We start from the raw sequence: 109,650 nt of genomic DNA, 5'->3' as shown, positions 1-109,650 counted from the left end.
GCCGATGGTGCCGCCGAGGTTGCGTGACATGTTGTAGAGCCCGGCCGCGTCCCCGGCGTCCTTGGTCTCGACCGAACGCATGGACAATTGGCTGAGGGGCATCATCACCAGGATCTGCCCGAAGCCGCGCAGCAACTGCGACCAGATGAAGTCATGCCCGACGCTGTCGGCGGTCAACTGGGTGTCGACAAAACAACTGGCCCAATACAGCAACAGGCCGGCGCCGACCATCCAACGCAAGTCATAGCGGCCGAGCATCCTCGGCAGGATCGGCATCAGTAGGAATGCAGGAATGCCCGACAGCAACATGATCGAGCCGGACTGTTGCGCGTTGTAACCGGACAGAATGCCGAGGAACTGCGGCACCAGGTACGCCGTGCCATAAAGCCCCGCGCCCACGGCCGTACCAATCAGCAGCACACTGCCAAAGCTTTTGTTGAGCACCAGTGGCAGGCGCAGGATCGGCGTACTCGACCGGAATTGCCCCACGGCGATCAGGAAAAATCCGGTCACCGTGGCGATGCTCAGCCACACAATCAGCAGCGAATCGAACCAATGCTCACGCTGACCTTCTTCAAGCACCACGGTGAGCGAACTCAAGCCCATCGCCAGGCCGAGAATACCCAGCCAGTCCGCGCTGATAAAACGTTGCAGGTTCATGCGCTCACTGGGCAATCCGGTGATCAGCAGGGTGATCAGGGCGATGCTGATGGGCAGGTTGAGAAAGAAGCACCAGCGCCAATTGATGTTTTCCGTCAACCAGCCGCCGATCACAGGGCCGAGCAAGGGACCGAGGATCACCGTCATGCCGAACATCGTGGTACCGATGGCCAGTTGGTGGGGCGGCAGGCGGGTGCGCACGATGGTCTGCGCGGTGGGGATCATCGCGCCACCGGCAAAACCCTGGCCGATGCGCCCGGCGATCATCGCGCCAAGGCTGGTGGACAGGCCGCAGAACATCGAAAACAGGGTGAACATCAGCGCCGTGCCGATCAGGAACCGGCGCAGGCCGAACACCCGTGTCAGCCAGGCGGCGAGGGGGATCATGACGATTTCCGACATCAGGTAGCCGGTGGCGATCCAGGTGCCTTCGGTGCCAGTGGCGCCGATCTGACCCTGGATCTGCGGCAAGGCGGAGTTGGTGATCGACACGTCGAGAGTGGCGAGCAAGGCGCCCAATGCCCCGGCGGCGACGGCGATCCAGTCGGTCAGCGAGGCGTTGCGCGGTTTCTCGGCAGCCACCGCGGGCATGATCGCCTCAGCCATGGTTGGCGTCCGCGCCGTGGGTGCGCGTGTCGACGTCCACCGTGGCCGACAAGCCGGGCATCAGCGCGGCGCGCAGGTCGTCCGGCACGTCCAGGGCAATGCGCACCGGCACGCGCTGTACGATCTTGGTGAAGTTACCGGTGGCGTTCGACGGTGGCAGTAAGGCGAACTGCGCGCCCGTGCCGGGGGCCAGGCTGTCGATGTGGCCTTGCAGGTCGCGGCCGGGCAGGGCGTCCACGTGCACGGTAACCGTCTGGCCGGGGCGCATGGCGCCTATCTGGGTTTCCTTGTAGTTGGCGGTCAGGTAGATCGCGCTGATCGGCACCACGGTCAGCAGGCGCGTACCGGGCTGTACGTACTGGCCCACACGCACGCCACGGTCGGCCACGCGACCGTCAAGCGGGCTGCGGATCACGGCGTCGTCCACGTCCAGCTGGCTTTGCGCTTCGCTGGCCTTGGCTACGCCCAGTTGCGCCTGGGCTTGCTTGAGCTGGGCTTGCAGCGTGCCGTAGCGAGTCTGGCTGGAGCGCAGTGCCGCCTGTTTGGCCGCCACGGTGCTGCGGGCTTGGGCCAGTTGGTTGTTCAATTGGGCCAGGCGCTCTTCCGGCTCGGCACCGGAGCGGGCCAGCGGTGCGTAACGGGCCACTTCGGTCTGCGCGTGTCGCGCATCGGCTTCGGCGCCCTGCAATTGAGCGCGGGCTTCGGCGATGGTCGAGTCCTGTTGCACCAGATCGGCCTGGGCTTTGGCGAAGTCGGCATTGCGTGCGGCGATAGTGGCGGACGCTTCGTCACTCACCGCCTGGTATTTGCGCGCATCCAGGCGTACCAGCACATCGCCGCGCTTGACGTTCTGGTTGTCGCTCACCAGCACCTCGGCCACGTAGCCGTTGATCTTGGGCGCCACGCTGATACTGTCGGCTTGCAAGTAGGCGTCGTCAGTGGTCTCGATAAAACGCCCGGTGATCCACCACCAAGCGGCCCACGAAACCCCCACCAGCACGGCGATGCCGGCCAGTGAAAGCAGGATGCGACGGGCCTTGCCGCGTTGACCGTTGACGGTTTCTTCAGGCGTGACCTGAGAGGAGGAAGGTGCAGCCGACATCGAGGTCACTCCAGATTTATAACAGATGGAATAAATTCCTTTTTTCGCGAATTTTTGTCAACTGGTATATTTTGGTCCGGTATTCGAGTGGAGTTGCACATGGCACGACATAAACCTGCTGCCGAGGGTGGCTACCAGCGCGGCGAAGAAACCCGGGCACGCATCATTGAGGGGGCGGTCGGGGTGTTTGGCGAGCGTGGCTACGATGGCGCGTCGACCCGCGATATCGCCACGGCTGCCGGCGTCAACGCCCCTGCGATCCAGTACTACTTCGATGGCAAGGAAGGCGTGTACCTGGCGTGTGTCGAACACTTGATCACGCTGTTGTGGGGCAAGATGTCGCCGTCCGTGGAGGCTGCAGAAAGCGCGCTGGCGGACGCCGATTCAGGTGACGACGCGCTGATCGATGCCTCTTTGGGCATTTTGGGTACGGTGGTTTCGACCATCCAGGACAGCCCGCAAACCACGGTCTGGCGTGCATTTATGGATCGCCACCAGGCCGGGTTGTGCCCGCCCAGCGCGACACGGGCGTTCGATGAGCATTTCAAGGCGCGCATCGGCCGAGTGATCCGATTGCTGATCGCACGCCTGTCCGGTTTTGCGGTGGAGGATGAACGCACCGTGATCCATTCCATGGCGCTGTTCACTCAAGGGCTCGCATTTCGCGTGCAAAAGCCCAAGTTGCTGGCGGCGTTGAACTGGACCGAGGTGAATCAGAAAGAAATGGAGCTGGTGCGCCAGGTGGTGCTGACCCAGGCGCGGTTTACGCTGGAGGGGCTGGCACGGCAGCGGGATCAGGCCACGAAGTAGCGCTGGTTCACGGCGATTCGTTCAGCGTCTCGCGAATAAAATCAGCAATCTTTGGGTTGGACAACCGCGCAATCAGGACCCCTTGGCTGACAACGCCCAGTTGCACAAAACCTCGCTTGGGGTGCTTTACGAAGACGGGGCTGCCCGAGTCGCCGCTGTCCGGTATCAAACCGTCAGCCCCGATACAAAAGGTGTTCTGCAGGTTCACGGTCGGCGCGAGTGACGAGCATTGGGTGTCCGGCATTCTGGGCAATCGTGCGCGTTGCAGGTGGTCCGGGCGTACATCTGGTGCCGGGCTGCGTGCCGTGTTGCCCCAGCCGAGGACTGTTGGACGCTTGATGCGCTCCTCTAGCGTTTCCTCGCGCATCACGATAGCGATGGGCTGAATGCCGGTGATGGCGCGGTCAAGTTTGAGGAGTGCGACATCGAGGGTCAACGAGCGGAGGAATTCAGGATGGAGGGCAATGCGTTTTACACCCACTGTCTGCCCTTGCAAGGTATTGCTCAGTTGGGTGCGACCCAGGGTCACTTCTACCTCTGACGGCTGGGTGTTTACCAGGCAGTGGGCAGCGGTCAGCACCCAGTCAGGCGCGACCAGCGCAGCGCCGCAACCATGGCGCTCAAGCGGCGTCGCGCCGGACGCCTTGAATTGCAGCGTCGCCATAAACGGGTAGCGGCCATCCGTCGCATCGGCGCCGCCTACAACTGCCGCTGCGAACATGGGGAACATCAGAATGGCGACGGCCCAAATGCCGCGCAGGAAACGGTCCATCAGTTTTAACGCAAGGCAACGGCTATGGTTGAACATGGCGACTTCCACGGGTGGTTGTGAAGTGCCAAGTAGCTCATGGGCGCAGGGGAGTGCGAAATGAGAAGAGGACGAGAAAGTTGAGTGATCTTTCGCAATGCGCTTGGAGTGATGTCGCGGCGCCTTGTGAATTGTTGTGAAGCACGGATTACTGGCCCATTGCCCATGCTAACGTCCGCTTCGGGCTGTCGTCAGCACGACGATTGCATTCGTTCCACCAGGGGAGCAGCGCCGATGTCTACTACCGTAACGCCCGCCGGCAGCGGGGCAAATACGCCTAAAGCATCACCTTCGGTGTTCGACGACAAGTTGAACATCGCCAAGTCCAGCAAGGTCATTGCCGACTACATGCGCCAGACCGGCAAGTCGGCCATCACCAAGCAGGAACTGACCCAACTGGCCAACAATGCCTCAGGCAAAGTGCCGGCCGAAGTTTCTGATGCGGCCAAGTACATGGAGCGTCACCCCGATGTATTCACCGCTATCGAAACCCACGACGTCCCTGGCGCCGATAACCTCTCGGGTGTGTGGAACTTCGACTGGGCGGCCAACGGCGGGCTGAAAGGCACCGCCACCGATGCCATTGCCAAGATGCAGGATACCTTCGATTTTGCGATCGCCAAGTCGGCGCAAATCACTGAAATCAGCACCGGTAAAAAAGCCGAACTGGACTCCACCAAGCAACGTCCGCAGAACTGACGGCACCTTGTACCACCTGGCTTACAAACCCTACCATCAGGTTACACGATAGCCGTGACGCACTTGAGTTGGCGCTGTCTTACCCTGCGAGAAGTCAATCTCGTCAAGTAAGAGAGTGTGGTCATGAAGTTGAGTTATCTAACCAAGGCAGCGGTGGTAATCGCGCTGTTGTCGACCCTGTCGGGCTGCTGGATGTTCATGCCACCGGGAGGTGGTGGAGGCGGTGGTCACGGTGGCGGGCATGGTCAGGGCGGTGGTCCAGGCGGCGGCCCGCGCTAACGGGCAGATGTGAGAGGCAAGCCATGCGCAATGGCTTGCCTCTTTTTTTGCCCGTCACAAATGCCAGGCAAAGAAAAGCCCGCGTGGGGAGCGCGGGCTAAAAAGGATGTTCATTAGGAGCTGGAGTCACCCTAGGCGCCCGCCTGTGAAAGCTTTGTGAAAATCATGGCAAAAAAGTGTATGCCTCAATCGCACCTTGGCTGTACGGGGCGGGTCGGCGCATTACCCTCTACTGTCGCTGGCATACCTCTTCGTTTGGATGCCGCATCATGTTCATGTCCACCAGCCTGTTATCAGCCTTTGTGCTGTTCGCCTTCGTGTCCTCGATCACGCCCGGGCCCAATAACACCATGTTGCTCGCTTCGGGCGTGAACTTCGGGTTCCGCCGGTCGATGCCCCACGCGCTGGGGATCAGCATCGGCTTCATGCTGCTGGTGATTGCGGTCGGCCTGGGGCTGGGCGAGGTGTTCAAGATATTTCCGTGGGCGTACACAGTGCTGCGTTACGTGGGCGCGGCCTACCTGTTGTACCTGGCGTGGAAGATTGCGACGGCGGGCGGCATGTCCGACAACCCTGATGAGCAGGGCAAGCCCATGACCTTCCTCGGCGCGGCGGCGTTCCAGTGGGTGAACCCCAAGGCCTGGATCATGGCGCTGGGGGCGATCACTACCTATACGCCGGCCGAAGGTTACGTCACCAATGTGCTGGTGATTGCGCTGGTGTTTGCCGTGGTCAACCTGCCCAGCGTCTGTGTGTGGGTCGGATGCGGCAGCGGCTTGCGCAATGTGCTGCGTGAGCCGCGCTGGTTGCGACTGTTCAACGGGTCGATGGCGGCGTTGCTGGTGTTGTCGTTGTACCCGATGCTGTTCGCCGGCTGACTGTCAGACCGGCGAGATGGTCGCCAGCAGGCCGATGCCAATGGTCAACACCAAAAAGCCGAACAGGAAAAGTGCCATCTTGGTCATAAGGCCTCCAGAGGGAAGGGAGTAGGGATGGCGCTATTGTCCGCCCAGGCGGCGTTTCGATACAGACGCAGATAGCAAAGAAAAAACCGTATCAGATGCGACTGGCCCTGTTTAGCCGGGGGCTTTGGTCGCTTGTGGTTTTTTCAAGATCAGGGCCTGAGACAGCCGACGCATTTGCCCCTAAGATGACGCCCATTGCATCAACAATAAGAGTGGGCCAACCCTCGATGGAAAGACGTCAATTCAGCGGCGGCATGAAAGGCAAGAACCTGCGCTACCTCAACGAAACCTCGCAGCCGGCGGCGGTCACCCGCGTCGGCTTCCTGTTGCTCGAACACTTCTCACTGCCGGCTTTCACCCAGACCCTCGACACGTTCGTTACCGCCAATCTGCTGCGTCCCGATCTGTTCGCCGCGCGTACGTTCGGCTGTGACGATGGCGAAGTCATCAGCGACCTTGGCCTGGTGATTCGCCCGGATGCACGGATCGACGTGGCGGCGCTGCAAGACCTGGAACTGCTGGTGATCTGCGGCGGTTTTCGCACGGAACTCAAGGCCAGCGAAGACTTCATCCACCTGCTGCGCACCGCCGCTGAACAGGGCATCAACCTCGCGGGGCTGTGGAATGGCGCCTGGTTCCTTGGCCGTGCTGGACTGTTGCAAGGCTATCGTTGTGCCATCCACCCGGAACATCGGCCGGCACTGGCAGAAGTGTCCAAGGCCACCCACGTCACCAGCGAACCCTACGTCATCGACCGCGACCGCCTGACTGCCTCAAGCCCGTCCGGTGCCTTCCACATGGCGCTGGACTGGATCAAGGGCTTGCATGACAAGGCACTGGTCGAAGGGGTCGAAGACATCCTGGCCTTTGAAGAATCCCGCTATCGGCGCATCAAACCCACCGAAAACGTCAGCGTCAGCGCGCCCCTGCGTGAAGTGGTGAAGCTGATGGACGCCAACCTGGAAGAGCCCCTGGAGCTGGACCAGCTTGCCGTCTACGCTGGCCGGTCCCGGCGCCAGTTGGAGCGCTTGTTCAAGGAACAACTGGGCACCACGCCGCAGCGCTACTACATGGAACTGCGCGTGACCGAAGCGCGGCGGCTGTTGCAGCACACCGAGCTTTCACAGGTGGAGGTGCTGGTGGCGTGTGGGTTTGTGTCGCCAAGTCATTTCAGCAAGTGCTACAGCTCGTATTTTGGCTATCGCCCCTCGAAGGAAAAGCGCTTGGTCAAGTAAATCCCGCCGCTCGTTGTAGTGAGCAGGCTTGCCCTGCGCTGGGCCGCGAAGCGGCCCCACTCCAGGCGCCGCAGTGCTTCAGTCGGAAATCGGCCGTTTGGGTTTAGGGCCGCTTCGCAGCCCAGCGCAGGGCAAGCCTGCTCACTACAGAGCGCTCAGAATCGGTCCAGGCGATAGGGTGCCACTGATGGCGCTTGCCCCCCACGTGCTAACTCCCCAACCCACTCCGCCGTCACCGCCGCCTGTGTCAGCCCTAAATGCTGATGCCCAAACGCAAGCAGCACCTTCCCATCACACACCCGGTCAATCACGGGCAGTGAGTCCGGCAACGACGGCCGGAACCCCATCCACGGCGTTGCACCTTCTGCACTCAAGTCCTCGCGAAACAACCCGTTGCTCAACCGATGCAACTGCCAGGCACGCTGCATATTCGCAGGGCGATCAAGGCCGGCGAATTCCACCGTGCCGGCCAGGCGCAGGCCGTCGGTCATGGGGGTCATGATGAATTTGCGTTCCAGGGACGTGACGGCAAACGGCAGACGATGGTGTTCATGGGGCAGCATCAGGTGGTAGCCGCGCTCGGTGTCCAGCGGGACTTTTTTGCCGGTCAGGGCCGCGGTCAGTTTGGCCGAATGGGCGCCGCAGGCAATCAGCACCTGGCGCGCGGACAGCGGTCCCTGGTCAGTGGTGAGTGAAACGCCTTGTGCGTCGACGCGGCCATCCAGCACGTGGCGTTTAAGAAACTGCACGCCGCTTGCCTTGGCCGCACGTACCAGTTCGCAGACCACGTGGTAGGGGTCCAGGAAGTGCCCGGTGCCGGGGAAAAACAGCCCGCCCTGAATGTTGTCGCTCAACTGCGGTGCAGCCTGGCGTATGGCATCGCCGGACCAGAACGTGACCGGCACTTGCTGCTGTTGCATGCGCTGCTGCAAGGCATTGAGGGCTTCCCGTGATTCCGCCCGCTCAAACACCAGCAGCGAGCCGTCCTCACGCAACAAGTCCGGCTGCCCGATGCTGTGCAGCAGGCGCTGCCACGCACCCAGGCTACCTTCATTGAGCGTACGGATACCCGCGACCGTGCGCTGATAACTCGCCGGACGCAGGTTCAGCAGCAAGCGCGCGAACCAGGGCAGGGCGCGCGGCAGGTATTTCCAATCCAGGCGCAGCGGGCCCATGGGGTCCAGCAGCATACCGGGCAAGCGCTTGAGGATCGACAGGTCGGCAATGGGGAACACCTGTTCGGTCGCCAGGTGCCCGGCGTTGCCATAGGACGCGCCCATGCCGGGTTCCTGCGGGTCGACTACCCGCACTTGCTGGCCCTGACGCGCCAGTTGCAGCGCGCAGGCGACGCCGATAATGCCGGCGCCGACCACGACGATATCCGCATCGGACATGGCCTACGCCTCCCTCTGGCCATCGAGCAGGCGCCGCAGCAGCAACGGATTGCCGTGCCGGAGTGCAGCAGGCAACAGCGCATCGGGGAAGTCCTGATAACACACCGGTCGCAAAAACCGTTGGATCGCCGCCGTGCCCACCGAGGTGCTACGCGAGTCTGACGTGGCGGGGAAGGGGCCGCCATGCACCATGGCATCACAGACCTCGACACCTGTCGGCCAACCGTTGACCAGCAGGCGACCGGCCTTGCGTTCTAGCACCGGCAGCAGGGCCTTGGCGCTTGGCAGATCGTCGTCATCCATCTGCAGGGTAGCGGTCAGTTGGCCTTCCAAGTGTTCGGAAACCTGATGCATCTCTTCGTTATTGGCGCATACGACGATCAATGAGGCTGCGCCGAAAACTTCGGCTTGCAGGTGTTCATTGGCTAAAAAATCCTTGGCCTGAGTCACGAACAGGTGGGCTTGGCCTCTGTTGGGGCCTTCTGCTGGCAACCCTTTTGCCGCCACCTTGGCGTGTTCTGTCAGTGCGGCCACGCCTGCATCGAAGGCACTGAAAATGCCGGGGGTCAGCATGGTCTGCGCTGCACAGTTGGGCAACCTTTCACTGGCCGTGCCGATAAAACGATCCAGCGCGGGCCCTTGTACGGCGATCACCAAACCTGGGTTGGTGCAAAACTGCCCGGCACCCTGAGTCAGCGACGCCACAAAGCCTTTCGCCAACGCTTCACCGCGTGTGGTGAGTGCGGCTGGGAACAGATACACCGGATTGATCGAACTCATTTCCGCATACACCGGAATCGGCTCGGGCCGGGCCTGCGCCGCTTGGGTCAACGCCACGCCACCGCAGCGCGAGCCGGTAAAACCAACCGCCTTGATGCGCGGATCGGTGACCAACGCAATCCCCACCTCGCGTCCCGAACCGTACAACAACGAAAACACGCCTTCGGGCAATCCACACGCCTTGACCGCCTGCGCCACCGCCCGGCCCACCAGTTCACTGGTGCCCGGATGCGCGCCGTGGGCCTTCACCACCACCGGGCAACCGGCGGCCAGCGCGGAGGCGGTATCGCCACCGGCTACGGAAAACGCCAGGGGAAAGTTGCTCGCACCAAACACGGCCACCGGGCCCAGCGCGATATGGCGCTGGCGCAGGTCTGGACGAGGCAGTGGCTGGCGCTGCGGCTGTGCAGGGTCCACCCGCATATCCAGCCACTCCCCGGCGCGTACGGTGCGAGCGAAGGTGCGCAGTTGGCCGCAGGTGCGCCCGCGTTCACCCTGGATGCGTGCGTGGGGCAGGCCGGTTTCGGCAACGGCGCGTTCGATCAGCTCATCACCCAGGGCTTCGATCTGCGTGGCGATGGCTTCAAGAAAGCTGGCACGCGCCTCCAGCGAGGTTTCGCGGTACCCATCAAACGCCGCCCACGCCGAGGCACACGCCTGGGCCACCTGTTCGCCGTCGCCGCCTGGATAGGCCGGTTCCATGGGGGTATCGGTGGCGGGATTGATCGCCCGGATCGCCTCTCGGTTTCCGGAAATGAGTTGCTGACCGATCAGCATTTTGCCCGTCAGAGTCATGGGATTGTCCTGGTAGAAAAGGGGGTTGGCCGCTGCGAGAACCGCAGCGGCGCGCGAGGGCGTCAGGCGACGTTCTGTTCCGCCGACCAGTTGGCGTACCACTGACGGAACAGCGCGTACTGGTTCTCGGCATAACGGCGCTGGGCGTCGCTGAGCACATCCGTTTCATTGAAGTGCAGGGCGTAGCCTGTATCACCGTTGAGCACCATCAAGTGCTTGTAATACAGCACCAGGTCGCAGCCTTCATCGAAGGACGACAGTACTGCCAGCGCGGCCTCCAGCTCACGGGCCTGGCGACGGGCCTTGGCATCGCCCTTGGCGGCTTTTTTGCTCAAGGCCACCAGTTGCAGCACTTCGCGAGGCAGGGCGTTGCCGATACCGGTGATGGCGCCGGTGGCGTTGCAGTTGACGAAGCCGTGCACCACCTGGGTGTCCACGCCGACCATCAAGGTCACGTTATCGTCCTGGGAGGTGATGTGTTCGGCGGCATAGCGCAGGTCGGCGCCGCCGCCGAACTCCTTGAAGCCGATCAGGTTCGGGTGTTCGCGGCGCAGTTCGAAGAACAGGTCGGCGCGGGTGGCGAAGCCGTAGTAGGGGCTGTTGTAGATCACCGCCGGCAGATTTGGCGCAGCCTTGAGGATGGCCGAGAAGTGCGCCTTCTGTGCGGTGGCGGAGGCACCACGGGACAGCACGCGCGGAATCACCATCAGGCCATGGGCGCCGACCTTGGCAGCGTGGGCGGCATGGGCCACGGCTTCACGGCTGTTGACCGCACCGGTGCCGACGATGGTCGGTACACCGGCGGCCACCAGACGCGCCACGCCTTCCTGGCGTTCGGCCTCGGTGAGCAACGGCCAGTCGCCCATGGAGCCGCAGTACACCACGGCGCTCATGCCGATATCGATCAATTCCCGGCCCTTGGCGACCAGGGCGTCGAAGTCTGGTTTGCGCTCGGCGGTGCACGGGGTCATCAGGGCGGGGATGCAGCCGGTGAAGATGTTGTCGCTCATTGTTCTAACTCCTTGGAACGTTCAGTACAAACAGGGAAGGGCTCAGATGCCCCAGGCAAACGGGTCGCGCTCGTCGATCAGCAAGGTGCTGTCGGCGGTCATGTAGGCGCTGCCGGTGATGAAGGGCCGCACGCGCTCGCCGTCCCATTCATAGCGGCCTTCGAATTGGCTGCCGGTGATGCTGGCTTGGGTCCAAGTTTCACCGGGCTTGAGTTTTTCATCCGCGGCCAGGCAGGCCAGCTTGGCGCTGGTGCCGGTGCCGCAGGGTGAACGGTCGTAGGCCTTGCCGGGGCACATCACGAAGTTGCGGCTGTCGGCAAGGTCGTCATCGGCGAACAGTTCGATGTGGTCGATCAGCGCGCCATCCGCACCGTGAATGCCTTGATCTTCCAAAGCCTTGAGCATCGCCCAGGTGTAATCGGTGAGTGCATCCACGTTGTCCATCTGCAAGCGTTGGCCATGGTCCGACACCAGGAAAAACCAGTTGCCACCCCAGGCGATATCGCCGTAGACCACGCCATGCCCTGGCACCTCCACTGGCACCTGTTTGCGCAGGCGGTAGGCGGGCACATTGCACAGCGTCACGCTGCCGTCTGTGTGCAGCGTGGCCTCCACTGGACCGACAGGCGTGTCGATGGCGTGCACGCCGGGCTGGATACGGCCCAAGTGGTGCAGCGACGCGACCAGGCCGATGGTGCCGTGGCCGCACATGCCGAGGTAACCGGCGTTGTTGAAGAAGATCACGCCGCAGATCGCGCCTGGCGTGACGGGCTCGCAATACAGTGCGCCGACCAGTACGTCATTGCCGCGTGGCTCCAGCAGGCAGGCACGGCGCCAGTGATCATGCTCGGTGCGCAGGTTGTGCAATTGATCGGCAATCGTGGCGCCGCTCAGCGCCGGGAAACCGCTCATGACCAGGCGCGTCGGTTCGCCGCCGGTGTGGGAGTCGATCACATGCAGTCGCTTCATAAAAGGCTCCTGAATCAGTAGGTCGCGGGTGTCAGCGGCGGGTGAGGTTCGTCGACCGCTTCGCTTTCATCGGCTTCATGTTCCAGCCGTACCAGATGAGCCGGCACGCCAGTGGCGGCGCCCCAGTAGTAAATGCCGAGTGCGCAAGCGGCGACGACAATGGTGTCGAGCGGGTGGCTGATCACGCCGATGCCACCAAAACTGCCGAGCTTGGACAGCAGGATGGTCACCGCGTAAAAGCCAATCAGCCAGGCAGACGAGCGCACTTGTTGTTTGATATTGAGGTGCGCAGTCGGCACCCAGCGTGCGCACAGCAGGTACACCACAAACATCAGGATCTGCAGGCCGAGCAGCCAGGACACCGTGCCCCAGCCAGACCAATACACGATCAGCGCGGCGATGATGAACGACAACGGACCCAGCACCGCCATGCCCTTGACCCGGAACGGCCGCGCCATCTGCGGGGCATTGCGACGTAGCGCGGCGACGGTGACCGGGGCCACGGCGTAGCTGAGGATCAGCGCCGCAGACACCACATTGATCAGTGCTTCCCAGGACGGAAACGGTAGGGTCCAGAACACCGACAAACCAAAGGTCAGCCACAGCGCCGGACGTGGAATGCCGGACTTCTCATCGATACGCGTAAAAATCTTGAAGAACGTGCCGGTCTGTGCCCAGCCGTACACCACGCGAGGGGTGGCGTTCATGTAGATGTTGCCGCAGCCACTGGGTGAGATCACCGCGTCGGCCACCACCAGGTAGGCCAACCAACCCACGCCCAGTGCCAGGGCGATATCCCGATAAGGCAGCGCCAGCTCCTTGCTGATCCCGGCCCAGCCATTGGCGAGCATTTCCGTGGGCACGCCACCGAGGAAGGCGGTTTGCAGCAGCACGTAGATGGCGGTCGACAACAACACCGAAAGGATCAAGGCAATCGGAATCGTGCGCTGCGGGTTCTTCACTTCACTGGCCACCGAGATGATAGGCGTCAGGCCCAGGTAGGCAAAAATCACCCCACCGGCCGACACCGCCATCTCGATGCCCGACAGCCCGAACGGCGCAAAACCCTGCACCTCAAAGTTCGCCGGTTTGAAGAAGGTGAACAGCACACCAATCACCAGCAACGGCACGATGAACTTGAATACGCTGACCAGGTTATTGGCGATGGCGAAGGTTTTCACGCTGCGGTAATTGAGCACGAAGAACAGGCACAGCAGGGCGAATTGCACCAGCCAGCCGAGGGTGGTCGGGTCGCTGGAACCGGCCTTGGTCAGTTCCGGAAACCACGCCGCTGCGTACTGCCGCGAGGCGACCACTTCGATGGCCACCAGGCTGGAAAACGCGATCAGCGTGATGAAGCCCATCAGGTAGCCCAACAGCGGGCCGTGGGAATAAACCGGGTAGCGCACCACGCCGCCGGCGCGGGGCAATGCCGCGCCTAGCTCGCAGTACACAATGCCCAGCAGCAGCACCGCGAAACCGCCGATGATCCAGGAAATAATGCCCGCTGGGCCTGCGATTGCAGATACGTGACTGGCTGCGAACAACCAGCCCGAACCAAAGATGGCGCCCAACCCGATAAAGGTCAGGTCCATCAGGGAAAGCTGTTTCTTGAACTTGCCTTGAGCTGACATAGCGTCGCCTTCTTGTGAGTTATTGGATAGGCATGCAGTGGCCATACAGTGAACTCATGAAGGGCGGCGCGATTGATGTTTTTTGCCGGCATCGATGACGAAATCAGCACAGTTTTGCTTGCTCGACAGGGCTCCGGGCATCGGGCAATCTGCTATCCGTCAGGCCACCAGCGGGGATCGACCGTCATGATGCAGAGCGCTTTTGCGACCCTTTGCCAAGGGAGCAACCCCCAAGACCTCGAGCAGTTAGTGGGCAGTGTCGCGCAGCTATTGCCGATGCTGGACGTGATCCCCAATGCCGCGATTTTCATCAAGGACACCCAGGCCCGCTATGTGCTCGCCAACCGCACCCTGGTGCAGCGCTGCGGCCTCAAGCAACTGCAACCGCTGCTGGGCAAGACCAGTGCCGAAGTCTTCCCCGCGCAGTTGGGGCCTGGCTACACCGAACAGGACCGGCGCGTGCTGGAGCAGGGTTTTGTGCTGGAAGATCAGCTGGAACTGCACTTGTACGGCACCCGCGAGCCCGGCTGGTGCCTGACCCACAAGTGGCCGCTGTACAGCCACACAGGGGCGATCATCGGCCTGGCGGGTATCTCTGTCGACCTGCAAACCGCCAGCGAAAGCCACCCGGCGTACCAACGCCTGGCCGCCGTGGACGCCCATATCCGCGCACACTTCAACCGCCGCGTGACCCTGGGTGAACTGACACGGATCGCCGGGATTTCAGTGGCGCAGTTGGAGCGCTACTGCAAGCGCGTGTTCCTCCTCACGCCACGGCAGATGATCCAGAAAGTGCGGCTGGAGCAGGCGCACCGGTTGCTGCACACCGACCTGCCGATCACCGAAGTGGCGTTGCAGTGCGGGTACACCGACCACAGTGCGTTTACCCGCCAGTTCAAGGCGTCGACCGGGTTTACGCCGCGGCAGTATCGGCAGGCGACGGGGGGCGCAGGCGAGTAATCGATCCAACGGGTTGTGCTGTTTGGGATAGGTGCCTTGCGTTCAAGGAACAGGGCAGGACTGCGAGGTGGCTATCGGCTATCATGGCGCGCATTCGCACCGCACCGTTGATTGCAAAACAGGATGACTCAGTGACTCAAGGATTAGTGTGCAGGCTTAAACGCAGTTTCAACGCCTTTCTTAAAACGTGGAACGCCGATAAGGCCATTCCTAAAAGTGACGGGGCTTTTGAACCTCTGACGCCTGTATTGCTTGGGGGCAGTCAAGCGGATCGCTATGCGAGTGTGTTTCTGCACGCGCTACGCAATGAGCAAGTTCGTAATATTGCGCTCACGGGCGGGTATGGTGCAGGCAAGAGCAGCGTTATCAGAACCTTTTTTGATCGTTACCCAGAGTTCAAGCATGTTCTGATTTCACTGGCGACCTTCACGCAGGAAAGTCCAGCAGGGCGCGATGCAGAAGCAGATCTGATGTCGCGCATTGAAGAAACAATCGTTCAACAACTGCTATATGCCGTCCCTGCGAAAAAACTGCCGAAAACGCGTTTGAAGCGCATCGTACAAGCCTCCAATACCAGTATTGCGCTGCACACGGTGTTCTTTGCATTGCTGATTGTCAGCGTTCTGCGCATGTATCTGCCTTCCGTCAACATGCTCCCGAAAATCGACCCCGCTTGGCTTGTTCCAGCACTCATGCGCATACCCGATTGGATCGCGCTGATTTTTGCAGGTGCGTCGGGTCTGTACATTCTTCATTCTGTGTTGAAGTACCTTTCCCTCTTCAGCATTGATGGGTTGACGCTGAAAGGCGGGAAGCTGGAAGCGACTCATCATGGGTCCGTACTGCACAAGAACGTCGACGAAATTATCTACTGTTTTGAACGCAGCGATATCGATGTGGTGGTGATTGAGGATCTTGACCGGTTTGGCATCCAAGATGTGTTCTTTAGGTTGCGTGAAATCAACTTCACGATCAGGCAGTCCCCGCAAATCAAGCGTCCCGTGCATTTCATCTATGCCATCCGCGATGAGTTGTTCTCAGTGGGTGAAAAGACCAAATTTTTCGACCTGGTCATTCCCGTTATTCCCGTCGTCAGCTCGGAAAACTCTGGGGAAAAGATGTTGGACTTGTTGCGGGCAGAGCGCTTTAAATCTGTGTTCGGGAGTCTTGATCGCGGGTTGATTGAGACGGTGTGCGATTACATTGATGAGATGAGGCTGATCAAGAATATCGTCAATGAGTTTGATATTTTCTCCAGCCTGCTCGGCGATCGTGGCGTGGTTCTTGATGCGAACAAGCTGTTTGCAATGGTGGTCGTGCGCAACTTGTACCCGGAGGCTTTTGCCGATCTGATCAAACGGCGTGGGGCAATCTATTCGGTGATCACTGGTTTCAGTGGGTGGCGGGATGAAAAGGCACGGATCGCCAGGGCCGCAATCTTGCATTTGCAGGATCGCGAGACGGAGATGGAACCTGACCTTTTTGAGCAAAGGATCGAATCGTTAAGAACTGAGAGTGTGCATGTCCTGCGAATGGCCTTCAGGGATGCCGTAAATTCGGGGTACGAGGACGTTTTGGCCCGGGACCTTAAGGGGCTCGAAGGCGTCATTGAGCTGATGCGTGCGGGCTTTTTCGATATTGACTACAACGATTACCTGAGCTTTTTCTATGAAGGAGCACTGACGCAGGATGACAAGAACCTGATACTGGCCTTACGCCGAGGTGAATCTCCGAAGGTAATGACCTTCGTCAACGACCCTGCGAGGGTGCTTGGCAAACTTGAACATGATTCCCTGGCAGAAGGACGCGGCTTGATCTCCGGATTGGTTGAGTACCTATGCAGCCAAAGCAGCGTTTCGGATGAAGCACTTCATGCTGGAAAACTGGCTACGATCCTCAACGCGGCGCCTCAATACATGGACCGCTTTGCCGAGATGGCCGATTCACTTTTGCTGAGCGCGCATGTACCCGCCTTAATTCAGGCTATCTACGAGACAACTCCCATGCTGTTGGAGCAGCTGGTGATATCTATGCCGAGCGGGCCCAGGCAGGCTTTGCTTTGCACCATTTTCAGCAGCTTGAGCCCCGATCAGATCGCCGCATTGGATGAGGGCGGCATGGGCATACTGCACAGCGTTGAAGAACTGCCGGACGTTACCGATTTAGTCCCGCTGCTCGCACAGGGCGAAGGTGCCTGGAAGTGGTTGCATGAACAACCTGTGCAGTTTCATAACCTCAGCGACACAACCCGCGCAGATGACCTCAAGCAGTTAGTGAGTCTGGGGTTTATCGAGCCTCGACTGGATATGCTTCGCTTGATTTGTTCGACGTTTGAAACAGCGTCAGGCAATGACGAGCGGATCACCTACCGCCGGCTATTGGCCCTGGAACTGGACGGTATGGAAAAGCTGTTGGATCACGCCCCGCATACGCTCATCAAGGAATTGCTCAGCCAAAGCGATGTGTTGGATGAGTCCGTTGAGTCGCTGACAAAATTGCTTGCCGCAGGGGCGGACAAGCTTGATCAGGTTGCTTCATTGCTTGAACACACGAAATCTCAATTGATAGCACTAGAAAGCACGCCCGAAGCTGTCTGGTCGCTTTTATTAAATGCTGAAAGGATTAGTGACAAATCGCAGGCAGTCTGGACGTATTTTCGAGCTGTCCCTCTATTCAGTCCTCGCCAGAGTATTTTCGCACCGCCAAAGGGTGGGTACAGCAAGAAGCCCGAAAGGGCGGTTTTGGGCACGTTCATTGAGCGTAACGCAGAGGCCTTGGCCGACACGCTCTGGACTCTTCATCCCGAGCGCCATCACGAACTACAACGATACTTGCTTCAGGACACGGTACTAAGCAATGACACGCTCAAGCTGTTGTTGTCTAGAACCACCCTGAAGTCGATTGGTATTTTGAGCAACGTCCCGGAGGCGCGCTGGGGGATGCTCGTTGCTTCCACCTTCCTACCCTACACAGAGGAAGTCAGTAGCATTGTCCAAAAGAACGCCAGCCAGCCTGAAGCTGAGCGTTTTGAGCAACGTAAGCTTGAATTCGATGCAACGAATCGCGCTCCTACGCCTCATATGACTACGACCGGTGTTACCGATACCTGATACCTCCGCGTCGGACTCATTCACGACAACAGGGATCAGGCATATGACGGCGGCTGAAAACAACCATGTGAGCTGGCTGGTGGAACAATCGATGCTGCACGCGGCACGCCAGCGCGCCAAGCTCTATTCGGGCCAGGGCCGGTTGTGGCAGCAGCCGTACGCGCAGACGCGGCCCCGCGATGCTTCGGCCCTGTCGTCCGTGTGGTTTACCGCGTACCCGGCCTCGATTGTGACCCGCGAAGGCGGCACGGTGCTGGAGGCGCTGGGGGATGAGGCGCTGTGGCAGGCGTTGTCGAAGATCGGCATCCAGGGCATCCACAATGGCCCATTGAAGAAGTCCGGCGGCCTGAAGGGCACGCAGCACACACCGACCATCGACGGCAATTTCGACCGCATCAGCTTCGAGATCGACCCGGAGTTGGGCACCGAGGCGCAGTTACAGGCGTTGACGCGCATGGCGGCGGCGCACAATGCGGTGATCATCGACGATGTGATCCCGTCCCACACCGGCAAGGGCGCGGATTTCCGCCTGGCGGAGATGGCCTACGAGGACTATCCCGGCCTGTACCACATGGTCGAAATCCGCGAGGAGGACTGGCCGCTGCTGCCCGACGTCGCTGAGGGCCGTGACGCGCAAAACCTCAGCCCCGTCCAGGTCGATGCGTTGCGTGACAAACACTACATCGTCGGCCAGTTGCAGCGGGTGATCTTCTTCGAGCCCGGCGTCAAGGAAACCGACTGGAGCGCGACAGACGTGGTGCTCGGTGTGGATGGCAAGCCGCGTCGCTGGGTGTACCTGCATTACTTCAAGGAAGGCCAGCCATCGCTGAATTGGCTGGACCCGACCTTCGCCGCACAGCAAATGATCATCGGTGACGCACTGCACGCCATCGACGTGATGGGCGCGAAGATCCTGCGCCTGGACGCCAACGGCTTTCTCGGTGTGGAGCGCAAACTGGACGGCACGGCCTGGTCCGAGAGCCATCCACTGTCGATCACCGGCAACCAGTTGCTCGGCGGCGCGATTCGCAAGGCCGGCGGTTTCAGCTTCCAGGAGTTGAACCTCACCGTGGATGACATCGCTTCCATGTCCCATGGTGGCGCCGACCTGTCCTATGACTTCATCACGCGCCCGGCGTACCAGCATGCACTGCTGATGGGCGATGCCGAGTTCCTGCGCCTGATGTTGCGTGAGATGCACCGCCAGGGTATTGATCCGGGTTCGCTGATCCATGCGTTGCAGAACCACGATGAGCTGACCCTGGAACTGGTGCACTTCTGGACCTTGCACGCCCATGACATCTTCCTGTACCAGGGCCAGACCTTTCCCGGCAATATCCTGCGCGAGCACATTCGCGAGCAGATGTACGAGCGCCTGGCCGGTGAGCATGCGCCGTATAACCTCAAGTTTGTGACCAATGGCGTGTCGTGCACCACGGCCAGCATCATCACGGCGGCGCTGGGCATTCGTGATCTGGAGGCGATCACCGAAGCTGACATCCGGCAGATCCGCCAGATCCATTTGCTGCTGGTGATGTACAACGCCATGCAGCCTGGGGTGTTTGCCCTGTCGGGCTGGGACTTGGTGGGCGCGCTGCCGCTGGCGGCCGAAGAGGTCGAGCACTTGATGCAGGATGGCGACACCCGTTGGATTCATCGCGGCGCGTATGACCTGGTGGATTTGAACCCGGACGCAGAGCTTTCGGCCGGCCATATGCCGCGCTCGCAGAGCCTGTATGGCAGCTTGAACAGCCAGTTGCAGGACCCTGAGTCCTTCGCCTCCCAACTACAGAAGATTCTCGCGGTGCGCCGCGCCTATGACATCGCCGCCAGCCGCCAGATTCTGGTGCCGGAGGTTGAAAACTCGGCGCTGCTGGTAATGGTGCATGAATTGCCAGCCGGCAAAGGCACGCAAATCACTGCACTGAATTTTGGTGCCACGCCGATCACTGAAACCCTGCATTTATCCGATATTGCTGCCGGGATGGTGGTGGACATCATCAATGAGCGTGTGGAGGGCGACCTGACGGCGGAGGGGGCATTCACCATTACCCTGGATGCGTATGAGGGGTTGGCGTTGCGGGTGGTGAGTAGTTCACCACAGTAACTTTACCCACCATAAAGATCGCAACTTGTTTCGGAGTTTCCTTACGTTGCCTGCATAAAGTCGCATGTTAGTGTCCTGCTCACTACTTGCCTCTTACACGTATGGCGACTCAAAGGAACAGGAATGCGATCTCCATCGGTATCCAGTGAAGAACATTCAGCTGCACAACTTCCGCGTGCAGGGCTAGTGGTCAGTCTCGCCACTCGGCAAGAAGAAATACGTGAGGTGCAACGCCTGCGTTATCGTGTCTTTACCGAAACTTTTAAGTTGTCTGAACTTGCAAACCCTGAGGCGTTGAATACTGACGAGTTTGACGACTACTGCGACCACTTACTGGTCCGCGACGCCAAGACTTCAGCCGTGGTGGGCACCTACCGCCTGATGGGCCCGGCCGCTGCACAGCGCATGGGGCACTACTACTCGGAGAGGGAGTTCGACCTCAGTGGACTGGCGTCATTGCGCGCCAGGACCGTTGAAGCCGGGCATGCCTGTGTCCACCCCGAATACCGCAGCGGCAGTGTGATCATGCTGTTGTGGTCAGGCCTTGCGAGGTACATGGAGAGCCAGGGCTGCGACCATTTGATGGGCTGCGCGAGCGTGAGCCTGTCCGATGGTGGTCATGATGCGGCAGCGCTGTATCGCGGTTTTACCGCAGATAATCGGGCGCCTGCCGACTATCGCGTAACGCCCCATATCCCTTTTCCCTTGGAAGCGTTCGAGCCCGGACATGTGCCGCGCGTACCGCCGTTGCTCAAAGGTTATTTGCGCAGTGGTGGCTGGGTCTGTGGTGCACCGGCGTGGGATAAGGAATTTAATGTCGCGGACTTCTTTATGTTATTGCCACTGTCGAAGTTGGACAGCCGTTATGCGCGACATTACTTAAAGCCTAAACAATAACAAGGGTTCGTTTACTATGTTTCTGAGTGAAGAAAGAAATACCGTTTTAGCCTGTATTCCTGAACTGGTGCCTGTTCTTGAAGCGGCCTCACTGATTGAACTTGAACGCGGCGAGTCCAAACAACTGGCCACGTTGTTTAAAACAGTCGGCGCGCCAGGGCTTTCCATCTCCAAAGCACTTGGCGGTGGAGGGATCAGCGCAGTCAACCTGGCCCAGGTACACACCTGGGTTGGCGCCCATTGCCCTTCATTGGCCGTGATGATGACCATGCACCATCACACGGTAGCCGGCATGATGGCGGCGAGTCGCTTCTTTCCCGATATCCAGGGAATGCTCGGCGTGGTCGCTCGCGACAACCTGTTGGTCGCCTCGGGTTTTGCCGAGGGGCGGGCGCACGCCAATATCCTGGAGTCCACGCTGTCCGTAGAAAAAACAGCCGATGGTTATCGAGTGAGCGGCAGCAAAAAGCCCTGCACGATGACCCATCACTTTGACGCGATCACCTTTGGCGTCAACTACGTCGACCCGCAAGGCCAGACCCATATCGGCATCGGCCTGGGGTTGGCGGGTGACCCGAATATCCAGCGGAAAAAGTTCTGGTCGGTGCCGCATTTGCAAGCAGCCGACAGCCATGAAGTGATCTTCAACCAGCTGTTGGTGCCAGAGGCGATGATGTATTTCAGCAAGGCCGTGGATAACCAGCTGGACGATGTGCAGCAGGGCACGGGTGAGCACTTGTTTGCGATCTGGTTCCAGTTGCTTGCGTCGGCGTCCTACCTGGGCATGGCGTCTGCGTTGGCGTCGAGGGCATTGGCGTGCAACAAAGGCTCGCAGGATGATCGCGCAATGCTGCTGATTGATCTGCAGGGCGCCACGATGGCGATACGCGGCCTGGCGGTTGCAATCGACCAGAACCGGTTCCTGCGCGCAGACCTGGCACGCGCGCAAGCCACGCGCTTTGCCGTGCAAGAGGCGATCAACCGCATCAGTACCCGCGCCTTCGAAATCCTCGGTGGCATGGCGTTCATGTCCTCCGAGGAAGTCGCTTACCTGTTGGTGGCAACGCGGGTACTGGCGTTTCACCCCACTTCACGGCTCGCCAGTGTGCCGTTCCTGTGTGAGCAGCTCAGTTAATAGAGCTGCGGCACGATGAGTTCCGGTGGCGTCGGGCTACGGGAGTAGTCCTCCTGCCGCACGCGCTGCGGCAGTTCGATCACCGGCAGCTCGACTTCTTCATACGGCATCTGCCCGAGCAAGTGGTGGATGCAGTTGAGCCGGGCTTTTTTCTTGTCATCCGCCTGCACCACCCACCACGGCGCTTCGGCGATGTGGGTGCGCTCGAGCATGATTTCCTTGGCCTTGGTATAGGCCTCCCAGCGCCGACGCGACTCCAGGTCCATGGGGCTGAGCTTCCATTGCTTGAGCGGGTCGTGAATACGGCTAAGAAAGCGCAGGTGCTGTTCCTGGTCGGAAATGGAAAACCAATACTTGATCAACTGAATGCCGGAACGGGCGAGCATGCGCTCGAACTCCGGCACGGTGCGGAAGAACTCTTCGTACTGGTCCGCGTTGCAGAACCCCATAACCTGCTCGACGCCAGCGCGGTTGTACCAGCTGCGGTCGAACAGCACGATTTCGCCAGCGGCCGGCAAGTGCGAGACGTAGCGCTGGAAATACCATTGAGTTTGTTCACGGTCATTCGGCGCGGGCAGGGCGGCTACTCGGCAGACCCTGGGGTTCAGGCGTTGGGTGATGCGTTTGATCACACCGCCTTTGCCGGCGGCATCGCGCCCTTCGAACAGGATCACCACTTTGTGACCGGTCTTGACCACCCAGCTCTGCAATTTCACCAGCTCGCCCTGCAGGCGGAACAGTTCGCTGAAATAGATCCTGCGCGCGGCTTTTTCGGCGCTTTCACCGACGTGCTCGTCAAACAGCGCGTTGAGGTCGTGCCCATCTTCGGATAATTCCAGTTCCAGCTCTTCGTCACTGTGATCCAGCAATTCACGATGGATGCGCTGCATCAAGGCATCTTCTATTGAGGACATGGGCGGAACTCGCGTGGTGGGGATGGCAAAGTCTTAGTCGCATTTTGTTACTAACAAATGACATCAAATGCCGTGATTGCGGTGGGAGAGGGGGACAACCAGGCGTTTTGCCACTCCACGTTCATAAAACCGTAACAAGAATGTTGCAGAGTTCCCGAGCCCGTAATTCACAAGGATTTTCCTGAATGAAACGTCTGATGAAGTCTGCTGCACTCGCCGTTGCGGTTTCTCTCAGTGCCACCTCGGTGTTTGCTGCCGAGAGCATCCGCCTCACCGGTTCCGGTGCGAGTTTCCCAGCCCCGATCTACCTCACCTGGTTCAAGGATTTCAGCAAGAAAACCGAGGGTGTCACCGTTGATTACCAATCCAAAGGTAGCGGTGCGGGTGTACAGGACTTCCTGAACAAAACCGTCGACTTCGCCGCCAGCGACTCGGCCATGAAAGACGAAGACATCGCCAAGGTGGCCGAAGGCGCGCAACTGCTGCCGATGACCGCGGGTGAAATCGTGTTGGCGTTCAACCTGCCGGGCAATCCTAAAGAACTTAAATTGCCACGCGATGTGTACTCCAACATCTTCCTGGGCAAGATCACCAAGTGGAACGATCCCAAGATCGCCGCCGCCAACCCAGGCCTGAAACTGCCTGACATGCCGATCACTGTTGTCGTGCGTGCAGACTCCAGCGGCACCACCGCGGTGTTCACCAAGCACTTGGCCGCGATCAACCCTGAGTTCCAGAAAGACCTGGGCGAAGGCAACACCGTCAACTGGCCAGCCAGCGACAAGTTCATCAAGTCGCCGAAAAACGACGGTGTAACCGCCACTGTGCGTCAGACCCCAGGCGCGATTGGCTACATCGAATACGGCTTCGCCAAACTGGCCAAGGTTGACTTTGCCCAGCTGCAGAACAAGGCCGGCAAATACGTTGTACCTAACGCCGAAAGCGGCGCCGAAGCCCTGGCTGCGGTGAAAATGCCGGAAAGCCTGGTGGCCTGGCTGCCAGATCCGGATGGTGCCAAGTCCTACCCGATCACTTCCTACACCTGGATGATCTTCCGCAAGGACAACGGCAACCCAGCCAAAGCCAAGGCCATGCGTGAAATGGTCGAGTACAGCCTGACCGAAGGTCAGAAAATCGCCGACTCGATGGGCTACATCCCACTGCCTCCATCGGTTGTCGATCAAGTTCGCAAAGCTTCCGCCAACATCCAGTAAGGCCGCCAGGCCGCTCTCGGTATGGGTTGTCAGCCATGCCGGGAGCGTTTCCCCCTTGTTCCGGAAATAGCCAATGAACACACCTTTTGTCGTACCGGTTAACCCGGATTCTGCGTGCCAGCCACCTTCTACGAAGGATTTCCTGGTTGACCGCACCTTCCGTGCACTTGCACGCATAGGCGTAGTGCTGGTGCTGGCGCTGGTTTTCGCGCTGGTCTTCGAAGTAGGGCGCAAGGCACTTCCCGGCATGGAAAAGCACGGTTTTGACGTGCTGTTCGGCAGTGTCTGGGACGTTAACCAAGGCAAGTACGGCATTCTGCCAGCTATTTGGGGCACGCTTTACAGCGCCCTTATCGCGTTGCTGATCGCAGGCTTTTTCGGCGTGAGCATGGCGATTTTTCTCACCCAGGATTTCCTTCCGGCAAAACTCGCGGCGGTGTTTCGTACCATCGTTGAGTTGCTCGCCGCCATCCCCAGCGTGGTCTACGGCCTCTGGGGCATTTATGTAGTGATCCCGGCCATCCGCCCGCTGACTGCGTGGCTGAACACTGAACTGGGCTGGATCCCGTTTTTCGGCACGTCCCTCAGCGGACCGGGCCTGCTGCCGGCGGCGCTGGTGCTGGCCATCATGATTTTGCCAACCATTGCCGCCGTGTCTCAGGACGCCCTCACCGGTGTGCCGATGAAAACCAAGCAAGCCGCCTACGGCATGGGCACCACCCATTGGGAAGCGATTCTCAAGGTGATGGTGCCATCCGCCGCGACCGGCATCTTCGGTTCACTGGTACTCGGCCTGGGTCGCGCCTTGGGTGAAACCATGGCCCTGGCCATGTTGGTGGGTAACGCGAACAACATCTCGCTTTCGTTGTTTGCACCGGCCAACACCCTGGCCGCCTTGTTGGCGCTGAACTTCCCCGAAGCCGGCCCGAACGAGATCGAAGTGTTGATGTACGCCGCACTGGTCCTGATGTTTATCACGCTGCTGGTGAACATCATCGGTTCGATGATCATGGTCTACGCCCAGCGGGGTACCAAGTAATGACTGATCTCTCTACGCCCATCACCGCCATGCCGAGCCTGCAACGCCGGTTCGAAGGCCGTGCCTTGCGCAGCCTGGTGCTGACCACCCTGGTGTGGTTCGGCGCGTTGTTGGCCAGCGTGCCGCTGATTTCCGTGCTCTACATGCTGATCACCCGCGGTGGCGCACGCCTGAGCCTGGAAGTGTTCACTGAACTGCCCCCCACCGGTTTCGAGACCGGCGGTGGCTTCGGTAACGCCATGGCCGGTACGTTCGTGATGGTCGGTATCGCGGCCGCCATCGCCGTACCAGTCGGCATCCTGGCTGCGGTTTTCCTCGCTGAACTGGGTCCGGACAGCAAATTGGCCAACGCTTCGCGCTTTGCCGCCAAGATGCTCACCGGTTTGCCATCGATTCTGGCGGGTGTGTTTGCCTACGCCCTGGTGGTGATGACGACCGGGACTTACTCGGCTCCAGCAGGTGGCGTGGCATTGGCGGTACTGATGCTGCCGATCGTGGTGCTGACGGCTGAAGAGTCGATGAAGATGGTGCCCAAGATCATGAAGGACGCGGCCTACGGCATGGGCTGCACCCGTTCGCAGGTGATCTGGAAAATCGTCTTGCCCACCGGCATGCCCGCGATCCTGACCGGCGTGATGCTCGCAGTAGCACGTGCTGCCGGCGAAACCGCGCCGCTGTTGTTCACCGCGCTGTTCAGTAACTACTGGATCTACCACGACGGCAGCCTGGCGGTCATGAATCCGACGGCGTCCCTGGCCGTGTTGATTTACAACTTCTCCGGCATGCCTTTCGACAACCAGCTTGAGCTCGCCTGGGCGGCCTCGTTGGTGCTGGTAATGATCGTGCTGGTCGTGAATATCGTGAGCCGTATTTTCGGCAAGCCCAAGTACTAAGAACGGGAGCACCTGAATTTTGAACGTCTCAACTGCGCAAAAAGCCGCTCCGTTTGTCACCCAGGCGCCTGTGGTCATGGACTGCAAGCTGGACAAGATTTTCTACGGCAACTTCATGGCGGTGCGTGATAGCCATGTGCCAATCGAGAAAAACAAGATCACCGGCTTCATCGGCCCGTCCGGCTGCGGCAAATCGACTGTGCTGCGTAGCCTCAACCGCATGAACGACCTGGTGAAAGGCTTCCGTTTCGAAGGCCACGTGCATTTCCTCGGCCAGGACGTGTACGGCAAGGGCGTTGATCCCGTCGTCGTACGCCGTTACATCGGCATGGTGTTCCAGCAGCCGAACCCGTTTTCGATGAGCATCTTTGACAACGTGGCCTTTGGCCTGCGCCTGAACCGCTACAAAGGCGACTTGGGTGATCGCGTCAAGCACGCGCTGCAAGGCGCCGCGTTGTGGGATGAAGTCAAGGACAAGCTCAAGGTCAGCGGCCTGTCGCTGTCCGGTGGCCAGCAGCAACGTCTGTGTATTGCCCGCGCTATCGCCACCGAGCCGGAAGTGCTGCTGTTGGACGAACCTTGCTCGGCGCTCGACCCCATCGCCACCCGTCGTGTCGAAGAGCTGATGGTCGAGTTGAAAAAGGATTACACCATCGCGCTGGTCACCCACAACATGCAGCAGGCGATCCGTGTGGCGGATACCACCGCGTTTTTCTCGGTAGACATCTCCCAGGGCACCCGCACCGGTTATCTGGTGGAAATGGGCGCCACCGCGCAGATCTTCGAAAACCCGCGTGAGCAAATGACCGGGGACTACATCAGCGGCAAATTCAGCTGACCCATGCATCGTTTTTCAGGATTGCCAATGACTGCAACACGTCGTCTTGATCTGGTCGCGATTGAACGCGCCCTGCGCAAGGTACAGGGCCGGTTTGCCCAGCTTAGCCAGGACTTTACCGAGCCACGCGACCCGCTGACAGACGAAGTGCTGCAGAATGTGCTTGAAGGTTATGCCCTGATTGACGACTATGTTGCGCGCGGTGTCGACCTGTTTGACCTCCAGCAACTGAACCTGATGCTGGAGATCAATGCCACGGTGCTCTGTGGCAAAGACCCGGTGCGCCGCCAGGAATACGCGCAGCACCTGGCGGCGACCGAAGTGCACTTTTTCAACAATGTCGAAGGTGGCATCAAGGATTTGTATAACTGGTATTGCAAGCACCATAACGAATCCGTATGGAAGCGAGCAGCCGGTGTCTACGTGCGAGTCCTGAGCAAGCCGCAGTTGTTCATTGAAGGCAATCACCGCAGTGGGTCGCTGATCGTCAGCTACCTGCTGATGCGCGAGGGGTTGCCACCGTTTGTGCTGACGCTGGACAACGCCGAGGGCTATTTCAACCCGTCCTCGGTGATACGCAACTCCGCCAAACATGGCGTAATGGCGTTATACGAATTGCCCAAGATCAAGAAAAAATACGCAGCGTTCCTGGAAGATAACGCTCCAGATCCAACCGAGTTTTTCCTGAGCGACACACCAGCGCCCGCCCACCAGGGGGGCCAATGATGGGAAGGTACCCAGTGCTCGACACGATCAAGCGTGTGTTCATCAAGCGTCAGCGAATCCGTATTTCGTTCGACATCGACGACACACTGGCCTGTCAGCTGCACCACAGTGCAACCGAGCACAGCCGCTTGCCGGCGTGTGTGCACCGTTGGTTGGGTGAACCGCTGCGTAGCGGCACCCGCTCCCTGACCCGTGAACTGCGTCGCCAGGGTTGCAGCGTTTGGGTCTACACCTCCTCAGGCCGCACGCCATCCTACATCCGCCGTTGGTTGTTGCTGTATGGCATCCATGTCGACGGCGTGGTCAACAGTGTGCGACATAGCCAGGCCCTGACCGAACGTGGGCTGACGAGCACTCCGTCAAAATTCCCACCGGCTTTCGATATCGACTTGCATGTCGATGATTCCGAAGGCGTGCAGCTTGAAGGCTTCGACCACGGGTTTCGCGTGGTGGTGGTTGACCCGGAAGACGAGCAATGGGCACAACGTGTGCTGGAGGCTGTGGCACAGGTTCAGGTGCAACTGGCGCGGCAACAACCGCAGCGGCACAAGCTGCCCGTTCGGACTTATCCAGGGTTGACGTTGAACGGATGAAACAAAAGGGGCGACTGATTGATCAGTCGCCCCTTTTGTTTATTGGGTGGTCAACGCCCCAAGAAACTCGGTATGCCGCAACACCTTCGAAAACATCGACAGCGTGAAGTTTTCAGCCGCTTTTTGCTGTTCGTCGGTGAACGTCGCCGTGCAGTCGGCCAGCGTCACCACGTTATAACCCTTCTCGTAACCTGATCGAACGGTGCCTTCGACGCAGCAGTTGGTCAGAAATCCCGCCACTACCAGGTTCTGAATGCCGTTGTTGCGCAGTACCAGGTCCAGGCCGGTGGTGGCAAAGCCATCCAGCCCGCGCTTGCCTTCCACGAGGATATCGCCGGTTTCACGGCTGATTGCCTCGGTAATCTCGGCGCCCCAGCTGCCGGAAAGAAAAGCAGCGCCATCGGCAACGCCCTTCAAGATTCCATAATCACGCGTCGTCAGTTCCGGGTAACCCTCAGTGAACTGGATCGGCAGGTGAATGATCTTCACGCCCAGCGCGCGTGCCTGTTGCACGGTCGTTGCGGTATTGGCCAGCATGTCGGATTGGTGCATGACGTCTTTGACGGCGTCATGAAACACGCCACCGGCGGTGGTGAAATCGTTCTGGAACTCGATCAGGACAAGAGCGGTGGCGTTTGGATTCATGATGAGGCTCCGAGAGGTGTCACTGGATTGATCCTTCAGAGTATATTCACTGAATTAACCCCCACAAGGACAGTGCAATGACCCGCTATTTCAAACATCCAGAGAGTGACCAGGTCGAAGAAGTCGATGCGTTCCAGGTGTTGGCTGTATTGTTTCTCGGCCCGCTCTACCTGCTCTTCGCAGGCCTTTGGCGTCATTTGCTGATCTGGGCTGCGGCATTAGGGCTGGGTTTTCTTGCAGGCCCGCCCTGGGCGGCGATTCCCATTGCCGGGCTGCCCATCATCTACTGCTTCCTGATCCGTAAAATCGTCGCCGCTGAGTATGTGAAGAAGGGCTGGGTTGAAGTGCCCGACCCGGCGCAGGCGCTCAAGAAACCAGCGCCAGCGGCAGAAACTGTCGCCGAGTAGTTACCGGGAGAGAGGTCTCATCGGCCGACATCGCCTAAATCGCTATTCAAAGTGGCAATGGCCTGGGCCAATTGCATGTCAGACATCAGCGGCGCGCTATACGTTGAGCGGTAGAAGCGTGAAGCCTCCTCAAACTGCGCGCCACGGATCTCACCCTCTGAGCCGATAAACACAAGTGCATCACTTTTGGATGACTTGAACAGGTCGGGAATGGCAGAGGTCAAGGCCGTGGCGCCGGAGACAAGTATAAAGGGCGCAACCGAAGTGATCATGAGCGCGGCTTGAAAGGGGTTGTTGTTTTCAGCCGCCGCGACTGGATTGCCGAGCAATGCCAAGTTGGCGATTATCACTCTCTTCCATGAGTCCATTCTGCGGTGCATCCATTGCGTTGGGAGGGCGCCACGATAACAGAGTAGGGGGCTCATCGCGTTGGAGGAGTTTGCCGGCTTTCCTCCAGATGCTTGCCTAGCTCACTGATCTAGCAAGCTTTTTTGCCGGCTTCCTGAGGTAAGAAAGCCGCCCTTCGACCTTGCATCAAAGCGACTGGATCTATATATTCCCAACCCTGCAACACGCGCTGCCGCCCGAATGGCGAAACTGGTAGACGCATGGGACTTAAAATCCCCCGCTCGTAAGGGCGTCCCGGTTCGATTCCGGGTTCGGGCACCATCATTTGGTTTCACGACATCCCAGGAGGTCGCTGAAGACCGCAAAGAACCTGCCTTGTGCAGGTTTTTTTGTGGCCGGCTTTTTTACCCGGAATTACGTCTGCCCCCTCGGAGACCAAGCCGATACGGCGACAATGTCTTTTTGAACAAGTGCTTAGCGATGACTTCAAGAAGTGGCCGAGGCTTGTACGAAAAAGCACTCAAGAAATCAGGACGCTTCAGACGCTGACTTTGCTTCCAAATGACCTCTGCCGAGTTGTTAAATCTTGGGCTCCAGATAGGTAAATGAGGGTGCTGCTCATGAGTGAAGATCTGCTCAAATCATTCTCTAAAGAGGTCATGCAAAACGGGCCGGAGTCGACTCTGCCTTGTAACTTGAGCGACCAGTGGCTGGAGGTGTTATCCGCGCAGATGGAGGATTTTTTCGAAAATGATTCAGATGAGTGCCTGTCACTCCCCTTGATGGCCGTACTTCACATCCTGTTCGCGAAAAATGAAGGGGCGGCGATTTCGGAAACTCACGACAGGCTTTTTGATCATCTTTGCAACTATCGGATAGAGCTGGGGTTGGAAGAGATCAGGCGCAAAACCCATGTGAGTGTAGAGCCCGCCAATTTGGAAAGCATATTAACCAATCGCAGCGTGGCCTTTAAGCAATCGGCAAACTGATTACACTGAAGTACAAATGAAGTGCGTGCCCCTGTATTTATTCATCCGGTACAACCTCCTAGAGTTCTTCCCATTCGCCGCTCTGTCATCCCGGCAGGGCGCGAATTGGAGAATTACTGATGCCCTTGTTCAATACCATCGAATGGCGCAATAACCTGTTGGAGTCCCTATCGTGACTCGCACCGTGAGCATCGAGTTCGTGTCGGATGTGATGTGCCCTTGGTGTGCACTCGGCGCTGTAGCGCTGCAACAGGCCATCGCGAACCTGGCGGGCGAAGTTACGGTGGAGCTGACGTTTAAACCCTTCGAGCTGAACCCGGACATGCCGCCTGAGGGCGAAAACGCTGTCGAACACATGATGCGCAAATATGGCCGCACCTTGGGCGAAGTCGCCGCGCGTAATGTCATGGTGATCGACCGCGGCAACGCCTTGGGCTTCAAGTTCGACTTGGCGAAGCGTACGCACTTCTACAACTCCTTTGACGCCCACCGTCTGTTGTATTGGTCGGTGGCGCAGGGTCGCCAAGTTGCACTGAAGCACATTCTGTTCAAGGCGCATTTCAGTGATGGGCAGAATATCAGCAGCCACGACACCTTAGTGCGTCTTGCCGGTGAAGCGGGGCTCTCCACGGCACGCGCTCAAGGGGTGCTGGACAGTGGGGAGTTCGCCGTTGAAGTCCGTGAGCTTGAAGATTTTTACGGCAGGCGCGGGATCAACGCTGTCCCGGCCATGGTACTCAATGGGCGTCACCTGGTGGCTGGCTCACAGTCCGTCGAGGAATACGAACAAGCCATCAGGCAAATAGCGGTTGCGCCGTGATTACACGTACGGCTGCCCGCTGAACCCGCGTGGCAAACGCTGCAAACCAGGCAAGTCGGTAAGACGCTGCGTCCACGCGCTGCGCCAGTCAACGTGGGTCTGAGTCTTGGCTTTTCGATTGGCGCGGCGGGCGGCGTTGCGCTGGGTGCGGCGCGCTTCTTTATAGGCATCGGTATTGCGACAGGTACGGCATTTGACCCGGTTCAGCTCGGTGCTGGAGGGGAGGTTGGTGCCGTGGTGGCCACAGGCCAAGTGACCTGCAACCTTGAAGTGAATGACCATGTCAGCGTCTCCTTCTTGGGGGTACGCACATCGGTAGACTCACAATGCGCGCGGGGAGGGCGGGGCTGTAAAACCTCGACACCTAGGGTTACGACCCCAACGCTGAGACAGCGTTCGGTTTTCGCCCAGGGCCTGTTCAAGCCTGGCACCTGAAGCTAACCTGCCAGGCCACCCATCAAGAATAAGGAAGCAATGATGAGCGTCGAGACCCTTCCATATGAGGGCAGTTGCCGTTGTGAGCGCGTGCGCTTCAGCGTGAGTGCCGCTGCGGTGATCACCATGGCCTGCCATTGCACCGGCTGCCAGAAGATGTCTTCCAGCGCGTTCTCCCTGAGCGCATTGATTCCCGCCAGCGGTTTCACGGTCACCCAGGGCTGCCCGGTGATCGGCGGTATGCAGGGCGTGGATCGCCACTATTTCTGCCCCCATTGCATGAGCTGGTTGTTCACCCGGCCCCACGGCATCGATGAGTTCGTCAACGTGCGCGCCGCCTTGCTGGATAACGCCAGCGGTTACGTGCCTTTCATGGAGACCTGGACTCGTGAGAAGCTGCCTTGGGCCTCCACTCCGGCGGTGGAAAGCTTTGCGCAGCTGCCCGAGCCTCAGGAATTTCCGCGCTTGATGCAGGCCTACGCCGAGTTCAGTCGATCAGCGCCAGCAAGTCCGTAGTGCCCACATCCAGCCCCGCCTGGGTCAGCAACGTCGTGGCCTGGCCCCGGTGGTGGGTTTGGTGATTGAAAAAGTGTACGAGCAGGCTGAAGAAGTCCTTATCGGCCGTGACCCCGCGCATGTTGCTGTAATGCAGGCGAAGGTCCAGGTCGGTCTCCTGCACAGTGTGGCTCCAGTCAACGATCAACTGATCCAGCCAGGTGCGATAGGTTGCCAGCTCGCGTATATCCGCGAAGGCCAGATGCTTGAGATCAGCAGGCGTAGCAACAGCCTGCATCGGAGCCAGTGCTGAAAAGCCCGCTGGATGCTGCGCAAAACGCTTGAGCCAGACGGTATCGCCCAGCACCAGGTGGTTCAGGGTGCCGAGGATCGAGCCGAAAAACGCCTGTCGGTCCATCGCCAACTCCGCGTCCGTCAATGTCAGGGCCGCGTCATAGAGCTTGCGGTTCATCCACTGGTTGTAATTCGCCATCAGTGCGATGTGCTCAGTCCGGTTCACTTGGGTTTTCTCTCGAAGTCGCGATAGCGTCATGATAGGCCGGGACCGCCCGGCGGTCATGGTGTTCCGGCAAGGCCGGGCTATGGTTGATAGACGCCAACACTGCGCCCTCGGAGGGTGACACCATGAACACCAGCGATTTACTCGAACAACTCCTGCGCGCCGGGCAAGGCGGCAGTGCGTCATCCGGCGGACTGGGTGGGCTGCTTGGAGGGTTACTGAAAGGTACCAGCACAGGCAATGCATCAGCCGGTGGCGGTTTGGGTGGTTTATTGGGAGGGCTGGGTGGCATGTTGGGTGGCGCCACGGGCACTCGTCCCGCTCAAGGGCGTTCCGGCGGGATGAACTACGCTGCATTGGCCTCCCTCGGTATGGCGGCATTTCAGGCCTACCAAGCCTGGCAACGCCAGCAGGCCACTGCGCCGCAGCAAGCCTTCCAGACAGTAGACCAGCTCGACGGCACCGCAGCCGAAGCCCACAGCCACGCGGTACTGCGTGCCTTGATTGCCGCCGCGAAAGCCGATGGGCGCATTGATGAGCAAGAACAGGCGTTGATTTCCAGTGAGCTGGGCCGCCATACCGACGACCCGCAACTGCAACAGTGGCTCGACGCCGAAGTCGCCAAGCCCCTGGATGCCGCGGATTTCGCCGAGTTCGCCAGCGACCCGGCCGTGGCGGCCGAGGTGTACCTGGCCAGTGTGATGTTGGTGGACGACCAGCAGGATGCTGAACGTAATTACCTGGATGACCTAGCGGGGCAGTTGCACATTGACCCGCAATTGCAACTGCACCTGGAACAACAAGCCAAGGCCTAGAATCGCAGCGTGGCACCGGTGGTGAGCCATTGCGCGCGCTCACCGATCAGGCTGCGCCCGACCACCAGGTCCACGTCGACAAACTCGCCGAAATGAAGCCTCGGCCCGGCCTGCCATGCCTGATCGCCGCCATCCTGGCCGTAACGCTCGGCGACCAGCGTCAGTGAGTGTGCCACTTGGTACTCAAGGCCGGTGCCCCAGGTCAGGCGGTGTTTTTGGTCGCCGTCGTTGTAGATGTGGGACCAACCGGCATTCACGCTCATGCGCAGTGGCTCCAGTGGCTGCCATGTCAACGGGATATTGAAGTCGGTGCCATCAAAGCCGTGCCGACGACCGTGTGCAAAGTGCGCACCGGCTGACACGGCCATTTCCAGCCCCAGGTCTTCCCGAGACAGCACTTGCGCCTTGACCTGTGGGTTCACCTGGGTTTCGCCCTTGTCTGCGCTGGTAGCGCGGGACAGGGCTGCGCCCCATTGCACCGAAGGCAGCGCGGCGAAGGTGCAGGCAGGCGACAGCGTTTCAGTGTGAGTGCTGCCATCGTGGCGGTTGGCGGTGTGCCACGCGTCCACATTGCATTCGCCCGGCGCATTGACCGCGCCGTCATCGACCACGTACGAACCACCGGCCGCATTGGCCTTGGACAGCAAGGCAATCGCCAACAGGATGCCCAGGGTCAGCCCGATAAAGATCAGGTTACGTTGCAACGCGCGACGCTTGGCCGGTGGCAGCAACAACAGAGTATGACGCGCACCTCGGTAGTGACGCGCACGGTACTTGGCGAACCCGTCCTGGCGTGGTGGGGTGTGTTTTTTGTGCATGATGCACCTCGCATGAATTCAGCTTTCTACGGTCAGCACCGAAATGCCGCTGGCTTTGGCCTGGCAGACCAGCTCAGAGGTGTCGTCCCCGCCGGGCAGGGCGATGACTACATCTGGTCGGCTGTCGGTCAGCATGAAATGGTTGCGCTGGCGTTCCGCCTGCTTGCCGTGGCGTTGCCAGTTGGGCGGGTAGCGCACCACGTCGATGCCCAGTTCCCGTGCCCACTCCTCGACGTCGCTGCCGAGGAATTGGTTGCCGCCGTGGATCAATACCTGCACCGGGCGCAGGCGGTGGTAAGCGTCCAGCACTTGGCGGGACATTTTGGTGTCGGCGTAATGACGACCTGCACAGATCAAGACGCGCATAAGGTGATTCCTTGTGTTGCACGGTGGCGGCCGGGCGACCGCCACCGTTTAAACGGCGGGGGAGATCAGTACCACTGCTTGAAGCGGCGGATGTAGATCGTCTTCATCAGTTGGGCCACGCAGCAGTAGCTGAGCAGGGTGCCCACCAGCCATGGGAAGTACGCCAGCGGCAGTGGTTGCAGGCCGACCAGGGTGCCCAGTGGCGAGAACGGCACGTAGATCCCCAGCACGATCACCACACAGGTCATCATCAACACCGGCCACGCGGCAGTGCTCTGGAAGAACGGGATCTTACGGGTCCGCAGCATGTGCACGACCAGGGTTTGCGAGAGCAGCCCCTCGATGAACCAGCCGGACTGGAACAGGGTCTGCACTTCCACACTGTTGGCCGCGAACACGTACCACATCAGCGCAAAGGTGGTGATGTCGAAGATCGACGAGGTCGGCCCGATCCAGATCATGAACCGGCCGATGTTCTTCGCATCCCACTTACGCGGCTTGGCCAGGTACTCCTTGTCCATCTTGTCCCACGGCAAAGCCAGCTGGGAGATGTCGTACATCAGGTTCTGCAGCAACAGGTGAATCGACAGCATCGGCAGGAACGGAATGAACGCACTGGCCACCAGCACCGAGAACACGTTGCCGAAGTTGGAGCTGGCGGTCATGTTCAGGTACTTCATGATATTGCCGAAGGTTTCGCGGCCCTTGAGCACGCCTTCTTCCAGCACCATCAGGCTCTTTTCCAGCAGGATGATGTCGGCCGATTCCTTGGCGATATCGGTGGCCGTGTCGACCGAGATACCCACGTCCGCGTCGCGCAGTGCCGGTGCATCGTTGATCCCATCACCGAGGAAACCCACGGTGTGGCCGTTGGCTTGCAGCGCCTTGAGCACGCGTGACTTCTGCAGCGGTGTCAGCTTGGCGAACACGGTGCGTTCTTCCACACGGCGCAGCAGCGTGGCGTCGTCCATGGCTTCAATTTCAGTCCCCAGCAGCGGCTGGCCTGGATCGAGACCGACCTGGCGGCAGATCTTGCTGGTGACCACGGCGTTGTCGCCGGTCAACACCTTGATCGCCACGCCGATCTGTTGCAGTGCCGCAATCGCAGGGCCGGCAGTTTCCTTCGGTGGATCAAGGAAGGTCAGGAAGCCCTGAATCACCAGGTTGCGCTCATCGGCAGTGGTGTACTGCTGACGTGCCATGGACTTAGGAATGTGGCGGGTGGCGACCACCAGCACACGGAACCCGTCTTCGTTGTAGTCGTTGGCAATCGCCAGCAGTTCTTCACGGCGACGATCATCCAGCGGCACGGCGGCGCCGGCTTCCATGACGTGAGTGGAAATGCTCAGCATCTCTTCCACAGCGCCTTTGCACACTAGCAGTTGGTCGTCGGCGGCATCCTTGACCACGATCGACAGGCGACGGCGCACGAAGTCGAACGGCAACTCATCGACCTTGCTGTAGGCGAACGGTTTCTTGAACTTCGGGTTCTGCTCCGAGAACTCCACCACCGCCTGGTCCATCAGGTTCTTCATGCCGCTCTGGTGATGGCTGTTGAGCCAGGCCAGGGACAGCACCGCATCATCACGCTGGCCAAAGGCGTTGACGTGATGTTCGAGGATGATCTTGTCCTGGGTCAGGGTGCCGGTCTTGTCGGTGCACAGCACGTCCATCGAACCGAAGTTCTGGATCGCGTTGAGGCGCTTGACCACCACTTTGCGCTTGGCCATGGCGGTGGCGCCCTTGGCCAGGTTGGCGCTGACGATCATCGGCAGCATTTCCGGGGTGAGGCCGACGGCCACCGCCAGGGCAAACAGGAAGGCATCGCCCCAGTCGCCCTTGGAGAAGCCGTTGAGCAGGAACACAATCGGCACCATCACCAGCATGAAACGGATCAGCAACCAGCTGACGCTGTTTACCCCACGGTCGAACGCGGTTTGCACCCGCGAACCGACAATTGCCTTGGCCAGGGAGCCAAAGTAGGTGCGCGGCCCGGTGGCGACTACCACCGCTTTGGCGCGACCACTGACCACGTTGGTGCCCATGAAGCAGATGTTTGGCAGGTCCAGCAGGTTGCCCTGGTCGGCCACCACCGGTCCGGCGGATTTCTGCGTGACATTACCCAGGGTGTCGTACTTTTCCACCGGCAAGGCTTCGCCGGTGAGCACCGCCTGGCTGATGAACAGGTCGCGGGATTCGATCAGGCGGATGTCCGCCGGGATCATGTCGCCGGCCGACAGCTGCACGATATCGCCGGCCACCAGTTCGCGCATCGGCACTTCGCGCAGGGTCGGTTGCGAACCTACCTGCTCACGGCGCAACACGGTGGCCGTGGTGCGAACCATGGCTTTCAGGGCTTCGGCAGATTTAGCCGAACGGTGTTCCTGCCAGAAGCGCAACAGGCTGCTGAGCATCACCATGGTCATGATGATGATGACTTTGGTCGGGTCGGCGTCTTCGCCTTCCTGCATCGGCAGCCAGCAGTCGGTGAAGAAGCTGATGCCGCCCAGGGTCAACAACACATAAATGAACGGGTTGTTCAGTGCGTGCAGGAACTGGACGATGGCGTGAGGCGGCTTGTCGTGGGCGACTTCGTTGTAGCCTTCGCGTTGCAGGCGAGCGGAGGCGTCCAGTTCGGTTAGGCCGTCCTGGGTGGCACGTACGTTCGCCAGGGTGGCCGACAGGCCGTTGTGGGCTTCGCGGGCGGCACGCATCGACAGTTTGGTGTCGGCGTCGGTGCCATTCTTTTTGTGCAGAGGCGGGTTTTTTACGGCGCTCATTGTCTGTACTCCTGTCGCCAATTTTCGACAAAACATACCCGGTACTTACCTGAAGACAGGCGAGCGAAAGCATGCCGAGTCGCTAACTTCGCGATCGGTTTAAATAAGGTGTTCACATAACTTCTACAGTGCCCGCCAATAGCGCGTTAGTTAACTAGCGCGCAGCGGGCTACTACTGGACGTGTTCATAAAGAACTCCAGAACATGGATCAGGAAGTTGCTGTTTCCAGCCGGGTCAGGCGGCGCGAGCGCTCACATAAAGACCGAGCATCAAGCTGGCCTGTGCCAGGCTGGAAACCTTGGGTCTCTGCGGGTCTTGAGGGTCGGCGTGATCCCAGTGCTGCACCAGTTGGCCGCTTTCCGGGCAGATACGCCAATGCGCCAGCGGGTAGGCTGGGCGCACTTGAGGGGAGGGTGCAGCAAACGCTGAGCGGGTAGGGGAAAAACCTACGGGCTCACGGCACAGCTTGGCGCGCAGGGCGGCCGCTAGTGTGCGTACATCAGGCAAAACAAGGGCTTGGAAGGTCATAACACACCTCGGGACCGGACAGGCGACCGGCGAGGCAGTTACGGTGGAGCATCGAGCTCTAGCGCAGCTTACCGGACCGGGGAGGCGAGTCCTGTCATATTCTGGGTTTGGCGCCCGATGCCCGCGTAAGCGGTGCTCGGACAGCGACTAGATACTGTGTCCATTGGCTTCTTTTGTGAGGTTTAAAAAAGGCCCCAGTTGCAGGCACGGGCAATCTACTCACGACGCCGCAGGATGTCAACGCTTAATGTATTAATTCATTACAAGTTCAGAGTTTGTTCAGACAGAAGGCCTGTTTCAGTTCTTTCGGTACTTACACTTACTCAGAGTTTCGAGTGTGCGGGTATCTATTCTCCGCGAAGGAGATGAGCGGGCTTGCCTGTATCCTCCCTGGGGGGATACGATCGATGCACCGTCGAAGGAGCCTTTCAATGAGCGAGCATGTCCACCAAACCCACGAAGCCATCGTCAAACGCCTCAAGCGTGCCGAAGGTCATTTGCGCAGCATCACCAGCATGATTGAGACCCAACGCCCCTGTGTGGATATCGCCCAACAATTGCACGCGGTGGAGAAAGCCATCTGCCAGGCCAAGCGCACGCTGATCCAGGATCACATCGATCATTGCCTGGAAGGCAGCGTGACCCTGGATGGCCAGGCCTCGTTGGCTGAACTCAAGCAACTGACCAAATACCTGTAGGCCGCGAGGGGAGATTCCCATGTTCGATGTGCTCAGCAACAAGACGTACCGGCGCCTGTTCTTCGCCCAGATTATTGCGTTGATTGGCACCGGCTTGACGACAGTGGCCCTCGGGCTGTTGGCGTTCGACCTGGCAGGTGACCAGGCCGGCACCGTGCTGGGCACGGCGCTGGCGATCAAGATGGCGGCCTATATCGGCGTGGCGCCGGTCGCGGCGGCTTTTGCCGAGCGGCTACCGCGTCGGGCGATGCTGGTGAGCCTGGACCTGATCCGCGCGCTGGTCGCCCTGGCGTTGCCGTTTGTCACGGAGGTCTGGCAGATCTATCTGCTGATTTTTGTCCTGCAGTCAGCCTCGGCGGCCTTTACGCCGACTTTTCAAGCGACCATTCCCGAGATCCTCCCCGACGAGGCGCAGTACACCAAGGCGCTGTCCCTCGCGCGCCTGGCGTACGACATGGAAAGCGTGATCAGCCCGATACTCGCGGCGATGTTACTGAGCATCATCAGTTTCCACAGCTTGTTTGCCGGGACGTCAGTGGGCTTTTTGATCTCGGCGCTGCTGGTGTCTTCGGTGCTTTTGCCGCAGGCCAGGGCGGCGGTGCGGCGGGGCATTTATGATCGCACCACCCGTGGCTTGCGGATTTTCCTGGCGACTCCGCGGCTGCGCGGTTTGCTCGCGCTCAACCTGGCGGTGGCGGCCGCGAGTGCGATGGTCATCGTCAACAGTGTGGTGCTGGTGCAATCGGGGTTTGGCTTGCCGCAACGCTTTACGGCGTTTGCACTGGCCGCGTTTGGGGCGGGTTCGATGATGGCGGCGCTGGTGTTGCCGAGGGTGCTGGCGCGGCTCAGTGATCGCACCGCGATGATTTCAGGCGGCGGCGTGCTGATCATGGGGCTCAGCGTGGGTGTCTACTTGTCGGATTACCGGCAAATGCTGTTGCTCTGGTGGGTACTGGGCCTGGGTTATTCCCTGGTGCAGACCCCGGGCGGACGCCTGTTGCGTCGCTCCGCCCATGCCGAAGACCGGCCGGCGTTGTTTGCCGCGCAATTTGCGTTGTCGCATATCTGCTGGCTGCTGACTTACCCGTTGGCCGGTTGGCTCAGTGCCAACTTCGGCATGTCGCAGACATTTGCCAGCCTGGCGTTTGTGGCGACCTTGGCACTGATCGCCTGCGCCAGCCTCTGGCGGCCAGACCATGAGCAACCCGCCGTGGTCCATGAACACCCTGAGCTGCCCGCCGGCCATCCGCATTTGGTGCACCCTAAGGCGGGAATGCACGGGCATGCCTATGTCATCGATGACCTGCACCGTCGCTGGCCGGCTTGATCAAATGCCTTGCGCGGCCAATATCGCCAGATAGATCAGCACCAGCCCACAGGCGGCATAACTGATGCGCTGCCAGGTGGGCGAGGCGTTCTGGCGCAACAGGTTGACCAGCCCCGCGAGCAGAAAGCACGACAACACCGACGCGAGCATGAACCCGGCAAAGAACATCAGCGTCTGCCCGTGGCTGGGCGTGGTGCCGACGATGCCCGACAACGCGCTGCCCAGCGCGCCCCAGTAGACAATGTTCTTCGGGTTGGCCAGGGAGATCGCTGCTCCGGTGGCCAGGGCATTTTGCCGAGTGCTGGCGGGGGCGTCGTCTGACTCAGGTAGCTTCCAGGCATCGATCAGGCTGCGAATGCCGAGCCAGGCCAGGTACACCGCGCAGACCACCGTCAGCGGCACGCGCACGGCATCATGTTGGATCAGCAAAGCGATGCCGGTCAGACCGATCACCGCCCAAACTGCATCGCCCACCAGTGAGCCGAACTGCACCAGCAGAGCCGGTGTGAAGCCATGCAGCAAGCCACGGCGCAGGGTTTCCGCCAGCACCGCGCCGGGCGAGAGGCAGAACACAAAGCCGAATACCAGTGCATAAAAGAAGATGGTCAGCATGCCCGCGTCCTTTCAGGAAAGTGCGTGAGCATACGCTGGCAGACGGGCTCAAATCGACCGTTGATTGACACGCCGCGAGAGTTCGTCGGCGCTTTCCTTGCGCTCCGAATAGCGGTCCACCAGGTCCGGGCGTTCGCGTAGTAGCAAGGTGAACTTCACCAGTTCCTCCATTACATCGACCACACGGTCGTACAGGGCAGAAGGCTTCATGCGGTCCTGATCGTCGAACTCCATGAAGGCCTTGGGCACCGAGGATTGATTGGGGATGGTGAACATGCGCATCCAGCGCCCCAGCACGCGCAACTGGTTAACCGTATTGAAGGACTGGGAGCCGCCGGATACCTGCATCACCGCCAGGGTTTTACCTTGGGTCGGGCGCACCGCGCCAAGGGCCAGCGGCACCCAGTCGAGCTGTGCCTTGAACACCGCTGACATTGAACCGTGGCGCTCAGGCGAGCACCACACCTGGCCTTCGGACCACTGCATCAGTTCCAGCAGCTCTTGTACCTTGGGGTGATCGCTGGGGGCGTCATCCGGCAGTGGTAAACCGCTGGGGTTGAAGATGCGCGTTTGCGCGCCGAAGTGCTGCAACAGGCGTGCAGCTTCTTCCACCAGCAGGCGGCTGAACGAGCGCTCCCGGGTCGATCCGTAGAGCAGCAGGATACGCGGTGGTTGGGCCGCGCCGTGCGCCTTTGATGGGAACAGCGACAGGTCCAGGTTGGGCAGGGTGGTCATGGAGCCTCCGATTACAGCTCGGCAATTCGAGCGAGTTCTGCCTTGAGTTCAGTTGGGCTGAGTTCGGCAAACGGCAGGATAAAAAACGCCCGGCAGCGAGTGGCAATGGTCTTCAGCGTGGCGTCGAATGCCGCCTGCACACTCGCGTCGTCACCCTGCACATCCGAAGGGTCTTCCAGCCCCCAGTGCGCCTTCACCGCCGGCCCGAAATACACCGGGCACGCTTCGCCGGCCGCCTTGTCGCACACGGTAATCACCACGTCCGGCGGGCTGCCTTCGAACGCGTCGTTGCCCTTGCTGTACAAGCCGTCGGTGCTGATGCCGGCGGCTTGCAAGGTGCTCAGGCTGCGCGGCAGCACCTGGCCCTTGGGAAAGCTGCCGGAGCTGATCGCCTCGAAACCTTGCGGCGCCAGGTGATTGAACATCGCTTCGGACAAGATGCTGCGGCAGCTGTTGGCGGTACACATGAACAGGACTTTCATCGTCAGATACTCAGTCGCAAGGCAAGGGCGGCGAGGGTGATCAACAGCACCGGCAAGGTCAGCACAATGCCGACCTTGAAGTAGTAGCCCCAGGTGATGGTGATGCCTTTGCGCGCCAGGATGTGCAGCCACAGCAAGGTAGCGAGGCTGCCGATAGGGGTGATTTTCGGGCCCAGGTCGCTGCCGATCACGTTGGCGTAGATCATCGCGTCCTTGACCACGCCCACGGCATGGCTGGACTCGATGGACAGCGCCCCGATCAACACCGTCGGCAGGTTGTTCATCGCCGATGACAGCAGTGCCGTCAGCACGCCGGTGCCCATGGCCGCGCCCCACACGCCGTAAGTGGCGAAGGTGTCGAGCCAGGTGGCCAGGTAGGTGGTGAGGCCGGCGTTACGCAAACCGTAGACCACCAGGTACATGCCGAGGGAAAAGATCACGATCTGCCACGGTGCTTCTTTGAGCACTTTACGCGTGGAGATATTGTGGCCCTTGGCGGCGATCACCAGCAGGAGCACGGCACACACGGCGGAAATCGCGCTGATCGGAATGCCCAGCGGCTCCAGGGCAAAGCAGCCTACCAGCAGGATGCCGAGCACCCACCAACCGGCGCGGAAAGTCGCGCGGTCGTGGATGGCACTGGCAGGGTCTGCGAGGTCGGCGGGATCGTAGGTCTGCGGGATATCACGGCGGAAGAACCACAGCAGCACCGCCAGCGTAGCCGCAACGCTGACGAAGTTCACTGGCACCATCACGGCGGCATATTCGTTGAAGCCGATCTTGAAGTAATCCGCCGAGACTATATTCACCAGGTTCGACACCACCAGCGGCAGGCTCGCCGTGTCGGCGATAAAGCCCGCGCCCATGACGAACGCCAGGGTCGCCGCCGGGGAAAAGCGCAGCGCCAGCAGCATCGACATTACGATGGGCGTGAGGATCAGTGCCGCGCCGTCGTTGGCGAACAGCGCCGAGACCAAGGCGCCGAGCAGCACCATATAGGCAAACAAGCGTCGGCCACGTCCACGTCCCCAGCGTGCGACGTGGAGTGCGGTCCAGGCGAAGAAGCCGGCTTCGTCAAGCAACAGGCTGATGATGATCAGCGCGACAAAAGTCCCCGTGGCATTCCAGATGATGTGCCACACCACCGGAATGTCAGCCAGGCTGATCACGCCGCAGGCCAGGGCCAGGATCGCGCCCATCGTGGCGCTCCAGCCAACGCCCAGACCCTTGGGTTGCCAGATGACCAGGACGATGGTGAAGATAAAAATGGTAATTGCGACAAGCATGAATAAAGGCTCCGATGGCTCAGCAGCAGGTGCTGGCCCGTTGTGGTCTGTCGCCCATTGCATCCAGACGCTGTGCGTCGCTGTGCAACCATGGCTGGTTGGCTTGCAAGGTGGTGTGCAGCACCTGCGTTACCCACTCGGGCAGCGCGGGGTTGATGCGGTAGTAGATCCACTGACCCTGACGACGGTCCTGCAGCAACCCGCAACTGCGCAGTTGCGCCAGGTGCCGGGAGATTTTCGGCTGGCTGTCGTCCAAGGCATGGATCAGTTCGCACACGCAAAGTTCGCCTTCACGCAGGATCAGTAACGTCAGGCGGGCACGGGTGGCATCGGCCAGGCATTTGAAGAGGGTGGGCGGGGAGAGGGAGTCCGACATGGCCAAGGCCTTTGTATATATGGTTATTCGAATATACGTATTTCCATATGTATCAGTCAAACCCTGTTTCAATTGATATGGATCAAATGCCTTGAGATCCGCCACAAGTGTTTGAAATTAAAATGAAACACGAATGTCCTAAAGTGCCTGCCCATTGCTGATGAAGGAAGACCCCGCGTGACCCGTGCCACTCGCAACCTGCGCAAGACCCTCGATTCCGTCGCGGAAAACAACGAAACCGCTGCGTTCGACCTGATGCGCGCCGTCGAAAAACTCGGCGATGAAGTGCTGCGCCAGCGTCTGCTCAATACCATTCACAGGCTCAACCAGGATGCCTATGAGTTGCGCGAAGCGCGTGATTCGGTGGAGCAGGTGTCGGTCAGGCTCGCCTGAGCAAGATCGTTCAAGACAAGCCCGTTGTTGCGCTGGCATGCTTGTCGACTGTCTGTCGATGAGCCGTTTCCATGCCTACTGCCTTACCTCATTACGCCTTCGCTCGCGGCGCCATTGCCGTTATTCCCTTGTCCCTGGCCTGCGCGCCTTGGGGCCTGCTGGCCGGTTCCATGGCCATCGATGCGCAATTCAGCCCGTTGGAAGCCCAGGGCTTATCCGCCATCGTGTTTGCTGGTGCGGCGCAACTGGTTGCCATTGGGATGGTCAAGAGTGGCGCCAGCCTGATTTCCATCGTACTGACCACCTTGCTGCTGACCTCCCAGCATCTGCTGTATGGCATGCACCTGCGGCCAATCCTTTCGCCCCTCAAGACCCGCTGGCGTATCAGCCTGGGCTTTCTGTTGACCGACGAATTCTTCGCACTGGTCAGCCACTATGACCGCGAGACCTTTAACCGTTGGTATGCGCTGGGCGTCGGGCTGACGTTCTACATCGCCTGGAACCTGTTCACCCTGGCGGGCATTGTGCTCGGCAAAAGCATTCCCGGCCTTGATCAACTGGGGCTGGAGTTTTCCATTGCCGCCACGTTTATCGCGTTGATTACGCCCGTGGTACGGGATATTCCCACGGTGGTCTGTGTGGCCGTGTCACTGCTGTTTTCGGTGTGGTTGAGCTTCCTGCACTGGGAATCGGCGGTGGTGGTGTCCGGCCTGTTGGGCATGAGCGCGGGTTACGCCTGCAAGCGATTGGGAGTAGGGCAGCCATGATCTTCCTGATGATTGTGATAATGGGCCTGGCGGTCTTTCTCAACCGTTACCTGTTTATCGAGCCGCGCCTGCCGGTGCGCCTCAACCGGGGCGCACGGGAGTTTCTCGGGTTTGCCGTGCCCGGCATGCTCACGGCGATTTGCGGGCCGATCATTTTCCTGGCGGACCATCACCTGAACCTCAGTCCGGCCAACCCCTATCTTCTGGCGGGTATCAGCGCAGTGGGGCTGATGTTCTGGACGCGCAATGTGCTGGTCACCGTGTTGCTGAGCATGGCGGTGTTCTATCTGTTTCGCTGGTTGCTCTGAGCCCAGGCGAAAAAAAGCCCGCGGGAGAGCGGGCCGAAGGGAGACTTCTAAAAATGAGCGTAGCCACTATAGGCGGCGCCTGCTCTCTTTACAGTGAAACAAAGTTCATCCAGCCGTCAGTAGTGCCTGTGGCGATGGTACAGTCGCGTTTTTTTCCAACGGAGCAATGGCATGCACAAGGTGGTAATTGGCGCACTGGTATTGGCGGCCCTGGCCGGTTGCGCGGGTTCGAAGATGAAAGAAGCGCGCGCAGGCACGCCCTACAAGACCCTGGCTTCGGACAAGGCCACCCTGGTTGTTGCCGAATGCGTGCAGTTCGGCTGGCAGGACGAAAGCGTGTTCGGCGTTGATGCCGGTGGCTTCAAGGAGCCGATCGCGGCGGGCGGCTACACCGTCTACACCACCGCTGGCGATTACTTCGTCGACGTGCAAAGCGCGGGTGCCGGCTCCTCCATCAAGTACTACGCCGCAGAAGACAATATGCCCGCCAAGCGTCGTTTGGCTGCACTCGCGACCTGCCTGTAATCCATTGCCTTAGTCGATTTAGGAAATGCCTGGCACGACAGCCGCGAAGCATTAGCTTATTATTCACCCGCTCGCCCGACATGATGGCTCTTTACCAGTACACGGACGTCGAGGCCTAAACGTCGGGCGAGCATCCCTCCTTTTCTTCAACGCGGCATGTAACCCAGGTGCCAGCGACGGGGAATCTTCAGTGACAGCAACCCCAACAACCCCGCCAGTACGCCGCTGACCATCAGCGCCTTCAAGCCCATCTGCTGCTCCAGCAGCGCGCCAATCACCGCGCCCACGAACATGCCGGTCCATGGGATCAACTGCACGCGCCAGCCCGTGCGCCGTTCTCCGAGCATCCAGCGCCCCAGCCCACGGCCAAAGCGTGACAGTGCGCCAGTGACGTAAGTCAGCCCTACGGGGAGTCCGTTGACCTCTTCCACAGCCGCATTGAGCATGCCCATCGCAATGATTGCCGCCAGCAGCGCGGGCAGCGTGTCAGCGAAAGGCAGCCATGCCGCGACGCACAACAAGGCCGCAATACACAGCAGCAACGGCAAGGCGTGGCGGCGGCTCAATCGGCTGACCACCACGCCCAAGGTATTGCCAACCACAAATGTCGCGACCAGCAACAACAGCCGCCCGGTCAGTCCAAGATCACCTGCGCTGATCGCCACCGCCAGGCGCGTGGTGTTGCCGCTCATGAATGAAACGAAGTCGCCGCTCGCCATGAAGCCGATGGCATCGGTCATCCCCGCCAGTACTGAAAGGCTGGCCACCAGCATCAGCCCGACCCGGCCACGCCAGCGCTGTCGGTGGGCGAGTGCAGCATTGGCGTAAGGCTTGCGAGGCGATGGCAGCATAGGGTCGGGTTCCTCGGTGAGATTATCCGGCCACTACCGTATGACGCTTTATGCACACGTGCAATGACCTCAGACAGGCTCCAGCGACCAACCTGTGTCGTGCCAATCCAGGAAATGGGTGGGCTTGATCGATTGGAGGAACGCTGCATCATGGGACACCACCAGCATCGCCCCGTTGAAACCTTGCAGCGCTTGCTCGAAAGCCATCACCGACTCCAGGTCCAGATGGTTGGTCGGTTCGTCCAGTAACAGCAGTTGCGCCGGCACTTCGCGCCACAATGCAATCGCCATCGCGGCTTTCAAGCGTTCGCCGCCGCTGAGTTGCCCGGTGGGTTGGGTCACACGCAAGGCATCCAGTTGCAGCAACGCCAGGCGCGTGCGCAGTTGGGCTTCGGCCAGGGATGTATCGAGCAGGTTGAGCTGTTCAACGATGGAGCGTTGATCGTCCAGCAGCGCAAGGTGTTGATCGATGTAGGCGCAGGGCAGAGGCAGGTTGCATTCACCCGCGACGACCTGCCATTGACCGGCCAGTACCTTCAGCAACGTGGACTTGCCGCAGCCGTTGGGCCCACGCACGGCGACGCGCACCGGACCTGCAAGATGCACATTCAGACAGGTCGACGGCAGCCACGGTAACTGTGCGTTCACCAACGACAGAACCTGTCGCCCGTTGGGCACCGCTGAGGCGGGCAATGCCAACAAGGTCGGCGTTTCATCTTCGACCCGTTCATAAGCCTGGCGCACCTGGGCATCCAGTTCGTGTTTATGTTGCCAATGCGCGCTACGCACGGTGCTGACGATCTCGGTGGCGGCACCTTTCCAGCGCGCCTTGGTGAAGCGGTCGACGTTGGCGGTTTCTGCATGCTTGCGTGAGCGCGCGGCGTTACGTTGCAGGCTGTCGTGGTCTTTTTGCAGGCGCCGCCGTTCGCGACTGCGCTCCAGGCGTGCATGGTCGAGCGCGGCGCTGGCGGCCTGTTGTTCGGCATCACGCTGCAGCCGATAGGCATCGTAGTTGCCGCCGTAGACGTTGACGCCGAGGGGCGACAATTCAATGATGCGCGCCATGGCGTTGAGCAATTGCCGATCATGGCTGACCACCACCAGGCCACCCCGCCAAGCGTCGAGCACACGCAGCAGCCAGGCGCGACCATCGCTGTCGAGGTGGTTGGTGGGCTCATCGAGCACCAGCAACGGCGGCGCGGCCAGCAGCGCACCGATGATCGCGACTCTGGCCAACTGGCCGCCGCTGAGTTGGTCGGCAGGGGTATCAAAGGACAGCTGCGCCAGCCCCGCGCCATCCAGGGCGCTGCGCAAACGCTCGGCCAGGTCCCAACGGTCGTCGATTAATTCCAGGTCTTCGACCTGGGCGGCGCCGCGGTTCATGCGTTCAAGGGCGGCCAATATCACTGCGGTGCCGGTGAGATCGGCGACCGTCTCCCCTGGCGCAACCGTGATGCTCTGCGCCACGTAGATCACACGGCCAGGGCCATTCAGCGATCCGGAGGAGGGTGGCAGCAGCCCCGCGATCAACCGGGCGAGAATGCTTTTGCCGCGACCATTGCGCCCCACAATGCCGGTGGGTGTGTGATCGATGGACAGGGTCAGGTCATCCAGCAAGGTCTCGCCATTGGCGAACTGGAAACTCAAGTGTTGCAGGGAAACAAGGACGGGCAGCCGGTTGACGTCAGTCATCAGCACCTCCAAAAAAATGTCGGACAGGCCAACAAGCGCGCCAGGCGGCTCGTTGCAGATACATTTTGGAAGGCTTAGTGGTTCACGTCGGCGGTCGTCCTGCGGATCAGAAGGGAGGCAAAGCCTAACCCGTCTTGGCTTTTTTCGGCAAGTGCGCCGCCAGTTGCTCAAGAAACATCGCTAAGGCCACTTCTTCAGCCTTGAGCCCTTTGCGGATGCGCGGCTTGGGCAGCTTGGAGAGTTCGCCGAGGCTGAAATGCTCCAGCACGGCAGGGTGGATGTAGCACTTGCGGCACACCGCTGGGGTGTTGCCAAGCTGTTTGGCGACATCCTTGACCATCGACACAACATGCCTTTTGGCATCGGACTCAGGCTGCCACTCCAGTTCCCGCAACACGGCCAACGCCATGGCGGTGCCGGCCCAGGTGCGGTAGTCCTTGGCGGTGAAATCGGCGCCGGTGAGGCTGTGCAGGTAGTCATTCACGTCGTGGGAGCTGACGGTGTGCCGCTCGCCGTCTTCATCGAGGTACTGGAACAGGTTCTGGCCCGGCAATTCCAGGCAGCGTTTGACCACGGTTGCCAGTCGCCGGTCTTTAACGCTGATTTGGTGCTCGACGCCGCTCTTGCCGCGGAACTGAAACTTGATTTCGCTGCCTTTGACATCCACATGGCGGGTGCGCAGGGTGGTCAATCCATAGGACTTGTTGTCGCGGGCGTACTGGGTATTACCGACGCGGATCAGCGTAGCGTCGAGCAGCGTCACCACGGTGGCCAGCACCTTTTCGCGGGTAAATCCGGGTTCGGCGATTTGCGCTTCCAGCTGCTTGCGCAGCTTGGGCAGAGCATTGCCGAATTCTTGCAGCCGCGAGTACTTGTCGGTGTCCCGCACTTCGCGCCAGCGCGGGTGATAACGGTATTGCTTGCGTCCACGGGCGTCGCGGCCGGTGGCCTGCAGGTGGCCGCGCGGGTCGGCGCAGATCCACACGTCAGTGTAAGCCGGCGGGACGGCGAGGGCGTTCAGGCGCTTGATCTCGTCGGCGTCGTGGATGCGCTCACCCTTGGGGTCGAAATACTGGAACTTGCCCCGCAGCGTCTTGCGGCGGATGCCGGGTTGGGTGTCGTCAACGTAATGCAGGTCGCGGGGTAGCGCAGAGTCGGACATGAGGCGGGTTCCTTGGCAACAAATCAGGCCGGTATGTCTGATGGACCGCAGCGGTGTGCGGTCGTGCCAAAAGGTTGCTTACGCCAACACCGCAACGGCCTTGATCTGCGCCCAGATACTCTGGCCGGGGTGCAGTTGCAGTTGGTCGCGGGAGAACCGCGTGATGCGCGCCAGCAACGGCGTCCCACCCGCGTCCAGTCGCACCAGCACGTGGGCGTTATTGTCCGCCGAAATCTCCTGGGTAACCGTCACCGGCAAGCGGTTGAGGATGCTGCTGTGCTCCTCCGTTTGCAGGCTGAGGCTCACATCCCGCGCCTGCACCTTGATACGCAACGCTTTGCCCACGGCCAGCGGTGCATGAGCCACACGCATGTGCAAGGCGCTGGCGGGCAGTTGCAGGGTGAGCAACTGATAGTGATCGTCGTAGGCGCTGACCGTGCCGTTGATCACCACCCCTGCATCGTCACCCAGCGCCAGGGGCAGGTCGAGCCGCGCCAGGGTTTCGCCGATGGGGCCGCTGGCCAGGGCCTTGCCGTCGCTGAGCAAGACGATGTGATCGGCCAGGCGCGCTACTTCATCCTGGGCATGGCTGACGTACAGCACCGGGATATCCAGTTCATCGTGCAGGCGTTCGAGGTACGGCAGGATCTCGCTTTTGCGCTGGCTGTCGAGGGCGGCCAGGGGTTCGTCCATCAACAATAGACTGGGGCTGGTGAGCAAGGCGCGGGCGATGCCGATGCGCTGGCGCTCACCGCCGGAAAGGTGCTGGGGATGGCGATCGAGCAGGTGGCCGATGCCCAGCAACTCGGTGGCATGGGCCATATCCACACGGCGCTGCTGACGGGGAATACGCTTGAGGCCAAACTCCAGGTTGGCCCGCACCGACAGATGAGGGAACAGGCTGGCCTCCTGAAACACGTAGCCCAGCGCGCGTTTATGCGGCGGTACGAACAACCTGTTGCGACTGTCTTGCCAGACTTCATCATTGATCTGGATAAAACCGTCTTCGGCGCGCTCCAGCCCGGCGATGCAACGCAGGCACGTGGTCTTGCCGGAACCGGAATGCCCATACAGCGCCGTCACACCGCGACCGGGCAAGTGCAAGTCCACATCCAGGGCAAAGCCCGAGTACTCAAGTTTCAGGCGTACATCAATCATCGACATCAACTCCAGCCCATCTTGGTTTTACGGCTGGAATACAGCGCCAGCAACACCAGGAACGCGAACACCACCATCGAGCCGGCCAGCCAGTGGGCCTGAGCATATTCCATGGCTTCCACATGGTCGTAGATCTGCACGGACACCACGCGGGTCTTGTCCGGGATGTTGCCGCCGATCATCAGCACCACGCCGAATTCTCCGACGGTGTGCGCAAAGCCCAGGATGGAGGCGGTGATAAACCCTGGTCGTGCCAGGGGCAAAATAACGGTGAAGAATGTGTCCCAAGGATTGGCCCGCAAGGTCGCGGCCACTTCCAGCGGGCGTGTGCCGATGGCGGAGAAGGCGTTTTGCAACGGCTGCACCACAAACGGCATGGAATAGATCACCGAGCCAATGACCAGCCCGGCGAAGCTGAAGGTGAGGGTGCCCAGGCCCAGCCATTGGGTGAACTGGCCGAAGTAGCCATTGGGGCCCATGGTCAACAGCAGGTAGAAACCGATCACCGTCGGTGGCAACACCAACGGCAGAGCGACGATGGCGCCAATGGGGCCGCGCCACCAGGAGCGGGTGCGCGACAACCACAGGGCAATCGGAGTGCCGATGACCAGCAGGATCACGGTAGTCAGTGACGCCAGTTTGATGGTCAACCAGATAGCGGAAAAATCGGCACTCGATAACGGCATTTACTTGGCCAGCTCGTAACCATAGGACTTGATAACGGCAGCAGCTTTAGGCCCCTTGAGGTAGTCGACCAATGCCTTGGCAGCAGCACTGTCCTTGCCTTTGTTGAGGATCACTGCGTCTTGTTTGATCGGGTCGTGCATGGCCGCGGGAACGATCCACGCTGAACCGCTGGTGACTTTGCCGTCTTTGTAGATCTGCGACAAGGCCACAAAGCCCAGCTCGGCGTTGCCGGTGGACACGAACTGGTAGGCCTGGGTGATGTTCTGGCCTTCGACGATCTTGTCTTTGACCTTCTCGGTCAGCCCTTCCTTGGCCAGTACTTGGGTAGCGGCGAGGCCGTATGGCGCGGCTTTCGGGTTGGCGATCGACAGGTGCTTGAACTCGTTTTTCTTCAGCACGTCGCCTTTGGCGTCGACGTAACCTTCTTTGGCCGACCATAGCGCCAGGGTGCCGACGGCGTAGGTGAAGCGCGAGCCTTTGACGGTGTCGCCTTCGGTTTCGAGCTTTTGCGGGGTGGTGTCGTCAGCGCTCAGGAACACTTCGAACGGCGCGCCATTCTTGATCTGGGTGTAGAACTGGCCGGTGGCACCGTAGGCTGCGACCAGTTTGTGGCCGGTGTCTTTTTCGAAGTCGGCGGCAATCGCCTGGATCGGTGCGGTGAAGTTGGCGGCGACGGCCACCTGGACTTCATCGGCATGGGCCGAACCGAAGGCGAGGGCAGCGACCAGGATGGCCAGGCGTGAGGCGTGAATCGTCATGAAGCAGCTCCTTTGAGGGTGTACGGCTTGTTATAGGTAGAAGGCTTAACCGCTATGTATGGGAATATATAGCGGTTGGCCATTGCCGGTACAGTGCAAAGTTGCCACAGGTTCTACGGGTTGAGTTTGGCCAGCGCCTGCTGCGCCAGTTCACGCGTCAACTCATAGGTGGTGGTGTCTTTGCCCAGGCGCAGTGCCTGGCCAGACCACAGGTTACTGAAACCTGCTTCATCCTTGGCCTTGAGCGGTATCAACGCGCCGCCGGAGGTGGGGAAGGCCGGCGCTGCTGGGTTGATTGCGCCCAACTCACGCATCACACGGTTGACGATGCCCCGTGCCGGGCGACCGGTGAACAGGTTGGTCAGCGCGGTTTCGCTGGCCTGGGCATGGCGCAGTGCGTGGTGGTGCGAAGGGGTGACATTGGCTTCAGGCGTAAACAGGTAAGCCGTGCCGATCTGTACCGCCGAGGCGCCCAGGGCAAAGGCCGCGACAATCCCGCGTGCATCGCCGATCCCTCCGGCGGCAATCACCGGCACGCTGACGGCGTCGACCACTTGCGGCAGCAGGGCGAACAGGCCGATCTGGGTATTGAGGTCATCGCTGAGAAACAAGCCGCGATGGCCGCCCGCTTCACTGCCCATGGCGATAATTGCGTCGCAGCCGTGCTGCTCCAGCCAGATCGCTTCCTCCACGGTGGTGGCCGAGGACAACACTTTCGCACCCGTGGCTTTTACCCGATCCAGCAGGGCTTTTTCCGGCAGGCCGAAGTGAAAACTGACGACTTCGGGACAGAATTCCTCGATGACTTGGCAAGCCGCTTCGTTAAACGGTTCGCGGTTGGACACAGGCGTCGGCGCCTCAAAATTGGCACCCAATTCGCGGTAGTAGGGTTCCAGCAAGTCCTTCCAGCGCCGATCACGCGCAGCGTCGGGGGCTGGCGGTTGGTGGCAGAAGAAGTTGACGTTGATCGGGCGTGGGCTGGCCTCACGGATGGCGGCCAGGGCTTCGCGCAATTGCGCGAGGCTCAGTGCAGCCGCCGGTAATGAGCCCAGCGCCCCGGCTTTACTGGCCTCGATGACCATGGCCGTGGTCGTACCCACGGCCATGGGCGCCTGGATGATGGGCAGTTCGATCCCCAGCAGGTCGATGATGCGGGTGTCTGGCCAGGTGCTCATGGGATATCTCTCCAGCGTCAGTGAGGCTTTACGCTGTTTTAACAGGGCCCATGTGCCCCGGCCACTCTGTTTTATTCACTGGACGAACGGCACGTTTCGTGGTGTGCCATCAGTTGATGGCGTCGCCCAGTACCGCGTGTATCCGTTCGGCGATGTGGGCTGCGTGGGTTTCCAGGGCGAAGTGCCCGGTGTCGAGCAGTTCCACCACCGCGTTCGGGTTGTCGGTCTGGTAGGCGTGAGCCCCTGGCGGGATGAAGAACGGATCGTTCTGGCCCCAGATCACCAGCGTCGGCACCTGTTTGGCCCTGAAGAAGGCCTGGAACGCCGGGTACAGCGTCAGGTTGTTGCGGTAGTCGAGGAACAGGTCCAACTGGATCTCGTCATTGCCGGGGCGCTGCATGAGCAGTACGTCGAGCATGTAGGACTCCGGCGCAACCCGTTCAGGCTGATGGACACCGTGCAGGTATTGGTAGCGCGTGCCTTCCAGGCTGATCACCGCGTTGCGGATCACCTCGCGGTTGGCCTGGCTCGGTTCGGCCCAATAGGTACGAATCGGTGCCCAGGCGTCCCCCAGGCCTTCGAGGTAGGCGTTACCGTTTTGCGAGACCAGCGCGCTGACCCGTTCAGGGTGCGCCACTGCCAGGCGCAGACCTACGGGTGCGCCGTAGTCGAAGACGTACAACGCGTAACGCGTCAATTCCAGCGCGTCGACAAAATGCCCGACGGTGATCGCCAAGTTATCGAAGCTGTAGTGGTAGTCGCGTTCGGCCGGTACTTCGGTGAAGCCAAAACCTGGCAAGTCCGGCGCGATCACTCGAAAGCGCGTGGCGAGCAACGGGATCAGGTCACGGTACATATGCGACGAACTGGGGAAGCCATGCAGCAGCAACATGACCGGCGCCGAGGGGTCGCCGGCTTCGCGGTAGAACATGCTTACGCCGTCGGCATCGACATGGCGGTAGTGAACGACGGAGGTTGGAGTGGTCATGATGAAGGCGCCTTTGTAACTTGATTGGGTTGATATACGGGTTACCGTTTTCAAAATCTGCGCTCAAACAAGTAACCTGTCAAACTATTTATAGAGGTTTCAATTTTGTCGTGTGTAACTATCCATGCGCTCAGATAGCGGTTACTATGTCGACGCCCTGAAGAGGAATGACCATGACTATCCCAGCACCCCTTGAGCCTTATGTCCTCGCCGATGACCCGGTGCTGGACATGCTCAACACGCGCGCCAATGTGGACGCGCAACCCCACGATTTCTGGCAGTCTGATGCCGATGTCGAGCGTTGGCTGGTGCGCCTGGAGTGGGTGAAGGAAGGACAGGTGCCTGCGTTTGAACCGGGCGCATTGCTCCGGGTGGGCCGGGAACTGCGCGAGGTAATCCGTGTATTGCTGGAGTCGCGCAAGGAGGGAACGCGGGGCGATCCCGCTGCGCTGAATGGCTTTTTGCGCAAGGCCGTCAGCCATCCGCAGTTGGCTTGGCCGGCATCGGGTGAGTTACGCGTTGAGCGTCAGCGCAAGCTGCAAACCCCGGAGCAATTTCTCTCGATGATTGCTGAAGCCGCAGCGGGTTTGCTGGTGGACGGGGATTTCAACCTGATCCGCACCTGCGAACATCCCGAATGCGTGCTGTGGTTCTACGACCGCACCAAGGCGCATAAGCGCCGTTGGTGCAGCATGGCGCTGTGTGGCAACCGGCACAAAGTCGCTGAGTTTCGCAAGCGCAAGCTGGGTTAAGCCTTGCTCTCACGCTCCAGCAACTGCTGCTTACGTTCTACACCCCAGCGGTAGCCCGACAGGTCGCCATTGCTGCGCACCACCCGGTGGCAGGGGATCGCCACCGCGAGGCTGTTCGCGCCACAGGCTTGAGCCACCGCGCGGAACGACTTCGGAGCACCGATTCGCGCGGCTATTTGCGCGTAGCTGGCCGTGCTTCCCGCTGGAATATCGCGCAAGGCTTGCCACACCCGCTCCTGAAATGCGGTGCCGCGCAAGTCCAGCGGCAGGTCCAGGCCGAGCGCAGGCGCTTCGATAAAGCCCACGACCTGCGCGATCAACTGCTCGAAGCGCTGGTCGGCGCCTACCAGTTCCGCCTTGGGAAATTGATCCTGAAGATCGCGTACCAGCTTGTCAGGGTCGTCCCCTAGCAGAATCGCGCACACGCCACGCGCACTTTGTGCCACCAGAATCGCCCCCAGCGAGCACTGCCCGACGGCGAACATGATCGCTGTATTTGTCCCTCCGGCTTTGTAGTCGCTGGGTTTCATGCCGAGAAGCTGGTCAGCCGACTCATAAAAGCGGCTGTTGGAGTTGAAGCCTGCGTCATACAAGGCATCGGTCACCGAGTGCGAGCCTTTGAGTCCATCGCGTACCTTGCGCGAACGGTGCGCAGTGGCGTAGCCCTTGGGGGTCAGGCCAGTGACAGCTTTGAACACGCGGTGGAAATGAAACGGGCTCAGGTTGGCTTGCATAGCCAGTGCGTGCAGGCCGGGGGCAGTGTCCGCCTGTTCGATATGCCGGCACGCGTCCGCCACCAGTTGCGCATGGTGCGCAACCAACTGGGTCTGGTCTGCGCTTGCGCGTTTGCTGGCGCGATACCCGGCGGCCTCGGCCTGCGCGGGGGTGTCGAAGAACTCGATGTTTTCCGGGCGTGGCAAGCGTGAGGCGCTACTGGCGCGGCAGTACACACCGGTGGTTTTTACGCCGTAGACGAACAACGTATCGGCCTTGGGGTCTCTGGCGAGGATGGCCGCCCAGCGCGGATCTTGTTCGGTAGTCATGCTCGGCACTCTTGACGGATTCCGTTCAGATTAATCGCGCCGCGCACATCTGGCACTCTGAAGCTTGCGGTCAAATCAGCCGGCGGTGCGAAACGTGAGGTTGATGCGTTGCGGCCCCATGACCGGATGTACGCCTTCCTTGATCGGCATCACCCCGTGGAAGCGCAAGCGGTCCACGCCGCCCCACACCACCACGTCGCCGTGGAACAGCGAGACTTTGCGGGTTTTGTCACTGCGCTCATGTCCGCCAAACAGGAAAATCGCCGGCAAGCCGAGTGACACGGATACAACCGGTTCGCTATAGCGACGTTCGTTTTTGTCCTGGTGCAGGGACATTTTGGCGGCGGGTACATATCGGTTGATCAGGCAGGCGTCGGGGGCAAAGTCGGGAAAGCCGGCCTCTGCCGCCGCCTGCACCGCCAATTGACGCAAAACGTCTGGCATCTGCGGCCATGGCTGTTGGCTGCGCGGGTCGAGCGGCGAGTAGCGGTAGCCGGAGGTGTCGGTGGTCCAGCCCAGGTCGCCGCAACTGCTCAATGCCGCCGACATGGTAAAGCCGCCGGGTGTGACCATTTGCCGGAACGGTGATTGAGCCAGTACCCGTCGCAGTTCTGGCAGAACGAGCTCAATCCAAGGTAGGGCATAGCCCCGTAATACGTAGGACTGCTCGCCAATTTGCTCACGCCCTGCGGGTTGCTGCAGGGCGTCGTCGGCAAACAGGTCAGCGGTGGGGCCGGGCATCGGCTTACAGCGCCTTGCTCACATTGATGTCGGTGATCTCATCACTGGCATCGTGAATTTTCGCCAGGGCTTGTTTGGCTTCTTCCACGCTGTTGGTCTGCAGTTGGGCGAACTCAAAACGGCGTTCGCCGTTGAGCTTGTACTTGATCACGTATTTTGTAGTGGTGTTCACGGCTATTTCCTGTGAAGTGTGCGGATCAGCTCAGCTCAGCTTGGAGCTGGTGCGACGCACGATGCGGATCTTGTGGGACAACGCGGGTTTGCGGGTCACGCTGATGGCGCGGCGCGTGACGACGTCCAGGGTAATGTTCCAGAACCCGGTGCTCGGTGCGGTGATTTTAGCGGGGAACTTATCGAAGGCACCGCCGTGATAGGTATGACGGCCGCCATTCTTGAAACTACGAAAATTCGCGTCGCTCATCAGACGAATATTACAAGTCTGCGAGCATTCGATGACGACAATGTCGCCCTCGTTGAGGTGCTCACGCTGGTGGATGAATTTCATGGGTGGGGACTCCAGAAGGGCTTTTTCTGAAAAATCAGAACGATACGTAGGTTAAGATGGAGTTTATCAGCCCCAGCGCGTTTATTATCGGCCCGTCTTTAACGGCATCGACAATTTAAAACAGTTATTTACCGAGTTATCAGGGATAAATCCTACGTGGGCGGGAGAAAATTACCATCCCCGCTGTCGTAGGGTCTTTATCGGAGGTTTTTGTATGAAGTGGAGTGTGTTGGTTCTGGCCCTGGCGATTGGTGGGTGTGCTTCGGTTGCAGATATCAAGCAGACCCCTCCGACCTTGGCCGTCATTTCCGGGAAGAAACCCCAGGAATACGCCGCGTGTGTGGTGAAAAAACTCTCGGCGACCCGTCGGCCGTCGCAGATCGAACCGCATAAGGATGGCGGTATGCAGGTGATTGTGCCGCAGAAGTTTTCCGCCGACCCTTCAGCGATCTTCGAGATCGATGAGCGCTCCAGCGGTAGCAGCATCAAGCTCTACGAGAGCATGTCCAATGTGCCGATTCGTCCGGGTGATGTGAAGAAGGCGGGCGAGGACTGCATTTCCGGCTGATCTGGCCTGTTCAACCCAGCGACTTCCAATCCGATAAAAAAGCCTGGCCGCGTAAGCGAAAAGCCGGGCTTTTTTTACGCTGTGTTTTTGGAGTTGTCGCGACGGGGTCATTCCCCTACCATTTGTAGGCTTATGCCGTGAGCGTCTAAGCATATAACTATAAAATGGAGTCGTGATGATGTCTCTGGAACGAGTACTGATGGGCAGCGCGCTGATGTTGCTATTGGGCAATGTCCACGCGCTAGAGGGGAGGAAAATTTTTGCCGAGGGCGGTTCGCAGCCGGGTGCCATACCCTGTGTAGCCTGCCATGGTGCCGATGGCGCGGGGATGGCCGCAGCTGGCTTTCCCCGATTAGCGGGATTGCCCGCGACGTATGTGCGCAAACAGCTGGAAGACTTTAAAAATGGCAGCCGTACGAATCCAGTGATGCAACCGTTAGCGAACGCGCTCACGGACGCCGAAATCGAAGCGGTCAGCCAGGCGCTGGCGGCAATGCCGGGGCCTGTTCCCAAGGCGGTCTATCGCAGCGAAATGCCGCTCAACGCCGCCCAAAAGCTCGCACAACAGGGCGCCTGGGAGCGGCAGATTCCGGCGTGCGCCAGTTGTCATGGCCCAGCAGGGACAGGCGTCGGCGACGCGTTCCCACCCCTGGCCGGTCAACCCGCCGCCTACCTGGCCGCGCAGTTGACGGCTTGGCAAAACGGCACCCGTCACAATGATCCGAATGACTTGATGGGGCACATCGCCAAGTCACTCACGGCAGAAGAAGTGCAGGGCGTGTCCCAGTATTTCGCCTCGCTGAAACTGGAGGCCAAGCCATGAACCCGTTGATATTGGCCTTGGGCCTGTTAGGTCCAACCTCGGTCCACGCCGCCACGATCGCCATGGAAGACCAGTCGCAGTTGCAACCTGCCAGCCACGCTGCTGCCAGCCAATTCCAGCCTCCTCAAGAAAGCGAACTGCCTGACAATGCCTACGGCAAGCTGGTCAAGGAGGGTTATGCGCTGTTCGTGGATACCAGACGTCTGGCGCCGAACTATGTCGGTAACGGACTCAACTGCAGCAACTGCCACCTGGACCAGGGCCGCCTCGCCAACTCGGCGCCCTTGTGGGCTGCCTACCCGATGTACCCGGCCTACCGGAAGAAAAACGACAAGGTCAACACCTTTGCCGAGCGATTGCAGGGCTGCTTCCAGTTCAGCATGAATGGCGGCACGCCTCCGGCCGCAGATAGCCCCGAGATCACCGCGCTCTCGGTTTACGCTTACTGGTTGGCGAGCAAGGCGCCACTGGGTGTTGAATTGCCGGGGCGCGGCTATCCGGACGTTGCGCAACCGGCCAAGGGTTATGACTTGAGGCAGGGCGCCCAGGTTTATGAAGGGCAATGCGCTGTCTGCCATGGCGCCGAAGGGCAGGGCCAGAAGGTCGGTGACCACTATGTGATGCCGCCGTTGTGGGGTAAAGACTCCTATAATTGGGGCGCGGGCATGCACCGCATCAATACGGCCGCGTCCTTCATCAAACACAACATGCCGTTGGGCAAGGGCGGTAGCTTGAGTGACCAGCAAGCCTGGGACGTGGCCGCCTATGTCAACAGTCATGAACGGCCGCAGGATCCGCGCCTGGTTGACGGTTCCGTGGAGAAAACCCGGCTCAAGTTCCACGCCAATGACGGCGTCAATCTCTACGGCCAAACCGTAGAAGGCGTGCTGATCGGGCAGGGCATCCGTTAAACTGTTACCCGATCAATGCAAAAATGCCGCGCAAACCCTCGGTTTGTGCGGCATTTGTCTTTTTTTGGGAAGTTTTTCATGAAGCGTGAACACGTCAGGGCTCGCCAGGCCGAAGGCCAGATATCGGCGACGCACATCATCCAGAATCCGGCCGACTTGGGCGAGTGGATCGTATTTTTCAAGAAAAGCGGCGGCCGCAGTTTTTTCCTGGTGGACGATCAGGACGAAGTCGAGTCGTTCCCGCGCCTGGATGACCTGGTGGAGACCATCCGGGACCTGGGTATCAAGTTTGCCGATATTCAGCTGTAAGCCTGAGGCTCACTTGCACACGACGACCACACTGCGACTTTTGAAGTTGCCCACGTCCTTGCCCAGGGTCTTGTCACTTTCCTGGAGCGAGGGTGTGCCTTCGGTGCCGACGATGCGGTAGCCGGTGCCGGCACATGAGGCGTCGGCCTTTTCATAGCAACTGGCCCAGGAATTGGCCTCGCCGGAGCAGTCGATGGTCAGGCCTTGCTCGCCATTTTTCAGATAGACGTCAGACGTGGTGGTGCACCCGGCGAGCGCCAGGACTGCAGTCAGTGCCAGAAACTTGTTCATAGGGGTTCATCGTCGAGGGTGTGGGAGGGCACGCTGACACGGTCGTGGGGCGTTGACGCAGGATTATAGCGAACTGCCACCTGGTGCGCAGTCACAGAAATACACTTTGCAACTGCGCACTCTTGCCTTTAGCGGTTTTTCGGTGTCACGGAACTCCCATCACGAGTACGCCACTCCCGGTCACCGGCCCTGCGGCAGGCAGCGAGCCCGGTCGCTGAACCAGCGAGAACGTCACATCATCCCCTCCGACACTGTTGGTGATTTGGGTCACGAATCTACCGTTAACTGCCACCGCAGATCCTGCCCGGACCATCGCTGTGCCAACGTCCGGGTTGGTCATCATCAGCAGGCGGTTGTCGAACGACGTCGCGTTGCCTTTATAGGTGATGGTGATCGGTGTGGTGATCCCCGCATTCGGGCAGGAGTAGGTGAGCCTGCGATTGCTCTGGATAGGTGTTGTCAGCGGATCCGTACCGATTTGTCGTTGGTGGACGTTGCCAAAGTTGACCTCGATGGGGTTGTTATTGTTGATCGTGCAGGTTGATGGAGAAATTGTGAAGTTGTTGGCCGCGGTGTATGTGACGGTGAGGTTCGCCATTTGTGAGTCATAGTTGTTTGTAGCGGTGAGGCGCAGGAGGCCGAGAGTATCCCCAAGTCGAATATCTATCGGATTCGATGGATCGTTACGCAACAGGATAAAAGGCGTGATATTGATCGGGTAAATCACCTGGTTGTTGGGCAAGGTGGCTGCGCGTACGCCGATTGGGACTGGAGTGTTGTGGAAGGCCCCGTTGATGCGTAAACCGGACATATTGCCACTAAACTTGGGGCCAGGCGTCCAAGGGCTGCCCGCTGTACTTCCCGTTGACCAGAAATCTTGCCCCCAGGCGGGCCCCTGTCCGGGGCTATATCGACATTCAAGCCTTGCGCCTTCCAGAAAAATTCGAGTGTTGTCTGCGTTCGGAGTGACCATAACGGGAACATGCAGATTGGGATTGCCCGTCTCCAAAGGGCCGCCATTCACCCGGCAATCTACAGCCTGCGCACTCGCAGTCATACCTGTCAGGACGCAAAAAACGATGTTGCCATATAACCGTTTCATTTCGGTCTCTCGTTGCTCATCTACCCCAACGCAGCCTGCCGAACTTTTGGCACGGACCTCAGGGGCGTCAAGGAGAAGGTTGAGGTTTATCTATACCTGTTATGGATAGCCCAAGGTAAACGTCGAGGTCACCGTGTACCGGCCGTGCCCGATGGTCTGATCCCTGATCGCATCCGGCTCGCCCTGCACATAGGCTTTGAGCTCGATGACGTTGCTGCCAGTGCTCAACACCTGTTTGTCGCTGACGGTATTCACGGGGAAAGGCTTGTTGTCCGGTGTCTCTATGCCAAGGCCGATTCCCGTCGCGCCGCTGCCACCGTCCAGCGCGAACAACCCCGGCAGCTTCACGTTTTCCGTGCCACCGAGCAGAATGGTGACTGTGTCGCCAATCGTGGTGTCGCAGTTCTCCAGATGCACCTTGAAAGCCTTCGCTCGAGTGCGGGTATTGATGTAGAGGTGCTTGCTGGTGACGTCCCAGAGTTCCAGGGTGATTGCGTCGTCGCCTGGGCGGATTGTGCAGGCCTCTTCCACCAGGTTGCCCTTGAAGCGAAGGTTGTCCGCAGCATCCGCGTTGGGCGTCAGTCCGAAGCTCAGCAGTAACGCCAGCCAGGCGCATGCCCATCTTTTATGATCCATTTCATGTCGCATCGACGCGGCTCCTACTCGTATTCAGCCAACAGCGTGGCCACTGCTGAAAACGGTGCGGGGGGCAGGGTTGCGCCCGGTTGTTTGATGGGCACCACTTCCAATCTCGGCGGAGACGAGAGGACGATGTCCATTGGCGTATTGAGTGGAAACGGCACGTTGTTCTGGAAGAGCCGAATCCCCAGCGCCGACACGTTGGTTTGCACCGCCGCGCCATCAAATGCCGTCGGTGTGCCGTTGACACTCAACTTCAGCGCCCAGGGCAGGGTGGCTGCGCCACAGTTGATGGTGTAAGGCACTGCTTTACGGTACTTCACGCCGTCTACGCGCTTTACGCCCACATCACCAAAGTCGACTTCAATCGTGTTGCCTGCATCAATGGTGCAAGGCGGTGGTTCATTCAGCGTTCCGCTGAACGTCAGGTTCGCCATCGCGCCACCGCAAAGGCCCAGGGAGTACAAGGCGAGCAACGCTCGCTGCTGCCAACCAGTCATTGATTATTCCTCTTCATTGATAATCGACCACCAGGGTGGCGGCCGCATCAAAGGCCCCTCCGGTCAAGGTGCTGCCCGCGCGTTTGACCGGCACCGCCTGCACCACCGGAAAGTTCGGGTGGGTAAAGTTCACGGGGGTATTGAGTGGCCAGTCAGCGCCATTCACGAACAGCTTCACCCCCAGGTCCGGTTTGCGGGTGACCAGCACACGATTGTCAAACGCAGCGGCCGTGCCCTTGAGTTCCAGCTTCATCGCGTTGCTGACGGGTGAATTGCAGGTGACGGTGTAAGGCACCCCCCGACGATAGTTGACACCGTCAACCCGTGAGGTCTGAAGGTCATTGCCAAAAGGCACATCAAGCGTGCTGCCACCGTTAATCACACAGGGTGGCGGCGCGATTATCACCGCGCGGATAGTCAGGCTGGTCTCGGCCTGCACACCCTGGCTGACGGCCCAAAGCAGGCCACCACTGATAAGAACGGCCCATGGGCCGGTTGGCTTAGCCATTGTCACGCCCTTACTCATAGTTGAGCTTGAAATCCACCACGGCCCGGAACGCTCCGCTGGTCAGCGGTGCGGCGGTGCGTGTGGGCTGAACAGTCCACGTCTGGGTGTTACTGCCCAGTGGCAAAAACAGCGGTTCGCCCCTTGATCCCAGCTGTACATCCCGCCCCAGAGCGTCGGCCAGGCGCAGGCCCATTCCTGTTATGCCCTGCACTTTGACGAGCCTTGGGTCATCGGCATCGGCAGGGGCAACAAACATGACCGACAGCACTGGTTGAAAGGCGCTCCACGTCAGGTTGCCCGTGCGTTCGCTGCGGATGGTGCCAGCGGTGCGCTGGCAATCGGCAAAGCGCAATTGGAATGCCACAGGTCTTGCTTGATCGCCGGGGCGTTGCAACTGGCTGGCCGATACAGCGCCAAGGTCGATGGTTTGATGCAGTGAATTCATCTCCAGCGCGCAGGGGATTTCATGCATGCTCCCGGAAATGTTCAGCATCCCGTTCATGCCCTCGACGTCCTCGGCCTGCGCGACCCATGGCGCGGCCAATAACAGCCCGCCCAAACCCTTCACAATGTGCCACTTCATGGTGTTCTCCAGCGGCTGGTGCTACTGATTGGATGGGGAGGCTTGTGCATTCACCGTGCAGGTGTTGCCAGTGCAGGTGAAGGACATCAATGGACGTCCGCCGTAATCATTGACGTAAGCCAGATGCGGGGTTGTGCCGAGCGCCGTGGCGGTGACGCCCAGGGTCAACTGGCCTTTTGGTGGGACCATCAGCGGCTCGAAGCCCAACACGGTCTTGCCGTCCTTGGTGCTGCGCGCGTCCACCAGGGTCACGTAGTAAGGCGTCGGGTTATTCACCTGGTAACGCTCGCCATCACGGGTCAGGGTGAGTTTTTCCTGCCACGGGGTGGACAAGTCCTGCTGGCTGGGCGCAATGGCTTGCGGCCGGTAGAACAGTTTGATCCGGGTCTGCAGGGCAATTTGCAGGGTGTTGGCTTTATCGCTGCGTGGCGGAATTTCCCGCAAATTGAAGTAGTAGACCGTCTCTCGGTCCTGGGGCAACGATTTAGCCGCCGGCAGTGCCTGAACCTTCACCTGGCTTTGTTTGCCGGGTTCCACACGCTGAACCGGCGGCAGCACGATCAAGGGACTGGTGATTTTTTCGCCGGCTTCGTCTTCGATCCAGCCTTGGGCCAGATACGGCAACTGGGTGTTGTTATTGGTGATGCTTACGCTGGTGGCATCTTTGCCACCATCAAAAATCACTCGGGTACGATCCAGGCCGATCGCGGCGTTGGTGCTCTGGCTCAAGCCAAGAACCAGTAGCGCGCAGGTCTTGATAAGGCGCGTATTCAGCTTCATGAGGATGTTTTCTCCGTATCGGTACGCTTCCCGGTCAGTGATTCTTGCTCGGGCAGGGATTGATCATGGGCTACCATTCGGCAACCCAGTTGCAGGGCATCAGTCAAGGCATCAGCGGGTAACACGACAGGGAGCGTGAGCGTGCATCGCTCTGCACCTCCCCAGCTGACGGTCATCTGTGCGCCAGGCTGGATGCCGCTCAGGTAGACGTTGCCGCCGTCATTCACAATGCCGGTGTCTTGCTGTTTGAGGTTCTTCACCGTCGCACCGAACGGCGGCGAAGTGCCGTCCGGCAGGCGCAGCACCGCCATGGCTTTTTCGCCGGCAATCACAGGCAAGGATCGATAGCCGATGGCGCCTTCGGTCAGTGTGAGTTGCGTGACGGATTGGGTGGCTTCGACATTGCGGGGCAAACTTTCCAGGTCGACGCTCGCGGCCATCCGCTGATAGCTGCCAATGTCTGAAATGACGGCTTTGCCAAAGGCGTTACTGCGTGTCGGTGCGCCGTAACCGCGCACCGGCACATCGGCCACGCCACCGGTGTCGACCATCAGGCGCGTGCCACCCATGCTGTTGGCCCGATGCAGGGCTGCCCCTTGGGGCGTGAGCGTAGCGCCGCCACGAGCAGACACACTCAGGGTGCTGTAGCCGTCCCTTTGCTGACTGGCCGCAAGATCGATGTCCGCCTGGTCACCGATATGATTCAGGTAACCACTGACAGATTTGTCACTGGCACTGAGTTGGTAGCCGTTACGTTCATCCAGGCGATCGCTGTAGCGCGTTGAAAAACCGTTATCGCCACGGGTCCTATCGGCATCCATCGACAACGTACCGGTCCGCCCCAACGGTAGGCTGACGGTCAACGCAACGCCGTTATCCTTGTAGTTGTAGTCCAGGGTCCGGTGTATGTTCAGGGACAGGCTCATGTTTTTGACTGTCCCAAGATTAAAGTAACGCGATACCGCCAAGTTCCAACGTTGCGTGGCCGCGCGTTCCCAATAAGTCTGTTTGTTGTAACTCAAGTAAACGGTGGTGCCCAAATCGCGGAACTGCTTATTGATCGTCGCGGTATACAAGGCTTTACTGCCACCAATAGGCTTCCAACTTTCTGTGTATTCGTCGTACCTGTAGCGCCCGGCGAGTTCACCATTTCTGCCGTAATGACGAGCGTCCAGGTATTCGCTCATGCTCAAGTAGTTCTGTTCAGAAAACCGGTAGCCGGCAAAGGTTATTTGGCTGTCGTACTGTTCGAAGTGCTTCGAATATTGCAGGCGGTAGGATTTGCCCGACAGTGTGTCATTCCAGACATTGGCCTGGGCCTGGGTTGCATCCAACGAAAGGGCGCCGAAGGACAATAAGTCTCGCCCCACCCCGACCGATAACGCGCGGTAGTTGTTATCGGTAATCGCGCCGCCAAACAGTGACCAACCATTGCTGACGCCCCACGAGAACTCGCCTGTACTGAAAAAGTCGCCATCCGCGCCATATTGAAGATTGGACGGCCGTCCCGCGGCGAGCTTGTAACGGATGTGGCCAGGGCGAGTGAGGTAAGGTACGCCAGCGGTATCGATCTGGGAGGTGTGGACCGAACCATCCTGTTCCTCTACCCGCACGTCGAGCTTGCCGCTCACCGCGTCATTCAGGTCCTGGATACGAAAAGGTCCTGCGGCCACCAAGGTTTCGTACAGCACACGGCCCTGCTGGCTGATGATGACCCTTGCATTGGTCTTGGCGACGCCGACCACTTCAGGTGCATAACCGCGCAGATTCGGCGGCAGCTGACTTTGATCGGAGTTGAGCGCGGCGCCGGTAAAACGGAAGCTGTCGAACAGGTCCGAATACAGGTAGTTTTCTCCCAGTACCAGGCGTGCCTTCAGCGATGGAATAGCGCGATACGCATAGTAACGACTCCATTCCAGCCGCGAACGCCTAGCCGACGCCTCGCGGTCCTGGTCGACCCGGCCCTGCCAATCCGCCCTCAGGCGCCAAGCGCCGGCGTTGGCTCCCAACGTGCCGTTACCGCTGACGTCGTTGCGGGTGCGGTCATTCCTCTGGTGGCTGGTTTGTGCCGTCATGTTGTAGTCGAGCAGCAGCCCAGGGATCCCTTCATCCCAACGCGAAGGCGGGTCCCAGTTGATCGCGCTGTACTCAAGGTAAGCCTGAGGGAGGTTGATGTTCAGCGTGCCGGTGGCCAGGTCACCCCTTACTTCCATACCGGGCAGCGCCCGGATATCCAGGCAGTCCCCGCCTTTCCACCAAGTCAACTCAGTGGCGCCGGATTCCTTCAGGCCCAATTGCTCCACGATAGCGGGAGACAAGCAGGCTTCACTGCCTTTTGGATCGTCATCGGGGGGGTAAAACGCGACGGATTGTTCGGGCAGCGGCTGGTTGTTTAGTTGCACCACCATTGAATAAGTGCCGGGCAGAATAAAACCGCTGCGGGCAAATTGGGACAAGTCGATATTAGTGCGATCATTCAGGTCCAGAACATCAGTATTAAACTCAATGTCCCCGGCACCCAAGGCCGAGCCTGCTACGGATATCAATCCACCGAACAGTGTAGGGCGGAGCGTATGTTTGATCTTCGACGCATTCAACATGAAAGCAACCCATCAATGTTCAGAAATATTCCAACTTGAACCGTACGGCGGCACGGTGATCCCCAGGCATCAGTTGCAATCCGTTACCGACCAGGCGGACCGTGTAGTGAAGGGTCATGTCGCCTTCATTCAGGGGCACCAGCGGCATCGGCTCACCTGGAACACTCTCCTGGCCAAGCGAATCCCAGATATGAAATGCGACCCCCTGGGAAAGCCCCGAGGCGGCGAAAGAGCGGCCTTGACGGTCGCTGGCCCCGTCAAACGTCACGCGCAGATGCTCCCAGTCGGGCAGCGTTAACCCAGGGCGCAGAGGGTCCGGACGAGTCAATGAACAATTGACCAGGCGCAGTTGGAAGGGATGCGGCTCGCCGATCGTGTTGCGCAAAAGCCGGCCAATAGGTTCGGGTGGCATTTCGATGGACTGGTCGGCACTCGCCAACTCCAGCCCGCACGCCGAGTCAATGACCTCTCCACCCAGCGTGACTACTCCATCGCCCTGACCAGATGTCTTCGCGACAACGCCGAGGCTGACGACCGCCAACGAAGAGGTAATTGCGAGGCTTATTAATGTTTTCACCGTTATCTCCCATCAGTTCCCCCGCCACGTTGGTGGCGGGGGGGAAATGCTTACTGATAAGCCAGGGTGAAATTGGTGGTCGCACTGAAATCGCCAGGCACGACGTTGCCCGTCGCTGCACCTTGAACGTAGGCCCCGAACTCCAACGTGTTATCACCAGCGACGATGGCCTGAGGGGTGGTAGGTACACCCAATTCAACGAGTTTGCTGCCGTGGGTCATCATGATGCCGATGTTGCCCGCGCCACCCACGGTGCCGATTGCACCCGGAACAACGGACGATGGCGCAGCCGTGAAGGTGGTGGTTACGGTGTTGTCGGTCAGGCCGGTGAGATCGCAACCTTCAAGCTCGATCAGTACGCGGCGGGCTTCGGACTTGCCTCCCGTTTGCAATTGATGTTTTGCGATTGCACCTAGGTGAACGGACTGATCGACAGAGTCTGGCTTGATAGAACAAGCACCCGAGTGGACCGATCCTAAGAAGGTGATAGTGCCATCCGCGGCTTGCGCGACGGACATCGACCCCATCAGCAGCCCGATAGACAACAGTGCAGTTTTGATTTCAGTTTTCATCAGCTAAGACCCATCTATATTAATGAACGTCATAAAGGAACCCCGCAGGCAGGTGTGCACCTACCGTTCATTACTGATATGTAAAGCACGCAGGGAACTTGGTTCGACGCCGACCAACTTGCAGTGAGGAGGAGTTTGAATTTTCCAACTATTTGCATTGCAGGTTTTAGCGGCGTTCGAACTCAGGCAATTATTGGGCTTGCAGGGACAGAAGTAAGTCGCCTGATTCGCCTAGTTGCGTAGCCCGGTTATGTCGGGATGTGTAAGAGGGATATGGCATTTTGCCAAAAATCAATAATTAGCTGTAAGAGATGGACTACCCTTATTAGGGGGGAGGGTGTTTTGAACGTTATGATTTCTGTAAGAATAGAATTACAGAGATTAATGATGCAAACATCGATAGATGTCGCCATGTAACGGCCACGGCGCGGTTTCAGCGGGGCGCCGCCCACAAAAAAGCCCCGTTGAACGGGGCTTGATGACAGCGCAGCGGAACTTACTTGGTTTTCGGTCGTTTGCTCGACGCGTGGCCTGCTTCGTCCACAAACACTTCGGCCACGGCGATCGCCTGGCTCTCGGTGGGGAAGACCCCGGCGACGCTGTCACCGTGGAAGTTGATCAGGTGCCAACCGTCCGCTCGCTTCGTGATCAAGTAGCCGTTTACGCCTTTTGGTTCTGACATCTAGCAATCTCGTGGTGTGATTCAAGGGCGTAATGATAGCGCCAAATGCGGCAGGTGCGCGCAGGTTATTCTAGGTCAGTGTCCTGGGTGCAAAAGCGTGCTAAAAAGGGTGCAGCCCTTTGAAATCCTGAGGTGCAGGCAGTTTTTGCCGTGCCGGTGTGGAGGCTCTTCGCGAGACCAGCGGAACTTACGCCGACATTTTTTCTCTATGATGACATCGCAACGCCAGCAGGACCCATTGTAAGGTGACTGCGGCCTGATTAGACTGCGCCGAATTCCGTACGCACAGCCCTTTGTAAGGACCCATATGATCAAGAAATGCTTGTTCCCAGCAGCCGGTTACGGCACTCGCTTCTTGCCAGCGACCAAGGCCATGCCCAAAGAGATGCTGCCGGTGGTGAACAAGCCACTGATTCAGTACGGCGTCGAAGAGGCACTGGATGCCGGTCTGAACGAAATCTCCATCGTGACCGGCCGTGGTAAGCGCGCGCTGGAAGACCACTTTGACATCAGCTATGAGCTGGAAAACCAGATCAAGGGCACCGACAAGGAAAAATACCTGGTCGGCATCCGCAAGCTGCTGGACGAGTGCTCGTTCTCCTACACTCGCCAGACCCAGATGAAAGGCCTCGGCCACGCGATCCTGACTGGCCGCCCGCTGATCGGTGACGAACCGTTCGCCGTGGTGCTGGCGGATGACCTGTGCGTCAACCTGGAAGGCAAGGGTGTTCTGGAGCAGATGGTTGATCTGTACAAGAAATACCGTTGCACCATCGTGGCAGTCCAGGAAGTGGACCCACAGGAAACCAACAAATATGGCGTAATCGCGGGCGACGAAATCGGCGATGGCCTGATCCGCGTACGTGACATGGTTGAAAAGCCAGCACCGGAAGATGCACCGTCGAACCTGGCGATCATCGGCCGTTACATCCTGACCCCGGACATCTTCAAGCTGATCGAAGAAACCGAGCCAGGCAAGGGCGGCGAAATCCAGATCACCGACGCGCTGTTGAAGCAAGCCAAAGATGGTTGCGTCATTGCCTACAAGTTCAAGGGCCAGCGTTTCGACTGTGGTGGCGCTGAAGGCTACATCGAGGCGACCAACTTCTGCTATGAGCACTTCTACAAGACTGGCAAGGCTTACTGATTAACGCTGTAAGCGGCCTGTTCCAAAAAAGCCACCTTCGGGTGGCTTTTTCGTTTTTCAGCCCCATGTAAGTCGGTATGCTGGTTGCCTGCCGAGGAGAGTGAAATGGCTTACGATTTTGACCTGTATGTGATTGGCGCCGGTTCCGGCGGTGTTCGTGCGGCGCGTTTTGCCGCAGGCTTTGGTGCCAAAGTGGCCGTGGCGGAAAGCCGCTACCTGGGTGGCACCTGCGTCAACGTCGGCTGCGTGCCGAAAAAACTGTTGGTGTATGGCGCGCACTTTGCCGAGGATTTTGATCAGGCCAGCGGGTTTGGTTGGTCCCTGGGCGAGGCGAATTTTGATTGGGCCACCCTGATCGCCAACAAGGATCGCGAGATCAATCGCCTCAATGGCATCTACCGCAACCTGCTGGTCAACAGCGGTGTGACCCTGCATGAAGGGCATGCGCGCCTGGTGGATGCGCATCAAGTCGAGATCAATGGCGAGCGCTTTACCGCCAAGCACATCCTCATCGCGACGGGTGGCTGGCCGCAGATTCCGGAGATTCCAGGGCGTGAACATGCCATTGGCTCCAATGAGGCGTTCTTCCTCAAGGAATTGCCAAAGCGTGTACTGGTGGTCGGTGGTGGCTACATTGCCGTCGAGTTCGCAGGGATTTTCCATGGCTTGGGCGCACAGACATCCCTGCTGTATCGCGGTGACCTGTTCCTGCGTGGCTTTGACGGTTCGGTGCGTACACACCTGAAAGAAGAGCTGACCAAGCGTGGCCTGGACCTGCAATTCAATGCGGACATCGAGCGCATCGACAAGCAAGCGGACGGCAGCCTCAAAGCCACGCTGAAAGATGGTCGCGTGCTGGAAGCGGACTGTGTGTTCTACGCCACAGGTCGCCGCCCGATGCTGGACAACCTTGGGTTGGAAAACACCGGCGTGAAGCTCGATAAGCGTGGTTTTGTCGAAGTGGACGATCTGTACCAGACCGCCGAATCGTCAATCCTGGCCATCGGCGACGTGATCGGGCGAGTGCAACTGACACCGGTTGCGTTGGCCGAAGGCATGGCCGTGGCGCGTCGGCTGTTCAAGCCTGAGCAGTATCGTCCGGTGGATTACGCCATGATCCCGACGGCGGTGTTCAGCCTGCCCAACATCGGCACGGTTGGCCTGACTGAAGAAGAGGCGAAAGAGAAGGGCCATAAGGTGCAGATCTTCGAAAGCCGTTTCCGGCCAATGAAGCTGACCCTGACCGAGTGCCAGGAAAAAACCCTGATGAAGCTGGTGGTCGACGCCGACACCGACCAGGTGCTGGGTTGCCACATGGTCGGGCCGGATGCCGGCGAGATCGTCCAGGGCCTGGCGATCGCGCTCAAAGCGGGCGCGACCAAGCAGCATTTCGACGACACCATCGGCGTGCACCCCACGGCGGCGGAAGAGTTCGTCACCATGCGCACGCCTGTGGCGGGCTGATCAGCGCTCGGGCGTTGCCTCTGGCGCCGTCGCAACGGCGGCCGCCAGTCGCAATGCTTCTATGCTGGCCTGGGCTTTGATCAGGTCCAATTCCAGGGTTTTGTTGGATTGCTGGTGTTCGGCCAGCGCTTCCTGTCGTGACTGGCTCTCCAGCACCGCCACTCGCAGGCGTTCCTGAAGCAGGGTGCGTTCGCTGTCGATTACGCCAACCTGTTCGCTCAACTTGAGTTGCTGGGCCTGATCCTTGCGAGATTGTTCCTGCAGTGCCGTCAGTTCTTTCATCGTTACCCGATGCTCGATCAGCAGCCGCTCGTTGTCGCGATGCAGTTGGGTGATTTCATCCTGACGCACCATGGCACTCTGTTGGGCCTGGCGCAATTCAGCCTGTACCTGTTGCAACTGGCCTTCATGGCGACGCTGTTCCTGCTCGCGCTGCTCCTTGATCGCATTACGGTAATGCTCCAAGGCGTCCCTTGCGTGCAGGTGCTTTTCTTCCAGCGAACGGATCTGCTCGTCCTTGTCGTTGATCCGTAGCTCGTAATCACTGCACGCCTGGCTCAGCCCGGCGTTACGGGTTTGTTCGGTCTGCAGGCTGGTGCTCGCGGTTTGCAGAGCCGCGCTTTCGTCTGCCAGGGCGGCGGCCTGGATATCAAACTGTTGCTTGAGTTGGCCATGGGTTTCCTCAAGGGCTTCCAGTTGGGCGAGCAGGGCGGCTTTCTGTTGCTCGAACTGCGCCAGGGCCAGGTCGATAGGCTCCTGGGCTTTGTCCTTCAGGCGTTGCGCCAGGCGCGCCACCAGTTCGCCAAGCTCGTCGTCGATGGGCGCCTCGGTGATGGTGGCTCGGCTTTCGCTCTCATCCAGCTCCTTCAGATAGCGATGAATCGTGGTTTTCGAGCCGGTGTTGCCCATTTCGATGCGTACAGCGTCGATGCTGGGGTTTTCGCCGCGGGCGAGGATCGCCAGGCGTGCTGTTTGAACTACTGCTTTATTAATGCCGCCGCGAGCCATGGGGTCTCCGTCGATTTAGTATTGTGGTACGTAGTATGTATATACGTACTATATCATAAATAAAATATCGTTTGAATTCATGATTTAACAGATGGGATATTGGCGTATTATCCCGTGTCATGTGGGTTGGACCCGCGAAAGCCACCGCCAGCAGTACGAGTAGGCCTTTAATGAGCGATTTGGATCGTTACCTCAACGCCGCCACCCGCGATAACACGCGACGCAGTTACCGTGCCGCCATCGAGCATTTCGAAGTGAGCTGGGGAGGGTTCCTGCCCGCGACCAGCGACAGCGTGGCGCGTTATCTGGTGGCACATGCCGGCGTCTTGGCGGTCAACACGCTGAAGCTACGGCTTTCGGCACTGGCGCAGTGGCATACGAGCCAGGGCTTTCCCGACCCGACCAAGGCGCCGGTGGTGCGCAAAGTGCTCAAGGGCATTCGCGCCGTGCATCCGGTGCGGGAGAAGCAAGCCGAGCCGCTGCAGCTCAAACACCTTGAACAGGTGGTGGCCTCCCTTGAAAGCGAGGCGAAAGAGGCGGCCCATGACTTGCCTCGGCTACTGCGCGCCAAGCGCGACACTGCACTGATCCTGCTGGGCTTCTGGCGCGGCTTTCGCAGCGATGAGCTGTGTCGGCTCGAGATCGAGCATGTGCAAGCGACGCCCGGTGCCGGGATCAGCCTGTATCTGCCGCGCAGCAAAAGCGACCGTGACAACCTCGGCAAGACCTATCACACCCCGGCGTTGCTGCGCCTGTGCCCGGTGCAGGCCTACAGCGAATGGCTCAGCGCCTCGGCATTGGTGCGTGGCCCGGTGTTTCGCGGCATTGATCGTTGGGGCAACCTGGGGGAGGAGGGGTTGCATCCCAACAGCGTGATCCCGTTGCTGCGCCAGGCGCTGGAGCGCGCCGGCATCCCCGCCGAGCACTACACCAGTCACTCGCTGCGCCGTGGGTTTGCTACCTGGGCTCACCGCAGCGGCTGGGATTTGAAGTCATTGATGAGTTACGTCGGCTGGAGCGACATGAAATCCGCCATGCGCTATGTTGAAGCGACGCCCTTTCTTGGCATGACCCTGGCGACGCAACCGCTGCTTTGAGATTTCTTCTATTAATACAGTCACCTGATAGGGAAAACCAATCGTCAGCATCAGGTTTGCCAATGAGCCATCGGTCGAGAGAGTGGGTAGGATTCACCTCATCAACTTACTAAGCCCTTCTACAAACCTGACGGAGAGTCAACGATGCCTATCATCAACAGCCAAGTAAAACCGTTCAAAGCTACCGCCTACAAAAACGGCAACTTCGTCGATGTGTCCGACGCCGACCTGAAAGGCAAGTGGTCCGTTGTGTTCTTCTACCCAGCCGACTTCACCTTCGTTTGCCCAACCGAGCTGGAAGACCTGGCTGACAACTACGCCGAATTCCAGAAGCTGGGCGTCGAGATCTACAGCGTTTCCACCGACACCCACTTCGCCCACGCTGCCTGGCACAACACTTCGCCAGCCATCGGCAAGATCCAGTACACCATGATCGGCGACCCAACCCTGACCATCTCCCGCAACTTCGACGTACTGATCGAAGAAGCTGGCCTGGCAGATCGCGGTACTTTCGTGATCAACCCAGAAGGTCAGATCAAGATCGTTGAACTGAACGACGGCGGTGTTGGCCGTGACGCTTCCGAGCTGCTGCGCAAAATCAAGGCCGCTCAATACGTTGCTGCCCACCCAGGCGAAGTATGCCCAGCCAAGTGGAAAGAAGGCGAAGCCACCCTGGCTCCATCCCTGGACCTGGTCGGCAAGATCTAAGTCTGTGAAGTCTCAAGGGCGGTATTCCGCACTGAAGTAAGCTGCATCCGCCCTCCAAAAACGCCCGGGCGAGATTCGCTCGGGCGTTTTTTTGTCTGCAATAAACCGAAATTTATAGGAAATCGCCCGTATGTTGGACGCCAATCTTAAAGCTCAGTTGAAGTCATACCTGGAACGGGTCACCCAGCCGATCGAGATCGTCGCCTCCCTCGACGACGGTGCGAAATCCCAGGAAATGCTTGCCCTTTTACAGGATGTGGTCAGCCTCACGACGCTGATTACCCTGAAAACCGATGGTGATGATGCGCGCAAGCCGTCGTTCTCCATCAACCGCCCAGGTGCCGAGATCAGCCTGCGTTTCGCCGGCATCCCCATGGGCCATGAATTCACTTCGTTGGTGCTGGCCCTGCTGCAAGTTGGTGGCCACCCGTCGAAGGCCAGTGTCGAAGTCATTGAACAGATCCGCGCCCTCAAAGGCGAGTTCAGCTTTGAGACTTACTTCTCGCTGTCCTGCCAGAACTGCCCGGACGTGGTCCAGGCGCTGAACCTGATGGCCGTGCTCAACCCGAACATCCGCCACGTCGCCATCGACGGCGCGTTGTTCCAGGCTGAAGTCGACGAGCGCCAGATCATGGCGGTACCGAGTGTTTACTTGAACGGCGTGAACTTTGGCCAGGGCCGCATGGGCCTGGAAGAGATTCTTGCCAAACTCGACACGAGTGGCATTGAAAAAGCCGCCGAGAAAATCAGCGCCAAAGACGCCTTTGACGTGCTGGTCGTCGGTGGTGGCCCAGCCGGTTCTGCGGCCGCGATCTATGCTGCACGTAAAGGCATCCGTACCGGCGTTGCTGCTGAGCGTTTTGGCGGCCAAGTGCTGGACACCATGTCCATCGAGAACTTCATCTCGGTACAAGAGACCGAAGGGCCGAAACTGGCCAGCGCACTGGAAGCCCATGTGCGTCAATACGACGTGGACATCATGAACCTGCAGCGCGCCAGCAGCCTGGTGCCTGCGAAAAACGCCGGCGACCTGCACGAAATCCGTTTTGAAAGCGGTGCGACCCTGAAGTCCAAGACCGTGATTCTGGCCACCGGCGCCCGCTGGCGCGAAATGGGTGTGCCGGGCGAGCAGGAATACAAGGCTAAAGGCGTGTGCTTCTGCCCGCACTGCGACGGTCCGCTGTTCAAGGGCAAGCGTGTGGCGGTAATCGGCGGTGGTAACTCCGGCGTTGAGGCGGCCATCGACCTGGCCGGTATCGTCAGCCACGTGACCTTGCTTGAGTTCGACAGCAAGTTGCGCGCCGACGCCGTATTGCAACGCAAGCTCTACAGCCTGCCGAACGTTGACGTGATCACCAGTGCGTTGACCAGCGAAGTGAAAGGCGATGGTCAGAAAGTCACCGGCCTGGCGTACAAGGATCGCGACAGCGGCGAGTTCAAGACCATCGACCTGGAAGGGATCTTTGTACAGATCGGTTTGCTGCCCAACACCGATTGGCTCAAAGGCACCGTGGAACTGACGCCGCGCGGCGAGATTATCGTCGATGCGCGGGGTGAGACTTCACTGCCGGGCGTATTCGCCGCCGGCGACGTGACGACGGTGCCCTACAAGCAGATCGTGATTGCAGTGGGCGAGGGCGCCAAGGCTTCGCTGAGTGCTTTCGATCACTTGATCCGAACTTCCGCCCCGGCGTAAATCCGCAGACGGAAATGAAAAACCCCATGAGTGATCATGGGGTTTTTTCGTTACAGCGGTGCGGGCTGGATAATCTCGACCCAGTACGCGTCCGGGTCCTTGATGAAGGCCAGGCTCTTCATGCGGCCGTCGCTCAGGCGCTTCTGGAAGTCGCAGCCCAGGGCTTCGAAACGTTCGCAGGCAGCGACGATATCCGGCACCGAGATGCAGATATGGCCAAAACCGCGTGGGTCGGTATTACCGTTATGGTAGGCAAAGTCGGCATCGTTTTCGGTGCCGTGGTTGTGGGTCAGCTCCAGGATGCCTGGGATCGACTTCATCCACTGGGTGCGCTCGGCGGCGTCGGCCGGGATCTGGGATTTGTCCACCAGGGCGAGGAAGTACAGGCTGAATTCGGCTTCCGGGAAGTCGCGCTTTTCAACCAGGGAAAAACCCAGGACGCGGGTGTAGAAGTCCAGCGACTTGGTGATGTCCTTGACCCGCAGCATGGTGTGGTTGAACACGAAGTTCGTGGTGGCGGTGTCAGGTTGGGCGGTAACGCCCGGGAAAGTGTTCAGTTCGTGCAGGCTCATGGGCCCTCCAGAAAAAATGGGGCAAACGCGGCTCTGAAATGTGAGCGGTTCCTTGGCTTGCGGCTGGCATCCGTGCAGCCGGTCCATGATACGCAAGGCTCGCCCCAGGCGCCAAATGAAAAAGACCATGCAGGCCTTGCGACACTGGGGCGCCGGGGCTCAAACTTTGACGCTTGAACCTTGGGTATTATCGCAATGATCGCATTTCGTAAACCGCTGTTGAGCGCTGTGTGTTTGTTGGTCGGCAGTTCCTGCGTACTGGCGGCGGACCCCGAAATTCACTGGCCCAGTGGATGGCAGGTTGAAGAGGTGGTACCGGATGATGAAGCACCTGCCAAACCCCAGGCGGTGTCGCGCCAGCGTGCAATCAAGAATGATGAAAATGGCACGACCTTGATGGTAATGGAGTTGACCGGTACACCGATTGAAGCGGGGCATAAGGTTAATCTTCAAGGTGTATTGCTGGAGATGCGCAAGTCCATCCAGAAAGATTTTGCCCAGGGCGGTTATCAAAGTGTGTGCAGCAAGATGCACCCTACAACATTGAGCCGTCTTGAGGCGTTGGAAACTACTTGTGTGATAACCGAAAATGGACGTCACGTGCTTTCGCAAACATTGGTGGGCGCGGTTGATGCCGATAAGGCCTATGTTTTTTCATACGCAGGGCAGGCCGAGGCGTACGAAGCAAGCAAGGATGAGGTCAGTTCGGTGCGCGATAGCCTGAAACTTTAAGTGTGTAATGCCGGTCGATTCTGAACATAATGAAACGTTATTTAAGTTCGGTTTCGAACCGCTGAATTAAAAAAGCCCCGCATAAGCGGGGCTCTTTGTTAGTGCCGTGCAATCAGCCGCGAAGCCAGGAATCTACAGTGGCTGCACCGTACTGTTCTTTCCAGGCCTTGAGGCCGCGGTGGTTGCCACCTTTGGTTTCGATCAGCTCACCAGTGTGCGGGTTCTGGTAAACCTTGACCACGCGTGCGCGGCGCTGTTTTGGTGCGCTGACGGCAGCAGCACTGGACTTGCCCGGGTTTGGATCAAGGATGGAAATGATGTCGCGCAGGCCTTTGCCGTAGGTCTTCATCAGGCCCTGGAGCTTTTCTTCGAATTCGATTTCTTTCTTCAGGCCGGCGTCGTTCTTCAGGGATTCCAGCTGGGCAAGCTGCTCTTGAAGGGCTTTTTCGGCTGCGCGAAATTCGGCGAGTCTGGACAAAATAGGTACTCCAATAGTGTGTTTGGCTGATATCAACTGCAGACAAAGCTATAAGCCAAGCGCTTTAAGGCGACTCAAGAAAGAAGCCGTCCCGCGAGTTCTGCACAGGCTGGAAAAATTGTAGTAGTTAATTTGCCACGAGTAAATCATGTCTTTTGTCTAAATAACATTATTTCAGTGCAGGTAGTGCATGGCTATTCAATGGCTGGCCAGTGATTTAATAAATTCGTCGCACGGCAAAGGCTTTCCAAACAGATAGCCCTGCAGGAAATCCACGCCTTGAGCGGCCAGGTAATCGGACTGTTCAGGCGTTTCCACACCTTCTGCAACAATGCCCAGATCGAGTTTGCCGGACAGTTCAATGATGCTGTCGAGAATATGCCGCGAGAGTGCATCTGCACCGATCATGGCGACAAAACTCTGGTCGATCTTCAAGTAGTCGACATTGAAGTTACGCAAATAGCCCAGGCTGGAGTGGCCGGTGCCGAAGTCATCAATAGCGATCATTACGTCCAGTTGATGCAGGGCGTCGAACAGCTGGCGGGTAATGTCAGTGGGCACGATCAGCTCGCGCTCGGTCAACTCCAGCACCAACGTCACCTGGCCCACGGGAAAGGCGGCGAGAAACTCACGGCAGTCATCCACCAAGGCCAAATCCTGGCAATGGCGTGCGGTGATATTCACGCCGATATGAAACCCAGGGCTGAAACGCGCCGCATGGGGCGCCAGTTGCGCGGCGGTCTGGCGCAGCAGGGCGCGGGTCATCGGTACGATCAGGCCCGAATGCTCGGCCAGGGGGATAAACAGGTCAGGGCGTACCAGGCCTTCTTTAGGGTGTTGCCAGCGCATCAGCACTTCACATCCCGCCCACTCGCGAGTATCGCCTCGTACGACCGGTTGGAAATACGGAATGAATTCATTGGCGCCCAATGCGCGCTGCAATTCGTGAGTCGGTGCCGATGAGCGCTTTTGCAGCCAATGCGCCAAAAGGCCTGCCAGCACGCCAAAAAATACGATCAGGCTGAACATTGCCGGGTATCGGGCCTGCATGTAGCGCCACACTTCACCCGCCGGCATGCCTGCGTCGACGCTGTAGTGATAGCGTGCGGACGCCAAGTGATGGTGGGCCACTGCGAACGCTGGCACCGCAGTGTCATGCACCTTGCCGTCAGCCCCGAGCCAATTAGGGCCCACTTGCAGCACCAGGTGGGCGTATCGGCTGATCAGGCGCAGGGCGTTGGTCAGGTGGTAACCATCAATCGACGCAAAAGCTGCCTTGTCGCCCTCAACCAACCGGTAGACCAGCAGCGCGGTATCGGGTGTCACCGGGTTGCCGTTCATCAGCCATAACCGGCCGTCCACATAGTCATCCGGGTTGACCGGCGATTCGTAGTTGCTGCCAAACAACGAGCTGCAATAGATGTTTTTTTGCCAGGACAGGGTGGTCGCACGCACAAACGGGCGACGTGTGACTTGTTCGCGCAGGGCCAGTTGTGCGCCGTTATCACAGGGTTGCCCCGCCAGTGGTAGCAAGGCCTTGGCGGCAAGTGCGGTGTTGTCGAGCATCAGGTCGAATTGGCGCACCGCCTCCTGGGCGGTCTGGGCCGTGCTTTGCTGCAAGGTACGTTCGGCTTGCCAGTGCAGGATCAGGACGCCGAGCGCAATCGGCAGCAGCGCACTCAGCGAGGTGATCAAGTAGCGAGTGGCGCGTTTTCGCGGGCCGTTGACGGTCAGGGGCATGGAGTGAACGGCCTGTTACAGGGATCAGATTGAGTCGATGATAGATGGCTCGACTGAAATAAGCTCGCGTGCCTAGCCATTTGGCCAGTATGCGCCGCTATAGCTCCAGGCCTTGGGCAATGCGAATAAAGGCGAGTGCGGCAGGAGAAGATTGGCGCCGGTCGAGCACGGCGAGGCCAACTTGACGCGGCACACGGGGAGATAATGCGCGCTGTGTATACCGAGGATCGTGCCCAACCGGTAATGAGGCCTGTGCCACCACGCTGACCGCATCACCCCGGCTGACGGTCTCCAGGGTGCTCAGCAATTGCGAACAGCGATAACGCACCTTCGGGGTCAGTCGCGCCTGGTTAAACAGGCGCATCACCAATTCAGTGGAACCGGCCTCGGTCAGCGCGAAAGGGTCGTTGCACAAATCCTTGAGGCTCACGTGTTCACGGGCAGCCAGCTTATGCTCGGCGGGCAGCAGCGCGACCATCTGATCCTCGAACAGCGGGAAGGTGTCGAAGCGTTCCTGGTCCAGCACCACAAAGCCAATATCAATCCTACGTTCGTCGAGCCATTGGATGACTTGCCTGTCGGGTCCTTCGTCCACGTGGACTTCAATGCCCGGATACTCCAGGCGGAACCGGTTGAGGATCTTCGGCAGCAGGTAGGTCGAGGAGGTGGGGCCGAATGAGCCGATTCGCAGCGTCCCGCGTTTCATGCCGCGGGCGTCCGCCGCTTCCTGTTGCAGCGTGTTGGCCAGCCCCAGCATCGCCCGTGCACGCCCCAGCAACTGTGTGCCGATGTCGCTGAGTTCGACCTGAGCCTGATGGCGCCTGAACAGCGCCACCCCCAGTTCCTGTTCCAGGCCTTTGATGGCGTGAGAGACCGCTGATTGGCTGATGCCGAGGCGGTGCGCGGCGCTGGTAAAGCCTTGCAGCTCGGCGACGAGTGAGAAGATTTCGAGTTGAGTCAGGGTCATGAGTAATCACTCATTTTACGATGACACCGTATTACCAGAAGAATGCAGGCAATCTCAAGCCATCAGAGCCCTGTCCCGTGCATTCAAGTTCAGATCGCATCACTTATATGAAGCTGGCCGCCGTCACCATGATCTGGGGCGGCACCTTTGTGGCCGGTCGCTACCTGAGCGGGACGCTCGACCCTTTGCTGGCGGCCAGCCTGCGGTTTGCGCTGGCCAGCCTGGCGTTGCTGGTATTTCTGGGCTTGGCACGCATCCCGTTGGTCCGGCCAAACCCTCGGCAGCTACTGCAACTGGCGATGCTGGGCTTCTTCGGCATCTTTTTCTACAACCTGTGTTTCTTCTACGGGTTGCAGTTCATCAACGCGTCGCGCGCTTCATTGATCGTGGCGCTGAACCCGGCCGTGATCGGCCTGGCGTCCTGTTGGTTGTTCAAGGAGCGCCTCGGTGTCGGCAAAATCGCAGGGATCGTGCTGTGTCTGGCGGGGGCCGCCGTGGTCATCGTCAGTCGCAACCCCCAGGTATTTAACGACGCAACCAGCACTTGGCGTGGGGATGTGCTGATATTCGGGTGTGTCGCGGGGTGGGGCATCTACTCATTGTTTTCCCGTGGTTTGAATCAGAGCCTGGGGCCGCTGCAGACGGTCACGTGGTCGATACTGCTGGGCACGCTCATGCTGACCGTCACCACACTGGTCATGGGGCGCTTTACGCTGGAGGCGATGGGCAACGTGCATCTCGCGCAAGGACTGAGCCTGATGTACCTCGGCGTGCTGGGTTCGGCGCTGGCCTATATCGGCTATTACGATGGTATCCGGCGTATCGGCGCGACGCGCTCCGGCGTCTTCATCGCGCTGAATCCGCTGACAGCGGTGATCTGTGGCGCCTTGTTGCTGGACGAACAGTTGACCCTTTCCATGCTGACCGGCGGTGCGCTGATCCTGCTGGGCATCTACCTGTGCAACAAACCCCTTGCACGCGCGAGGGCAATGGGGATTTGATAAGAGTACGGACAAACGTGGTTACGCTGTGTAGAATCGATTTACGCATACAAGAATATGGACTTGCGCTCACGCAAGCCTAAGCCGTCAGAGACTGATGACCCCATGAAGCTACTCGGCTCCCCCCTCATCTTTGGTGACTTCCTCGCCCGCAGCGTGCGAGGCCTTTCCTGTGCGCCACCCTGCAACCTCATCCTTGCTCGCCACTAATACTGTGTCTATTACAAGAATGATGAGGTGCCACCATGGCAGATCTATACGAAAACCCAATGGGCCTGATGGGCTTTGAATTCATCGAATTTGCGTCGCCTACGCCGGGCACCCTGGAGCCGATCTTCGAGATCATGGGCTTTACCAAAGTCGCTACCCACCGCTCAAAGAACGTGCACCTGTACCGCCAGGGCGAGATCAACCTGATCCTCAACAACGAACCCAACAGCATCGCCTCCTACTTTGCGGCCGAACATGGCCCATCGGTGTGCGGCATGGCGTTCCGCGTCAAGGACTCGCAAAAAGCCTACAACCGCGCCCTGGAACTCGGTGCCCAACCGATCCATATCGAAACCGGCCCGATGGAATTGAACCTGCCGGCGATCAAGGGCATCGGCGGTGCGCCGCTGTACCTGATCGACCGTTTTGGCGAAGGCAGCTCGATCTATGACATCGACTTCGTGTACCTCGAAGGGGTGGAGCGCAACCCGGTCGGTGCAAACCTCAAGGTCATCGACCACCTGACCCACAACGTTTATCGCGGTCGCATGGCCTACTGGGCCAACTTCTACGAAAAACTGTTCAACTTCCGTGAAGCGCGCTACTTCGACATCAAGGGCGAATACACCGGCCTGACCTCCAAGGCCATGAGCGCGCCGGACGGCATGATCCGCATCCCGCTCAACGAAGAGTCTTCCAAGGGCGCAGGGCAGATCGAAGAGTTCCTGATGCAGTTCAACGGCGAAGGCATCCAGCACGTGGCGTTCCTCACCGACGACCTGGTCAAGACCTGGGACGCGTTGAAGAAGATCGGCATGCGCTTCATGACCGCACCGCCGGACACCTATTACGAGATGCTCGAAGGCCGCCTGCCGAACCACGGCGAGCCGGTGGATCAATTGCAGGCACGCGGGATTCTGCTGGACGGTTCTTCGGTGGAAGGCGACAAGCGCCTGCTGCTGCAGATCTTCTCGGAAACCCTGATGGGCCCGGTGTTCTTCGAATTCATCCAGCGCAAGGGCGATGATGGGTTTGGCGAGGGCAACTTCAAGGCGCTGTTTGAGTCCATCGAACGCGACCAGGTGCGTCGTGGTGTATTGACCGCCGACTAAGCGTAGAAAAGCCCGGCCGAGGGTGACCCCGGCCGGGCTTTTTATTGGCTGCGCATCAGGCTTTGCGTTGGCGCACCAAGTGTTTGAAGCCTTCAAACACCAGCACCATCACCGCCAGCCAGATCGGGATGTAGGTGAACCATTCGCCACCCTTGATCCCTTCACCCAAGATCAGCGCCACGCCTAACAGCAGGACCGGCTCAACGTAGCTGAGCAGCCCGAACAGGCTGAACGCCAGCAAGCGGCTGGCGATGATGTAGCTCACCAGCGCCGAGGCACTGATCAGCCCCAGCATCGGGATCAGCGCATACAGTTTCGGGTGGGCATCCATGACCGCAAAGCCTTGCTCGCCACTCTGCACAAACCACCAGGCCACCGGCAGCATCAGCGCCATATCCAGCCAAAGCCCGCCCAGATGGTCGGTCTTGAGGTATTTGCGCACGATGAAGTAAACCGGATAACCAATGATCACCACCAGCGTTGCCCAAGAGAATCCACCGGCCTGGTACAACTCGTTGAGTACACCGAGGGCGGCAAAAAACACGGCGATCCGTTGCAGGTAGGACAGCTGTTCACCCCACACCAGGCGCCCGGTCAGCACCATGGTCAGCGGCAACAGGAAGTAACCCACCGACACATCCAGGCTGCGCCCATTCAGCGGCGCCCACATGAACAGCCACAATTGCACGCCCAACAACGCGGAAGACAACAACACACCCGCAATCAAACGCGGCTTGGCCGCCAACAGCTGTACCAACTCCCACACGCGCCGCCATTCGCCGCTGACGATCATGAAGATTGTCATGCACGGCACGGTCAGCAACATGCGCCAGCCGAAAATTTCCAGCCCGCTCAAGGGCGTGAGCAATGATGTGAAGTAATACATCACGGCAAACAGCACCGAGGCCAAGACCGATAAAACAACACCTTTAGACACACTGTCCTCGCGAAAAACCATTGATACAAAAAGAGGGGGGATTTCAGGAGGGGATTATGGAGCTTTTTGGCGGGAGAAGGTTGCGCTGTTTTGGGGCGTTTTTCAGAGGGCTTATCGCGGAGTACCGGTTCAGATCAAACCTTGTGGCGAGGGACCAAGCTCCCTCGCCACACCAGTTTTTCAGGCTTAAAGGTGCGCCACACGCCCCGAAACAAAATGCCCGACATCATTGAACCCCGGCGTGGACGAATGCCCCGGCGTCACCAGCGAATCGATAAACGCCTCATCCTCGGCGCTGATCTTCACCTCCAGCGCGCCGATATAGGCGTCCCACTGCGCCTCGGTACGCGGCCCGACAATCGCCGAACTGACCGCTGAGTTGTTCAATACCCAGGCAATCGCAAACTCAACAATCCCTACGCCACGTCCTTGGGTGTACTGCTGGATCTGCTGGGCGATGCGCAGCGATTCCACACGCCATTCGGTTTCCAGGATGCGTTTGTCCTGGCGCGCCGCGCGGCTGCCGGCCTCGGGGGTAACGTCCGGGGCGTATTTACCGCTGAGCACGCCGCGGGCCAGTGGGCTGTAAGGCACCACGCCGAGGCCGTAGGCGGCTGCCGCGGTAATCTGCTCCACCTCGGCCTGGCGGTTGACGATGTTGTAAAGCGGTTGGCTGATCACCGGCTTGTCGACGCCCAGGCGCTCCGCCACACGAATCACCTCGGCAATACGCCAGCCACGATAGTTGGACAGGCCCCAATAACGGATCTTGCCCTGGCGGATCAGGTCGCCAATCGCCGACACCGTCACTTCCAGCGGCGTGTTGTGGTCCTCGCGGTGCAGGTAGTAGATATCCAGGTAGTCGGTGTCGAGGCGTGTCAGGCTGGCTTCCAACGCGTTGAAAATACGCTTGCGGCTCAAGCCGCTGCGGTTGGGCAAGCCGTCCGCCGGGCCGATGCCGACCTTGGACGCCACCACCCAATCCTGGCGATTGCGCACAATGGCTTCGCCGACGATTTCCTCGGAGCGACCGCCGGTGTAGACGTCCGCCGTGTCGATAAAATTGATGCCCTGGTCCCAGGCCTTGTCGATGATGCGCAGCGAGTCCTCGGTGTTGGTCTGTTCGCCAAACATCATGGTGCCCAGGGTCAAGGCGCTGACCTTCAACCCGGACTGGCCCAATGTGCGGTAAATCATGGATAACTCCTCAAGGCGGGAAATGTACCCTTGCAATACCAGACTCAGCCGCTCTGGGACAAGCCCTGCGCGCGTTTCTTCACCTACTCAGTAACGTCTGGCAGCGCTGCTGTAAAAAACGGTGCAGCACCTTCACCCGCTCCGACACCTGCAAGCGGTGAGGGCACATCAGGTTGAACGGCGCCGGCTCCCCTTGCCAGTCTTCAAACAGCGGCACCAGGCGGCCGGCGGCGATATCGCCGATCACGTCGAGCCTGGCTTTATAGGCGATACCATGCCCGCCAAGCGCCCAGCGGCGGACGATTTCTCCGTCGTTGCTGAGGAAATCACCGGACACTTCCACCTCCTGGAGTTGATCACCCTGGCGAAACCGCCACGTCTTGCTCACCTGACCCTGGCGCATGTACCGCAGCGTACTGTGTGCGGACAATTCCATGGGCTCGCGCGGTGTGCCGTGGCGTGCAAGGTAGGCGGGGCTGGCGCAGGCGACGCGGTGGTGATCAGGGGCAATCGGCAAAGCAACCAGGCTGGAGTCCTGGGGCACGCCAAAGCGCAGGGCGATGTCCACGGTTTCGCGGAACAGGTCGGCATTGCTGTCGTTGAGCATCAATTGCAGGCGGATGTTCGGGTGCTCGGCCTTGAACTCGTCCAGCCAGCCCAGCACTACGTTGCGCCCGAAATCCGATGGCGCGGCCAGTTGCAGCAACCCACTCAAGCCCTGGCTTTGCTGTTTGAGCGCTTGTTCGCCTTCAGACAACGCCGCCAGTGCCACGCGCACGCTGTCGAGGTAACGCCGGCCTTCCTCGGTCAGGCGCATGCTGCGCGTGGAGCGTGCCAGCAAGCGGATACCCAGGCGGGTTTCCAGGCGCTTGAGGGCGATGCTCGCTGCCGCCGGCGTCAAGCCTAAGCCACGGGCGGCGGCAGACAGGCTGCCGGTATCGGCGGTGCGCACGAAGACTTCAAGATCGAGGATCGAACTCATTTGTAAAAATCCTTTAAAGATCTTGTCGTTTTACCGGGATTTTTCGCGGATTGCCAAGCTGGGAAGATAAACACTCACTTTCTCAACCAGGAATCTCTCCCATGACTTCTTCCCTCAACGGCAAAACCGTCATCGTGATCGGCGGCAGCAGCGGCATCGGTGCCGCCGTGGCCAAGTCTGCTGCCGCGCGGGGTGCGCAGGTGGTGTTGGCCGGGCGGCGCCTGGTGTCCGGGGTCGAAAACGGCTTGCGCAGCGAGCCGGTTGACGTCACTGATGCGGCCTCCCTGCAACGCCTGTTCGAAACGGTGGGGCGCTTTGAACACTTGGTCTACACCTCGGGGCCAAGCGTGCGCGCCAAGACCTTGATCGAAACCGACCTGAGCGAAGCCCAGGAGAACTTCAACGTAAAACTGTGGGGCTCACTGCGGGCCATCCAGTTGGCACTGCCATTTTTGAGCGAGCACGGCAGCATCAGCCTGACCTCCGGGCAATTGGGGCGTAAATCCGTGCCGGGGCAATTCATCAAAACCGGTATCAACGCTGCGACCGAAGCGCTGGTCAAGCAATTGGCCAAGGAACTGGCACCACGCCGGGTCAATGCGATCAGTCCGGGGGTGATTGATACGCCGGCCTATGCCGGGCTTGCAGAAGACCAGCGCTTGGCGATGTTTGCCAAGGCCGGCGGTGCGCTGCCGGTGGGGCGAGTGGGGCAGGCGGAGGAGGTCGCAGCGGGGTATGTACTGGTCATGGAAAATGGCTTTATGACCGGCGCCGTCATCGACATCGACGGCGGCGGACTGCTGTAAACACCGGACAACCATGTGGGAGCTGGCTTGCCTGCGATGACGGTGGTGAATTCACTACCGCTATCGCAGGCAAGCCAGCTCCCACATGGATTGCGTTATGCCTTTAAAGTGCGCGTCATTCTTAGCGCCAACACACTACCGGCGACGATCACCGCCGCCAGCAGGTACAACGCCACATCCGTGGACCCGGTGGCATCCTTCACAAAGCCGACGATGTACGGGCTGAGGAAGCCGGCCATCTGGCCCATGGAGTTGATCAACGCCAGGCCACCTGCCGCCGCGCCCGCACTGAGCATGGCAGTAGGCACCGGCCAGAACATCGGCAGGCCGGTGAGGGCGCCCATGGTGGCGATGGTCAGGCCGAGGATTGCAATGGCCGGTGTGGTCGCGAAGTTCACTGCGATCACCAGGCCGACAGCGCCCATCAGCATCGGTACCACCAAGTGCCAGCGACGCTCCTTGCGCAAGTCGGCGGAGCGGCCCACCAGCAACATGAAGACTGCCGCCAGCAGGTAAGGGATCGCACTCAGCCAGCCGATCACCAGGTTGTCGCTGAATCCCAGGTTCTTGATGATCGACGGCAGCCAGAAGTTGATGGCGTACACGCCGCTCTGGATGCAGAAGTAGATCAGGCCGAACGCCCAGATGGCAGGGTTCTTGAACACCTCAGCGAGGGAATCGGTGGTGGTCTTCGGCTTGTTCGCCAGGTCGGTGGCCTGGTCGGCTTCCAGCACCGCGCGTTCGTGGGGCTTGAGCCACTTGGCGTTGGCAAAGCTGTCGCTGAGCAGGAAGTAGGCGAGGGCGCCCAGCACGACGGTCGGAATACCTTGCAGCAGGAACATCCACTGCCAGCCCGCGAGGCCGCCTTGGCCAGTGGCGAAGTGGTTGAGGATCCAGCCGGAGAACGGGCTGCCGAGCAGACCGGAAACCGGGATCGCCGACATGAACAGCGCCATGATCCGCCCACGGCGGAAGGTCGGGAACCATTGCGAGAGGTACAGCACCACGCCGGGGAAGAAGCCCGCCTCGGCGGCACCGGTGAACAGGCGCAAAGTGTAGAAATGCGTCGGCGTGGTGACGAACAGCAGGCAGGTGGACAGCGTGCCCCAGACGATCATCATCAACGCAATCCAGCGCCGTGGACCGAACTTGGTCAACGCCAGGTTGCTCGGTACGCCGCACAGCACGTAGCCGATGAAGAAGATCCCGGCGCCGAGGCCGTACACGGTTTCGCTGAATTTCAACGCATCGAGCATCTGCAACTTGGCGAAGCCAACGTTTACCCGGTCGAGGTAATTGAACAGATAGCAGATGAAAATGAAGGGGATCAGGCGCAGGGTAATGCGCTTGTAGATGGCGTTTTTATCGTCATCGGTGGCCAGTGGGGTCGTGGCGCTCTGTGACATGGCAGTCTCTCTTTATTATGATTTTTCGCGATGCGAGGGTAACGTTGATCGCCCACTGAGTCTCGGCCACCTGGCAGGCTGCTGTCTTTGTGCTTGCGCACAGCGAACCCGGCTTTGCGCTGTGCCTATGAACAACCCATCGCTTTTAAGGAATTTAGCCCCATGTTCGAGCTGGATCATGACCTGGCGCAGGATATCGTCGATCGGACCATGACGATCCTGCCCTACAACGTCAACGTCATGGACAGCCAAGGCCTGATTCTCGGCAGCGGCGAGCCCGAGCGTATCAACACCCGCCATGAGGGCGCGCAACTGGTGCTCGCCAATGGTCGCGTAGTGGAAATCGACGGCCAGACCGCCAAGCACCTCAAGGGCGTGCAACCGGGCATCAACCTGCCGTTGCTGCACGACGGGCGCCTGATCGGCGTGCTTGGCATCACCGGCGAACCCGAAGGCCTGCGCACTTACGCCGAACTGGTGCGCATGACCGCCGAGATGCTGGTCAGCCATCGCCACCAGCAGGCCGAGCAACAATGGCGGCGTCAGCGTTGTGATGATCTGCTGGCCTTGCTGCTGGCCGAAACCGGCGATTCGCCGCGCCTGGTGGACGAAGCCCAGCAACTGGGGCTCAAGCCGCAACTGGCACGCACGCCGTACCTGTTTGAATTGGGCGCGGGACAATCGGCGGAAACCCTGAGTGCTTGGCTGACCTCGCGTTATCCGGACAGCTGGTGTGTCAGCTCGGCACAATACTCATTGCTGTGGTGCCGGCCAGCGGCGGTGCCGGTCGACAACCCGCGCTTGTTGGAAAAACTCGAAAGTCTCGGTTGGAACATCCAGCGCGTCGCCGTGGGCGGGCAAGCGGATGGTCTGGCGGGGTTGCGCCGTTGCTATCGACGTGTGGGGGATTTGCTCGCCTATGGCCGTGATGTACTGCCGCAGTCGCGCCTGTTGACGCTCAATCGCTATCGCTTGCCCGTGATGCTCTGGCGCCATCGCAATGACGACGCGCTCGACGAACTGCTCAACCCCCTGCGCAAAGTGCTGGCCAAGGACAGCAATGGTCAGCTGCAAGCCACACTGCGCAGTTGGTGCGAACACGACGGGCAAAGCCAGGCCTGTGCCGATGCCCTGGGTATTCACCGCAACAGCCTGCGTTACCGCATGGAACGGATTGCCGAACTCAGTGGCGTCGACCCCCTGACCCTGGACGGCATGCTCGCGCTCTACCTGGGCGTACAGCTGCTGCCCCAGCCTTTGTCGGAATGAACAACAAAGCGCCGCGGTACTTGTGCATCGGACCGGCGTCATTGGCCGTGGCAACTGGCAGCATGGGCGTTATAAAAACCGGAGAAAGCCCATGAAAATCATCATCGCCCCCGACTCGTTCAAGGACAGCCTGAGTGCCGAAGGCGTCGCCCAGGCCATCGCCGCCGGGTTGGCCCAGGTCTGGCCGGATGCGCAATTGATCCAGTGCCCGATGGCGGATGGTGGTGAAGGTACGGTGGATTCGGTGCTGGCCGCCTGTAATGGCGAATTGCGTCACCACACTGTACGCGGCCCGCTGGGTGTCGCAGTTGACGCGCATTGGGGCTGGTTGGCCGACAGCCACACTGCAATCATCGAAATGGCTGAAGCGAGCGGCTTGCAACTGGTCCCAACGGGCCAGCGCGACGCCTGCAAAACCACCACCTATGGCACCGGCGAACTGATCCGCGCCGCCCTGGATGCCGGCGCCCAGCGCATCATCCTGGCGATTGGCGGCAGCGCCACCAACGACGGTGGCGCGGGGGCGATGCAGGCGCTTGGCGTGCAACTGTTCGATGCCGAACACCAGGCACTCCCACCCGGAGGCCTGGCCTTGGCCCGCCTGGCGCAGATCAACCTTGAAAACCTCGACCCACGCCTGGCCCAGGTACGCTTTGAAATCGCCGCCGACGTCAACAACCCGCTGTGCGGCCCCCACGGCGCCTCCGCGATTTTTGGCCCGCAAAAAGGCGCGAGCCCCGAGCAAGTCCAACAGCTGGACGCTGCACTCGGCCACTTCGCCGACCACTGCGCCAAGGTCCTGCCCAACGATGTACGCGACGAACCTGGCAGCGGCGCTGCGGGTGGCCTGGGCTTCGCCGCCAAGGCCTTCCTGGGCGCGCAGTTCCGCGCGGGTGTCGAGGTGGTGGCCGAGCTGGTCGGCCTGGACGAAGCCGTACGTGGCACCGACCTGGTGATCACCGGCGAAGGCCGCTTCGACGCCCAGACCTTGCGCGGCAAAACCCCGTTCGGCGTGGCACGCATTGCCCAACAACACAACGTACCGGTGATCGTGATTGCTGGCACCTTGGGTGATGGCTACGAACAGATGTACGCCCACGGCGTGGACGCCGCCTTTGCCTTGCCTTGCGGCCCGATGAGCCTGGAACAGGCGTGCAGCGAGGCACCGCGTTTATTGCAGGAGCGGGCGGCGGATATTGCTCGGGTGTGGCGCGTGGCAACACGGCGCTGACGTAAAACCCCAGGCATGGGACAATCCGCGCCTTTTTCGACACGGAGAGTCCCATGCTGCGCCCCGCACTCATGGCCCTGTTTCTGACAGGCGCCACCGCCCCAGCCTTCGCTCAACCCCCTACCGAAACGGTCCCGCTGCTGCGGGAGATCAAGCAGTGGGTCATCGGTTGTGACAACCTGCGTAATTGCCACGCCCTCAGTGCGCCCAGCGGCGCCGATGAAGAGGATTACAGCTCGCTGACCTTGCACCTCTGGCACCAGGCCGGTCCTCAAGGGTATCTGCGTTTGCGTTTTGATCATCGAGGCGAGGAGGTGGACCTGTCTGATTTGCTGCTGGATGGCAAGCCGCTGGGGCTGGAACTGACGCAGGACTTGCACGTCGAGCTGGATGACCAGGGCGGCGACCCCGAGGTGCAGTCCTTCGGGGTGATCGAGGACGCGGCCGCGCGGCGTTGGTTGCAACGCTTGCGCAATGGCCAGCGCTTGCAGTTACCGGGCGACGAGGCGGCCCATGTGTCACTCAGCGGCCTGAGTGCTTCGCTGCTGTTGATGGATGCCGTGCAGGGCCGTGTGGACAACGTGACGGCCCTGGCACGGCCCGGAAAGGGCGCCGCCAGTGAGGTTGCGCCACGCGTGCCGGTGCCGGAGCTGCGCAAGTTTACAGCCGCGCCGCCGCTGACTGCCCAGGAGCAGGCGGGCCTGGTGGCTGCTGCCTTGCAGGCCGTGAAGCCTGAGGAAGACGAGCCCGAGGCAAAAGTTGGCGCGCTGACAGCGCAACAGGCCATGACGGTGACGCGTTATGACTGTGCGGCCTATAACTGCGAGTTCGATGTGAGTAGCCGTGAGCGCCAGGCGCCTTACAAGGAAACGCCAATGGACCTGCAACCGCTGCCCCTGGAAGACGCCGCGCTGCAAGGCTCGGTCGGGTATGACGAAGCGTCTGGGACCCTGAGTTATTTCTACAAGCAGCGTGGGATCGGTGATTGCGGCGGCGGGGCTTCCTGGGTGTTCGATGGTAAGCGCTTTCAGCTCAGCGAGTTCCACAGGATGCCGCGCTGCACCGGGGTCGGTTACGGTGATTGGCCAGCGTTGTGGACGACCGTGCCGGCGCCCTAGCCATCGGGCCCACCGCGCCTCTACACTGGCCGGCCACTTGTCTTTCAAAGGATGAAACACAATGCACACACCTGAACCCCACATCGTGATCCAGCGCTTCACTGAGGCCCACCTTGAAGGCGTCGCTGCGCTCTATAACGAACCGGCCGTGTGCCGTCAGGTGCTGCAAATGCCTTTCCAGTCGGTCGAGGCGTGGCGTAACAAGCTGGTACAGGACAACGAGCGGCGCCTGCAACTGGTGGCCTTGCACGGTGGAGAGGTGATCGGCCAGCTTGGCCTGGAACAATACCTGCGGGTACGCCAGGCCCATGTCGGTTCATTCGGCATGGGCGTGGCCACGGCGTGGCAGGGCAAAGGGGTTGGCTCGCGCCTGCTGACGGCCGCGCTGGACGTGGCCGACAACTGGATGAACCTGCGCCGGGTGGAACTCACGGTGTACGCCGACAACGAAGCGGCACAGAGGCTGTACCGCAAGTTCGGCTTTGAGGTCGAAGGCGTGTTGCGCGATTACGCCCTGCGTGACGGCCAGTTTGTCGACACCGTCAGCATGGCGCGCCTGCGCCAGTCGGCTTAGCCCAGGGCAAACGCCACCGCAGCCTGCGCATGCAGCTCGGTGGTGTCCAGCAGCGGCAAGTCGCTGTGCTCGGGCTTGATCAACAGGCTGATTTCCGTGCAACCGAGGATGATCGCCTGGGCGCCGCGTGCGGCCAGGGACTCGATCACCGCTTGATAGACCTTGCGTGACGCATCGCTGATCACGCCGACACACAATTCCTCATAGATAATCCGGTGCACGGCCTGTCGCTCGTCCGCCTCGGGCACCAGCACGGTCAGGCCCTGGGCCGCCAGGCGCGATTTGAGGAAGTCCTGCTCCATGGTAAACGCGGTGCCGAGCAGGCCGACGGTCAGCGTGCCGGCCTCTACTGCCGCTGCACCTGCCGCATCGGCGATGTGCAGGAACGGAATCGACACCGCCGTTTCAATGCGCGGCGCCACCAAATGCATGGTGTTGGTACACAGCACCACACACTCGGCGCCACCGGCTTGCAGACGGCGCGCGGCATCTTCGAGGATCAGCGCGGCGTCATCCCAACGGCCGGCGTGCTGGGCACGTTCCACCGGACCGAAGTCCACGCTGTACATCAACAGTTGCGCCGAGCGCAGCGGGCCGAGCTGATCGCGCACGCGCTGGTTGATGATGCGGTAATACTCGGCGCTGGACTCCCAGCTCATGCCGCCGATAAGGCCGATGGTGCGCATGCGATGCTCCTGACAACGAAAGTCGCTTCACCTTACCCATCGGCCGGGGATTAGTCATACGCAGTTGGCCGCGAAATGACCGGTGCAGTTTCACATGTCCAGGTTGATCCACCCCGGCTTCGCTTCCTCCGGCGCCACCGCGTTGATCCGCTTGCCGGTCGCCCGCTCCACGCGCCGCGCCACCTCCGGGTCATCGGCAAAGGGCATCAGGCTGGCGTCGTCCAGGCTTTTGTCAGACTGGCCGCGCAGGCAATACTCCACCGCGCCGTACAGGCATACCATCATCAGCAGACCCCACACGTCAGGCGATCCGCGCATCGAGCTGCGCCATTTTCACGTCCGCGACTCGTACCGTGCGCCAGGTGTTGTAGGCCATCAACACCATCCCCGTAAGAAAGAACACGCCCCCGGCAAACCGCACCACAAACCCCGGATGGCTGGCCTGCAAGGCTTCGACAAAGGAATAGGTGAGGGTGCCGTCATCGTTGACCGCCCGCCACATCAGGCCTTGGGTGATGCCGTTGACCCACATCGACGCGATGTACAGCACGGTGCCGATGGTCGCCAGCCAGAAATGCAGGTTGATCAGCGGCACGCTGTGCATTTGCTCGCGCCCGAACACTTTGGGGATCATGTGGTACAGCGAGCCAAAGGTGATCATCGCCACCCACCCCAGGGCGCCGGCATGTACATGGCCGATGGTCCAGTCGGTGTAGTGGGACAGGGCGTTGACGGTCTTGATCGCCATCATCGGCCCCTCGAACGTCGACATGCCGTAGAACGCCAGGGACAGCACCAGGAACCGCAGGATCGGATCGGTGCGCAACTTATGCCAGGCGCCGGACAAGGTCATCATGCCATTGATCATCCCGCCCCAGCTCGGTGCCAGCAGAATCAGCGACATGGCCATGCCCAATGACTGCGCCCAATCCGGCAGGGCGGTGTAGTGCAGGTGATGCGGGCCGGCCCAGATGTACAGGGTGATCAACGCCCAGAAGTGCACGATGGAAAGACGATAGGAGTACACCGGGCGTCCAACTTGTTTCGGCACGAAGTAGTACATCATCCCCAAAAAACCGGTGGTCAGGAAAAACCCTACGGCGTTGTGCCCGTACCACCACTGCACCATCGCATCGGTAGCCCCGGAATACACCGGGTACGACTTGAACCAATCCACCGGGATCGCCAAGTGGTTGACCACGTGCAACATGGCGATCACCAGGATAAAGGCGCCGAAAAACCAGTTGCCCACGTAAATATGTTGGGTTTTGCGTCGCACCACGGTGGTGAAAAACACAATGGCATACGCCACCCACACCACGGCCATCCACACCGCGCCGGAGAACTCGATCTCGGCGTATTCCTTGGTGGTGGTGTAGCCCAGCGGCAAGCTGATCAGCATGATCACGATCACTGACTGCCAGCCCCAGAAGGTAAAGGCTGCCAGCTTGTCGGAAAACAAGCGCACCTGGCAGGTGCGCTGTACCGCGTAGTAGCTGGCGGCAAACTGCGCGCTGCCGGCAAAACCAAAGATCACCAGGCTGGTGTGTAAAGGCCGCAAACGGCCAAAGGTGGTCCAGGGCAGGTCCAGGTTCATTTCCGGCCACACCAGTTGCGAGGCGATCCACACGCCCATGGCCATGCCCACCACACCCCAGACGATAGTGGCGATAACAAATTGGCGGACGACTTTATAGTTATAGGCCTGCCCGATTGTTGCTGTGCTCATGCTCAGTCCTCCCACGGTTCCAAGTGGCGGCACTGTAGGAAGCGTGGGCAAAACAAAACAGGCTCAGAAAAACCTCATTGTTGCGGATCAGTTTTAAGCCGTACGTTGAGCGACTGCATCTGCCATGATCAGGCTTCGCAACCTGGCTCACCCAAGGAAATCCGCAATGGACGATGTACAGCAACTGGGCGAGATGCTTCGTCATTACGCCGACAGCGAAGCGCATAAAAAACAGCAATTCGATGTGCAGTCTGCCCGTTGGACGCAAAAGCTCGATGAGTTGTTTGGTCAGATCGAGCAGTGGCTTGCGCCGGTAAAGACGGTCGGCTTGCTGGAGGTGCATCGTGAAGCCTATGTCGCCAGCGGGCCCAGCGTGCCGGTGGAGGCATCGACCTTCAAGACCGAGAAACTGACCGTGAATATCACCGGCAAACCGGTGGAATTCGTGCCGGACGTGATGGGTGTGGGCGGGTTGATCTCCGTGTCGGTCATGGGCTTGACCGCTGCACGGCACGGCAGCGTTTCGCTGGTGCTGCCGGCGGACAAAAACGATTGGCTGTGGAAGAAGACCAATGGCCTGAAAGACCCGGACACCTTTGGCTTCGACGCGAATTTCCTGGCCTCGCAGTTGCAGAGCCTGATTCCACGCGAACGCGTCTGAACTGTCAGTTGTGGGCAAGTTTATTTAAGCGCTGGATCACCAGGGTTGAGCTTTTTCCAACGTTGCATCACTACCTGCGCCTTGGGCTCCTGGCCGTTTTCCAGGTAGTACTGGATCAACGACAGCCGCGCATTACGGTGATACGGCTGGCGCTTGAGCAGGTTTTCCAGTTGCTGGCAGGCTTCGTCGACACGGCCGCTGTCATGCAACGCCACCGCCAGCACAAAGGTGAACTGACCGTTGGCAGGCTCCAGGCGGGCGGCGTTTCGCAGGTGCGGCATGGCCTTTGCCGTCTCGCCCGCGCGAATCAGCATCAAGCCTTGGGTGTGCTGCAATAGCGCGGAATCTGGGTGTCGAGCCAACTCATCAATAATCAGTCTGCGCGCTTCTGGCGTACGGCTGTCGGCTTCCAGCCACTGCGCCAGGGTCACCAGCGCCGGGAAGAAGTCAGGGTCGCGCAGCAGCGCCGTGCGCAATTGCGCTTCCACTTTGTCGCCACGGCCGCTGGCCTGGTAGAGCATCGCCAGATTGAGGTTGGCTTCGGCGCGTTCGAGCAGGCTTGATTGCACCTGTTCATATTCAGCGATGGCGCTGTCCCAGGCGGGCCCTTGACCGGGCATGCTCAACAGGTCCCGCGCGGCAATGATCCGCACGGCGCGCACGGGATCCCTGAGCAAGGGCGCGTACAGGGTGACGCGCTCCGCTGGCGGCAGCAGGGCGCTGACGGCACGCACGGCACTTTCCCGCACTTGCGGGGCAGGGTGGAGGAGGTCCTTGGTCGCCAGTTTCAACGCCTGTTCACTGGGATAGTTGGGCAGTTCGACCAACAGCGTCGCGCGTTGGATGGCCGGCAGATTGCTGCGAGCCAGTTGGTCATACAGCGCCTGGGCCGCACCGGCTTGGCCGCCGCGAATCAACACCATACTCTCGGCGTAAGTCGGCGCTTTCAGCACGTCCCGTGCCCCGGCCGGGATGCTGAAGCTGTGGTCGTGGCGCAAGTCGTTGCCCATATAGACCTTGCCGGGCATATGACAGTCAACGCAGAACGAGCCCGGTTTACCGGTGTGTTCAGGGGAGTCGTAGTTTTTGGCCTGTAGCCCGCGCCCATCCACTGTGGTGATCGAAGTTTTGCCGGCAGTGTTATGGCATTGCAGGCACACCGCATTGCCCGGCGCCTTCAGTTCATTGCTGTGGGGGTTGTGGCAGTTGCTGCAACGCACGCCTTTCTCGGCCATTTTGCTTTGCGCGAAAGAGCCGTGTTCGAACACCTCATCCTTGATCTTGCCGTCCAGGGCATACAGCTCACGGGTCAGCACGCTGGGCAGGTAGTCGTCCATCAGGCGTTTGCCCACGGTATAGCCATCGCCCAGGGGCGCACGGCGTGCATGGCAGCGGGCGCAGGTTTCCAGTTCGACGGTGGCGTCCTTGTCTTTGAGGTCCACGGCAAAGCCTGCGTGCAGCAGGTCGCCTTTTTTCGCCGCCCATTGCAGGTGGTTGGACGCCGGGCCATGGCACGCCTGGCAGCCGACACCAAGGCTGTTCCATTGGCTGTCGAAGGTGTTGTTCTGTGCATCGAAATTACGTTTGTAGCCGGTGGTGTGGCATTCCACGCACATGAAGTTGGCGTTCTGGCTGGGTTTGCTCCAGTGCAGCGGGTTCTTGAAGTTCACGCCCTGGCCGGGATACAGGTGAAACCAGCGGTTCTGTTGGGTATCCCAAGCCACGCCGAGGGCTTGCAGGCGACCGCCGCCGACGTCGATCAGGTATTGCTGTAACGGTGCGATGCCAAAGGTGTAGGCCACCTTGAAGTCGGCCACCTTGCCGTCGCTGCCCGGTGTGTTGACCCAGAAATCATCGCCCCGGCGGAAGAACCGCGTGGTCTCACCTTCGCCGGTAAAGCTCGCATCGTTGAAGTCCGCCAGCACGGTCTGCGGCGTGGCCAATTGCATCGCCAGTTGATGGTGCGAGCCCTGCCAATCCTTGGCCTGGGCTTGGTGGCAGCCTTGACACTGTTGCTCATCGACCAGGGTGGCTGGGGGCATGACCACCGGCTTGGCGGCTACCACCGGCGGCGGCAACCGGGGCGTACTGGCCTGCAGGAAGAACCAGACCCCGGTCATGGCCAACAACAGCAACACAATCAAAACGGGGTACAGATAACGGCGGGGTGATTCACGGTTGGGCGCGGCGTGTTGTTTTTTGGGCTTGGGCATTCCGACTTCCGTTGTCTTGATGCGTGGACGCTCTATTGGCGCGCTTAAGCTCTGTGCAGCTTTGACGCTGGGGGCAGGTCTGTCAAACAGGCCGCGCAAATGAGGTTAATTCCCCAGGATTGGCTATACCTACAGCTCACTGTTTCGATGATGATCGCCAGGGAGTTCAATGATGAAACTAAGGCTAATGATCAGCACGCTGTGCGTGGCGTCGGTCGCCATGGCAGGTTGTGCCAGCAAGGTCACTTCACCGGATGAGTACTCCGGCTTTCTCTCCGACTACAGCCAACTCAAGGAAGCCAAGTCGCCTTCGGGAGCCGAGGTGATGCGTTGGGTCGATCCCAAGCTGGACCTCAGCCGCTACCACGCGGTGTTCGTCGAGCCGACCCAGTTCTACCCCAAGCCCCAGGCCACGGCGAAAATCCCGGAAAGCACCCTGAACGGCATCAACACCTATTACAATCAGGCGCTCAAGCGTGAACTGGAAAAATCCTTGCCGCTGGCCAATGCGCCCGGGCCGGGTGTCATCGTCGTGCGGGCGGCGATCACCGCCGTGAGCAGCAAGACCGAAGGCCTTGCTCCGTATGAATACATCCCCGTAGCGCTGGTCGTCGCGACGGTCAGCACCGCGTCCGGCCATCGTGACCAGGAAACCACCCTGGGCACCGAGGCGCAGTTCCTCGACGGCGCCAACGGCAAGGTGATCGCTCAGGTGGTGCGCAAAGGCACTGGCAAGCCGCTGGCCAATGAGTCCCAGGTAATGAAGGCCGACGATGTGAAAAGCGTGATCGACGGCTGGGCGTCGGACTTGCATCAGTCATACGTCAAGCTCAAACACTAGAAAGTCCTTAAGGGGTGAGGGCCTACGCGCCCTCACCACCGCTTCACTGACCGCCAAACCAACGGAAATAGGGATTGGCGCCGTCCCCGCGTATGACCTCTCGCATATCCCGCCCCCAGGCATCCCGGTCGCCGTCGTAGGCATGCAGGCTGGCGCGGTAGAACTGCATCAGGCGTTGCTGCTCGGCAGCCAGTGTGCGAGCGAAAGTCTCATCCGCATGGATCAGCGGCACGGGCACGCGCAGATCGAGCAAGGCTGGCAGTACGCGGGTGATTTCCTTGCTGCGCACCCACGGCGCGTACTCGATGCGCGGTTGATCGTCGGTGACCGGCAACGTATCCCCGGCAAATCGTTCAAGGCCCTGGCGATCAGTGACCCAGGTCGCCAGCAGAGTCGCCGCCGAATCGATACCAACGCCCGCCAGTGCGCTGCGCACGCCCTGATCCTCAAATCGTTGGCGTATGCGTTGTACATCCAGGGTGATCGGCTCCAGGGAGCCCACCAGCAGCATCTCATGGAACTCGCTGGTCCACAGCGACGCGTACGGGAACACGTTGAGGAAGCTGCGCACCAAGGCGCGGGAGTCGTCGATGTTTTGCGTCGGCAGCGGCAGCCATTGGGCGAGCAAGCCGTTTTTCTCGAGGCGCGTGGCCGCTAATTGGTAGAAGTCCTGGGAATACAGGTTCACCACGCCGGCAGCGGAGGGGGGCGGGGGTTCCAGGGTGATCAGGTCGTAGGCTTGCGGGTTGCGCAGTAGTTCCTGGCGACCGTCGCGCAAGCGCAAGTCGATGCCTGGATCGCTGGCGGCATTGAAGTTGCCTTTGAACAAGGGGGCGGCTTGCACCACCGCCGGCAGGAGTTCAGCGACCACCCGATGTTCCAGGCCTGGATAGCGCAATAGCGCACCCGCCGTGATGCCGGTGCCGAAGCCGATCACCAGTGCAGACTTGGGCTCGGCGTTGTGAATCAGCAGCGGCAACAGCGCCTGGATCCGCATATAACGCAGCGATGGCATGGCGTCGCCGGTGTTGGAGACGCCCTGGATATACAGACGCTGAAACGCCCGCGCTCCTTGGCCCTGGGTAACGACTGCCACCGTCGCGCCACGGCCTTCCTGGTAAAATGACAGGCTGGCGTTGCGTGCACCAGGCAGCAATTTGGCCAGGCGATCCATTGGGGTCAGCAGTGCGACCGCCAGCGACACCAACCCCAGTGCAATCACCGCTTGCCGCCGACCTTTTTTAACACCCTGGCCACGGCGTACCGCCAGATACCCCACGACGCCAGCCACCACAGCCAACACCCCCAAGGTTCGTACCAACCCCAGCCACGGGATCAACACAAAGCCGCACAGCATCACCCCGATAATCCCGCCCAAGGTGTTGAAGGCCACCACCGCGCCGACGTCACGGCCGACATGCCGATTGCCCACACTCAAGCGCAACGCCACGGGGAACGCCGCGCCCAGCAGCAAGGTCGGCACAAATACGATGCACAGTGCCGCCACTGCAAAACGTGCGCTCATCCCCGGCAGCTCGCTTGCGCCCAGGCCCAGCACCAGCGCTTCAGCCTGGGTTTGCAACAGCACCAACCAGCGCCCCAACAGGGCGATTTCCAGCAGCGCCACCAAGCCTGCACCCGCGATCAGCAGGCCGAATACACCCCAGGGATCGCGAAGACGTTCTACACGACCTGACATCAACTGGCTGCCGATGAACAACCCGGTGAGGTAGGTGGCAAGCACCACGGCGAACGCATACGTGCGGGTACTCATGAATTGCACGATGGACTGCGACCACACCACTTCATAACCGAGGGCAACGCCACCGGCGATGGCGTACAGCACCAATGCCAGTCGCGCCGGTTGCACAAGGCGCGCCGGCGCGATCTCAACAGGCGCTTGATGACGCACCGCCAACACTGCCCCCACCGCAGCGAGCAGATTCAGCATCGCCGCCACCAGCGCACTGCCGCGCACGCCAAACTGGGCAATCAATACAAATGCCGTGAGCAACGTCCCGACAATCGCCCCGGCGGTGTTGGCCGCGTACAGGCGTCCACCCGCCTGGCTCAAACCCTTGGCGTCGATGCCCAGCGAGCGCACCAGTACCGGCAACGTGCCGCCCATCAACACCGCCGGCAGGCCGACCAGGGCAAACGGCAACGCCCACGCCAGCAGGCCAATACGGTGTTCCAACCAGGCAAACGGTTCGGCCGCCACGCCCAGGGCCAGCGTCGCGCCGACCGCGAGCAGGGCAACCAATAGTTCCAGACCTGCACACAACAACAGCGGCCGCGCAAAGCGGTCCGCCAAACGTCCGAACAGCCAGCCGCCCACTGCCAGCCCGGCAAAAAACGCGCTGATGCCAGCGGTAATTGCATACACCTCGACGCCCACCACCAGAGACAGTTGCTTGATCCATAGCACCTGATACACCAACGCCGCGCCGCCGGAGAGGAACAGGAGGAGGGCTGGGATCAGGATGGGTAGGGCAGTCGTGCGCTCGACGACTGTGTTGGCGAAACGTGAAGACATGAGGATGACCTTGAACACTGAATCCAGAGGATGTACTCGGTCCAAATGTGGGAGCGGGCTTGCCCGCGAATGGGGTGTGTCAGTGAATACGTCTGTCGCTGATCCACCGCATTCGCGAGCAAGCCCGCTCCCACATGGGGCCTGTGTTGTAGCCGTTATGGCGCGGGAGCTGCCTTCATCTTCTCGGCAATCTTCGCATCCACGCCCGCTCGAATCTGGTCGATGCTGAAGCTGGCCGGTTTCTGACTGGGCGGGTACTCGATAAAGGTTTCGAGGAACTTGGCCGATTTGGTCACCGCCACCGCGACCAAGTAGACGTTTTTGGTGCTCCAGTCGTAATACTGATCGGAGACCACGTCAGCCCGCTCATAAGGGTCCATGCGCAGGTTGAGGATCTTCGGCACCCGTAGGCACACGAACGGCTCGCTCCACACCTTGAACCCACCCGGTGCCCGCTGTTCGCAATACACCGCCTTCCAGTTGCCAAAGCGTGCGGACACCAAGACCCCGTCATCGTTGAAGTAGTAGAACTCGTCGCGTGCGCCCTTCGGTTCCTGGCCGGTCAGGTAGGGCAGTTGGTTGAACCCATCCAGATGCACTTTGAAGTTGCTGCCTCCGGTCACGGGCGCCCAGCCTTTGAGCAGTTTGTTTTTCACGTCACTGTCACCGGCTGCGGCCAACAGCGTGGGGAACCAGTCCATGCCCGAGAACATCTCGTTGGAGACCTCGGCGGGCTTGATCTTGCCCGGCCAACGAATCATCGCCGGCACTCGATAGGCACCTTCCCAGTTGGAGTTCTTCTCGTTACGGAACGGCGTCGTCGCCGCGTCCGGCCAAGAGAACTGGTTCGGCCCGTTATCGGTGGTGTAGACCACGATGGTGTTGTCGGCGATCTTCAGGTCGTCGAGGGTTTGCAGGAGTTTGCCCACGTCGCCATCGTGCTCCACCATGCCGTCCGCGTATTCGTTGCCGGGCATGCCGCTCTGGCCCTTCATCGATTCGCGTACATGGGTGAACAAGTGCATGCGCGTGGTGTTCATCCACACGAAGAACGGTTTGTTGGCTTCGGCTTGTTTCTTGATGAACGCCTGGGCCGCCGCGGTGGTTTCGTCGTCGATGGTTTCCATGCGCTTGGTGGTCAAGGCGCCGGTGTCTTCGATCTTGCCATCGGCGAAGCTGTGGATCACCCCGCGCGGGGAGTTGGCCTTGACGAACTCCGCATCGTCCTTGGGCCAATAGGGACGTTCCGGCTCTTCCTCGGCGTTGAGGTGATAGAGGTTGCCGAAAAACTCGTCGAAACCGTGGTTGGTCGGCAGGTATTCGTCCTTGTCGCCCAAGTGGTTCTTGCCGAATTGCCCGGTGGCATACCCCAGGGATTTAAGCGCCTGGGCAATGGTGATATCGCGCTTTTGCAAACCCACCGATGCACCGGGGGCGCCCACCTTCGACAGGCCCGTGCGCAACGGCGTCTGGCCCGTGATGAAGGACGAACGCCCGGCGGTGCAGCTGTTCTCCGCGTAGTAGTCGGTGAACATCATGCCTTCTTTGGCGATACGGTCGATATTCGGGGTCTTGTAGCCAACCACGCCCATGGAATAGGCGCTGATATTGGTTTGCCCGATGTCATCGCCGAAGATCACCAGGATATTCGGCTTTTCGGCCGCCCAGGCGGATGCCGAGGCGCCGATCACCGAAACCGCTACCAGGGCGAGTTTCGGCAGCCACTTACGTATGCGAGTCATAAGACTTGCTCCTTTTAGGGCTTGAGTCGCATTGCCTGCGACCAACGTTTTTAACAGTCCATCGCGACGTCTTTTCTTATTGCACCTTCACTTGCACAGCTGGATCGAACGGATAGATACGGCCCCAGTCGCTTGCCATATCCACCACGGTCCAGTTCTGTTGCTTGGCCAGGTCCAGTGCCTTGTCCAGGCGCCCCACCTGAGAATTGCGGTCGTAGGCCCATTCGCGCTGGGCGTCGGTGTGGTGCACCAGGCCCATCAAGCGTTTGCCAGGGCCGGCGGCGGTCCATTGCAGCATTTGCAGGTCGCCGTCGGAGTTGCCGAAGGCCAGGATCGGCCGACGCCCGATGATGGCGTCGATGCTTTCCGGCTTGCCTGGGCCGTCATCGTTGTGTGCCAGCTTGGCGGTGCGCAGCACCTGCGGCTTGCCGTCCTTGAGCTGGAATTGGGTGACGAAGTTGGAGCCGATCACCTGCTCAGGCGGCACGCCATACACCTCTTCGGCGAAGGCGCGCATGAAGGCGGTATCGCCCCCGGAGACGATGTAGGTCTTGAATTGCTGGCTGCGCAGGTAGTCGAGCATTTCCAGCATGGGCTGGTAGATCATCTGGTCGAACGGCTTGCCGGTCTTGGGGTGACGGGCCTGCTTGAGCCAGTTCCTGGCATTGTCGATGAAGGCTTCAGTAGTGACCCCGGTGTGGGTGGCGCCGATGATTTTCAACAAGCCGTCCATGCCGGCAGCGGCAAGGGCCTTGTGGTCGCCTTCGAGCACGGCCTGGAACGGCTGTGTGGTTTTCCATTCCGGATGCTGCGGCGCCAGGCGCTTGACCTCGTCAAAGGCGAACAGCACTTCGAAGTAGGCCGGTTGCTCGGTCCACAGCGTGCCGTCATTGTCGAACACGGCGATGCGCTCGGCGGGTTTCACGTAGTCCTTGGAGCCTTCGGCGGTCACCGCCTGGACGAACTCGATGATCTGCTTTTTGTTCGGGCCTTCGTTCCATGACGGCAGCGGATCGGCCGCCAGGGCAGGCAGGCTCAGGAGGAGGAGAAGGGGCAGGGCAGAACGCAGCGACGTCATGGGAAGTCCTTTTCGTGACGAGGGTTCAGTGGAACCAAGCGTAGTTGACGACAGGCCCAGCGCAATGCTGGCCATGCCTTTCGCAACAGTGACGACAGGCGTGGCCACACCGCATGGATCAGATAGGCTGCCAAAATCAGCACAACGATGGCCGCCATCCATCCCAATAGATGCCGCGACAGTTGCCAGCGCGTGTGCTGCCCGAGCGCCTTGAGGTCGTCGGTGACGGAAAAGGTCGGCGTGTAAGCGTTGGTAGCCTGGGCCTTGAATGTCAGCGCGGGTAACTGCGCGATTTGCAGGCGATGGTTGCGGCTGTCCCACCATTTCAGCTGGAGGGCGGGCAGGGTGTAATGGCCGCCTTTTTCCACGCGATACACCAGATGATCGATGCGTTGGCCACCGGTGACAGTGCCGCGTCCGTCATCCAGGTTGCTGATGGCAGGCGCCTGCGCATAGAGGCGCAACCCGTTTACCTCGGCGGTTGTCGGCGGCGGCAGTGACAGCCCTGGCGTGTTGTCGGCTTGAAGGGTCACTGTCCGCGTCACGCTGTCGCCAACCTTGAGATCGCCGGCCGCAAGGGTTTGGCTCAGACGTAAACCGCTGGCGACCAGCACAGGTTCACCGGGCGCAAACCCCGGCGGCTGAGTAGCCTCAAAGGTCAGCGGCGCACTCTGCGCACTCAACGGCGCGCTGGCCTGGCCCGGTTGGGCACTGAATGTCAGCGCGGGCACGCTGAAGTGTTGCGCCGTCGTCGGCGTGATCAGGTAGGCGTAGCGCATCCCGTAGAAGGTTTGCCCGTCGATCACCTGTGTGGTGTGTTCTGCCTCGCCCCCCGGTTGCTGTACGCGTGCGCCCGCCAATTTCAGCTCCGGCAATGTCGCGGCGGCGGTGAACCAGGTATCCGTCAGCACATCCACCTGTACCTGCAACTGCTCGCCCACGACCACTGAAGCGCCGGGGATCAGCTGCGCATTCACCCGCAACTGCGGTTCGGCCGCCCATAACGGCCCCGACAACAACAGCAACACGCCCCAGTAGCGCTTCATGGTCGCGCCTCCTGGTCTTGCAAGCTGAATTTGCGGCGCAGGAAGTTGGCCGGCGACGTGGTCAGGTTCTGCAACCACAGGGCGTCATTATTCGCCTGTTGGGTCTGAATCGCTTTGCTCTGCCCCTTGCCCGGCGCTTTGTCGAACTTGATCTCATCCGGCTTGACCTGCGGCGTGTTGTTCGCCGCGCTTTCGGTGTCTGTTTTCAGCGCAATCGCCAGGGCCAGGTTGGCCGTGGCTTCGAGGAAGTCGGGTTGCAACTGCAAGGCTTGTTGATAGGCCGCGATGGCGTCATCGAACTTGAAGCGACGCACATGGATATTGCCCAGATAGAACGCTGCTTGCGCGGTGTTCATGGTAGCGAAGGTGGTTTGGGCCAGGTCGTAATCGGCGGCGTTGTAGGCGGCGATGCCTTTCCAGTAAGGGTCGACGAACAACGCGGCGGCCTGCGGGTAATGATGGTGCTCGAAGGCCCAGCGGCCTTGCTGATCGGGCGTCATGAACGGATTGGCCTCGGCTTGCGTCGGCGGCAGCAGCAGGCCGAGCAGCACCACTGCCGTCCAGTTCAGGCTCCAGCCCTTGCGCACACTCAACAACGCCAACAGCAGTAACGGCCAGCACAGCCAATAGCCGGCGTCTTTCCATTGCAACAGGCGTTGCTGCTCGTCGACGTTCTGGAAGTGCTGCTGAGCGTGCAGTTCGATCCAGTCCAGATCATCGTCATTCAGGGTCAGGCTGCCCAGCGGCGCCTCCAGGGCCGAGGCCAATGGCTTGAGCGTGGGACTGCTGCCGAGGGCCAGGATCAGGATCTGCAGCGCATTGTCCTTGAGGGCGGGCAGTTGGGCGACATCGGCGCCATCCGTCACCAGCAGTAAGGTGCCGGGAGACTGTTGTAGCAGACGCTTAGCCTGTTCGATCACGCCAGCCACATCCTTGCCGGACTTGCTGATCAAGTCGGTGCCCAATGCCTGAATGAAAGTATCGAGCAAGGCCGGATCATCGGTGGGCGGTAACACCAGATGGGCGCTGCCGGCGTAGACCAGCAACGCGGTGCGCGCGCCTTTGCGGCGCTCGACCAGGTCATGCAGCTTGTGTTTGGCGGCGGTGAGGCGCGTGGGCGGCACATCGGCGGTATCCATGGACGCTGACAGGTCCACGGCGATGATCAGCGGTGCACGGTTCTCCAGGAAATCCGGGCGGTCCTGCTGCCAGGTCGGTCCCGCCGCGGCGAAGGCACCGACGACCAGCAACGTACTCGCTAAGTGCACCGGGCGCAGGCGATGGGGGTCGGTCGGCGTGAGCAGTAAATGCGGCAACAGGTGCGGGGCGATCGTGCCGCGCAGGCGGCGCTGCAGATCACGGCTGCGCTGCCACACCCACGGCAGCAGTACACCCAATGGCGCCAATAACAGCCAGGCAGGACGCAGAAAGTGGAAGTCACTGAAGTCCATCAGCACGCTCCCGTTTCCATCGATGCGGCCACATTGCGGCGATCAGGTGATACACCACCAACACGATCAGCGCGGCACACACCGGCCACCAGAACAGGTCGCGCTTGGGCTGATGGCTGAGGGTTTTCACCTGATGCGCTGTGATCTTGTCGAGCGTGGCGTAGACCTGATCCAAACTGTCGCGGTCTTCGGCACGGAAATAACGCCCACCCGTGGCGCTGGCAATGTCTTGCAAGGCGTTGAGGTTGACCTTGGCTTCGCCGCTGGCCTGCGGGTCGCCGATGCCGATGGTGTGGACGATCACGCCCTTGGCAGCAGCCATTTCGGCGGCGTGGTCCGGGGTGATGGCGCTGCTGGTGTCATTGCCATCGGTAAGCAGGATCAGCACTTTTTCCGGTTCATGGGCCTGGTCCAGCAGCTTGAGGCCAAGGCCAATGGCGTCGCCGATGGCGGTGTTCGGCCCGGCCATGCCGATGCCGCTGTCGTCCAATAACAGCGATAGGCTGGCATGGTCGAGGGTCAAGGGGGCCTGGGGGTAGGCGCCGCTGCCGAACAGGATCAGGCCGATACGGTCATCTTTGCGCTGCTGGATAAAGCCGTGCACCACCTGTTTGACGGCGGCCAGGCGGTCGATCTTGTGGCCGTTGGCGTCGGTAAAGTCCTCGGTTTCCATGGATTGGGAGATATCGATGGCCAGCATCAGGTCGCGCACCGGTTGTAGGCGTTCGATGGGTTTTTCCACCCAGACCGGCCGGGCGACCGCCAGCACCAGCAACGCCCACACCAGCAGATTGAGCAGCAACTGGCTGCGATTGCCACGAGCACCGTCGGTAGACGAAGAACAACCGACCGCCTGGCGCATTCCGCCGAAAAACGGCACGCGAACCGCACTGCGCGCTTCGCGATACACCGGCAGGTAGCGGTAGGCCAACCACGGCAGCGGCAGCATCAATAGCAGCCAGGGATAGTCAAGCTGCCACATGGTGTTGCTCCACCCAGGCCTTGCACTGGGCCAACAGTTGCGGGTCCCGCGGCGCAGTGCCGTAGGCCAGCTGGGCCAGCCGTTGAGCGAGGTCGTCGGGAATCGGACCTCTGGCGTGGCGTTGCAGGAAGGCTTGCCACTCGGCGCCATGCAAGGTCGGGATACGTTGCTGTTCTTCCACAGGAAGCGGCATCGACAGCGCAACGCGCTTGAGCAGTTCGGGCAGCTCGCGCAGGTCTTCCAAGGTGTCCAGCTGCACCAGCGCTTCACGCCGGTAGGCATCACGCCGCCAGCGCAGCCATTTGCGGCCTGCCAGCACCAGCAACGCCAGCACCACAACGCCCAGCAACACGCCCCAGCCCCAGGTCTGCGGCCAGTAACTGACCGGCGCAGGCAAGCTCAACTCCGTGAGTTGCTCGATGCTTGGCACGTGACGGCTCACCGACGCTTCCCCAGTTCACTGCGCAACTGATCGGCGGCGGGCAGGGCGGTGCTGATCATCAGCAGTGGTACTTGGCTGCGGCGCAACAGGGTGGCGACATCCTTCAAGCGTCCGCCGAGAAAATCCCCCAGGGGTTGGCGCACCTGGCGCTGGTCCACCGCCAGTTCCACCTGCAACTGGCCCTGGGTGACCCGCAGCTGTCCACGGCTGGGCACGTTGAGTGCCAACGGGTCATACACCTGCAACGCGATCACGTCGTTGTGCGCTGACAGTTGCTGCATCAGTTGCAAGGTACGCGGCCCGGCGCCGGCAAAATCGCTGACCAGGCAGATCAGGTGATCGTGCCCGGCCACGGCCAGGCATTGCTGCAAGACTTTGTCCAACTGGCCATCGCCTTCATGGTCAGGGTTACTCGCCGTCAACGCGGCATTTTGCTGGGCGATGTGACTGCACAAGGCTTCCACGCGTTTGCGGCTGCGCAAGGGCGCGACACTGTCGACACGCTGGTCGTTGAACACCAGGCCGCCGACACGATCCCCGGCGTTGAACACCATCCACGCCGCCAGCGCGCCCAGCTCTGCGGCGACGGCGGATTTGAAGCTGCGCACTGAGCCGAAAAACATCGACATGCGCTGGTCCACCACGATCAGCGCCGGGCGGTCGCGCTCTTCGGTAAAGGTGCGCACCACCGGTTTGCCGGTGCGCAGCGACGCGCGCCAATCCAGATGACGCAGGTCATCGCCCGGCTGGTAGCGGCGCAGCTCATCGAAATTCAGGCCTCGGCCGCGCAGGCGTGACGCATGGTTGCCCGCCAGGATGCTGCCTTGGGGCTGACGCGCGACAAAGCTCAGGTCGCGGGCCTGGAACTGCAAGGCCATCAATTGCGCCAGGCTGACGTAGACAAACCCGTCGGCGTTCATGCGGGAATCGCTACTTTGCTGAGCAGCCGGTCAAGCACCTGATCAGCCGTCACGCCATCCGCCACCGCGTCATAACTCAATTGCAGGCGATGGCGCAGCACCGGATGGGCGACGGCCTGCACGTTGTCCGGCGTGACAAAGGCCTGGCCTTGCAACCAGGCATCGGCCCGCGCGCAGCGGTCCAGGCCAATGCCGCCACGGGGGCTGGCGCCGAGGCTGATCCAGCGCGCCAGGTCGGCGTCGTAGTCGGCGGGGTGGCGGGTGGCGTTGATCAGGTCGATCAGATAGCGGTCGATGGCCGGCGACACCTGGATCGCGCTGACTTCCTGGCGTGCGGCAAAAATCACCTCCTGCGCCAAGGTAAAGCCTTGGACCGCTTGGGTAACTGACGCCTGTTCTTCTTCGCGCAACAGGCGCAACACCTGGCTTTCGTTGGCGGCGCTGGGGTAGTCCAGCAACAGCTTCATCACAAAGCGGTCCATCTGGGCTTCCGGAAGTGGGTAAGTGCCTTCCTGCTCGATAGGATTTTGCGTGGCCACCACGATAAACAGCTGTGGCAGCGGGTGACTGGCGCCGGCCACGGTGATTTGCCGTTCTTCCATGGCTTCCAGCAACGCCGCCTGGACCTTGGCCGGTGCGCGGTTGATTTCATCGGAGAGGATCAGGTTGCCAAACAGTGGGCCGGGCTGGAAACGGATCTGGTTCTGGCCGTCGACCTGATGCAGTACTTCGGCGCCGGTGATGTCCGAGGGCAGCAGGTCCGGGGTGAACTGGATGCGACTCATCTTGGCGTCGAGGTGCCGGGCCAGGGCCTTGACCGTGCGAGTCTTGGCCAGCCCCGGCAGGCTCTCCAGCAACAGGTGGCCGTTGGCGAGCAGGCCGAGCAGGATCTGGCGGATCACCTGGTCCTGGCCGAGCACGCTTTCGGCCATGCTGGCTTGCAAGGCGTTCAAATCGTTGAGTGCGGTCATGGCACACCTCGTTCACAGCATGAAAGTAGGGATCACCGGGATAAACGAAAGACGGAAGTTCCAGCGACTGCTGATCAAGTCATCGGCGTGAATCACCGAGTACTGCACCTCACCGGAAATCCGCACCGGCAACTTGCCGAAATTGACGATGCGCCCGGCGCCGATGCCGATGGGGAAGTTGACCTTGTTGCCGCTTTCGGCCTTCCAGTTCACGGTGATATTGGGCGTCATGCCCACCCGCCACTGGCCGGGGCCGGGAATCGCGCGCTGGATGAAGTACTGGATGTTGGTCAGG

General features: G+C 60.1%; 115 protein-coding genes and 1 tRNA gene (2 of these 116 running past the window's edge). 48 read left to right on the top strand and 68 right to left on the bottom strand.

Features of this window, described 5'->3' with window-relative positions; all coding sequences use genetic code 11:
* Together ACP7BX_RS18345 and ACP7BX_RS18340 are read right to left on the bottom strand one after the other, a co-directional pair.
* Positions 1-1,266: the 5' portion of a DHA2 family efflux MFS transporter permease subunit gene (locus tag ACP7BX_RS18345; protein WP_082461983.1), read on the bottom strand. 303 nt of this gene lie to the left of the window's left edge; 1,266 of the gene's 1,569 nt are visible here — the first part of the coding sequence; it begins with the start codon at positions 1,264-1,266; its stop codon lies beyond the left edge, outside the window.
* Positions 1,259-2,368 carry an HlyD family secretion protein gene (locus ACP7BX_RS18340; RefSeq protein WP_426128721.1) on the bottom strand — a complete coding sequence of 370 codons (1,110 nt, stop codon included), beginning with the start codon at positions 2,366-2,368 and terminating at the stop codon, positions 1,259-1,261. Before ACP7BX_RS18340 ends, ACP7BX_RS18345 begins: the two co-directional genes overlap by 8 nt.
* Before the next feature lie 99 nt (positions 2,369-2,467).
* Between ACP7BX_RS18340 and ACP7BX_RS18335 the strand changes: the two genes are divergently transcribed.
* Positions 2,468-3,178 (top strand): CerR family C-terminal domain-containing protein, encoded by a 711-nt coding sequence (locus ACP7BX_RS18335; protein WP_426128723.1) that lies wholly within the window; start codon positions 2,468-2,470, stop codon positions 3,176-3,178.
* A gap of 7 nt (positions 3,179-3,185) precedes the next feature.
* Here the strand turns inward: ACP7BX_RS18335 and ACP7BX_RS18330 are convergent, their stop codons facing one another.
* Positions 3,186-3,986 carry a S1 family peptidase gene (locus tag ACP7BX_RS18330; protein WP_426128725.1) on the bottom strand — a complete coding sequence of 267 codons (801 nt, stop codon included), beginning with the start codon at positions 3,984-3,986 and terminating at the stop codon, positions 3,186-3,188.
* A gap of 234 nt (positions 3,987-4,220) precedes the next feature.
* Between ACP7BX_RS18330 and ACP7BX_RS18325 the strand changes: the two genes are divergently transcribed.
* The 4 genes from ACP7BX_RS18325 (at position 4,221) to ACP7BX_RS18310 (ending at position 7,164) form a co-directional block, all read left to right on the top strand.
* Positions 4,221-4,685 carry a hypothetical protein gene (locus ACP7BX_RS18325; protein ID WP_033903010.1) on the top strand — a complete coding sequence of 155 codons (465 nt, stop codon included), beginning with the start codon at positions 4,221-4,223 and terminating at the stop codon, positions 4,683-4,685.
* Between the two features lie 123 nt (positions 4,686-4,808).
* The gene (locus ACP7BX_RS18320; protein WP_177074976.1) at positions 4,809-4,964 is read left to right on the top strand and encodes a hypothetical protein; all 156 of its coding nucleotides are present in this window, start codon (positions 4,809-4,811) and stop codon (positions 4,962-4,964) included.
* A 269-nt stretch (positions 4,965-5,233) separates the two neighbouring features.
* Positions 5,234-5,842: a LysE family translocator gene (locus ACP7BX_RS18315; protein WP_426128727.1), complete on the top strand. Its 609-nt coding sequence runs from the start codon at positions 5,234-5,236 to the stop codon at positions 5,840-5,842.
* Positions 5,843-6,156: 314 nt separating this feature from the next.
* Complete coding sequence (locus ACP7BX_RS18310; RefSeq protein WP_426128729.1) at positions 6,157-7,164, top strand: GlxA family transcriptional regulator; 1,008 nt, start codon at positions 6,157-6,159, stop codon at positions 7,162-7,164.
* Between the two features lie 155 nt (positions 7,165-7,319).
* On the opposite strand, the gene ACP7BX_RS18305 is transcribed toward ACP7BX_RS18310, so the two are convergent.
* From ACP7BX_RS18305 to ACP7BX_RS18285, 5 genes are all read right to left on the bottom strand, one after another.
* Entirely contained in the window at positions 7,320-8,558 is a 1,239-nt protein-coding gene (locus ACP7BX_RS18305; protein WP_426160986.1) for an NAD(P)/FAD-dependent oxidoreductase, read from the bottom strand.
* A 3-nt stretch (positions 8,559-8,561) separates the two neighbouring features.
* On the bottom strand, positions 8,562-10,133 hold the full coding sequence (locus ACP7BX_RS18300; protein WP_426128733.1) for an aldehyde dehydrogenase (NADP(+)): 1,572 nt from the start codon (positions 10,131-10,133) through the stop codon (positions 8,562-8,564).
* Between the two features lie 62 nt (positions 10,134-10,195).
* On the bottom strand, positions 10,196-11,143 hold the full coding sequence (locus ACP7BX_RS18295) for a dihydrodipicolinate synthase family protein (RefSeq protein ID WP_177074979.1): 948 nt from the start codon (positions 11,141-11,143) through the stop codon (positions 10,196-10,198).
* A 42-nt stretch (positions 11,144-11,185) separates the two neighbouring features.
* A complete protein-coding gene (locus tag ACP7BX_RS18290; RefSeq protein WP_426128735.1) occupies positions 11,186-12,112 on the bottom strand; it encodes a 4-hydroxyproline epimerase in 927 nt (308 codons plus the stop codon).
* Positions 12,113-12,126: 14 nt separating this feature from the next.
* Complete coding sequence (locus ACP7BX_RS18285; protein ID WP_426128737.1) at positions 12,127-13,746, bottom strand: APC family permease; 1,620 nt, start codon at positions 13,744-13,746, stop codon at positions 12,127-12,129.
* A gap of 186 nt (positions 13,747-13,932) precedes the next feature.
* Here ACP7BX_RS18285 and ACP7BX_RS18280 point away from each other — a divergent pair, with 186 nt between their 5' ends.
* From ACP7BX_RS18280 to ACP7BX_RS18260, 5 genes are all read left to right on the top strand, one after another.
* On the top strand, positions 13,933-14,706 hold the full coding sequence (locus ACP7BX_RS18280) for a helix-turn-helix domain-containing protein (protein WP_426128739.1): 774 nt from the start codon (positions 13,933-13,935) through the stop codon (positions 14,704-14,706).
* Positions 14,707-14,789: 83 nt separating this feature from the next.
* The gene (locus ACP7BX_RS18275; protein ID WP_426128741.1) at positions 14,790-17,816 is read left to right on the top strand and encodes a P-loop NTPase fold protein; all 3,027 of its coding nucleotides are present in this window, start codon (positions 14,790-14,792) and stop codon (positions 17,814-17,816) included.
* 43 nt (positions 17,817-17,859) lie between these two features.
* Complete coding sequence (treS, locus tag ACP7BX_RS18270) at positions 17,860-19,923, top strand: maltose alpha-D-glucosyltransferase (RefSeq protein WP_426128743.1); 2,064 nt, start codon at positions 17,860-17,862, stop codon at positions 19,921-19,923.
* Positions 19,924-20,148: 225 nt separating this feature from the next.
* Complete coding sequence (locus tag ACP7BX_RS18265; protein ID WP_426128745.1) at positions 20,149-20,820, top strand: GNAT family N-acetyltransferase; 672 nt, start codon at positions 20,149-20,151, stop codon at positions 20,818-20,820.
* 16 nt (positions 20,821-20,836) lie between these two features.
* The gene (locus ACP7BX_RS18260) at positions 20,837-21,955 is read left to right on the top strand and encodes a hypothetical protein (protein ID WP_426128747.1); all 1,119 of its coding nucleotides are present in this window, start codon (positions 20,837-20,839) and stop codon (positions 21,953-21,955) included.
* Here ACP7BX_RS18260 and ppk2 read toward each other — a convergent pair.
* Entirely contained in the window at positions 21,952-22,869 is a 918-nt protein-coding gene (gene ppk2, locus ACP7BX_RS18255; protein WP_025999860.1) for a polyphosphate kinase 2, read from the bottom strand. The two genes, ACP7BX_RS18260 and ppk2, sit on opposite strands and share 4 nt — an antisense overlap.
* 185 nt (positions 22,870-23,054) lie before the next feature.
* Between ppk2 and pstS the strand changes: the two genes are divergently transcribed.
* The 6 genes from pstS to ACP7BX_RS18225 all read left to right on the top strand — a co-directional run bounded on the left by pstS (position 23,055) and on the right by ACP7BX_RS18225 (position 28,172).
* Positions 23,055-24,083, top strand: a complete 1,029-nt coding sequence (gene pstS / locus ACP7BX_RS18250) for a phosphate ABC transporter substrate-binding protein PstS (RefSeq protein ID WP_016978033.1) — start codon at positions 23,055-23,057, stop codon at positions 24,081-24,083.
* A 73-nt stretch (positions 24,084-24,156) separates the two neighbouring features.
* Positions 24,157-25,122, top strand: coding sequence for a phosphate ABC transporter permease subunit PstC (gene pstC, locus ACP7BX_RS18245; protein WP_016978032.1), 966 nt, complete (start codon positions 24,157-24,159; stop codon positions 25,120-25,122).
* Positions 25,122-26,015, top strand: a complete 894-nt coding sequence (gene pstA / locus ACP7BX_RS18240; protein WP_033902991.1) for a phosphate ABC transporter permease PstA — start codon at positions 25,122-25,124, stop codon at positions 26,013-26,015. The genes pstC and pstA overlap by 1 nt, the downstream gene beginning before the upstream one ends.
* Positions 26,016-26,091: 76 nt before the next feature.
* Complete coding sequence (gene pstB, locus ACP7BX_RS18235) at positions 26,092-26,853, top strand: phosphate ABC transporter ATP-binding protein PstB (RefSeq protein ID WP_033902990.1); 762 nt, start codon at positions 26,092-26,094, stop codon at positions 26,851-26,853.
* A 27-nt stretch (positions 26,854-26,880) separates the two neighbouring features.
* Positions 26,881-27,579 carry a hypothetical protein gene (locus tag ACP7BX_RS18230; protein ID WP_177074985.1) on the top strand — a complete coding sequence of 233 codons (699 nt, stop codon included), beginning with the start codon at positions 26,881-26,883 and terminating at the stop codon, positions 27,577-27,579.
* Positions 27,579-28,172 (top strand): hypothetical protein, encoded by a 594-nt coding sequence (locus ACP7BX_RS18225; RefSeq protein ID WP_426129121.1) that lies wholly within the window; start codon positions 27,579-27,581, stop codon positions 28,170-28,172. Before ACP7BX_RS18230 ends, ACP7BX_RS18225 begins: the two co-directional genes overlap by 1 nt.
* 39 nt (positions 28,173-28,211) lie before the next feature.
* Here the strand turns inward: ACP7BX_RS18225 and ACP7BX_RS18220 are convergent, their stop codons facing one another.
* Entirely contained in the window at positions 28,212-28,817 is a 606-nt protein-coding gene (locus ACP7BX_RS18220) for a cysteine hydrolase (protein WP_426128750.1), read from the bottom strand.
* A 77-nt stretch (positions 28,818-28,894) separates the two neighbouring features.
* Between ACP7BX_RS18220 and ACP7BX_RS18215 the strand changes: the two genes are divergently transcribed.
* Positions 28,895-29,224, top strand: coding sequence for a hypothetical protein (locus ACP7BX_RS18215; RefSeq protein ID WP_426128752.1), 330 nt, complete (start codon positions 28,895-28,897; stop codon positions 29,222-29,224).
* Between the two features lie 17 nt (positions 29,225-29,241).
* Here ACP7BX_RS18215 and ACP7BX_RS18210 read toward each other — a convergent pair whose 3' ends face one another.
* On the bottom strand, positions 29,242-29,592 hold the full coding sequence (locus ACP7BX_RS18210; protein WP_426128754.1) for a DUF2388 domain-containing protein: 351 nt from the start codon (positions 29,590-29,592) through the stop codon (positions 29,242-29,244).
* Between the two features lie 214 nt (positions 29,593-29,806).
* Between ACP7BX_RS18210 and ACP7BX_RS18205 the strand changes: the two genes are divergently transcribed.
* The 3 genes from ACP7BX_RS18205 (at position 29,807) to ACP7BX_RS18195 (ending at position 31,381) form a co-directional block, all read left to right on the top strand.
* Positions 29,807-29,893, top strand: a tRNA-Leu gene (locus ACP7BX_RS18205).
* A gap of 299 nt (positions 29,894-30,192) precedes the next feature.
* The gene (locus tag ACP7BX_RS18200; protein ID WP_061437024.1) at positions 30,193-30,561 is read left to right on the top strand and encodes a hypothetical protein; all 369 of its coding nucleotides are present in this window, start codon (positions 30,193-30,195) and stop codon (positions 30,559-30,561) included.
* 172 nt (positions 30,562-30,733) lie between these two features.
* Complete coding sequence (locus ACP7BX_RS18195; RefSeq protein ID WP_426128756.1) at positions 30,734-31,381, top strand: DsbA family oxidoreductase; 648 nt, start codon at positions 30,734-30,736, stop codon at positions 31,379-31,381.
* Here the strand turns inward: ACP7BX_RS18195 and ACP7BX_RS18190 are convergent, their stop codons facing one another.
* Positions 31,382-31,663: a hypothetical protein gene (locus tag ACP7BX_RS18190; protein WP_426128758.1), complete on the bottom strand. Its 282-nt coding sequence runs from the start codon at positions 31,661-31,663 to the stop codon at positions 31,382-31,384. It abuts the gene before it with no gap.
* 195 nt (positions 31,664-31,858) lie between these two features.
* On the opposite strand from ACP7BX_RS18190, the gene ACP7BX_RS18185 reads away from it, so the two are divergent.
* A complete protein-coding gene (locus ACP7BX_RS18185) occupies positions 31,859-32,332 on the top strand; it encodes a GFA family protein (protein WP_426128760.1) in 474 nt (157 codons plus the stop codon).
* On the opposite strand, the gene ACP7BX_RS18180 is transcribed toward ACP7BX_RS18185, so the two are convergent.
* Entirely contained in the window at positions 32,304-32,831 is a 528-nt protein-coding gene (locus ACP7BX_RS18180; RefSeq protein WP_426128762.1) for a DinB family protein, read from the bottom strand. The genes ACP7BX_RS18185 and ACP7BX_RS18180 overlap by 29 nt on opposite strands.
* 125 nt (positions 32,832-32,956) lie before the next feature.
* On the opposite strand from ACP7BX_RS18180, the gene ACP7BX_RS18175 reads away from it, so the two are divergent.
* On the top strand, positions 32,957-33,646 hold the full coding sequence (locus tag ACP7BX_RS18175; RefSeq protein WP_314526449.1) for a tellurite resistance TerB family protein: 690 nt from the start codon (positions 32,957-32,959) through the stop codon (positions 33,644-33,646).
* Here the strand turns inward: ACP7BX_RS18175 and ACP7BX_RS18170 are convergent.
* The 4 genes from ACP7BX_RS18170 to ACP7BX_RS18155 all read right to left on the bottom strand — a co-directional run bounded on the left by ACP7BX_RS18170 (position 33,643) and on the right by ACP7BX_RS18155 (position 38,139).
* On the bottom strand, positions 33,643-34,464 hold the full coding sequence (locus ACP7BX_RS18170) for a hypothetical protein (protein WP_426128764.1): 822 nt from the start codon (positions 34,462-34,464) through the stop codon (positions 33,643-33,645). The two genes, ACP7BX_RS18175 and ACP7BX_RS18170, sit on opposite strands and share 4 nt — an antisense overlap.
* 18 nt (positions 34,465-34,482) lie before the next feature.
* Positions 34,483-34,830, bottom strand: coding sequence for a DUF2493 domain-containing protein (locus ACP7BX_RS18165; RefSeq protein WP_025999705.1), 348 nt, complete (start codon positions 34,828-34,830; stop codon positions 34,483-34,485).
* 65 nt (positions 34,831-34,895) lie between these two features.
* Positions 34,896-37,610, bottom strand: a complete 2,715-nt coding sequence (mgtA, locus tag ACP7BX_RS18160; RefSeq protein ID WP_426128766.1) for a magnesium-translocating P-type ATPase — start codon at positions 37,608-37,610, stop codon at positions 34,896-34,898.
* Between the two features lie 235 nt (positions 37,611-37,845).
* Positions 37,846-38,139, bottom strand: a complete 294-nt coding sequence (locus ACP7BX_RS18155; protein WP_016975784.1) for a hypothetical protein — start codon at positions 38,137-38,139, stop codon at positions 37,846-37,848.
* Between the two features lie 431 nt (positions 38,140-38,570).
* On the opposite strand from ACP7BX_RS18155, the gene ACP7BX_RS18150 reads away from it, so the two are divergent.
* Both ACP7BX_RS18150 and ACP7BX_RS18145 read left to right on the top strand, forming a co-directional pair.
* Positions 38,571-38,837, top strand: a complete 267-nt coding sequence (locus ACP7BX_RS18150) for a metal-sensing transcriptional repressor (RefSeq protein ID WP_426128768.1) — start codon at positions 38,571-38,573, stop codon at positions 38,835-38,837.
* Between the two features lie 19 nt (positions 38,838-38,856).
* Positions 38,857-40,164, top strand: coding sequence for an MFS transporter (locus ACP7BX_RS18145; RefSeq protein WP_426128770.1), 1,308 nt, complete (start codon positions 38,857-38,859; stop codon positions 40,162-40,164).
* Here the strand turns inward: ACP7BX_RS18145 and ACP7BX_RS18140 are convergent, their stop codons facing one another.
* The 5 genes from ACP7BX_RS18140 to ACP7BX_RS18120 are packed head-to-tail and all read right to left on the bottom strand — an operon-like array spanning position 40,165 to position 43,655.
* On the bottom strand, positions 40,165-40,776 hold the full coding sequence (locus tag ACP7BX_RS18140; protein ID WP_426128772.1) for a LysE family transporter: 612 nt from the start codon (positions 40,774-40,776) through the stop codon (positions 40,165-40,167).
* Between the two features lie 48 nt (positions 40,777-40,824).
* The gene (gene arsH, locus ACP7BX_RS18135) at positions 40,825-41,511 is read right to left on the bottom strand and encodes an arsenical resistance protein ArsH (RefSeq protein ID WP_426128774.1); all 687 of its coding nucleotides are present in this window, start codon (positions 41,509-41,511) and stop codon (positions 40,825-40,827) included.
* Positions 41,512-41,522: 11 nt separating this feature from the next.
* Positions 41,523-41,993 (bottom strand): arsenate reductase ArsC, encoded by a 471-nt coding sequence (locus ACP7BX_RS18130; RefSeq protein WP_314526469.1) that lies wholly within the window; start codon positions 41,991-41,993, stop codon positions 41,523-41,525.
* Between the two features lie 2 nt (positions 41,994-41,995).
* The gene (locus ACP7BX_RS18125; protein WP_426128777.1) at positions 41,996-43,279 is read right to left on the bottom strand and encodes an arsenic transporter; all 1,284 of its coding nucleotides are present in this window, start codon (positions 43,277-43,279) and stop codon (positions 41,996-41,998) included.
* 19 nt (positions 43,280-43,298) lie between these two features.
* Positions 43,299-43,655 carry a metalloregulator ArsR/SmtB family transcription factor gene (locus ACP7BX_RS18120; protein WP_033902961.1) on the bottom strand — a complete coding sequence of 119 codons (357 nt, stop codon included), beginning with the start codon at positions 43,653-43,655 and terminating at the stop codon, positions 43,299-43,301.
* A 177-nt stretch (positions 43,656-43,832) separates the two neighbouring features.
* Here ACP7BX_RS18120 and ACP7BX_RS18115 point away from each other — a divergent pair, with 177 nt between their 5' ends.
* The 4 genes from ACP7BX_RS18115 to ACP7BX_RS18100 all read left to right on the top strand — a co-directional run bounded on the left by ACP7BX_RS18115 (position 43,833) and on the right by ACP7BX_RS18100 (position 45,648).
* Positions 43,833-44,048 (top strand): hypothetical protein, encoded by a 216-nt coding sequence (locus ACP7BX_RS18115; RefSeq protein ID WP_005788169.1) that lies wholly within the window; start codon positions 43,833-43,835, stop codon positions 44,046-44,048.
* A 71-nt stretch (positions 44,049-44,119) separates the two neighbouring features.
* Positions 44,120-44,815 carry an AzlC family ABC transporter permease gene (locus ACP7BX_RS18110; protein ID WP_038850981.1) on the top strand — a complete coding sequence of 232 codons (696 nt, stop codon included), beginning with the start codon at positions 44,120-44,122 and terminating at the stop codon, positions 44,813-44,815.
* On the top strand, positions 44,812-45,123 hold the full coding sequence (locus ACP7BX_RS18105) for an AzlD domain-containing protein (RefSeq protein ID WP_177111295.1): 312 nt from the start codon (positions 44,812-44,814) through the stop codon (positions 45,121-45,123). Before ACP7BX_RS18110 ends, ACP7BX_RS18105 begins: the two co-directional genes overlap by 4 nt.
* Positions 45,124-45,294: 171 nt before the next feature.
* A complete protein-coding gene (locus tag ACP7BX_RS18100; protein ID WP_061437008.1) occupies positions 45,295-45,648 on the top strand; it encodes a hypothetical protein in 354 nt (117 codons plus the stop codon).
* Between the two features lie 146 nt (positions 45,649-45,794).
* On the opposite strand, the gene ACP7BX_RS18095 is transcribed toward ACP7BX_RS18100, so the two are convergent.
* From ACP7BX_RS18095 to ACP7BX_RS18060, 8 genes are all read right to left on the bottom strand, one after another.
* Positions 45,795-46,499 (bottom strand): YoaK family protein, encoded by a 705-nt coding sequence (locus ACP7BX_RS18095; RefSeq protein ID WP_426128780.1) that lies wholly within the window; start codon positions 46,497-46,499, stop codon positions 45,795-45,797.
* 69 nt (positions 46,500-46,568) lie between these two features.
* A complete protein-coding gene (locus ACP7BX_RS18090) occupies positions 46,569-48,191 on the bottom strand; it encodes an ATP-binding cassette domain-containing protein (RefSeq protein WP_426128782.1) in 1,623 nt (540 codons plus the stop codon).
* 124 nt (positions 48,192-48,315) lie between these two features.
* Entirely contained in the window at positions 48,316-49,353 is a 1,038-nt protein-coding gene (locus tag ACP7BX_RS18085; RefSeq protein ID WP_269130677.1) for a DNA topoisomerase IB, read from the bottom strand.
* 78 nt (positions 49,354-49,431) lie between these two features.
* On the bottom strand, positions 49,432-50,511 hold the full coding sequence (modC, locus tag ACP7BX_RS18080; RefSeq protein WP_426128785.1) for a molybdenum ABC transporter ATP-binding protein: 1,080 nt from the start codon (positions 50,509-50,511) through the stop codon (positions 49,432-49,434).
* 5 nt (positions 50,512-50,516) lie between these two features.
* Positions 50,517-51,197: a molybdate ABC transporter permease subunit gene (gene modB, locus ACP7BX_RS18075; protein WP_033902954.1), complete on the bottom strand. Its 681-nt coding sequence runs from the start codon at positions 51,195-51,197 to the stop codon at positions 50,517-50,519.
* The gene (gene modA, locus ACP7BX_RS18070; protein WP_038850969.1) at positions 51,198-51,956 is read right to left on the bottom strand and encodes a molybdate ABC transporter substrate-binding protein; all 759 of its coding nucleotides are present in this window, start codon (positions 51,954-51,956) and stop codon (positions 51,198-51,200) included.
* A gap of 113 nt (positions 51,957-52,069) precedes the next feature.
* Positions 52,070-53,131, bottom strand: coding sequence for an NAD(P)H-dependent flavin oxidoreductase (locus ACP7BX_RS18065; RefSeq protein ID WP_426128787.1), 1,062 nt, complete (start codon positions 53,129-53,131; stop codon positions 52,070-52,072).
* Between the two features lie 109 nt (positions 53,132-53,240).
* Positions 53,241-54,119, bottom strand: a complete 879-nt coding sequence (locus ACP7BX_RS18060) for an alpha/beta fold hydrolase (protein ID WP_426128789.1) — start codon at positions 54,117-54,119, stop codon at positions 53,241-53,243.
* A 173-nt stretch (positions 54,120-54,292) separates the two neighbouring features.
* Between ACP7BX_RS18060 and ACP7BX_RS18055 the strand changes: the two genes are divergently transcribed.
* A complete protein-coding gene (locus tag ACP7BX_RS18055) occupies positions 54,293-54,871 on the top strand; it encodes a CGNR zinc finger domain-containing protein (RefSeq protein WP_426128791.1) in 579 nt (192 codons plus the stop codon).
* Here ACP7BX_RS18055 and ada read toward each other — a convergent pair.
* The 4 genes from ada to ACP7BX_RS18035 form a co-directional block, all read right to left on the bottom strand.
* Positions 54,868-55,914: a bifunctional DNA-binding transcriptional regulator/O6-methylguanine-DNA methyltransferase Ada gene (gene ada / locus ACP7BX_RS18050; protein ID WP_426128793.1), complete on the bottom strand. Its 1,047-nt coding sequence runs from the start codon at positions 55,912-55,914 to the stop codon at positions 54,868-54,870. The two genes, ACP7BX_RS18055 and ada, sit on opposite strands and share 4 nt — an antisense overlap.
* Before the next feature lie 75 nt (positions 55,915-55,989).
* Positions 55,990-56,655 carry a DNA oxidative demethylase AlkB gene (alkB, locus tag ACP7BX_RS18045; protein WP_426128795.1) on the bottom strand — a complete coding sequence of 222 codons (666 nt, stop codon included), beginning with the start codon at positions 56,653-56,655 and terminating at the stop codon, positions 55,990-55,992.
* A gap of 4 nt (positions 56,656-56,659) precedes the next feature.
* Entirely contained in the window at positions 56,660-56,827 is a 168-nt protein-coding gene (locus ACP7BX_RS18040; RefSeq protein ID WP_016974793.1) for a hypothetical protein, read from the bottom strand.
* Between the two features lie 30 nt (positions 56,828-56,857).
* Positions 56,858-57,160: a DUF1883 domain-containing protein gene (locus tag ACP7BX_RS18035; protein ID WP_003191319.1), complete on the bottom strand. Its 303-nt coding sequence runs from the start codon at positions 57,158-57,160 to the stop codon at positions 56,858-56,860.
* 214 nt (positions 57,161-57,374) lie between these two features.
* Between ACP7BX_RS18035 and ACP7BX_RS18030 the strand changes: the two genes are divergently transcribed.
* The 4 genes from ACP7BX_RS18030 to ACP7BX_RS18015 all read left to right on the top strand — a co-directional run bounded on the left by ACP7BX_RS18030 (position 57,375) and on the right by ACP7BX_RS18015 (position 59,771).
* Positions 57,375-57,728: a hypothetical protein gene (locus tag ACP7BX_RS18030; RefSeq protein WP_314526514.1), complete on the top strand. Its 354-nt coding sequence runs from the start codon at positions 57,375-57,377 to the stop codon at positions 57,726-57,728.
* 175 nt (positions 57,729-57,903) lie between these two features.
* Positions 57,904-58,551: a c-type cytochrome gene (locus ACP7BX_RS18025; RefSeq protein ID WP_426128797.1), complete on the top strand. Its 648-nt coding sequence runs from the start codon at positions 57,904-57,906 to the stop codon at positions 58,549-58,551.
* Entirely contained in the window at positions 58,548-59,462 is a 915-nt protein-coding gene (locus ACP7BX_RS18020; RefSeq protein ID WP_426128799.1) for a c-type cytochrome, read from the top strand. The genes ACP7BX_RS18025 and ACP7BX_RS18020 overlap by 4 nt, the downstream gene beginning before the upstream one ends.
* Positions 59,463-59,540: 78 nt before the next feature.
* Positions 59,541-59,771 carry a hypothetical protein gene (locus ACP7BX_RS18015; protein ID WP_177075016.1) on the top strand — a complete coding sequence of 77 codons (231 nt, stop codon included), beginning with the start codon at positions 59,541-59,543 and terminating at the stop codon, positions 59,769-59,771.
* Positions 59,772-59,780: 9 nt separating this feature from the next.
* On the opposite strand, the gene ACP7BX_RS18010 is transcribed toward ACP7BX_RS18015, so the two are convergent.
* From ACP7BX_RS18010 to ACP7BX_RS17960, 11 genes are all read right to left on the bottom strand, one after another.
* Positions 59,781-60,062, bottom strand: coding sequence for a hypothetical protein (locus tag ACP7BX_RS18010; RefSeq protein WP_033902944.1), 282 nt, complete (start codon positions 60,060-60,062; stop codon positions 59,781-59,783).
* A gap of 145 nt (positions 60,063-60,207) precedes the next feature.
* Positions 60,208-61,164: a fimbrial protein gene (locus ACP7BX_RS18005; RefSeq protein ID WP_426128802.1), complete on the bottom strand. Its 957-nt coding sequence runs from the start codon at positions 61,162-61,164 to the stop codon at positions 60,208-60,210.
* 99 nt (positions 61,165-61,263) lie between these two features.
* Entirely contained in the window at positions 61,264-61,812 is a 549-nt protein-coding gene (locus ACP7BX_RS18000; protein ID WP_426128804.1) for a fimbrial protein, read from the bottom strand.
* Positions 61,813-61,823: 11 nt separating this feature from the next.
* Positions 61,824-62,303, bottom strand: coding sequence for a fimbrial protein (locus ACP7BX_RS17995; RefSeq protein ID WP_426128806.1), 480 nt, complete (start codon positions 62,301-62,303; stop codon positions 61,824-61,826).
* A gap of 13 nt (positions 62,304-62,316) precedes the next feature.
* Positions 62,317-62,811 (bottom strand): fimbrial protein, encoded by a 495-nt coding sequence (locus tag ACP7BX_RS17990; protein ID WP_426128808.1) that lies wholly within the window; start codon positions 62,809-62,811, stop codon positions 62,317-62,319.
* A gap of 10 nt (positions 62,812-62,821) precedes the next feature.
* Positions 62,822-63,394, bottom strand: a complete 573-nt coding sequence (locus ACP7BX_RS17985) for a fimbrial protein (RefSeq protein ID WP_178954310.1) — start codon at positions 63,392-63,394, stop codon at positions 62,822-62,824.
* Between the two features lie 21 nt (positions 63,395-63,415).
* Positions 63,416-64,174 (bottom strand): fimbria/pilus periplasmic chaperone, encoded by a 759-nt coding sequence (locus tag ACP7BX_RS17980; RefSeq protein WP_426128810.1) that lies wholly within the window; start codon positions 64,172-64,174, stop codon positions 63,416-63,418.
* Complete coding sequence (locus tag ACP7BX_RS17975) at positions 64,171-66,774, bottom strand: outer membrane usher protein (protein WP_426128812.1); 2,604 nt, start codon at positions 66,772-66,774, stop codon at positions 64,171-64,173. Before ACP7BX_RS17975 ends, ACP7BX_RS17980 begins: the two co-directional genes overlap by 4 nt.
* Before the next feature lie 19 nt (positions 66,775-66,793).
* Entirely contained in the window at positions 66,794-67,351 is a 558-nt protein-coding gene (locus tag ACP7BX_RS17970; protein ID WP_426128814.1) for a fimbrial protein, read from the bottom strand.
* Between the two features lie 50 nt (positions 67,352-67,401).
* Positions 67,402-67,923 (bottom strand): fimbrial protein, encoded by a 522-nt coding sequence (locus ACP7BX_RS17965; RefSeq protein WP_033902936.1) that lies wholly within the window; start codon positions 67,921-67,923, stop codon positions 67,402-67,404.
* Positions 67,924-68,419: 496 nt separating this feature from the next.
* Positions 68,420-68,605 (bottom strand): hypothetical protein, encoded by a 186-nt coding sequence (locus ACP7BX_RS17960; protein ID WP_033902935.1) that lies wholly within the window; start codon positions 68,603-68,605, stop codon positions 68,420-68,422.
* Positions 68,606-68,912: 307 nt separating this feature from the next.
* On the opposite strand from ACP7BX_RS17960, the gene galU reads away from it, so the two are divergent.
* Positions 68,913-69,752: a UTP--glucose-1-phosphate uridylyltransferase GalU gene (gene galU, locus ACP7BX_RS17955; RefSeq protein WP_028616217.1), complete on the top strand. Its 840-nt coding sequence runs from the start codon at positions 68,913-68,915 to the stop codon at positions 69,750-69,752.
* A 105-nt stretch (positions 69,753-69,857) separates the two neighbouring features.
* Entirely contained in the window at positions 69,858-71,216 is a 1,359-nt protein-coding gene (gene gorA, locus ACP7BX_RS17950; RefSeq protein ID WP_426128817.1) for a glutathione-disulfide reductase, read from the top strand.
* Here the strand turns inward: gorA and ACP7BX_RS17945 are convergent, their stop codons facing one another.
* Entirely contained in the window at positions 71,217-72,224 is a 1,008-nt protein-coding gene (locus ACP7BX_RS17945) for a DNA-binding protein (protein WP_426128819.1), read from the bottom strand.
* Between the two features lie 170 nt (positions 72,225-72,394).
* On the opposite strand from ACP7BX_RS17945, the gene ACP7BX_RS17940 reads away from it, so the two are divergent.
* The 3 genes from ACP7BX_RS17940 to ahpF all read left to right on the top strand — a co-directional run bounded on the left by ACP7BX_RS17940 (position 72,395) and on the right by ahpF (position 75,725).
* Positions 72,395-73,321, top strand: a complete 927-nt coding sequence (locus tag ACP7BX_RS17940) for a site-specific integrase (protein ID WP_426128821.1) — start codon at positions 72,395-72,397, stop codon at positions 73,319-73,321.
* A 144-nt stretch (positions 73,322-73,465) separates the two neighbouring features.
* Positions 73,466-74,029: an alkyl hydroperoxide reductase subunit C gene (gene ahpC, locus ACP7BX_RS17935; protein ID WP_010210361.1), complete on the top strand. Its 564-nt coding sequence runs from the start codon at positions 73,466-73,468 to the stop codon at positions 74,027-74,029.
* Between the two features lie 130 nt (positions 74,030-74,159).
* Positions 74,160-75,725, top strand: coding sequence for an alkyl hydroperoxide reductase subunit F (ahpF, locus tag ACP7BX_RS17930; protein ID WP_028616213.1), 1,566 nt, complete (start codon positions 74,160-74,162; stop codon positions 75,723-75,725).
* Between the two features lie 50 nt (positions 75,726-75,775).
* On the opposite strand, the gene gloA is transcribed toward ahpF, so the two are convergent.
* Positions 75,776-76,297 carry a lactoylglutathione lyase gene (gene gloA / locus ACP7BX_RS17925; RefSeq protein WP_016974784.1) on the bottom strand — a complete coding sequence of 174 codons (522 nt, stop codon included), beginning with the start codon at positions 76,295-76,297 and terminating at the stop codon, positions 75,776-75,778.
* A 195-nt stretch (positions 76,298-76,492) separates the two neighbouring features.
* Between gloA and ACP7BX_RS17920 the strand changes: the two genes are divergently transcribed.
* A complete protein-coding gene (locus tag ACP7BX_RS17920; RefSeq protein WP_426128823.1) occupies positions 76,493-77,029 on the top strand; it encodes a DUF4946 domain-containing protein in 537 nt (178 codons plus the stop codon).
* A gap of 112 nt (positions 77,030-77,141) precedes the next feature.
* Here ACP7BX_RS17920 and ACP7BX_RS17915 read toward each other — a convergent pair whose 3' ends face one another.
* From ACP7BX_RS17915 to ACP7BX_RS17905, 3 genes are all read right to left on the bottom strand, one after another.
* Positions 77,142-77,507 carry a histone-like nucleoid-structuring protein, MvaT/MvaU family gene (locus ACP7BX_RS17915; protein ID WP_038850932.1) on the bottom strand — a complete coding sequence of 122 codons (366 nt, stop codon included), beginning with the start codon at positions 77,505-77,507 and terminating at the stop codon, positions 77,142-77,144.
* 198 nt (positions 77,508-77,705) lie between these two features.
* On the bottom strand, positions 77,706-79,247 hold the full coding sequence (locus ACP7BX_RS17910; RefSeq protein WP_426128825.1) for an EAL domain-containing protein: 1,542 nt from the start codon (positions 79,245-79,247) through the stop codon (positions 77,706-77,708).
* Between the two features lie 97 nt (positions 79,248-79,344).
* On the bottom strand, positions 79,345-80,214 hold the full coding sequence (locus ACP7BX_RS17905) for a LysR family transcriptional regulator (RefSeq protein ID WP_426128827.1): 870 nt from the start codon (positions 80,212-80,214) through the stop codon (positions 79,345-79,347).
* Between the two features lie 77 nt (positions 80,215-80,291).
* On the opposite strand from ACP7BX_RS17905, the gene ACP7BX_RS17900 reads away from it, so the two are divergent.
* A complete protein-coding gene (locus ACP7BX_RS17900; protein WP_426128829.1) occupies positions 80,292-81,215 on the top strand; it encodes a DMT family transporter in 924 nt (307 codons plus the stop codon).
* Positions 81,216-81,460: 245 nt separating this feature from the next.
* The gene (gene hppD / locus ACP7BX_RS17895; protein WP_033902925.1) at positions 81,461-82,537 is read left to right on the top strand and encodes a 4-hydroxyphenylpyruvate dioxygenase; all 1,077 of its coding nucleotides are present in this window, start codon (positions 81,461-81,463) and stop codon (positions 82,535-82,537) included.
* A 55-nt stretch (positions 82,538-82,592) separates the two neighbouring features.
* Here hppD and rarD read toward each other — a convergent pair whose 3' ends face one another.
* The 3 genes from rarD to ACP7BX_RS17880 all read right to left on the bottom strand — a co-directional run bounded on the left by rarD (position 82,593) and on the right by ACP7BX_RS17880 (position 85,653).
* Positions 82,593-83,474 carry an EamA family transporter RarD gene (gene rarD / locus ACP7BX_RS17890; protein WP_038851006.1) on the bottom strand — a complete coding sequence of 294 codons (882 nt, stop codon included), beginning with the start codon at positions 83,472-83,474 and terminating at the stop codon, positions 82,593-82,595.
* Between the two features lie 186 nt (positions 83,475-83,660).
* The gene (locus ACP7BX_RS17885) at positions 83,661-84,671 is read right to left on the bottom strand and encodes an aldo/keto reductase (RefSeq protein ID WP_033902924.1); all 1,011 of its coding nucleotides are present in this window, start codon (positions 84,669-84,671) and stop codon (positions 83,661-83,663) included.
* A gap of 79 nt (positions 84,672-84,750) precedes the next feature.
* A complete protein-coding gene (locus tag ACP7BX_RS17880) occupies positions 84,751-85,653 on the bottom strand; it encodes a LysR family transcriptional regulator (RefSeq protein ID WP_426128832.1) in 903 nt (300 codons plus the stop codon).
* Between the two features lie 101 nt (positions 85,654-85,754).
* Here ACP7BX_RS17880 and ACP7BX_RS17875 point away from each other — a divergent pair, with 101 nt between their 5' ends.
* Positions 85,755-86,459, top strand: coding sequence for an SDR family oxidoreductase (locus tag ACP7BX_RS17875; protein WP_426128834.1), 705 nt, complete (start codon positions 85,755-85,757; stop codon positions 86,457-86,459).
* Between the two features lie 95 nt (positions 86,460-86,554).
* On the opposite strand, the gene ACP7BX_RS17870 is transcribed toward ACP7BX_RS17875, so the two are convergent.
* Complete coding sequence (locus ACP7BX_RS17870) at positions 86,555-87,865, bottom strand: MFS transporter (RefSeq protein WP_426128836.1); 1,311 nt, start codon at positions 87,863-87,865, stop codon at positions 86,555-86,557.
* 162 nt (positions 87,866-88,027) lie between these two features.
* On the opposite strand from ACP7BX_RS17870, the gene ACP7BX_RS17865 reads away from it, so the two are divergent.
* The 4 genes from ACP7BX_RS17865 (at position 88,028) to ACP7BX_RS17850 (ending at position 92,057) form a co-directional block, all read left to right on the top strand.
* Positions 88,028-89,134, top strand: coding sequence for a sugar diacid recognition domain-containing protein (locus ACP7BX_RS17865; protein ID WP_426128838.1), 1,107 nt, complete (start codon positions 88,028-88,030; stop codon positions 89,132-89,134).
* Between the two features lie 91 nt (positions 89,135-89,225).
* Positions 89,226-90,365: a glycerate kinase gene (locus tag ACP7BX_RS17860; RefSeq protein ID WP_426128840.1), complete on the top strand. Its 1,140-nt coding sequence runs from the start codon at positions 89,226-89,228 to the stop codon at positions 90,363-90,365.
* 53 nt (positions 90,366-90,418) lie between these two features.
* A complete protein-coding gene (locus ACP7BX_RS17855; RefSeq protein ID WP_426128842.1) occupies positions 90,419-91,483 on the top strand; it encodes a DUF1176 domain-containing protein in 1,065 nt (354 codons plus the stop codon).
* Positions 91,484-91,544: 61 nt separating this feature from the next.
* A complete protein-coding gene (locus ACP7BX_RS17850; RefSeq protein ID WP_426128844.1) occupies positions 91,545-92,057 on the top strand; it encodes a GNAT family N-acetyltransferase in 513 nt (170 codons plus the stop codon).
* Here ACP7BX_RS17850 and ACP7BX_RS17845 read toward each other — a convergent pair.
* The 3 genes from ACP7BX_RS17845 to ccoN form a co-directional block, all read right to left on the bottom strand.
* Entirely contained in the window at positions 92,054-92,743 is a 690-nt protein-coding gene (locus ACP7BX_RS17845) for an aspartate/glutamate racemase family protein (RefSeq protein WP_426128846.1), read from the bottom strand. The genes ACP7BX_RS17850 and ACP7BX_RS17845 overlap by 4 nt on opposite strands.
* Before the next feature lie 90 nt (positions 92,744-92,833).
* Positions 92,834-93,061: a cbb3-type cytochrome oxidase subunit 3 gene (locus tag ACP7BX_RS17840; RefSeq protein ID WP_426128848.1), complete on the bottom strand. Its 228-nt coding sequence runs from the start codon at positions 93,059-93,061 to the stop codon at positions 92,834-92,836.
* Positions 93,045-94,472: a cytochrome-c oxidase, cbb3-type subunit I gene (gene ccoN / locus ACP7BX_RS17835; protein WP_426128850.1), complete on the bottom strand. Its 1,428-nt coding sequence runs from the start codon at positions 94,470-94,472 to the stop codon at positions 93,045-93,047. Before ccoN ends, ACP7BX_RS17840 begins: the two co-directional genes overlap by 17 nt.
* Positions 94,473-94,638: 166 nt before the next feature.
* Here ccoN and ACP7BX_RS17830 point away from each other — a divergent pair, with 166 nt between their 5' ends.
* Positions 94,639-95,133: a hypothetical protein gene (locus tag ACP7BX_RS17830; RefSeq protein ID WP_314526595.1), complete on the top strand. Its 495-nt coding sequence runs from the start codon at positions 94,639-94,641 to the stop codon at positions 95,131-95,133.
* A gap of 20 nt (positions 95,134-95,153) precedes the next feature.
* Here the strand turns inward: ACP7BX_RS17830 and ACP7BX_RS17825 are convergent, their stop codons facing one another.
* A complete protein-coding gene (locus ACP7BX_RS17825) occupies positions 95,154-97,346 on the bottom strand; it encodes a tetratricopeptide repeat protein (protein ID WP_426128852.1) in 2,193 nt (730 codons plus the stop codon).
* Between the two features lie 172 nt (positions 97,347-97,518).
* Here ACP7BX_RS17825 and ACP7BX_RS17820 point away from each other — a divergent pair, with 172 nt between their 5' ends.
* Positions 97,519-98,187, top strand: a complete 669-nt coding sequence (locus ACP7BX_RS17820; protein ID WP_033902912.1) for a DUF3313 domain-containing protein — start codon at positions 97,519-97,521, stop codon at positions 98,185-98,187.
* A 43-nt stretch (positions 98,188-98,230) separates the two neighbouring features.
* On the opposite strand, the gene ACP7BX_RS17815 is transcribed toward ACP7BX_RS17820, so the two are convergent.
* The 10 genes from ACP7BX_RS17815 to ACP7BX_RS17770 all read right to left on the bottom strand — a co-directional run.
* A complete protein-coding gene (locus ACP7BX_RS17815; protein ID WP_426128854.1) occupies positions 98,231-100,723 on the bottom strand; it encodes a fused MFS/spermidine synthase in 2,493 nt (830 codons plus the stop codon).
* Positions 100,724-100,878: 155 nt separating this feature from the next.
* The gene (locus tag ACP7BX_RS17810) at positions 100,879-102,465 is read right to left on the bottom strand and encodes an arylsulfatase (RefSeq protein WP_426128856.1); all 1,587 of its coding nucleotides are present in this window, start codon (positions 102,463-102,465) and stop codon (positions 100,879-100,881) included.
* A 76-nt stretch (positions 102,466-102,541) separates the two neighbouring features.
* The gene (locus tag ACP7BX_RS17805; protein ID WP_426128858.1) at positions 102,542-103,543 is read right to left on the bottom strand and encodes an HAD family hydrolase; all 1,002 of its coding nucleotides are present in this window, start codon (positions 103,541-103,543) and stop codon (positions 102,542-102,544) included.
* Positions 103,540-104,589, bottom strand: a complete 1,050-nt coding sequence (locus ACP7BX_RS17800; protein ID WP_426128860.1) for a hypothetical protein — start codon at positions 104,587-104,589, stop codon at positions 103,540-103,542. Before ACP7BX_RS17800 ends, ACP7BX_RS17805 begins: the two co-directional genes overlap by 4 nt.
* Positions 104,586-106,040: a VWA domain-containing protein gene (locus ACP7BX_RS17795; RefSeq protein WP_426128862.1), complete on the bottom strand. Its 1,455-nt coding sequence runs from the start codon at positions 106,038-106,040 to the stop codon at positions 104,586-104,588. Before ACP7BX_RS17795 ends, ACP7BX_RS17800 begins: the two co-directional genes overlap by 4 nt.
* Positions 106,027-107,022, bottom strand: a complete 996-nt coding sequence (locus tag ACP7BX_RS17790; RefSeq protein ID WP_426128864.1) for a vWA domain-containing protein — start codon at positions 107,020-107,022, stop codon at positions 106,027-106,029. Before ACP7BX_RS17790 ends, ACP7BX_RS17795 begins: the two co-directional genes overlap by 14 nt.
* Positions 107,009-107,464 (bottom strand): DUF4381 domain-containing protein, encoded by a 456-nt coding sequence (locus ACP7BX_RS17785; protein ID WP_426128866.1) that lies wholly within the window; start codon positions 107,462-107,464, stop codon positions 107,009-107,011. The genes ACP7BX_RS17790 and ACP7BX_RS17785 overlap by 14 nt, the downstream gene beginning before the upstream one ends.
* Positions 107,461-108,384: a DUF58 domain-containing protein gene (locus ACP7BX_RS17780; RefSeq protein WP_426128868.1), complete on the bottom strand. Its 924-nt coding sequence runs from the start codon at positions 108,382-108,384 to the stop codon at positions 107,461-107,463. Before ACP7BX_RS17780 ends, ACP7BX_RS17785 begins: the two co-directional genes overlap by 4 nt.
* Positions 108,381-109,355: an AAA family ATPase gene (locus ACP7BX_RS17775; protein ID WP_426128870.1), complete on the bottom strand. Its 975-nt coding sequence runs from the start codon at positions 109,353-109,355 to the stop codon at positions 108,381-108,383. The genes ACP7BX_RS17780 and ACP7BX_RS17775 overlap by 4 nt, the downstream gene beginning before the upstream one ends.
* A gap of 12 nt (positions 109,356-109,367) precedes the next feature.
* Positions 109,368-109,650, bottom strand: the final stretch of a protein-coding gene (locus ACP7BX_RS17770) for a hypothetical protein (protein WP_426129122.1). 740 nt of this gene lie beyond the right edge of the window; 283 of the gene's 1,023 nt are visible here — the last part of the coding sequence; the start codon falls outside the window, past its right edge — the gene reads right to left on this strand; its stop codon occupies positions 109,368-109,370.

The sequence above is a fragment of the Pseudomonas sp. DWP3-1-3b3 genome (assembly GCF_049896305.1).
Taxonomy (GTDB): domain Bacteria; phylum Pseudomonadota; class Gammaproteobacteria; order Pseudomonadales; family Pseudomonadaceae; genus Aquipseudomonas; species Aquipseudomonas azotoformans_A.
This window is presented reverse-complemented; position numbering and strand designations above follow the sequence as displayed.

Excerpts from the sequence above, each read along its gene's own strand:
- ACP7BX_RS17995 (WP_426128806.1), bottom strand. The coding sequence starts at position 62,303 with ATGACTGGTTGGCAGCAGCGAGCGTTGCTCGCCTTGTACTCCCTGGGC.
- galU (WP_028616217.1), top strand. The coding sequence starts at position 68,913 with ATGATCAAGAAATGCTTGTTCCCAGCAGCCGGTTACGGCACTCGCTTC.
- mgtA (WP_426128766.1), bottom strand. The coding sequence starts at position 37,610 with ATGAGCGCCGTAAAAAACCCGCCTCTGCACAAAAAGAATGGCACCGAC.
- ACP7BX_RS18020 (WP_426128799.1), top strand. The coding sequence starts at position 58,548 with ATGAACCCGTTGATATTGGCCTTGGGCCTGTTAGGTCCAACCTCGGTC.
- ACP7BX_RS17920 (WP_426128823.1), top strand. The coding sequence starts at position 76,493 with ATGATCGCATTTCGTAAACCGCTGTTGAGCGCTGTGTGTTTGTTGGTC.
- treS (WP_426128743.1), top strand. The coding sequence starts at position 17,860 with ATGACGGCGGCTGAAAACAACCATGTGAGCTGGCTGGTGGAACAATCG.
- ACP7BX_RS18030 (WP_314526514.1), top strand. The coding sequence starts at position 57,375 with ATGAAGTGGAGTGTGTTGGTTCTGGCCCTGGCGATTGGTGGGTGTGCT.
- ACP7BX_RS17975 (WP_426128812.1), bottom strand. The coding sequence starts at position 66,774 with ATGTTGAATGCGTCGAAGATCAAACATACGCTCCGCCCTACACTGTTC.
- ACP7BX_RS17870 (WP_426128836.1), bottom strand. The coding sequence starts at position 87,865 with ATGTCACAGAGCGCCACGACCCCACTGGCCACCGATGACGATAAAAAC.
- ACP7BX_RS17775 (WP_426128870.1), bottom strand. The coding sequence starts at position 109,355 with ATGACCGCACTCAACGATTTGAACGCCTTGCAAGCCAGCATGGCCGAA.
- ACP7BX_RS18305 (WP_426160986.1), bottom strand. The coding sequence starts at position 8,558 with ATGTCCGATGCGGATATCGTCGTGGTCGGCGCCGGCATTATCGGCGTC.
- ACP7BX_RS18315 (WP_426128727.1), top strand. The coding sequence starts at position 5,234 with ATGTTCATGTCCACCAGCCTGTTATCAGCCTTTGTGCTGTTCGCCTTC.
- ACP7BX_RS17815 (WP_426128854.1), bottom strand. The coding sequence starts at position 100,723 with ATGTCTTCACGTTTCGCCAACACAGTCGTCGAGCGCACGACTGCCCTA.
- pstA (WP_033902991.1), top strand. The coding sequence starts at position 25,122 with ATGACTGATCTCTCTACGCCCATCACCGCCATGCCGAGCCTGCAACGC.
- modC (WP_426128785.1), bottom strand. The coding sequence starts at position 50,511 with ATGATTGATGTACGCCTGAAACTTGAGTACTCGGGCTTTGCCCTGGAT.
- gorA (WP_426128817.1), top strand. The coding sequence starts at position 69,858 with ATGGCTTACGATTTTGACCTGTATGTGATTGGCGCCGGTTCCGGCGGT.
- ACP7BX_RS18340 (WP_426128721.1), bottom strand. The coding sequence starts at position 2,368 with ATGTCGGCTGCACCTTCCTCCTCTCAGGTCACGCCTGAAGAAACCGTC.
- arsH (WP_426128774.1), bottom strand. The coding sequence starts at position 41,511 with ATGACCACCCTGCCCAACCTGGACCTGTCGCTGTTCCCATCAAAGGCG.
- ACP7BX_RS18215 (WP_426128752.1), top strand. The coding sequence starts at position 28,895 with ATGACCCGCTATTTCAAACATCCAGAGAGTGACCAGGTCGAAGAAGTC.
- ACP7BX_RS18185 (WP_426128760.1), top strand. The coding sequence starts at position 31,859 with ATGAGCGTCGAGACCCTTCCATATGAGGGCAGTTGCCGTTGTGAGCGC.
- ACP7BX_RS17830 (WP_314526595.1), top strand. The coding sequence starts at position 94,639 with ATGGACGATGTACAGCAACTGGGCGAGATGCTTCGTCATTACGCCGAC.
- ACP7BX_RS18170 (WP_426128764.1), bottom strand. The coding sequence starts at position 34,464 with ATGCACAAAAAACACACCCCACCACGCCAGGACGGGTTCGCCAAGTAC.
- ACP7BX_RS18000 (WP_426128804.1), bottom strand. The coding sequence starts at position 61,812 with ATGCGACATGAAATGGATCATAAAAGATGGGCATGCGCCTGGCTGGCG.
- ACP7BX_RS18005 (WP_426128802.1), bottom strand. The coding sequence starts at position 61,164 with ATGAAACGGTTATATGGCAACATCGTTTTTTGCGTCCTGACAGGTATG.
- ACP7BX_RS18295 (WP_177074979.1), bottom strand. The coding sequence starts at position 11,143 with ATGAGCGACAACATCTTCACCGGCTGCATCCCCGCCCTGATGACCCCG.
- ACP7BX_RS18290 (WP_426128735.1), bottom strand. The coding sequence starts at position 12,112 with ATGAAGCGACTGCATGTGATCGACTCCCACACCGGCGGCGAACCGACG.
- ACP7BX_RS17780 (WP_426128868.1), bottom strand. The coding sequence starts at position 108,384 with ATGAACGCCGACGGGTTTGTCTACGTCAGCCTGGCGCAATTGATGGCC.
- ACP7BX_RS18090 (WP_426128782.1), bottom strand. The coding sequence starts at position 48,191 with ATGACTGACGTCAACCGGCTGCCCGTCCTTGTTTCCCTGCAACACTTG.
- ppk2 (WP_025999860.1), bottom strand. The coding sequence starts at position 22,869 with ATGTCCTCAATAGAAGATGCCTTGATGCAGCGCATCCATCGTGAATTG.
- ACP7BX_RS17990 (WP_426128808.1), bottom strand. The coding sequence starts at position 62,811 with ATGGCTAAGCCAACCGGCCCATGGGCCGTTCTTATCAGTGGTGGCCTG.
- ACP7BX_RS18060 (WP_426128789.1), bottom strand. The coding sequence starts at position 54,119 with ATGACCACTCCAACCTCCGTCGTTCACTACCGCCATGTCGATGCCGAC.
- ACP7BX_RS18105 (WP_177111295.1), top strand. The coding sequence starts at position 44,812 with ATGATCTTCCTGATGATTGTGATAATGGGCCTGGCGGTCTTTCTCAAC.
- ACP7BX_RS17985 (WP_178954310.1), bottom strand. The coding sequence starts at position 63,394 with ATGAAGTGGCACATTGTGAAGGGTTTGGGCGGGCTGTTATTGGCCGCG.
- modA (WP_038850969.1), bottom strand. The coding sequence starts at position 51,956 with ATGACGATTCACGCCTCACGCCTGGCCATCCTGGTCGCTGCCCTCGCC.
- ACP7BX_RS18035 (WP_003191319.1), bottom strand. The coding sequence starts at position 57,160 with ATGAAATTCATCCACCAGCGTGAGCACCTCAACGAGGGCGACATTGTC.
- ACP7BX_RS18260 (WP_426128747.1), top strand. The coding sequence starts at position 20,837 with ATGTTTCTGAGTGAAGAAAGAAATACCGTTTTAGCCTGTATTCCTGAA.
- ACP7BX_RS17850 (WP_426128844.1), top strand. The coding sequence starts at position 91,545 with ATGCACACACCTGAACCCCACATCGTGATCCAGCGCTTCACTGAGGCC.
- ACP7BX_RS17790 (WP_426128864.1), bottom strand. The coding sequence starts at position 107,022 with ATGTGGCAGCTTGACTATCCCTGGCTGCTATTGATGCTGCCGCTGCCG.
- ACP7BX_RS17800 (WP_426128860.1), bottom strand. The coding sequence starts at position 104,589 with ATGAAGCGCTACTGGGGCGTGTTGCTGTTGTTGTCGGGGCCGTTATGG.
- ACP7BX_RS18300 (WP_426128733.1), bottom strand. The coding sequence starts at position 10,133 with ATGACTCTGACGGGCAAAATGCTGATCGGTCAGCAACTCATTTCCGGA.
- ACP7BX_RS17940 (WP_426128821.1), top strand. The coding sequence starts at position 72,395 with ATGAGCGATTTGGATCGTTACCTCAACGCCGCCACCCGCGATAACACG.
- ada (WP_426128793.1), bottom strand. The coding sequence starts at position 55,914 with ATGACTACCGAACAAGATCCGCGCTGGGCGGCCATCCTCGCCAGAGAC.
- ACP7BX_RS18190 (WP_426128758.1), bottom strand. The coding sequence starts at position 31,663 with ATGGTCATTCACTTCAAGGTTGCAGGTCACTTGGCCTGTGGCCACCAC.
- ACP7BX_RS17795 (WP_426128862.1), bottom strand. The coding sequence starts at position 106,040 with ATGGACTTCAGTGACTTCCACTTTCTGCGTCCTGCCTGGCTGTTATTG.
- ACP7BX_RS17960 (WP_033902935.1), bottom strand. The coding sequence starts at position 68,605 with ATGTCAGAACCAAAAGGCGTAAACGGCTACTTGATCACGAAGCGAGCG.
- ACP7BX_RS17825 (WP_426128852.1), bottom strand. The coding sequence starts at position 97,346 with ATGCCCAAGCCCAAAAAACAACACGCCGCGCCCAACCGTGAATCACCC.
- ACP7BX_RS18335 (WP_426128723.1), top strand. The coding sequence starts at position 2,468 with ATGGCACGACATAAACCTGCTGCCGAGGGTGGCTACCAGCGCGGCGAA.
- ACP7BX_RS18130 (WP_314526469.1), bottom strand. The coding sequence starts at position 41,993 with ATGAAAGTCCTGTTCATGTGTACCGCCAACAGCTGCCGCAGCATCTTG.
- ACP7BX_RS18025 (WP_426128797.1), top strand. The coding sequence starts at position 57,904 with ATGATGTCTCTGGAACGAGTACTGATGGGCAGCGCGCTGATGTTGCTA.
- ahpC (WP_010210361.1), top strand. The coding sequence starts at position 73,466 with ATGCCTATCATCAACAGCCAAGTAAAACCGTTCAAAGCTACCGCCTAC.
- ACP7BX_RS17945 (WP_426128819.1), bottom strand. The coding sequence starts at position 72,224 with ATGGCTCGCGGCGGCATTAATAAAGCAGTAGTTCAAACAGCACGCCTG.
- ACP7BX_RS18320 (WP_177074976.1), top strand. The coding sequence starts at position 4,809 with ATGAAGTTGAGTTATCTAACCAAGGCAGCGGTGGTAATCGCGCTGTTG.
- ACP7BX_RS17805 (WP_426128858.1), bottom strand. The coding sequence starts at position 103,543 with ATGACGTCGCTGCGTTCTGCCCTGCCCCTTCTCCTCCTCCTGAGCCTG.
- ACP7BX_RS18175 (WP_314526449.1), top strand. The coding sequence starts at position 32,957 with ATGAACACCAGCGATTTACTCGAACAACTCCTGCGCGCCGGGCAAGGC.
- ACP7BX_RS17980 (WP_426128810.1), bottom strand. The coding sequence starts at position 64,174 with ATGAAGCTGAATACGCGCCTTATCAAGACCTGCGCGCTACTGGTTCTT.
- ACP7BX_RS18275 (WP_426128741.1), top strand. The coding sequence starts at position 14,790 with ATGGCGCGCATTCGCACCGCACCGTTGATTGCAAAACAGGATGACTCA.
- ACP7BX_RS17860 (WP_426128840.1), top strand. The coding sequence starts at position 89,226 with ATGAAAATCATCATCGCCCCCGACTCGTTCAAGGACAGCCTGAGTGCC.
- ACP7BX_RS18100 (WP_061437008.1), top strand. The coding sequence starts at position 45,295 with ATGCACAAGGTGGTAATTGGCGCACTGGTATTGGCGGCCCTGGCCGGT.
- ACP7BX_RS18150 (WP_426128768.1), top strand. The coding sequence starts at position 38,571 with ATGAGCGAGCATGTCCACCAAACCCACGAAGCCATCGTCAAACGCCTC.
- ACP7BX_RS18095 (WP_426128780.1), bottom strand. The coding sequence starts at position 46,499 with ATGCTGCCATCGCCTCGCAAGCCTTACGCCAATGCTGCACTCGCCCAC.
- ACP7BX_RS18210 (WP_426128754.1), bottom strand. The coding sequence starts at position 29,592 with ATGGACTCATGGAAGAGAGTGATAATCGCCAACTTGGCATTGCTCGGC.
- ACP7BX_RS18125 (WP_426128777.1), bottom strand. The coding sequence starts at position 43,279 with ATGCTTGTCGCAATTACCATTTTTATCTTCACCATCGTCCTGGTCATC.
- ahpF (WP_028616213.1), top strand. The coding sequence starts at position 74,160 with ATGTTGGACGCCAATCTTAAAGCTCAGTTGAAGTCATACCTGGAACGG.
- ACP7BX_RS17875 (WP_426128834.1), top strand. The coding sequence starts at position 85,755 with ATGACTTCTTCCCTCAACGGCAAAACCGTCATCGTGATCGGCGGCAGC.
- hppD (WP_033902925.1), top strand. The coding sequence starts at position 81,461 with ATGGCAGATCTATACGAAAACCCAATGGGCCTGATGGGCTTTGAATTC.
- ACP7BX_RS18010 (WP_033902944.1), bottom strand. The coding sequence starts at position 60,062 with ATGAACAAGTTTCTGGCACTGACTGCAGTCCTGGCGCTCGCCGGGTGC.
- ACP7BX_RS17905 (WP_426128827.1), bottom strand. The coding sequence starts at position 80,214 with ATGACCCTGACTCAACTCGAAATCTTCTCACTCGTCGCCGAGCTGCAA.
- ACP7BX_RS18285 (WP_426128737.1), bottom strand. The coding sequence starts at position 13,746 with ATGTCAGCTCAAGGCAAGTTCAAGAAACAGCTTTCCCTGATGGACCTG.
- ACP7BX_RS18230 (WP_177074985.1), top strand. The coding sequence starts at position 26,881 with ATGACTGCAACACGTCGTCTTGATCTGGTCGCGATTGAACGCGCCCTG.
- pstS (WP_016978033.1), top strand. The coding sequence starts at position 23,055 with ATGAAACGTCTGATGAAGTCTGCTGCACTCGCCGTTGCGGTTTCTCTC.
- ACP7BX_RS17880 (WP_426128832.1), bottom strand. The coding sequence starts at position 85,653 with ATGAGTTCGATCCTCGATCTTGAAGTCTTCGTGCGCACCGCCGATACC.
- alkB (WP_426128795.1), bottom strand. The coding sequence starts at position 56,655 with ATGCCCGGCCCCACCGCTGACCTGTTTGCCGACGACGCCCTGCAGCAA.
- ACP7BX_RS18325 (WP_033903010.1), top strand. The coding sequence starts at position 4,221 with ATGTCTACTACCGTAACGCCCGCCGGCAGCGGGGCAAATACGCCTAAA.
- ACP7BX_RS18140 (WP_426128772.1), bottom strand. The coding sequence starts at position 40,776 with ATGCTGACCATCTTCTTTTATGCACTGGTATTCGGCTTTGTGTTCTGC.
- ACP7BX_RS18200 (WP_061437024.1), top strand. The coding sequence starts at position 30,193 with ATGAGTGAAGATCTGCTCAAATCATTCTCTAAAGAGGTCATGCAAAAC.
- ACP7BX_RS18225 (WP_426129121.1), top strand. The coding sequence starts at position 27,579 with ATGGGAAGGTACCCAGTGCTCGACACGATCAAGCGTGTGTTCATCAAG.
- ACP7BX_RS17965 (WP_033902936.1), bottom strand. The coding sequence starts at position 67,923 with ATGAAAACTGAAATCAAAACTGCACTGTTGTCTATCGGGCTGCTGATG.
- ACP7BX_RS17840 (WP_426128848.1), bottom strand. The coding sequence starts at position 93,061 with ATGCGCGGATCGCCTGACGTGTGGGGTCTGCTGATGATGGTATGCCTG.
- ACP7BX_RS18220 (WP_426128750.1), bottom strand. The coding sequence starts at position 28,817 with ATGAATCCAAACGCCACCGCTCTTGTCCTGATCGAGTTCCAGAACGAT.
- ACP7BX_RS18110 (WP_038850981.1), top strand. The coding sequence starts at position 44,120 with ATGCCTACTGCCTTACCTCATTACGCCTTCGCTCGCGGCGCCATTGCC.
- pstB (WP_033902990.1), top strand. The coding sequence starts at position 26,092 with ATGGACTGCAAGCTGGACAAGATTTTCTACGGCAACTTCATGGCGGTG.
- ACP7BX_RS18055 (WP_426128791.1), top strand. The coding sequence starts at position 54,293 with ATGACTATCCCAGCACCCCTTGAGCCTTATGTCCTCGCCGATGACCCG.
- modB (WP_033902954.1), bottom strand. The coding sequence starts at position 51,197 with ATGCCGTTATCGAGTGCCGATTTTTCCGCTATCTGGTTGACCATCAAA.
- ACP7BX_RS18330 (WP_426128725.1), bottom strand. The coding sequence starts at position 3,986 with ATGTTCAACCATAGCCGTTGCCTTGCGTTAAAACTGATGGACCGTTTC.
- ACP7BX_RS18280 (WP_426128739.1), top strand. The coding sequence starts at position 13,933 with ATGATGCAGAGCGCTTTTGCGACCCTTTGCCAAGGGAGCAACCCCCAA.
- ACP7BX_RS17855 (WP_426128842.1), top strand. The coding sequence starts at position 90,419 with ATGCTGCGCCCCGCACTCATGGCCCTGTTTCTGACAGGCGCCACCGCC.
- ACP7BX_RS17820 (WP_033902912.1), top strand. The coding sequence starts at position 97,519 with ATGAAACTAAGGCTAATGATCAGCACGCTGTGCGTGGCGTCGGTCGCC.
- ccoN (WP_426128850.1), bottom strand. The coding sequence starts at position 94,472 with ATGAGCACAGCAACAATCGGGCAGGCCTATAACTATAAAGTCGTCCGC.
- ACP7BX_RS17910 (WP_426128825.1), bottom strand. The coding sequence starts at position 79,247 with ATGCCCCTGACCGTCAACGGCCCGCGAAAACGCGCCACTCGCTACTTG.
- ACP7BX_RS17810 (WP_426128856.1), bottom strand. The coding sequence starts at position 102,465 with ATGACTCGCATACGTAAGTGGCTGCCGAAACTCGCCCTGGTAGCGGTT.
- ACP7BX_RS18310 (WP_426128729.1), top strand. The coding sequence starts at position 6,157 with ATGGAAAGACGTCAATTCAGCGGCGGCATGAAAGGCAAGAACCTGCGC.
- ACP7BX_RS18085 (WP_269130677.1), bottom strand. The coding sequence starts at position 49,353 with ATGTCCGACTCTGCGCTACCCCGCGACCTGCATTACGTTGACGACACC.
- gloA (WP_016974784.1), bottom strand. The coding sequence starts at position 76,297 with ATGAGCCTGCACGAACTGAACACTTTCCCGGGCGTTACCGCCCAACCT.
- pstC (WP_016978032.1), top strand. The coding sequence starts at position 24,157 with ATGAACACACCTTTTGTCGTACCGGTTAACCCGGATTCTGCGTGCCAG.
- ACP7BX_RS18015 (WP_177075016.1), top strand. The coding sequence starts at position 59,541 with ATGAAGCGTGAACACGTCAGGGCTCGCCAGGCCGAAGGCCAGATATCG.
- ACP7BX_RS18155 (WP_016975784.1), bottom strand. The coding sequence starts at position 38,139 with ATGACCTTCCAAGCCCTTGTTTTGCCTGATGTACGCACACTAGCGGCC.
- ACP7BX_RS17865 (WP_426128838.1), top strand. The coding sequence starts at position 88,028 with ATGTTCGAGCTGGATCATGACCTGGCGCAGGATATCGTCGATCGGACC.
- ACP7BX_RS18065 (WP_426128787.1), bottom strand. The coding sequence starts at position 53,131 with ATGAGCACCTGGCCAGACACCCGCATCATCGACCTGCTGGGGATCGAA.
- ACP7BX_RS18165 (WP_025999705.1), bottom strand. The coding sequence starts at position 34,830 with ATGCGCGTCTTGATCTGTGCAGGTCGTCATTACGCCGACACCAAAATG.
- ACP7BX_RS18145 (WP_426128770.1), top strand. The coding sequence starts at position 38,857 with ATGTTCGATGTGCTCAGCAACAAGACGTACCGGCGCCTGTTCTTCGCC.
- ACP7BX_RS17885 (WP_033902924.1), bottom strand. The coding sequence starts at position 84,671 with ATGATTTACCGCACATTGGGCCAGTCCGGGTTGAAGGTCAGCGCCTTG.
- ACP7BX_RS17845 (WP_426128846.1), bottom strand. The coding sequence starts at position 92,743 with ATGCGCACCATCGGCCTTATCGGCGGCATGAGCTGGGAGTCCAGCGCC.
- ACP7BX_RS18120 (WP_033902961.1), bottom strand. The coding sequence starts at position 43,655 with ATGTCGGACTCCCTCTCCCCGCCCACCCTCTTCAAATGCCTGGCCGAT.